At 32.9% G+C, this 106,130-nt stretch carries 100 protein-coding genes, 1 tRNA gene and 1 pseudogene (1 of these 102 running past the window's edge); 40 read left to right on the top strand and 62 right to left on the bottom strand.

Translation table 11 applies throughout. The features are described 5' to 3' along the window. Nucleotides 1-1,115: the 3' portion of a glycoside hydrolase family 97 protein gene (locus QLQ96_RS23090; RefSeq protein ID WP_482493472.1), read on the top strand. The gene continues 865 nt to the left of window position 1, outside the view; only the last 1,115 of its 1,980 coding nucleotides appear in the window; its start codon lies beyond the left edge, outside the window; the stop codon is at nt 1,113-1,115. 70 nt (nt 1,116-1,185) lie between these two features. On the opposite strand, the gene QLQ96_RS23095 is transcribed toward QLQ96_RS23090, so the two are convergent. The 4 genes from QLQ96_RS23095 to QLQ96_RS23110 form a co-directional block, all read right to left on the bottom strand. Beyond that, nucleotides 1,186-2,142, bottom strand: a complete 957-nt coding sequence (locus tag QLQ96_RS23095; protein WP_482493474.1) for an aldo/keto reductase — start codon at nt 2,140-2,142, stop codon at nt 1,186-1,188. A gap of 189 nt (nt 2,143-2,331) precedes the next feature. Further along, on the bottom strand, nt 2,332-4,626 hold the full coding sequence (gene bglX, locus QLQ96_RS23100; protein ID WP_482493476.1) for a beta-glucosidase BglX: 2,295 nt from the start codon (nt 4,624-4,626) through the stop codon (nt 2,332-2,334). A gap of 162 nt (nt 4,627-4,788) precedes the next feature. After that, on the bottom strand, nt 4,789-6,168 hold the full coding sequence (locus tag QLQ96_RS23105; protein ID WP_482493478.1) for a sialate O-acetylesterase: 1,380 nt from the start codon (nt 6,166-6,168) through the stop codon (nt 4,789-4,791). Continuing rightward, nucleotides 6,158-7,258 (bottom strand): SGNH/GDSL hydrolase family protein, encoded by a 1,101-nt coding sequence (locus tag QLQ96_RS23110; protein WP_482493480.1) that lies wholly within the window; start codon nt 7,256-7,258, stop codon nt 6,158-6,160. Before QLQ96_RS23110 ends, QLQ96_RS23105 begins: the two co-directional genes overlap by 11 nt. Before the next feature lie 216 nt (nt 7,259-7,474). Here QLQ96_RS23110 and QLQ96_RS23115 point away from each other — a divergent pair, with 216 nt between their 5' ends. Beyond that, nucleotides 7,475-7,984, top strand: a complete 510-nt coding sequence (locus QLQ96_RS23115; protein WP_482493482.1) for a C40 family peptidase — start codon at nt 7,475-7,477, stop codon at nt 7,982-7,984. 188 nt (nt 7,985-8,172) lie between these two features. Here QLQ96_RS23115 and QLQ96_RS23120 read toward each other — a convergent pair whose 3' ends face one another. Beyond that, entirely contained in the window at nt 8,173-9,753 is a 1,581-nt protein-coding gene (locus QLQ96_RS23120; protein WP_482493484.1) for a L,D-transpeptidase family protein, read from the bottom strand. Nucleotides 9,754-9,920: 167 nt separating this feature from the next. Next, nucleotides 9,921-10,340, bottom strand: coding sequence for a DUF1573 domain-containing protein (locus QLQ96_RS23125; RefSeq protein WP_482493487.1), 420 nt, complete (start codon nt 10,338-10,340; stop codon nt 9,921-9,923). A 164-nt stretch (nt 10,341-10,504) separates the two neighbouring features. Between QLQ96_RS23125 and QLQ96_RS23130 the strand changes: the two genes are divergently transcribed. The 3 genes from QLQ96_RS23130 (at nt 10,505) to QLQ96_RS23140 (ending at nt 13,302) form a co-directional block, all read left to right on the top strand. Beyond that, on the top strand, nt 10,505-11,770 hold the full coding sequence (locus QLQ96_RS23130) for a sensor histidine kinase (RefSeq protein WP_482493489.1): 1,266 nt from the start codon (nt 10,505-10,507) through the stop codon (nt 11,768-11,770). Next, a complete protein-coding gene (locus QLQ96_RS23135) occupies nt 11,767-12,453 on the top strand; it encodes a response regulator transcription factor (protein ID WP_482493490.1) in 687 nt (228 codons plus the stop codon). The genes QLQ96_RS23130 and QLQ96_RS23135 overlap by 4 nt, the downstream gene beginning before the upstream one ends. A gap of 84 nt (nt 12,454-12,537) precedes the next feature. Next, nucleotides 12,538-13,302: an MBL fold metallo-hydrolase gene (locus QLQ96_RS23140; protein ID WP_482493492.1), complete on the top strand. Its 765-nt coding sequence runs from the start codon at nt 12,538-12,540 to the stop codon at nt 13,300-13,302. On the opposite strand, the gene QLQ96_RS23145 is transcribed toward QLQ96_RS23140, so the two are convergent. Continuing rightward, nucleotides 13,299-15,485 (bottom strand): B12-binding domain-containing radical SAM protein, encoded by a 2,187-nt coding sequence (locus tag QLQ96_RS23145; RefSeq protein ID WP_482493494.1) that lies wholly within the window; start codon nt 15,483-15,485, stop codon nt 13,299-13,301. The genes QLQ96_RS23140 and QLQ96_RS23145 overlap by 4 nt on opposite strands. 160 nt (nt 15,486-15,645) lie before the next feature. After that, nucleotides 15,646-16,923, bottom strand: a complete 1,278-nt coding sequence (locus tag QLQ96_RS23150; protein ID WP_482493496.1) for an MFS transporter — start codon at nt 16,921-16,923, stop codon at nt 15,646-15,648. Nucleotides 16,924-17,195: 272 nt separating this feature from the next. Between QLQ96_RS23150 and bshC the strand changes: the two genes are divergently transcribed. From bshC to QLQ96_RS23165, 3 genes are all read left to right on the top strand, one after another. Continuing rightward, nucleotides 17,196-18,785: a bacillithiol biosynthesis cysteine-adding enzyme BshC gene (gene bshC, locus QLQ96_RS23155; protein ID WP_482493498.1), complete on the top strand. Its 1,590-nt coding sequence runs from the start codon at nt 17,196-17,198 to the stop codon at nt 18,783-18,785. 123 nt (nt 18,786-18,908) lie between these two features. Next, nucleotides 18,909-20,180: an acyltransferase family protein gene (locus QLQ96_RS23160; protein WP_482493500.1), complete on the top strand. Its 1,272-nt coding sequence runs from the start codon at nt 18,909-18,911 to the stop codon at nt 20,178-20,180. 204 nt (nt 20,181-20,384) lie between these two features. Beyond that, nucleotides 20,385-20,804 carry a nucleoside-diphosphate kinase gene (locus QLQ96_RS23165; RefSeq protein WP_012026941.1) on the top strand — a complete coding sequence of 140 codons (420 nt, stop codon included), beginning with the start codon at nt 20,385-20,387 and terminating at the stop codon, nt 20,802-20,804. A gap of 130 nt (nt 20,805-20,934) precedes the next feature. Here the strand turns inward: QLQ96_RS23165 and QLQ96_RS23170 are convergent, their stop codons facing one another. The 15 genes from QLQ96_RS23170 to QLQ96_RS23240 form a co-directional block, all read right to left on the bottom strand. Continuing rightward, complete coding sequence (locus tag QLQ96_RS23170; protein WP_095931056.1) at nt 20,935-21,231, bottom strand: DciA family protein; 297 nt, start codon at nt 21,229-21,231, stop codon at nt 20,935-20,937. After that, complete coding sequence (locus QLQ96_RS23175) at nt 21,212-21,652, bottom strand: lipocalin family protein (protein WP_482493503.1); 441 nt, start codon at nt 21,650-21,652, stop codon at nt 21,212-21,214. Before QLQ96_RS23175 ends, QLQ96_RS23170 begins: the two co-directional genes overlap by 20 nt. Nucleotides 21,653-21,947: 295 nt before the next feature. Beyond that, on the bottom strand, nt 21,948-22,112 hold the full coding sequence (locus tag QLQ96_RS23180) for a hypothetical protein (RefSeq protein WP_482493505.1): 165 nt from the start codon (nt 22,110-22,112) through the stop codon (nt 21,948-21,950). Nucleotides 22,113-22,118: 6 nt separating this feature from the next. Beyond that, complete coding sequence (gene ftsY, locus QLQ96_RS23185; RefSeq protein ID WP_482493507.1) at nt 22,119-23,072, bottom strand: signal recognition particle-docking protein FtsY; 954 nt, start codon at nt 23,070-23,072, stop codon at nt 22,119-22,121. Nucleotides 23,073-23,259: 187 nt separating this feature from the next. Then, a complete protein-coding gene (locus QLQ96_RS23190; protein WP_008468081.1) occupies nt 23,260-23,412 on the bottom strand; it encodes a DUF4295 domain-containing protein in 153 nt (50 codons plus the stop codon). Between the two features lie 75 nt (nt 23,413-23,487). Continuing rightward, a complete protein-coding gene (gene rpmG / locus QLQ96_RS23195) occupies nt 23,488-23,670 on the bottom strand; it encodes a 50S ribosomal protein L33 (RefSeq protein WP_047778459.1) in 183 nt (60 codons plus the stop codon). Between the two features lie 27 nt (nt 23,671-23,697). Further along, nucleotides 23,698-23,934 carry a 50S ribosomal protein L28 gene (gene rpmB / locus QLQ96_RS23200; protein ID WP_008468080.1) on the bottom strand — a complete coding sequence of 79 codons (237 nt, stop codon included), beginning with the start codon at nt 23,932-23,934 and terminating at the stop codon, nt 23,698-23,700. Nucleotides 23,935-24,005: 71 nt separating this feature from the next. Further along, nucleotides 24,006-25,259: a CinA family nicotinamide mononucleotide deamidase-related protein gene (locus tag QLQ96_RS23205; RefSeq protein ID WP_482493510.1), complete on the bottom strand. Its 1,254-nt coding sequence runs from the start codon at nt 25,257-25,259 to the stop codon at nt 24,006-24,008. 179 nt (nt 25,260-25,438) lie between these two features. Beyond that, on the bottom strand, nt 25,439-25,783 hold the full coding sequence (locus QLQ96_RS23210; protein WP_184159882.1) for an Hpt domain-containing protein: 345 nt from the start codon (nt 25,781-25,783) through the stop codon (nt 25,439-25,441). Next, complete coding sequence (locus QLQ96_RS23215) at nt 25,783-26,394, bottom strand: fumarylacetoacetate hydrolase family protein (RefSeq protein ID WP_482493513.1); 612 nt, start codon at nt 26,392-26,394, stop codon at nt 25,783-25,785. Before QLQ96_RS23215 ends, QLQ96_RS23210 begins: the two co-directional genes overlap by 1 nt. 93 nt (nt 26,395-26,487) lie before the next feature. Beyond that, nucleotides 26,488-27,258 carry an exonuclease domain-containing protein gene (locus QLQ96_RS23220; RefSeq protein ID WP_482493514.1) on the bottom strand — a complete coding sequence of 257 codons (771 nt, stop codon included), beginning with the start codon at nt 27,256-27,258 and terminating at the stop codon, nt 26,488-26,490. A 219-nt stretch (nt 27,259-27,477) separates the two neighbouring features. Then, the gene (locus QLQ96_RS23225; RefSeq protein WP_482493516.1) at nt 27,478-28,851 is read right to left on the bottom strand and encodes a dihydrolipoamide acetyltransferase family protein; all 1,374 of its coding nucleotides are present in this window, start codon (nt 28,849-28,851) and stop codon (nt 27,478-27,480) included. An 84-nt stretch (nt 28,852-28,935) separates the two neighbouring features. Further along, entirely contained in the window at nt 28,936-30,099 is a 1,164-nt protein-coding gene (locus tag QLQ96_RS23230) for a glycosyltransferase family 2 protein (RefSeq protein ID WP_482493518.1), read from the bottom strand. A 31-nt stretch (nt 30,100-30,130) separates the two neighbouring features. Next, complete coding sequence (locus tag QLQ96_RS23235; RefSeq protein WP_482493520.1) at nt 30,131-31,312, bottom strand: BamA/TamA family outer membrane protein; 1,182 nt, start codon at nt 31,310-31,312, stop codon at nt 30,131-30,133. A gap of 157 nt (nt 31,313-31,469) precedes the next feature. Then, nucleotides 31,470-32,660, bottom strand: a complete 1,191-nt coding sequence (locus QLQ96_RS23240; protein WP_482493522.1) for a DUF5009 domain-containing protein — start codon at nt 32,658-32,660, stop codon at nt 31,470-31,472. A 111-nt stretch (nt 32,661-32,771) separates the two neighbouring features. Here QLQ96_RS23240 and QLQ96_RS23245 point away from each other — a divergent pair, with 111 nt between their 5' ends. Continuing rightward, nucleotides 32,772-33,509 (top strand): tyrosine-protein phosphatase, encoded by a 738-nt coding sequence (locus QLQ96_RS23245; protein ID WP_482493524.1) that lies wholly within the window; start codon nt 32,772-32,774, stop codon nt 33,507-33,509. A 1-nt stretch (nt 33,510) separates the two neighbouring features. Here the strand turns inward: QLQ96_RS23245 and QLQ96_RS23250 are convergent, their stop codons facing one another. From QLQ96_RS23250 to QLQ96_RS23305, 12 genes and pseudogenes are all read right to left on the bottom strand, one after another. Further along, nucleotides 33,511-34,932: an undecaprenyl-phosphate glucose phosphotransferase gene (locus QLQ96_RS23250; protein ID WP_482493526.1), complete on the bottom strand. Its 1,422-nt coding sequence runs from the start codon at nt 34,930-34,932 to the stop codon at nt 33,511-33,513. A 165-nt stretch (nt 34,933-35,097) separates the two neighbouring features. Continuing rightward, nucleotides 35,098-37,479 (bottom strand): GumC family protein, encoded by a 2,382-nt coding sequence (locus QLQ96_RS23255; RefSeq protein WP_482493527.1) that lies wholly within the window; start codon nt 37,477-37,479, stop codon nt 35,098-35,100. Nucleotides 37,480-37,486: 7 nt separating this feature from the next. Next, nucleotides 37,487-38,278: a polysaccharide biosynthesis/export family protein gene (locus tag QLQ96_RS23260; RefSeq protein WP_482493528.1), complete on the bottom strand. Its 792-nt coding sequence runs from the start codon at nt 38,276-38,278 to the stop codon at nt 37,487-37,489. A 98-nt stretch (nt 38,279-38,376) separates the two neighbouring features. Next, complete coding sequence (locus QLQ96_RS23265) at nt 38,377-39,795, bottom strand: undecaprenyl-phosphate glucose phosphotransferase (protein ID WP_482493530.1); 1,419 nt, start codon at nt 39,793-39,795, stop codon at nt 38,377-38,379. A 7-nt stretch (nt 39,796-39,802) separates the two neighbouring features. Continuing rightward, entirely contained in the window at nt 39,803-40,900 is a 1,098-nt protein-coding gene (locus QLQ96_RS23270) for a DUF1972 domain-containing protein (protein WP_482493531.1), read from the bottom strand. Between the two features lie 2 nt (nt 40,901-40,902). Next, nucleotides 40,903-41,592: an acyltransferase gene (locus tag QLQ96_RS23275; RefSeq protein ID WP_482493532.1), complete on the bottom strand. Its 690-nt coding sequence runs from the start codon at nt 41,590-41,592 to the stop codon at nt 40,903-40,905. After that, nucleotides 41,589-42,701: a glycosyltransferase family 4 protein gene (locus QLQ96_RS23280; RefSeq protein WP_482493534.1), complete on the bottom strand. Its 1,113-nt coding sequence runs from the start codon at nt 42,699-42,701 to the stop codon at nt 41,589-41,591. The genes QLQ96_RS23275 and QLQ96_RS23280 overlap by 4 nt, the downstream gene beginning before the upstream one ends. Next, complete coding sequence (locus QLQ96_RS23285) at nt 42,685-43,572, bottom strand: glycosyltransferase family 2 protein (protein WP_482493536.1); 888 nt, start codon at nt 43,570-43,572, stop codon at nt 42,685-42,687. The genes QLQ96_RS23280 and QLQ96_RS23285 overlap by 17 nt, the downstream gene beginning before the upstream one ends. A gap of 336 nt (nt 43,573-43,908) precedes the next feature. Continuing rightward, nucleotides 43,909-44,715: pseudogene (locus QLQ96_RS23290) on the bottom strand (EpsG family protein). Between the two features lie 9 nt (nt 44,716-44,724). Then, nucleotides 44,725-46,158, bottom strand: a complete 1,434-nt coding sequence (locus QLQ96_RS23295; protein WP_482493538.1) for a lipopolysaccharide biosynthesis protein — start codon at nt 46,156-46,158, stop codon at nt 44,725-44,727. Nucleotides 46,159-46,166: 8 nt separating this feature from the next. After that, on the bottom strand, nt 46,167-47,099 hold the full coding sequence (locus QLQ96_RS23300) for a polysaccharide pyruvyl transferase family protein (protein ID WP_482493540.1): 933 nt from the start codon (nt 47,097-47,099) through the stop codon (nt 46,167-46,169). A gap of 55 nt (nt 47,100-47,154) precedes the next feature. Beyond that, entirely contained in the window at nt 47,155-47,577 is a 423-nt protein-coding gene (locus tag QLQ96_RS23305) for an adenylyltransferase/cytidyltransferase family protein (protein ID WP_482493542.1), read from the bottom strand. Between the two features lie 320 nt (nt 47,578-47,897). Between QLQ96_RS23305 and QLQ96_RS23310 the strand changes: the two genes are divergently transcribed. From QLQ96_RS23310 to QLQ96_RS23330, 5 genes are all read left to right on the top strand, one after another. Further along, nucleotides 47,898-48,806 (top strand): T9SS C-terminal target domain-containing protein, encoded by a 909-nt coding sequence (locus QLQ96_RS23310; RefSeq protein ID WP_482493544.1) that lies wholly within the window; start codon nt 47,898-47,900, stop codon nt 48,804-48,806. A gap of 90 nt (nt 48,807-48,896) precedes the next feature. Then, nucleotides 48,897-50,759, top strand: coding sequence for an ABC-F family ATP-binding cassette domain-containing protein (locus tag QLQ96_RS23315; protein WP_482493546.1), 1,863 nt, complete (start codon nt 48,897-48,899; stop codon nt 50,757-50,759). A gap of 90 nt (nt 50,760-50,849) precedes the next feature. After that, entirely contained in the window at nt 50,850-51,215 is a 366-nt protein-coding gene (locus QLQ96_RS23320; protein ID WP_482493548.1) for a four helix bundle protein, read from the top strand. 97 nt (nt 51,216-51,312) lie between these two features. Beyond that, complete coding sequence (locus QLQ96_RS23325) at nt 51,313-51,789, top strand: FKBP-type peptidyl-prolyl cis-trans isomerase (RefSeq protein ID WP_482493550.1); 477 nt, start codon at nt 51,313-51,315, stop codon at nt 51,787-51,789. Between the two features lie 9 nt (nt 51,790-51,798). Continuing rightward, nucleotides 51,799-52,578 (top strand): O-methyltransferase, encoded by a 780-nt coding sequence (locus QLQ96_RS23330; RefSeq protein ID WP_482493551.1) that lies wholly within the window; start codon nt 51,799-51,801, stop codon nt 52,576-52,578. 57 nt (nt 52,579-52,635) lie between these two features. Here the strand turns inward: QLQ96_RS23330 and QLQ96_RS23335 are convergent, their stop codons facing one another. Then, the gene (locus QLQ96_RS23335) at nt 52,636-53,295 is read right to left on the bottom strand and encodes a hypothetical protein (protein ID WP_482493552.1); all 660 of its coding nucleotides are present in this window, start codon (nt 53,293-53,295) and stop codon (nt 52,636-52,638) included. Nucleotides 53,296-53,588: 293 nt separating this feature from the next. On the opposite strand from QLQ96_RS23335, the gene QLQ96_RS23340 reads away from it, so the two are divergent. The 4 genes from QLQ96_RS23340 (at nt 53,589) to secA (ending at nt 58,739) form a co-directional block, all read left to right on the top strand. Continuing rightward, nucleotides 53,589-54,275: an ABC transporter ATP-binding protein gene (locus QLQ96_RS23340; protein WP_482493553.1), complete on the top strand. Its 687-nt coding sequence runs from the start codon at nt 53,589-53,591 to the stop codon at nt 54,273-54,275. A gap of 72 nt (nt 54,276-54,347) precedes the next feature. Further along, nucleotides 54,348-54,917: a cob(I)yrinic acid a,c-diamide adenosyltransferase gene (locus QLQ96_RS23345; protein WP_095931074.1), complete on the top strand. Its 570-nt coding sequence runs from the start codon at nt 54,348-54,350 to the stop codon at nt 54,915-54,917. 171 nt (nt 54,918-55,088) lie between these two features. Beyond that, a complete protein-coding gene (locus QLQ96_RS23350; RefSeq protein ID WP_007138072.1) occupies nt 55,089-55,310 on the top strand; it encodes a DUF2795 domain-containing protein in 222 nt (73 codons plus the stop codon). 87 nt (nt 55,311-55,397) lie between these two features. Next, nucleotides 55,398-58,739, top strand: coding sequence for a preprotein translocase subunit SecA (secA, locus tag QLQ96_RS23355; protein WP_482493554.1), 3,342 nt, complete (start codon nt 55,398-55,400; stop codon nt 58,737-58,739). Nucleotides 58,740-58,816: 77 nt separating this feature from the next. Here secA and QLQ96_RS23360 read toward each other — a convergent pair whose 3' ends face one another. The 4 genes from QLQ96_RS23360 to cysC are packed head-to-tail and all read right to left on the bottom strand — an operon-like array spanning nt 58,817 to nt 61,729. Beyond that, nucleotides 58,817-59,479 (bottom strand): TrmH family RNA methyltransferase, encoded by a 663-nt coding sequence (locus QLQ96_RS23360; protein ID WP_482493555.1) that lies wholly within the window; start codon nt 59,477-59,479, stop codon nt 58,817-58,819. A gap of 58 nt (nt 59,480-59,537) precedes the next feature. Beyond that, nucleotides 59,538-60,506: a sulfotransferase family protein gene (locus tag QLQ96_RS23365; RefSeq protein ID WP_482493557.1), complete on the bottom strand. Its 969-nt coding sequence runs from the start codon at nt 60,504-60,506 to the stop codon at nt 59,538-59,540. Nucleotide 60,507: 1 nt separating this feature from the next. Further along, on the bottom strand, nt 60,508-61,197 hold the full coding sequence (locus tag QLQ96_RS23370; protein WP_482493559.1) for an aspartyl/asparaginyl beta-hydroxylase domain-containing protein: 690 nt from the start codon (nt 61,195-61,197) through the stop codon (nt 60,508-60,510). Nucleotides 61,198-61,201: 4 nt separating this feature from the next. Beyond that, nucleotides 61,202-61,729 (bottom strand): adenylyl-sulfate kinase, encoded by a 528-nt coding sequence (cysC, locus tag QLQ96_RS23375; protein WP_482493561.1) that lies wholly within the window; start codon nt 61,727-61,729, stop codon nt 61,202-61,204. 166 nt (nt 61,730-61,895) lie between these two features. On the opposite strand from cysC, the gene QLQ96_RS23380 reads away from it, so the two are divergent. From QLQ96_RS23380 to QLQ96_RS23390, 3 genes are all read left to right on the top strand, one after another. Then, a complete protein-coding gene (locus QLQ96_RS23380; RefSeq protein ID WP_482493563.1) occupies nt 61,896-62,585 on the top strand; it encodes an SIR2 family NAD-dependent protein deacylase in 690 nt (229 codons plus the stop codon). 79 nt (nt 62,586-62,664) lie between these two features. Further along, nucleotides 62,665-64,011: an adenylosuccinate lyase gene (gene purB / locus QLQ96_RS23385; RefSeq protein ID WP_482493564.1), complete on the top strand. Its 1,347-nt coding sequence runs from the start codon at nt 62,665-62,667 to the stop codon at nt 64,009-64,011. Nucleotides 64,012-64,184: 173 nt separating this feature from the next. Then, nucleotides 64,185-66,422: a cation:proton antiporter gene (locus QLQ96_RS23390; RefSeq protein ID WP_482493566.1), complete on the top strand. Its 2,238-nt coding sequence runs from the start codon at nt 64,185-64,187 to the stop codon at nt 66,420-66,422. Nucleotides 66,423-66,574: 152 nt separating this feature from the next. Here QLQ96_RS23390 and QLQ96_RS23395 read toward each other — a convergent pair whose 3' ends face one another. Together QLQ96_RS23395 and QLQ96_RS23400 are read right to left on the bottom strand one after the other, a co-directional pair. After that, a complete protein-coding gene (locus tag QLQ96_RS23395; protein ID WP_482493568.1) occupies nt 66,575-67,213 on the bottom strand; it encodes a peroxiredoxin in 639 nt (212 codons plus the stop codon). A gap of 112 nt (nt 67,214-67,325) precedes the next feature. After that, nucleotides 67,326-68,237, bottom strand: a complete 912-nt coding sequence (locus QLQ96_RS23400) for an AEC family transporter (RefSeq protein ID WP_482493570.1) — start codon at nt 68,235-68,237, stop codon at nt 67,326-67,328. A gap of 299 nt (nt 68,238-68,536) precedes the next feature. Here QLQ96_RS23400 and QLQ96_RS23405 point away from each other — a divergent pair, with 299 nt between their 5' ends. From QLQ96_RS23405 to meaB, 3 genes are all read left to right on the top strand, one after another. Then, nucleotides 68,537-68,944 (top strand): RrF2 family transcriptional regulator, encoded by a 408-nt coding sequence (locus tag QLQ96_RS23405; protein WP_113679775.1) that lies wholly within the window; start codon nt 68,537-68,539, stop codon nt 68,942-68,944. Between the two features lie 57 nt (nt 68,945-69,001). After that, a complete protein-coding gene (locus QLQ96_RS23410; protein WP_482493572.1) occupies nt 69,002-69,643 on the top strand; it encodes an NAD(P)-dependent oxidoreductase in 642 nt (213 codons plus the stop codon). A 269-nt stretch (nt 69,644-69,912) separates the two neighbouring features. Then, the gene (gene meaB / locus QLQ96_RS23415; RefSeq protein ID WP_482493574.1) at nt 69,913-71,007 is read left to right on the top strand and encodes a methylmalonyl Co-A mutase-associated GTPase MeaB; all 1,095 of its coding nucleotides are present in this window, start codon (nt 69,913-69,915) and stop codon (nt 71,005-71,007) included. 69 nt (nt 71,008-71,076) lie between these two features. On the opposite strand, the gene QLQ96_RS23420 is transcribed toward meaB, so the two are convergent. From QLQ96_RS23420 to QLQ96_RS23430, 3 genes are all read right to left on the bottom strand, one after another. Continuing rightward, complete coding sequence (locus tag QLQ96_RS23420) at nt 71,077-73,011, bottom strand: LTA synthase family protein (protein ID WP_482493576.1); 1,935 nt, start codon at nt 73,009-73,011, stop codon at nt 71,077-71,079. Between the two features lie 33 nt (nt 73,012-73,044). Further along, on the bottom strand, nt 73,045-73,272 hold the full coding sequence (locus tag QLQ96_RS23425; protein ID WP_072973177.1) for a hypothetical protein: 228 nt from the start codon (nt 73,270-73,272) through the stop codon (nt 73,045-73,047). A gap of 71 nt (nt 73,273-73,343) precedes the next feature. After that, on the bottom strand, nt 73,344-74,729 hold the full coding sequence (locus QLQ96_RS23430; protein WP_482493578.1) for an MATE family efflux transporter: 1,386 nt from the start codon (nt 74,727-74,729) through the stop codon (nt 73,344-73,346). Nucleotides 74,730-74,921: 192 nt separating this feature from the next. Here QLQ96_RS23430 and QLQ96_RS23435 point away from each other — a divergent pair, with 192 nt between their 5' ends. Beyond that, the gene (locus QLQ96_RS23435; RefSeq protein ID WP_482493580.1) at nt 74,922-75,443 is read left to right on the top strand and encodes a hypothetical protein; all 522 of its coding nucleotides are present in this window, start codon (nt 74,922-74,924) and stop codon (nt 75,441-75,443) included. Nucleotides 75,444-75,639: 196 nt separating this feature from the next. Here QLQ96_RS23435 and QLQ96_RS23440 read toward each other — a convergent pair whose 3' ends face one another. After that, a complete protein-coding gene (locus QLQ96_RS23440; protein ID WP_482493582.1) occupies nt 75,640-76,524 on the bottom strand; it encodes a PPK2 family polyphosphate kinase in 885 nt (294 codons plus the stop codon). Between the two features lie 211 nt (nt 76,525-76,735). Here QLQ96_RS23440 and QLQ96_RS23445 point away from each other — a divergent pair, with 211 nt between their 5' ends. The 10 genes from QLQ96_RS23445 (at nt 76,736) to QLQ96_RS23490 (ending at nt 86,547) form a co-directional block, all read left to right on the top strand. Next, nucleotides 76,736-77,572 carry a DUF6929 family protein gene (locus QLQ96_RS23445; RefSeq protein ID WP_482493583.1) on the top strand — a complete coding sequence of 279 codons (837 nt, stop codon included), beginning with the start codon at nt 76,736-76,738 and terminating at the stop codon, nt 77,570-77,572. Nucleotides 77,573-77,583: 11 nt separating this feature from the next. Continuing rightward, nucleotides 77,584-77,934 carry a hypothetical protein gene (locus QLQ96_RS23450; RefSeq protein ID WP_482493585.1) on the top strand — a complete coding sequence of 117 codons (351 nt, stop codon included), beginning with the start codon at nt 77,584-77,586 and terminating at the stop codon, nt 77,932-77,934. 169 nt (nt 77,935-78,103) lie between these two features. Beyond that, nucleotides 78,104-80,260 (top strand): prolyl oligopeptidase family serine peptidase, encoded by a 2,157-nt coding sequence (locus QLQ96_RS23455; RefSeq protein ID WP_482493587.1) that lies wholly within the window; start codon nt 78,104-78,106, stop codon nt 80,258-80,260. A 198-nt stretch (nt 80,261-80,458) separates the two neighbouring features. Then, nucleotides 80,459-80,959, top strand: coding sequence for an RNA polymerase sigma factor (locus QLQ96_RS23460; protein ID WP_379697095.1), 501 nt, complete (start codon nt 80,459-80,461; stop codon nt 80,957-80,959). A 2-nt stretch (nt 80,960-80,961) separates the two neighbouring features. Then, nucleotides 80,962-81,927 (top strand): hypothetical protein, encoded by a 966-nt coding sequence (locus tag QLQ96_RS23465; protein WP_482493589.1) that lies wholly within the window; start codon nt 80,962-80,964, stop codon nt 81,925-81,927. A gap of 70 nt (nt 81,928-81,997) precedes the next feature. After that, nucleotides 81,998-84,136, top strand: a complete 2,139-nt coding sequence (locus tag QLQ96_RS23470) for a vWA domain-containing protein (RefSeq protein ID WP_482493591.1) — start codon at nt 81,998-82,000, stop codon at nt 84,134-84,136. Next, complete coding sequence (locus tag QLQ96_RS23475) at nt 84,137-84,466, top strand: hypothetical protein (protein WP_482493592.1); 330 nt, start codon at nt 84,137-84,139, stop codon at nt 84,464-84,466. Nucleotides 84,467-84,556: 90 nt separating this feature from the next. Then, nucleotides 84,557-85,144, top strand: coding sequence for an LURP-one-related family protein (locus tag QLQ96_RS23480; protein ID WP_482493593.1), 588 nt, complete (start codon nt 84,557-84,559; stop codon nt 85,142-85,144). A 115-nt stretch (nt 85,145-85,259) separates the two neighbouring features. Beyond that, the gene (locus QLQ96_RS23485; RefSeq protein ID WP_482493594.1) at nt 85,260-85,976 is read left to right on the top strand and encodes a 3-ketoacyl-ACP reductase; all 717 of its coding nucleotides are present in this window, start codon (nt 85,260-85,262) and stop codon (nt 85,974-85,976) included. A 67-nt stretch (nt 85,977-86,043) separates the two neighbouring features. Next, complete coding sequence (locus QLQ96_RS23490; protein ID WP_482493596.1) at nt 86,044-86,547, top strand: hypothetical protein; 504 nt, start codon at nt 86,044-86,046, stop codon at nt 86,545-86,547. Nucleotides 86,548-86,624: 77 nt separating this feature from the next. Here the strand turns inward: QLQ96_RS23490 and mtaB are convergent, their stop codons facing one another. Further along, nucleotides 86,625-87,959, bottom strand: coding sequence for a tRNA (N(6)-L-threonylcarbamoyladenosine(37)-C(2))-methylthiotransferase MtaB (gene mtaB, locus QLQ96_RS23495; protein WP_482493597.1), 1,335 nt, complete (start codon nt 87,957-87,959; stop codon nt 86,625-86,627). A 487-nt stretch (nt 87,960-88,446) separates the two neighbouring features. Between mtaB and QLQ96_RS23500 the strand changes: the two genes are divergently transcribed. Further along, nucleotides 88,447-88,971, top strand: coding sequence for a hypothetical protein (locus QLQ96_RS23500; protein ID WP_482493599.1), 525 nt, complete (start codon nt 88,447-88,449; stop codon nt 88,969-88,971). 75 nt (nt 88,972-89,046) lie between these two features. Here QLQ96_RS23500 and QLQ96_RS23505 read toward each other — a convergent pair whose 3' ends face one another. The 12 genes from QLQ96_RS23505 to hisS form a co-directional block, all read right to left on the bottom strand. Continuing rightward, complete coding sequence (locus QLQ96_RS23505; protein ID WP_482493601.1) at nt 89,047-89,571, bottom strand: GNAT family N-acetyltransferase; 525 nt, start codon at nt 89,569-89,571, stop codon at nt 89,047-89,049. A gap of 6 nt (nt 89,572-89,577) precedes the next feature. Next, nucleotides 89,578-90,381 carry a Cof-type HAD-IIB family hydrolase gene (locus QLQ96_RS23510; protein WP_482493603.1) on the bottom strand — a complete coding sequence of 268 codons (804 nt, stop codon included), beginning with the start codon at nt 90,379-90,381 and terminating at the stop codon, nt 89,578-89,580. A gap of 80 nt (nt 90,382-90,461) precedes the next feature. Then, nucleotides 90,462-90,680 carry a putative signal transducing protein gene (locus QLQ96_RS23515; protein ID WP_482493604.1) on the bottom strand — a complete coding sequence of 73 codons (219 nt, stop codon included), beginning with the start codon at nt 90,678-90,680 and terminating at the stop codon, nt 90,462-90,464. 11 nt (nt 90,681-90,691) lie between these two features. Next, nucleotides 90,692-91,507, bottom strand: coding sequence for an alpha/beta hydrolase (locus tag QLQ96_RS23520; RefSeq protein WP_482493606.1), 816 nt, complete (start codon nt 91,505-91,507; stop codon nt 90,692-90,694). A 132-nt stretch (nt 91,508-91,639) separates the two neighbouring features. Beyond that, on the bottom strand, nt 91,640-92,299 hold the full coding sequence (locus QLQ96_RS23525; protein WP_482493608.1) for a DEAD/DEAH box helicase: 660 nt from the start codon (nt 92,297-92,299) through the stop codon (nt 91,640-91,642). A 51-nt stretch (nt 92,300-92,350) separates the two neighbouring features. Then, nucleotides 92,351-93,514: a sigma-54-dependent transcriptional regulator gene (locus tag QLQ96_RS23530; protein ID WP_482493609.1), complete on the bottom strand. Its 1,164-nt coding sequence runs from the start codon at nt 93,512-93,514 to the stop codon at nt 92,351-92,353. Between the two features lie 109 nt (nt 93,515-93,623). Further along, on the bottom strand, nt 93,624-94,940 hold the full coding sequence (locus tag QLQ96_RS23535; protein WP_482493611.1) for an ABC transporter permease: 1,317 nt from the start codon (nt 94,938-94,940) through the stop codon (nt 93,624-93,626). A gap of 85 nt (nt 94,941-95,025) precedes the next feature. Next, the gene (locus tag QLQ96_RS23540) at nt 95,026-95,946 is read right to left on the bottom strand and encodes an ABC transporter ATP-binding protein (protein ID WP_482493612.1); all 921 of its coding nucleotides are present in this window, start codon (nt 95,944-95,946) and stop codon (nt 95,026-95,028) included. A gap of 160 nt (nt 95,947-96,106) precedes the next feature. Then, nucleotides 96,107-97,216, bottom strand: a complete 1,110-nt coding sequence (gene dnaJ / locus QLQ96_RS23545) for a molecular chaperone DnaJ (protein WP_482493614.1) — start codon at nt 97,214-97,216, stop codon at nt 96,107-96,109. 74 nt (nt 97,217-97,290) lie between these two features. Continuing rightward, a complete protein-coding gene (locus QLQ96_RS23550) occupies nt 97,291-97,869 on the bottom strand; it encodes a nucleotide exchange factor GrpE (RefSeq protein ID WP_482493616.1) in 579 nt (192 codons plus the stop codon). Between the two features lie 323 nt (nt 97,870-98,192). After that, a tRNA-Trp gene (locus QLQ96_RS23555) sits at nt 98,193-98,263 on the bottom strand. Nucleotides 98,264-98,586: 323 nt separating this feature from the next. Beyond that, nucleotides 98,587-100,011: a histidine--tRNA ligase gene (hisS, locus tag QLQ96_RS23560; protein ID WP_482493618.1), complete on the bottom strand. Its 1,425-nt coding sequence runs from the start codon at nt 100,009-100,011 to the stop codon at nt 98,587-98,589. A gap of 239 nt (nt 100,012-100,250) precedes the next feature. Here hisS and QLQ96_RS23565 point away from each other — a divergent pair, with 239 nt between their 5' ends. Continuing rightward, the gene (locus QLQ96_RS23565) at nt 100,251-101,495 is read left to right on the top strand and encodes an ABC transporter permease (RefSeq protein WP_482493619.1); all 1,245 of its coding nucleotides are present in this window, start codon (nt 100,251-100,253) and stop codon (nt 101,493-101,495) included. A 75-nt stretch (nt 101,496-101,570) separates the two neighbouring features. Here QLQ96_RS23565 and prmC read toward each other — a convergent pair whose 3' ends face one another. Continuing rightward, the gene (prmC, locus tag QLQ96_RS23570; RefSeq protein WP_482493620.1) at nt 101,571-102,425 is read right to left on the bottom strand and encodes a peptide chain release factor N(5)-glutamine methyltransferase; all 855 of its coding nucleotides are present in this window, start codon (nt 102,423-102,425) and stop codon (nt 101,571-101,573) included. A gap of 87 nt (nt 102,426-102,512) precedes the next feature. Further along, nucleotides 102,513-102,917, bottom strand: coding sequence for a GNAT family N-acetyltransferase (locus QLQ96_RS23575; protein ID WP_482493621.1), 405 nt, complete (start codon nt 102,915-102,917; stop codon nt 102,513-102,515). Between the two features lie 210 nt (nt 102,918-103,127). On the opposite strand from QLQ96_RS23575, the gene ribD reads away from it, so the two are divergent. The 3 genes from ribD (at nt 103,128) to QLQ96_RS23590 (ending at nt 105,507) form a co-directional block, all read left to right on the top strand. After that, entirely contained in the window at nt 103,128-104,174 is a 1,047-nt protein-coding gene (gene ribD, locus QLQ96_RS23580) for a bifunctional diaminohydroxyphosphoribosylaminopyrimidine deaminase/5-amino-6-(5-phosphoribosylamino)uracil reductase RibD (RefSeq protein ID WP_482493623.1), read from the top strand. Then, entirely contained in the window at nt 104,167-104,769 is a 603-nt protein-coding gene (locus QLQ96_RS23585; protein WP_482493625.1) for an HAD family hydrolase, read from the top strand. The genes ribD and QLQ96_RS23585 overlap by 8 nt, the downstream gene beginning before the upstream one ends. A 105-nt stretch (nt 104,770-104,874) precedes the next feature. After that, nucleotides 104,875-105,507 carry an IMPACT family protein gene (locus tag QLQ96_RS23590; RefSeq protein ID WP_482493627.1) on the top strand — a complete coding sequence of 211 codons (633 nt, stop codon included), beginning with the start codon at nt 104,875-104,877 and terminating at the stop codon, nt 105,505-105,507. Nucleotides 105,508-105,538: 31 nt separating this feature from the next. On the opposite strand, the gene QLQ96_RS23595 is transcribed toward QLQ96_RS23590, so the two are convergent. Next, complete coding sequence (locus QLQ96_RS23595) at nt 105,539-105,943, bottom strand: acyl-CoA thioesterase (protein ID WP_482493629.1); 405 nt, start codon at nt 105,941-105,943, stop codon at nt 105,539-105,541. Between the last annotated feature and the right edge of the window lie 187 nt (nt 105,944-106,130).

The raw sequence follows: 106,130 nt of genomic DNA on the forward strand, positions 1-106,130 counted from the left end.
AATTAGCTGAGCCTTCAAAAATAAAAGACATTTCTTGGATTAAACCAGGAAAAGTAGCTTGGGATTGGTGGAACGACTGGAATATTTACAACATCGATTTTAAGGCCGGAATAAATACCCAGACTTATAAATATTACATTGATTTTGCTTCTAAAAACAAAGTTGAATATGTGGTTTTGGATGAAGGCTGGAGTTTGGAAGAAGACATAATGAAACACAATCCGAATGTGGATTTGGAAGCTTTGATCGCTTACGGAAAAGAACGAAATGTCGGGATTATTTTATGGAGTTCGTGGATGGCTTTAACTAAAAATACGGACGGAATTTTAAAGAATTATGCCGATTTAGGAATTAAAGGTTTTAAAGTTGATTTCTTAGATCGCGACGATGCCAAAATGGTAAATTCGGTTTATGATATTTCGCAGAAAGCGGCTAATTATAAATTGATTTTAGATTTCCACGGCATGTACAAACCAACTGGAATTCAGAGAACTTATCCAAATATTTTAAATTTTGAAGGCGTAAAAGGTTTAGAAAACAATAAATGGACACCAAATGATGATGTTCCATTATACGATACTACAATTCCATTTATCCGAATGATGGCGGGCCCGATGGATTATACGCCTGGCGCAATGCGAAATGCAACTAAAAGTGAATTTAAACCAAGTCATTCCACTCCAATGAGTCAGGGAACGAGATGTCATCAATTAGCGCTTTACACGATTTTTGAAGCGCCTTTACAAATGATGGCGGATAGTCCGACGGCTTTTATGAAGGAACAAGAAAGCACTGATTTTATTGCTAAAGTTCCAACGGTTTTTGATGAAACTGTTGCTCTTGATGGAGAAGTTGGAAAATACGTTTCTATTGCTCGAAAAAAAGACAATACTTGGTATTTAGGAGCTATCACAAATTGGGATTCCAGAGACATTACAATTGATTTTTCTTTCCTTGAAAAAGGCAAAAAATTTCAAGTTGAGATTTTCTCTGATGGTTTAAATGCCGATAAAGCTGCAGTAGATTATAAAAAAGAAATTATAACGATTGATTCTACAACGAAGTTAAAATATAGATTAGCAAGCGGTGGCGGTTTGGCAATGATTCTAAAATAAAAAAAATGGGACAATTTTAGTCCCATTTTTTTATATCATTTCATTTCTCACAAATTACATCTTACAAACATTAAGATAATATCTTCTCAATAGCATTCAATTCGTCATGAGAGAACTCCGTATTCTGTAAACAATCGATATTATTACACAATTGTTTTACCGAACTTGCACCAATCAAAACCGAAGTAATTCGTTTATCTTTTTGCAACCAAGCCAAAGCCATTTGCGCCAAAGACTGATTTCTATTTTGAGCAATTTCATTCAGCTGAATCAATTTCTGAATACGTTCCTGCGTAACTTCATCTTCTCTCAAATGTCCGTTTGGATTATGAGCTCTTGAATTCTCAGGAATTCCTTTTAAATATTTGTCAGTTAAAAGTCCTTGTGCCAAAGGCGAAAACGCAATACAGCCCACTCCTTTTTCTTCTAAAACATCCAACAAACCATTTTCAACCCAACGCTCCAACATTGAATACTTCGCTTGATGAATCAAACAAGGCGTTCCCAATTGTTTTAAAACATCAACTGCAACTCTGGTCTGTTCTGCCGAATAATTACTGATTCCAACATACAGAGCTTTTCCGCTTCTAACAGCATGATCTAAAGCCATCATCGTTTCTTCAATCGGAGTTTCCGGATCTGGACGGTGTGAATAAAAAACATCTACGTAATCAATATTCATTCGCTTTAAACTTTGATCTAAACTTGAAAGCAAATATTTTCTAGAACCCCAATCCCCATAAGGCCCGTCCCACATCGTGTAACCGGCTTTTGTAGAAATTACGATTTCATCACGTAGATTTCCCTGAAAATTATGCCATAATATTTTCCCAAAATTCTCTTCAGAAGAACCTGGAACTGGACCGTAATTATTCGCCAAATCGAAGTGTGTAATTCCTTTATTAAAAGCCTCAATAGCAATGCTTTCTGCATTTTCAAAATTATCCACAGAACCGAAATTATGCCATAATCCTAAGGAAATTTCAGGCAGTAATAATCCGCTTCTGCCGCATCTGTTATATTTCATGTTTGTAATTTAAAAGTTGGAGTTTTAATAGATTTTAAAAATACGAAATTTTGCCACGAAGGCGCAAAGTCACTAAGCTTTTATTTGAAAATGAAATCGCCACGAATTCACAAATTAATTGTTTTAAAATTCGTGAATTCGTGGCGAAAAAAAACTTTGAACCTTTGTTACTTTGTCCCTTTGAACCTCTTAAAGAATCTCAAAACCACTTTGCAATCCTTTATCAGAGCTTCCTCCAACCATGATTTTAAAAGTTCCTGGTTCTACAAGATATTTTCCTTCGTTATCATAAAAACCAAGTTCTTTATCTGTTAAAGTAAAGTTTACCGTTTTCGTTTCACCTTTTTTAAGATTCACCAATTCAAAACCTTTTAATTCTTTAATTGGGCGAATGATACTTGCAAATTCATCATGAATGTACAATTGAACTACTTCTTTTCCGTCATAATTTCCTGAGTTTGTTACCTCAACAGAAACCTGAACTTTCTCACCTTTTGCAAAAGAAGTTTTATTCAATTTCAGGTTTTTATAATCGAAAGTAGTGTAACTCAATCCAAAACCAAATGAGAATAGCGGTGTTTTTTCCACATCCATGTAATGCGACCAAAAAACGTTTTTATCACTATCTATTGGTCTTCCTGTACTGTATTTGTTATAATAAATAGGCACCTGACCTACATTTCTCGGAAACGACATTGGCAATTTCCCACTCGGATTATAATCTCCGTATAAAACCTGAGCAATCGCATTTCCTGCTTGAGTTCCTAAATGCCAAGCTTCCACAATTGCTGGAACATTTTCTGCAGCCCACGGAATACTCAATGGACGACCATTATTTAAAACCAAAACGACATTCGGATTTACTTTGTAAATTTCTTCTAATAATTCTTGCTGTAAACCTGGCAAATTCAAATCAGTTCTACTTCTTCCTTCACCACTTTGAAAACCATATTCACCCAAAACCATTACCACAACATCCGCATTTTTTGCTGCTTTTTTCGCTGCTTCAAATCCGCTTTTATCTGTTGTGTTGAAAATGGTTTCAGTTAAAAAGGTTGCTTTTTGTTTTAATAAATCTGCACCTTTTTCAAAAGTCAGCTGATTGTCTTTGTATTGGTGCATTCCTTCTAAAACAGAAACTGCAGTATCGTCTGAAGCCGCAATTCTCCAACTTCCCAACGGACTATTTTTATCATTTGCCAAAGCTCCAATCAAAGCGATTTTTTGTCCGGATTTCTTTAGCGGAAGCAAATTCTTTTCGTTCTTCAATAAAACGATGGATTTCTTCGCCATGTCTAAAACGCCTTCGTTATTTGCTTTACTTCCAACAACTTCTTTTTCGCGTTTTTCATCACAATATCTGTACGGATCATCAAATAATCCCAATTCAAATTTCACACGAAGAATTCTGCGAACGGCATCATCAACCAAAGCTTCTTTTACTTTTCCTGATTTTACCAAATCAACCAGTTTTGCAACATATAAATACGACTCCATATCCATATCAGAACCTGCAATTACTGCTTTTGCCGTTGCGTCAGCTTCGTCTTTTGCATAACCATGCGCAATCATTTCACGAATTGAAGCATAATCCGAAATCACAAATCCGTCAAACTTCCATTTTCCTTTTAAAATATCTCTTTGCAAAAAAGCATTTCCAGTTGCTGGAACTCCATTCAAAGTATTAAATGAATTCATAAACGTACGCACTCCCGCTTCAACCGTCGCTTCAAAAGGAGGCAAAACCGAATTGTACAATTTAGAATTACTGATATCCACAATATTATATTCCAATCCAGCTTCAACATAACCGTAAGCCGCAAAGTGTTTCGCACAAGCTGCAATCGTATTCACTTTTTGCAAATCAGCAATGGTTTCTCCTTGAAAACCTTTCACACGCGCATAACCCACTTTGCTTCCCAAATACGGATCTTCTCCCGCACCTTCCATCACACGTCCCCAACGCGCATCGTTTGCAACGTCAACATTTGGTCCAAAAGTCCAATTAATTCCAGATGCCGAAGCTTCATCAGCCGCAATTGCCGCCGATTTTTTAATAGCTTCTAAATCCCAACTCGCGGCTTCTGCCAACGGAATCGGGCTTAACGTTTTATAGCCATGAATTACGTCAAAACCAATAATTAACGGAATTCCCAAACGCGTTTCTTCGACAGCGATTTTCTGTACCGAACGGACTTCCTTTACACCACGAACCGTAAGCATCGACCCAACTAATCCTTTTCGTAAATGTTCGTATTTTAATTCTGCCGTTCCGCCTTTTGGCGCTGGTCCCGTAACATCCCAAAAACCATTATATTGGTTCATCTGTCCCACTTTTTCCTCCAACGTCATTAACGGTAAAAGCAAATCAATGCGTTGCTCAACAGTTTTATTTTTATCCAGATACGGCTTTTTTTGTGCACTCATATTTCCAACAGTAAACAGGGACAAAACCCCGATAATAATTATTTTTCGATTCTTCATGATGGTTTAGTTAGTTTAGTAATTTGGGCGTGTCCCTTCGGGTCGGGCTATCCGTTACAAGTCCTCGCACTTCCTTCGTCAGGCTGCGGGCTTTCCACTTCTATCCCTCACGCAAACATTTTCAAAAGAGCATTTTCATCATTCTATTTTTATAATTCAAAATCATTCAGAAACAAAACAAGAAGCAGGTAGATTGGCTTTATTAAACAAATCCGATTGCGTTGTATTTCCCCAAGCAAACCTCACTTTTGCAGGGTTTGCAACTTTTTTACTTGTCAAAATCACCTGATTATTTTTTAACGAAGCTTCAGCAGGAAAAAAAACTCCATCGGTTCCAGCAACTTCAAATTGATTCGATTTTTTATCTTTAAAATACAATCCGTCAGCATAATCAAAAGAAACGATTACTTTGTTTTTATCAATCTTAAAATCTTTAAACAACGGGCCATTTACCAAATTCGAATTGGTTTTGTAAGTTTCCTTCAAAGCCAAATTCGCCAAACGAATACCAACTGATTTTTTATTTTTAGGATGAATATCAATCGTATCTGAAATATCGCTTATTACCACCATTCCTGTTTTCGGAACTTCTTTCAATAATTTTCTTTGAGAATCTCTAACCGTTACGTTTGAAAAATTATTTTTTCCTGTTTTAAACGGCGCGATTTGAACATAATAAAACGGGAAATCATCTTTCCATTCTTTTCTCCAAGACGTAATTAACGCTCCAAGGGTTGCATCATAAACCAAAGAACCAACATTAGATTCGCCTTGATACCAAAGCGTTCCTGCGATCTTAAATCCAACAATTGGGTAAATCATAGCATTATAAGCGCGCCCAGGCTGTCTTGGTCCGTATTCTTGTTCGTTAAGTTTTTTAGCATTTTCTAATAAAATCGGATCGTTATTTACGACTTCTTCAGGCATCCAAATTTCCGCAGGAGTTCCTCCCCAATTTGAAGAAATCAATCCAATTGGGACATTCTTTAAATCTTCGCGAAGGCGTTTGGCAAAAAAATAACCAATCGCACTAAAATATTTCATGGTTTCTGGAGTCGATTCTGTCCAATTTCCAAGCAAATTATTCTGCGGACTTTCTGCCGTTAATTTCGGAACGGTAAAAAAACGAATGTTTGGATTCGTTGCATTTTTCATTTCTTCTTCCCCATCATCAATTCCCCAACTTACAGACATTTCCATATTCGATTGACCTGAACAAAGCCAAACTTCTCCAATCAAAATATTTTTTAAAACCACTTCGTTGTAGCCTTTTATAGAAATTGTAAAAGGTCCGCCCGCTTCTGGAGTTTTAATCGTCAATTCCCATTTCGCCTGATTATTGGCAACAGTTTTGTATTCCTGATTGTTCCAGCTAGAAACCAGTTTAATTTCTTCTTTTGGATTTGCCCAACCCCAAATTTTCACTTCAGAGTTGCGTTGTAAAACCATATTATCACTAAAAATATTCGGAAGCGAAACGTTTGCCATCATAGTACTGGAAATCAATAAAAAGAAAACAAACTTATAGATATTATTTTTCATTTATCAACTTCTTTAAAAATGGTGCATATTCGTCTGCCAAAACCTTATGATCTGCCACATCTGGATGGCCAGTACATCCGTTTGGAGTCATTGGTTTGAATTTGAAAATCTGAATTGGTTTTTGTGCTTTATCATTCGCGAAAGCATTTTTAATTTTATTCAAACAATCTTCAAAAACAACTCCTCTTTCTCCTCCAACCATCGGGCTGTTCGTTATAACAATCTGCACTTTCGGATTATGTTTGTACAACATCTTTATAAAATTGATGTAATTCGAAATGTATTTTTCAGGATTAAAAGGTAAACGTTCTTTCTTTCCGTCTCCGCCAGAAAAGTCATTTGTACCCAAAGCAATGCTGATAATATCGGGCTGAAAAGCAAAATCATATTTAGGTTTTGAAGCATCTTTTGTTAAATACAAATTCCCATACAAATCGGGCATAATACCTTCTTCTTTATTTTCATCATTCCAATTGCGATACATTCCAATTCCAGAAACACAGCTCATTAAATAATCTGCGCCAATTGCTCTTGAAAGTGTTGGCCCATAAGCGTAATAACCATTATGATGATCGTAATATTCTCCTTTGTCGCAAGGAATATCAGAACCATCGCTCGCAGCTCCGCAAGTAATGGAATCTCCGATAAACTCGATTTTCTTTTTCTTTTTAAATGAAATTGAAGTCAGTTTTGCAGTTGTTCCAGCGAATAGAATATTTCCGCTTTGAGCTTCTGTATTTTTATAGATTTCTAAACGATGCTCTTTTTGATTTGAAGTAACTTTTATTGGAAAAGTTTGAACTCTTCCTTTTTCAATTCTAATTTTCCCAATATATTTTCCGTCTAAAACCAAAGAAACATAATTATGATGTTCGTAAGCGTCTACACTTTGAAGTGAAATCGAACATTCATTTCCCGTAAAATTGAAAGAAACAGAAGAAGCCGTTCCGATCAATATGACGTTATCATTCTGCAGTTTTTCTACTCGACCTTGATATAGGAATGTTTTATTTGAATTTAGCGTTTGCGAATTTGAAATAATCGAAATCAGCAAAAACGAAATTAAAAGTGCTATTTTTTTGGGAAACATAATTTATTTGTTAAAATATAAATACTATTCACAAATATATTGGAAAGAGAATATCAAAAAAGATACTAAAATGTCAAAAAGTAATAAAAAAACACCACATAAACACATCAATTCCGGGTTTATTGAGGTTAATTCTTACAAGTATAGTAAATAGTATTCTTTTTGAAATGCTTAAATTGCAACTTTTATATATCAATACAACAATTTTAAACACAAATGAAGTCACGTTTTTTTATTTTCCTATCTGCCGTTGTTTTATTTTCTTCTTTTAATTTAAAAAAGAATGAAAACGAAACTCTTGTTCAAAATCCTAAGATTCAAACCGAAATCAATCGTGATTCTCTGATTGTTTTTGCAAAAAAGAATTTGGGCATTCCTTATGTGTACGCCAGCAGTAACCCGCAAAAAGGTTTTGACTGTTCGGGTTTTGTGAGTTATGTTTTTAAGAATTTTGGAATGCCGCTTCCGCGAAGTTCAAGCGGTTATAAAAACATCGGTAAGACTTTAAAACCAGAAGAATTTAAAGTGGGAGATATTTTGGTTTTCTACGGATATAAAAATAGAAATGTGGTTGGTCACGTCGGAATTATCTGCGAAGCCAACGGAATGCAGTCGAAATTTATTCACGCTTCATCAGGAAAAGCGCAGCAAGTTACTATAACAGCGCTTGATACAGAACACTATACCAAACGCTTTTATAAATGTGTTGATGTTTTATCGGAATAAGTTTTTTTTGTTAGCCACGACCCGAGCGATAGCGAACTGGCGAAGCAATTCACGAATTTCTGTGGTTTTTATTTCACGCAGATTTAAAAAGATTTAAGCTGATGTGCGCAGATTTATTTTATAAAAAATCTTTTTAAATCTGCTCAAATCTGCCAAATCTGCGTGAAAAATTACTGCAAACTAATTTTTTATTCTTCAGTTAAAAGTTTAATCAAACTTTCATCTCTACCGTAAATATCTTTATAGAAGTTTAGATTTCCATCACGATCTACCCAAGCTGTAAAATATCCTATATAAACAGGAACTTTTTTCTTAAGCGTGTACCAGCTTTCTTTTCCTGCGTGCATGGCTTTGTCAATTCTTGCTGGATTCCATTGCGGATCGACTTTTAGCAATTCGATTGCTAATTCTCTTGGTTTTGCTACACGTACACAGCCGTGACTGAATGCTCTGCTTTCTCTTTCAAACAAACTTTTTGACGGCGTATCGTGCAGGTAAATATTACTTGAATTTGGAAATAAAAACTTCACTAAACCTAAAGAATTGTTTTTCCCAGGAAGTTGGCGAACTGCACCATTATTCCATTCAAGATTTTTCTTCTGCAAATAGTTTTTATCCTTAGCCATTCCAGGTTTAATCTCCGATTTGATAATACTCGGAGGGACATTCCAATATGGGCTAAAAACAATATTGCTCATCATTCCGCTGAAAATAACGGTTTTTGTCATTGCTTTCCCCACAACAACTGGAGATATAAAAGCTATTTTTCCGTCTTCGATTATATACAATTTAAATTCAGGAATGTTAACTTCAATATATTTTTGGCCTTTTTCCAATTCAGGATCAATCCAACGGCAACGCTCCATATTCGCAATAATCGTTTTAATGCGTTCCGAAACTGGAATATTCAAATCATTAATATGTTCTAATAAAATAGTATTTTTCGGAGTATAGCCGTGACGAACTTCATAATTCTTAATGGCTTTAATTAAAGTTGTATCGCAAACAGCGCTTTTAGTGTCTTCCTTAAGATCTTTCGTTACAAAAAGCCTTTCTCTAATTTGAGCAATAACATTTGATGAATCTCCTAATTTTAAACTCTTATAATCTTCATCTGTTTCAATGGTTTTCCAGCCTCCGTTTTTCTCAATTTCTCTGTATTCCTTAAGAGCATCACGAAGTTTGTAGTATTGGCTGAACATCTTTTTTTTCTTATCATCCAAAATGGTTGATTTTTTGAAAATAGAATCTGAAAGCACTTGATAATTGAATTTTTTTCGAGGTAAAAGCCATTCCATCGAAATACTTGTTTTTTCATCAAAACCAGCATATACTTTTTCGGCATAATAGTAATACAAATTTGACAGCAGTAAGTCTGTATCTTCTTTTGATATCTTTTTGGCTGGATTGTTTTCGAAAACAGAATTTAGCTCTTCTTTATAAGGATAATTGGCTTTTAATCCTTCTTGATCCAAATTTTTGTATTGGTTGAACAATGTGTTTCCAAACTCAACAACTCCTTTATTATCCTGCCACAATTGAGTTAATTTATTTTTTTGATATAAAGAAGTTACATCGCCTTTAAACTTTTCCAATTTCGGATAAGTTTCATAAAATTTCGCAATGCGTGTAGTGTCAATTGTAAGTTTTAATTCTGGAATTTTTTCAACTTTCTTTATCGAATTTTCATCTTTCTTATCTGCTTTCGAATTACACGAAAAAACAACGAAAAAAACGACTGCAATTATAGGCGTATACCAAATTTTCATAGCTTAAATTTTTTGATTAAAAGTAGAAAAAATTCTGTTAAATCAAAGAACTCCGAAATAAATCTTAATTCTTATTTTTTTGAAGTTTAAACGGTTAATAAAAAATAAAAGCTCCAAACAATTTTCATGTCTGGAGCCTTCGCCATATAACCAACCTATTAAAAATCTTAGATAACTGTACCTTTTAAAGTAAGTATTTTTGGTGTTGTTTCTGCACTAGTTGTAACAGTAACTGTTTTTGTAAAAGCACCTTTATTTGCCGCATTGTAAGTTGCAGTAACTTTTGCAGATTTACCTGGCTGAATTGGTTCTTTTGTGTAATCTGTAGCTGTACATCCGCAAGATCCTTGAACATTTGTAATTACAACAGCAGTTTTTCCTGTATTTTTAAATTCGTATACAATTGCTTTTGGAGTTCCTTGCGGAATTTGTCCAACATCAATTGTTTCTGCTTTCCAAGCAATTGTAGAAGCGGCAGTAGTTTCTGAAATTTCATTATCTGAAACTAAAGATTGTACCGGTGCAATTGCCGAAAAAGACATAAGGCCTAAAGCCAAAGCTAACATCGAAATTTTGATCATTTTCATGACTGATATATTTAAAATGGTTTTTAGTTCATTTTGATATTACAAAGGTAATTCAGACAAATTCAAATCGCTGTTAACCGCTTTCAAACGTTTGTTAATGACTTGTTAATCGCTTATTTTCAGGCTAAAATTGATTAATATTACACTCTCAAAATCCCTTATTCTTGAAAATTAATAAACTCAACAGTATCATTCTCTTAGGATTGGTGGCCATCATTAGCATTTTGGTGGCGCAATTGTTATGGACAAAAGAGGCTTTTACAATTGAACAAAAAAAACTGAGCCAGAAAGCACATATTGCTTTATTGGAAGTGGCTAAAAAATTATACGAAGGAACCAACCACGAATTGCCAGTTCAAAATCCGGTACAGAAAATTGCAAACGACTATTATATTGTAAATGTCGACAACGAATTTGAACCTGATATTTTAGAATTTTATCTGAAAACGGAATTCAAAAAAATGAACATCACGACCGATTTCGAATACGCGATGTATAATTGCCAAAGCGACGAAATGATTTATGGTGATTATATTTCGCTTTATAAGAAAAAAGCAGAATGCAAAAAGACCGTTTATTTCCCAAAACATAAAAATCTGGTTTACTATTTCGCAGTTCGTTTTCCAAATGAAACCACTTATTTATTTAGTTCGATGCGATTTTGGTTTATTCTTTCAACCGCATTGATTCTGATTTTATTGATTTACGTTTATTCGATTTTCACACTTTTACAGCACAAAAAATATTCAGAATTACAGCGCGATTTCATTAATAATATGACGCATGAATTTAAAACACCGCTATCTTCTATTCTTATTGCTTCAAAATATTTGATCGAACAAAAACCAATTAAAGAAGATAAAAAACTTTATACCTATACCGATATTATTATCAATCAAGGAAATAAATTAAACAGTCATATCGAGAAAATTCTGCATATTGCGAAATCTGATTATACTCCTTTAGAACTCAAAAAAGAAAGTATTTTAATTGTTCCGATTATAGAAGAGGCAATCGAAAATATTAAATTGAAATATCCTGAGGCTTCTATCAAAATTGAAACAATTTCAAAAGAATACTTGCTGGAAACCGATATTTTTCATTTTGGTAATTTAGTTTATAATTTGCTGGATAATGCAGTGAAATATTGCAATGAAAAACCAGAAGTTACCATAAAAATTATTGAAGAAAATAACTGCTTAAAATTGGAGTTTATTGATAATGGAATCGGAATTAATCCTAAAAAGATATCTTTTATCTTTGATAAATTTTATCGCGTTCAAAACGAAAAAAGTAACGAAGTTAACGGGTTTGGACTTGGTTTATATTATGTAAAAGAAATCTGCAGTTTGCAAAACTGGAAAATAAAAGCCGAAAATAATTCAGAAAAAGGTGTTACCTTAACGCTATCAATTCCATACAAAAAATGAAAAATTTCAAAATACTATATGCCGAAGACGACGAAACCCTTGCGTTTTTAACCAAAGACAATTTGGAGCAAAATAATTATGAAGTGATTCATTGTTCTGATGGGAAATCGGCACTGAATTTTTTTGAAGAGGAAGAATTTGACATCTGCATTTTTGATATTATGATGCCAAAAATGGACGGTTTTCAACTTGCTGAAGCGGTTCGGAAAATTGATATTGAAGTTCCTATTATTTTCCTTTCGGCTAAAACTTTAAAAGAAGACCGCATTAAAGGTCTTCGTTTAGGTGCTGATGATTATTTGGTAAAGCCTTTTAGCATTGAAGAATTATTATTGAAAGTGGAGATTTTCTTAAAGCGCTCGCAGAAAAATATTCCGCCTGTAAAAACAATTTACGAAGTAGGAAAATATCAATTTGACACTAAAAATTTTATTCTTTTTAACGACGAAGAAAAAGTTGGCTTGACGCAGCGTGAAGCCGAATTATTGAAGCTTTTTCTCGATCACAAAAATTCTGTTTTAAAAAGAGAACAAATCTTAACCTCTTTATGGGGAACCGACGACTATTTTATGGGAAGAAGTTTGGATGTTTTTATTTCTCGTCTTCGTAAAATCTTAGCAAATGAAGAAGGTATTTCGATTGAGAACCTACACGGAATTGGGTTTCGGTTTTCTATTGGATAAATCACAATTCTGCTAAAAATAAAGAAAAATCTGTAAGCAGTTGTTCGAAAAACTTTGTATTTTTAATATCTAATTTTCTTGGATATGAAATTACATCATTTGCGAAATGCCACTTTGGTAATTGAAACAGAAAAGCATGTCATTTTAGTTGACCCAATGTTAGGTAAAAGAAAAACAATTCCGCCTTTTACTATTTTCAGATACAACCCAAAACGAAACCCTTTGGTAGCTTTGCCAAAAAACAGTCGTGACATTTTAAGTCGAGTTACGCATTGCTTGATTACGCATTTGCATCCCGATCATATCGATAAAGCTGGCGAGGTTTTTTTAAGACGAAAGAGCATTCCCGTTATTTGCAGTTCTAAAGATGAAAAAGCACTTGTTCAAAGAGGATTAAGCGTCATTCAGACTTTAGAACATTGGGAACCACAAAAGTTTCTGGACGGAAAAATTACTGGAATTCCAGCTGTTCACGGTTATGGTTTTATTGCCAAATTGATGGGAAATGTAATGGGATTTCATATTGAATTAGCCGATCAAAAATCTGTTTACATTAGTTCTGATACTGTTTTTACAGAACACGTTGAAAAAGTTCTAACACAATTCAAACCAGATATTTCAGTTGTTGCCTGCGGAACCGCAAGATTAGATATCGGACAACCTTTATTAATGCGAATCGATGATATTTTGAAATTCGTAACACTTGCTCCAGGAAAAGTCCTAGCCAATCATTTAGAAGCTTTAAATCATTGTCCAACAACGAGATTGCAATTAAGAACCGCTCTTTCAGATCACGGACTTTTGAATAAAACTTCTATTCCGAATGATGGTGAATGCATTGAATATTAAAGGACTAACAATCCAAATTCGCGCAAAGTATTTACTGGTTTAGAATACCAAAATAATTCGAAATCTTCTAATGAAGTTTCAAAATCAGTTTTGACTTCTTGAAAAGTATAATTTTTAGAACCCGAAACGGCTATTTTTGATAAAATCGAAACCAACCACTCGCCTTCTCCTTTACTCGTTTGAATATCGAAACTTTCTTTTTTGTCGTGAAAAGTCAGTGACATCATTTCCCAGCTTCTTCCTTTTTTCGATTTTGTAAATGCTGATGCCGAAGGTTTTCCGCCCAACCAAACTACTTTTGCATTTGGTTTCGTATTGAAATCATTTTGTTCCTGTAATGCATCAAAAATAAAATCGGAATGGATTTTTGTTTTCGGAATTTTAAAATCGAACCAATCTTGCAATTCGTAATCAAAACAAATTCCGTGCATGAAATTGAAAAGCGATTTCTTTAATCCAAAACTAAATTTATCGTGATTGATTCCTGTAGAATCAGTGTATTCTATATCATTGTTAGCAAAAGTTCCAATTGCTTCTGTCTTTTTTGTCACGCCAAATTTCTCTGGATACAATCCAACCGGACTGTGAGCCGTCAAAGCAAATTGATGCCAAAATCCAGATTGTAAAACTCCAGCTTCAAACAATTGGCGAACCATTTCTAAACTATCAACCGTTTCTTGAATCGTTTGTGTTGGATATCCGTACATCAAATACGCATGAACCATAATTCCAGCTTCAGTAAAATTTCGAGTCACTTTAGCAACTTGTTCAACCGTAACTCCTTTATCGATTAATTTCAATAATCGATCTGAAGCAACTTCTAAACCTCCTGAAACAGCAATACATCCAGAAGCTTTCAACAACAAACACAAATCTTTAGAAAAACTTTTTTCAAAACGAATATTCGTCCACCAAGTTACTGCTAGTTTTCTTTTTAAAATTTCAAGTGCAACAGCGCGCATTAAAGCTGGCGGTGCGGCTTCATCAACAAAATGGAATCCGTTTTGACCTGTTTTTTCGATCAATTCTTCCATTCGATCGCAAAGTAAACTTGCCGCAACAGGTTCGTAAACTTTTATATAATCTAAAGAAATATCACAGAAAGTACATTTCCCCCAATAACAACCGTGCGCCATGGTCAGTTTGTTCCAACGTCCATCACTCCACATTCGGTGCATCGGATTTACAATTTCGATTACCGAAATATATTTATCCAAAGGTAAATCTGAATAATCTGGAGTTCCTACGTAAGCTTGTTTATAATCGTGTTTTAAAGAATTGTTCTTGTAAACGACTTCTCCATTTTCTAATAAAAAAGTCCTTTTGAAAGAATCAGAATCTGGATTTTCTAAATGAAAAATTAATTCTTCAATTGGAACTTCTCCATCATCCAAAGTAATAAAATCGAAAAACTCAAAAACACGTTTATCAGAAAGCGAACGCAATTCGGTATTTGGAAAACCGCCTCCCATTGAAATTTTAATTTCAGGATGATTTTCTTTTACCCATTGCGCACATCTGAATGCGCTATATAAATTCCCTGGAAAGGGAACAGAAATTAAAAATAAAGTCGGTTTTACAGCTTCAATTTTAGCTTTTAAAAGCGAAATTAAAATCGAATCGATGTAAGTTGGTTCTTGCTGTAAAGCGCCGTACAATTCATCAAAAGAATTAGCGCTTCGTCCTAAACGTTCAGCATATCGGCTAAAGCCAAAATTTTCATCGACACATTCTACAATAAAATCTGAAATATCTTCCAGATACAAAGTCGCCAAATGTTTTGCTTTATCTTGAGTTCCCATCGTTCCAAAAGCCCAATCGAGTTCTTCCAATTGTGCAAAACGAGAAGCTTCTGGCAAAAAATCTTCCTGACAAATCTGCAAAGCCAAAGTTGGATTTTTTCCTTGCAAAAACTGAATTACAGAATCAATCGTTTTAATGTATTCGTCTTGAAGCGCAAAAATACGTTTGCAGTTGTCAGTTGTTGGTTGCTGGTTGTTGGATTGAAATAAGTCAATCAATCCTTTTTTTGAAAACAATTCAAGAATCACATCAATACCTAAATCTGCTTGAACCGATTCGACATTTTTAGTGTTCAGAAAACCTTTTATATACGCCGTTGCCGGATACGGTGTATTCAGTTGTGTAAAAGGTGGCGTAATTACAAAAAGTTTCGTTTTCAAAAGGGAATTATTTTTTTGCAAAAATACGCGTTATTGTGGATTTTTCGGCGAAAAGATTTTTGAAGACTCAATCTATGTCTTTTAAACATAAAAAACCTTAAAGAAATTCATTCTTTAAGGTTTTTTAGATCAATAATCTATATTTTAATTATAAAGTCAATTAAAACTTATGTTCATCTTTGCTAATCACAAAAAATGAAACTAAAGAAATAAGTGCTGCGGCAAGCAAATAGTACCCTACATAGCTCACATCATAGGTTTTGGCCAACCAAATTGCAATCATTGGAGCAAAAGCAGCTCCTAAAATTCCTGCCATATTGAATGTTAATGATGCACCTGAATAACGAACATTTGTTGGAAATAATTCTGATAAAAAAGTTCCCAAAGGTCCGTAAGTAAATCCCATCAGAGACATTCCGATACAAGCAAAAATAGTAACGAAAGTGATATTTCCTTCACTTAAAAAATAAGAAAAGAAAAATCCGAAAACCGCAATCGCTGCAGTTGCCGCAATAAGCATTTTACGACGGCCAATTTTATCTGCCACAACAGCTGAAACTGGAACAAAAATCGCAAAAAACAAAACCGAAAATAATTGTATCAATAGTCCGTCTCTTTTCACAATTCCTAAATCTGAAGTTGCCCAGCTTAAAGTAAATACGGTCATTAAATAGAAAACCAAGAATGTTGTAATAGCGGCAAATGTTCCAAAAATCAACTGATTTTTATACGATTTTACTAATTCTAAAAATGGAACTTTTACTTCTTCTTCATGCTTTTTAGCATTTTCAAATGAAGGTGTTTCCGTAATTTTAGTTCTGATATAAAAACCAACAGCAACTAATAATGAACTTGCAATAAAAGGAATTCTCCAACCATAATTCATAAAATCTTCATTGCTCATAGAATCGGTCAATAATAGGAAAGTTCCACCTGAAAGCAATAATCCGATTGGAGCACCCAATTGCGGAAACATTCCGTACCAAGCACGTTTGTTTGGCGGTGCGTTTTCTATCGCCAATAAAACAGCTCCTCCCCACTCGCCTCCTAGACCAACACCTTGTCCGAATCGGCAAAGCATTAATAATAAAGGCGCTGCTACACCAATACTGGCATAACTTGGCAAGAATCCAATTGTTACTGTCGAGATTCCCATCGTCAATAAAGCGGCAACAAGAGTAAATTTACGTCCGATCTTATCTCCATAATGTCCAAAAAATGCAGAACCTAAAGGACGCGATAAAAAGGCAATTGAAAAAGTTGCTAAAGATTCCAGAGTCGCCATTGTCGAATCTGAACTCGGGAAAAATAATTGAGGAAAAACCAATACGGCTGCATTGGCATAAATATAAAAATCAAAAAACTCGATTGTGGTGCCAATAAGGCTTCCAAAAAGAACGTGTTTTAAAGAGTTCTTTTTATTTGGGTTAGTTTTCATGTAAAACGGATATAACTTTTTTTTTGATTACAAAAATATAGTTTCATTGTTAATAATTCACCTTTAAGAGAATTAGTTTTAAAACACTTCTCATTTTTTAACAAATTCAATGTGTTTTCCATTTAAAAACAACGAATTCTAATTCAGTATAAAAACTTGATTGTAGGCATTTTAAAATAAAAATAAAAAATCAATTCTTAAGCAATTGTTAATAGCGTTTTAAACTATATATTTTCATTAAATTTACAGCTGTCAAAAATAAATTTAAAATTATGCCTACCGACTGTATCAGCTTTCAATCTTCTGGATATTTCTCTAAATTAATGCAAGATTATTTAGATCAAAAACCAGAGTTAAAACCGCTGTACAATAATTTTCCAAGCCTAGAAAATTTCGAAAAACAAATAGCTGAAAAATCGGCTAATTTTGATCATAACAATAGAACTGCATTGGTTGAAACGTTGCAAAAGCAATATCAAAATATTGAAGCTTCAGATTTAACCAAACAAAACATCTCGCTTTTAGCATTAGAAAACACATTTACAGTTACAACTGGACATCAGCTAAATCTGTTTAGCGGACCGCTGTATTTTTTATATAAAATCATTTCTACAATTAATTTAACTAAAGAATTAAAATCGAAATATCCTTCATACAATTTCGTTCCAGTTTATTGGATGGCTACGGAAGATCACGATTTTGAAGAAATTAATTATTTTAATTTTAAAGGAAAAAAAATCCGTTGGAATGCTGAAAGCACAGGGCCTGTCGGAAGACTTTCAACTGAAGGTTTAGAAGATTTGTTTGAAATTTATTCTCAAGAATTAGGTTCAAGCACCAATGCAAATTCGCTCAAAAAGCTTTTTGAAGATGCTTATTTAAAACATTCAACTCTAGCTGATGCGACTCGTTATTTAGCCAATACGCTTTTCGCAAATTACGGCTTATTAATTATAGATGCAGACGATGCTGATTTGAAACGTGCTTTTATTCCGTTTGTGAAAGAAGAACTAGAAAATCAGACTTCGTTTAAAGAAGTTCAAAAATCTATTGAAAAACTTTCTGCTTATACGGTTCAAGTAAATCCGCGTGAGATTAATTTATTTTATATTGAAGATAAACTTCGCGAAAGAATCATTTTTGAAAATGACAAATACTTTGTAAACAACACAAAAATCTCATTTTCAAAAGATGAAATTTTCAAATTACTAGAAAGCAATCCTGAAAAATTCAGCCCGAACGTGATTATGCGTCCGTTGTATCAGGAAATTATTCTTCCAAATCTTTGCTACATTGGCGGAGGCGGAGAAATTGCGTATTGGTTAGAATTAAAAGCTTTCTTTGAAGCCGTAAATATTACTTTCCCAATATTATTAGTCCGAAATTCAGTTCTTTTGGCAACTGAAAAACAAGTTAAAAAAGCCGATAATTTGAATTTAACTTGGAAAGATTTATTCAGCAAATCCGATAATTTGGTTAACGAGATTACGCATAAACTTTCTCCATTTCCAATTGATTTAACTCCTCAAAGAGAAGCGCTTGAAAAACAGTTTGCTTATCTTTTTGAATTAGCAGAAAAGACCGATAAATCTTTTTCTGGAGCAGTTAAAGCACAAGAAGTAAAGCAAAAGAAAGGTCTAGAAAATCTAGAGAAACGTTTATTAAAAGCACAAAAAAGAAAACTGGCAGATCAATTGGAACGCGTTACAGATTTGCAATGTGAATTATTTCCAAATAATAGCCTTCAAGAACGTCAAGCCAATTTTTCTGAATTTTATTTAGAAAAAGGTGAACAATTGATTCCGCTTTTAATTCAAAAATTAAAACCTTTAGAACACAATTTTGACATCATAATAATCTAAAATAATTATCTTTAGAAATTATAAAGTGATGATTTAGGAACAAATAACCAGCACATTTCCTAAATCATTACTCTCTCAAACCAAATAGAATTATATTTTATAACCTATTAACTAACTAACCTAATGGTAAGAGAACGCCTAATTTCGCTTGATGTCTTTCGCGGACTGACAATTCTATTGATGACTATTGTAAACAATCCCGGTGATTGGGGAAATGTTTATCCGCCTCTTTTACACGCTCATTGGAATGGCTGTACACCAACCGATCTTGTATTTCCGTTTTTCATTTTTATAATGGGAGTCGCCGTGCCGCTTGCAATGCCAGACAAAAAGTACGACGAAACCACTTTCAACAAAATCTTGATTCGTTCTTTAAGAATGTTGTGCTTGGGGATTTTCTTTAATTTCTTCGGAAAAATCCAACTTTTCGGATTAGACGGAATTCCACTTTTAATTGGGAGATTAATTATCACTTTTGCAGTTGGGTATGCTTTAATGGGAAATTTCAGCACACGTTTAAAAAACATTTTCGCTTTTAGCATTCTAGCCATTTATCTCATTTTAGCCTACGGCGGATTCGAAAATTATCAAGATGTTCGTCTTCCTGGGGTTTTACAGCGTATTGCAGTCGTATATTTTGTGGTTTCTCTTTTGTACTTGAAAACATCTCGAAAAACTCAAATTATTACAGGAGCTGTTTTACTGTTAGGATATTGGGCAGTTATGACTTTAATTCCTGTTCCTGCGTTTGGAGAAGCTAATTTAGAAAGAGGCACCAATTTAGCCGCATGGGTCGATAGTATTTTCTTAAAAGGCCACATTTATCACGAAACCAACACTTGGGATCCAGAAGGAATTTTAAGCACATTGCCATCAATCGTAAACGGAATTATCGGTTTATTTATCGGGCAAATTTTATTGCTTAATATAACCAAAATTCAAAAAGCCTTTACAATGGGCAGAATTGGTACGGTTCTTATCTTTTTCGGATTAATCTGGGATTTGGTTTTCCCTATAAACAAATCAATTTGGACAAGCAGTTATGTTTTATATACAACAGGATTAGCAACTGTTTGCTTAACAGTTTTATATTACATCATTGACATTAAGGAATACAAAAAAGGCTTTAAATTATTCGTTATTTGGGGAGTAAACCCGATGATAGTCTTCTTCGCTTCACAGATTATTCCGCAAGCTTTGGTAATGATTCGTTTTCAGCATCCATTACTTGCTGGTGAACAGATTAATCTATTAGATTATTTATATCGTTTCGGAATTGCGCCATTTTTCAGTAACCCAATGACAGCTTCTTTAGCAGGCGCATTAATATACGTTGCAATCTGGACATTCATATTATGGATATTCTACAGAAACAAACTCATTTTTAAAGTATAAATTTCTACCATATAAGTAATATAAGTTCATTTAAATAATTACGCAAAAAAGCATCTTTCAAATCTAAAGTGTTTTTCAAGATCACTTATATGGTTTAAAAAAAATATTAGCCTAAAATAATTCAAAAGTGTTTTAATTATGAATTTATTAAAATCAATTCATAAAAAAAGTATACTTTTGCACAAAATTTAATAAAAACACAAAATGGCAACAAATAGAACTTTTACAATGATTAAACCAGATGCTGTTGCAAACGGACACATCGGGAATATCTTAGCAATGATTACTAATGGCGGTTTCAAAATCGTTTCATTAAAATTAACTCAATTAACTGTAGCTGATGCTAAAGCATTTTATGCAGTTCACGCAGAAAGACCTTTCTACGGAGAATTAGTTGAATTCATGTCTCGCGGACCAATTGTTGCTGCAATTTTAGAAAAAGACAACGCAGTAGAAGATTTCAGAACTTTAATTGGTGCTACAAACCCAGCTGAAGCTGCTGAAGGAACTATTCGTAAAGCATACGCTACTTCAATCGGAGAAAATGCAGTTCACGGTTCTGACAGCGACGAAAACGCTGCTATCGAAAGCGCATTCCACTTTGCAGGAAGAGAGCAATTCTAATTTATGATTTTAGAGTTCAGATTTTAGATTACTGACTTAATATCAAAAACAAAAAAATCCATCTGCGTGCAGATGGATTTTTTTTATATGAAAAATCTAAAATCTAAAATCTAAAATCTAAAATCTAAAATCAGCGAAGCACCACATCTTTCACCACCTCACGTCCTAGTTCTTCATTGATCATTTTTACAATCTTATATTTTCCGTGAGTTAATTCTTCACGCAGAACAGAAGAGCCCAATTCTACGTAAAGCGTACTGCCTTTAAGAACAACGTTTCTTGTGTAAGTGTTTACACCACTTCCCATAAGATTTTTCCAAGCATCACGTACATCAATTTGATCCATGCCTGGTTGCAATTTATTCACTTGAATAATCTGCTGTAAAACAGCACTAATCGTACTTTCGTTATTTAGTCTTTTCGCCATCGTTCAGAAGATTTACAGGTCCAGCTTTTTTATAATGATATTCTATTTTTTGTGAGTTCTTAACCGCCAATTTGTCATCAGAAAGTGAAATAATTTCTTCACTCCATTTTGCATACTTCGTTTTATAATCTAAGAAAACCTGCTCTCCAGCAAAACGAACCGAAACATTCTCAAAAGTATCCGTTGTTAAAAACGTTCCGTCAAACTGTGGCATTACCTTCGTTCGAACACCTTTATTATTTTTGATTTCAAAAAAATCAAAAGTCTCATTCATTTTATATTCCTTCTCTTCACCTTTCTCAAAAACCACTTTTTCAATTTCCCAATAGCCATTTAACTTAGCAATATCTGCAGGTTTTACTTCCTGTTTACAGCTCGCAAATAAAAGCGAACAAAACAAAACTATAAAAGTGTTTTTCATAAATAAAGTTATTTAAAATTTATTCTTTTTAATCTGAATGAAGTCGAAGAATTAGGAGCTGGTTCCTGCTGTCCGCTGTATCTTTTGCTTTTTAAAGAAAAAAGCAAAAGGATGCCGCTCCCATCAGGGCTAGGGTTCTCATTTTCAAAAGAAATTTTCTCGGACTACAAAGATAATCTTATAATCATCAAAAGAAATAAAAAATCTCGAACAAAATGAGATTAATAATATTTAAAAAAAATGAGTTTTAAGCAAAAACTTCTTGCTTAAAACTCAATATATTTTCAGAAATAAATTATCGATTCGTTTTTATTCTTTTAATAACTCCTAAAAAGAATAAAATAATTCCAGCCACCAGCAAAATATAGTAAACGGAAAGATTTGCATCTTTCAACAAGTTTGCAAAAACAAAACATACTACACTGGCAAAATAGAACGTAATAGCTGATATATTTTTCATTATCAATTACTTAAAGAAACTATCAACAAATTCATATTTATTGAAGACTTGCAAATCTTCAATTCCTTCGCCAACACCTATATATTTTACAGGAATTTGAAATTGATCTGAAATACCAATTACAACTCCACCTTTTGCAGTTCCGTCCAATTTAGTTACAGCAAGTGAAGTAACTTCAGTCGCCGCTGTAAATTGTTTTGCTTGTTCAAAAGCATTTTGTCCTGTAGAGCCATCCAAAACCAAAAGCACATCGTGAGGAGCATCAGCAACTACTTTCTGCATTACACGTTTTACTTTTGTCAACTCATTCATTAAGTTGATTTTATTATGAAGACGTCCAGCTGTATCAATAATCACAACATCTGCATTTTGAGCTACAGCAGACTGCAACGTATCAAAAGCTACAGAAGCTGGATCGCTTCCCATATTTTGTCTTACAATTGGCACACCTACACGATCCGCCCAAACTTGCAACTGATCAATTGCCGCTGCACGAAATGTATCTGCCGCTCCTAAAACCACTTTATGGCCTGCTTTTTTAAATTGATAAGCCAATTTACCGATCGTTGTAGTTTTCCCAACTCCATTTACCCCAACAACCATTAAAACATAAGGCTTTTTATCTTTCGGAATTTCAAATTCTGTTGCTTCACCTGTATTTGTTTCAGACAATAAAGCACCTATTTCATCGCGAAGAATCTGATTTAGTTCTTCCGTTCCTAGATATTTATCTTCAGCAACACGTTTTTCAATTCTTGAAATAATTTTTAAAGTAGTATCTACTCCCACATCCGAAGCCACAAGAACTTCCTCCAGATTATCTAAAACATCATCATCAACTTTAGATTTCCCTGCAACAGCTTTGCTTAACTTCGAGAAAAAAGTAGTTTTCGTTTTTTCAAGACCTTTGTCTAAAGTCTCTTTTTTTTCGGTAGAGAATAATTTTTTAAAAAAACTCATTTTTGTAGATTATTTAGATTTACTTGATTTCTCGATTTCCAAGCAAGAAATCAAAATCTTTAAAGAAAGCGCAATTGTTTTTCAAAAAAAGGCCAATTGTTACGATTCTTTAAATTTTTAGACAAATATAGGTAATAAAAAAGCTACTTCCGAATGAAAGTAGCTTTTCTATATAATGTAAATGTAATTATTTCTTTTTCAAGAATTCATCAACTTCTTCAGGAGCCATAATAGATTCTACGAATGTATATGCACCAGTTTTAGGAGATTTTACCATTTTAATGGCTTTTGATAATCTCTTAGAAGATGTTTGTAACGATGCTACGGTTTTCTTTGCCATGATTCAAATGTTATTTGAAATTCATTAAATCTTCAAATGAAAAACCATTTGAGATTTAAACAAAATCTCTAATTATTACTTAATTTCTTTGTGAACAGTTACTCTTTTTAAGATTGGATTAAATTTTTTAATCTCTAATCTGTCTGGAGTATTTTTTTTGTTCTTAGTTGTAATATATCTAGAAGTACCAGAAACACCAGAAGTTTTGTGCTCAGTACATTCTAAAATTACTTGGATTCTATTACCTTTCTTTGCCATCTTGCTATATATTTATTTAGGAAAAGATTATTTGATAAATCCTTCTGACTGTGCTTTTTTCAAAACAGCAGTGATTCCATTTTTATTAATTGTTTTTATCGTAGATGCTGCTACTCTAAGAGTAATCCATCTATCTTCTTCTGGAAGATAAAAACGCTTTTTAACTAAGTTTACAGAAAACTTTCTCTTAGTTTTGTTCATAGCGTGAGAAACGTTATTTCCTACCATCGCTCTTTTACCTGTAAGGTCACAAACTCTTGACATTATACTTATCTTTTATCGTTATTCAAAATCAGGGTGCAAAGAAAAGAAAAATAAACCATTGGTGCAAAAAATTATTGCACAATTTTTAAAATTTCTTTCTGTAATATTTCTAAACTCTTAACCGATGCCCTATCTATCACTTTTTCACGCGGTTGTCCGAAGCTAAATTCTTCAACAATTACTTCAGTTGGCGTTGCTAAAGCAATAAAAATAGTGCCGATTTCCGCATCAGAATCTCCTTTCGAAGGTCCCGCATTGCCCGTCGTAGCAAGCGCATAGTCTGTTTTCAGCAAATCTTTAACACTCAAAGCCATAGCCGACGCGACCTCAGCGCTCACAACAGAAAATTCGTCTATTAAATCTTGAGAAATCCCCAAAACATTCACTTTTGCTTCTGTTGCATAAGAGACAACACTTCCTTTAAAATAATTTGACGAACCCGGAATAGCTGATAATAAAGAAGCAATTCTTCCTCCGGTACAACTTTCTGCCGTTGAGATGGTTTTATTTTGTTTAGAAAGCAATTTCCCTATTACTGTTTCTATTGTTTCATTTTCTTCGTAACCGACAATTATATCGTGAATTATCGCATCTAATGATTTAACATTAGATTCTATTGCGTCTTCTAACTCTTCTTTATTGGTTCCTCGGGCGGTTAAACGCAAACGAACTCGTCCTGGATTTGGCAGATAGGCTAATTTTATAAATTCTGGAAGATTATTTTCCCATTGCTCAATACGCTCTGCAACTAAACTTTCTCCCTGACCATAAGTCAAAATCGTTTTATGGATAATATAAGGACGTTTGTATTCGCGAACGATTTTCGGAATTATTTCTTCTTCTACCAAATATTTCATTTCGTAAGGAACTCCCGGAAGCGAAATAAATACCGTATCCTCTTTTTTCATCCACATTCCTGGCGCCGTACCTACTTTATTGTGCAGAACAGTACAAGTTGACGGAACGAGAGCTTGATCTTTGTTTAATTGAGATATTGGCCTTTTGTAAAAACCTTCAATCAATTCTGTCACATGCGCCAAAACTTTTTGATCTACAACTAACTCATCATTAAAGTATTCGCAGAATGTTTTCTTGGTAACATCATCTTTTGTCGGACCTAGTCCACCAGTTACAATTACAACATCTACTGTGTTTTGCAATTGCAAAAAAGTATCTAAAATATGTTTTTTATCATCGCTTATCGATAGCATTTCTACTACCTCAACTCCTATCCTATCAAGTGATTTAGCGATAAAAGCTGAATTTGTGTCAACGATCTGTCCAATTAAGATTTCATCTCCAATTGTAATAATTGCTGCTTTCATATCGTGAAATGTATTTTGCTTACATCAAGCAAGCCAGTAATTTATAAGTAGAAAATTTAAATTTTGTTTTGAAGAAAAATAGTAACAGCTTTTACAAACTATAAGCCGCTTACAAAATTTAAAAATGATTTTGACTTATTCCTTAATTTAAACAAAGTAGGAATAAGTCAAATTTCAAATTAAAGATCAAAGTCTTTTTTTATTTCTTTAATCGCTTCTTTTACTTGTATTTTGATACTTTTAAAAGTTTCGATAATATCTTTTTTCTTGCCTTCAGCTTTTGTCCACGCTTCTACCTGCAAGATTTCTTCAAAAGCCACATTTAATCCCATTAAATCTAATGTTGGCTTTATTTTGTGTGCGTACGAATAGGCATATTTATGATCTTTCTTTTTTATTCCTTCTTTGATTTGTTTCAAATCTTCTGGTACTTCTGTAACAAATAAAGTTAAAATCTGATTTACAAATTCAGGATCGTTATCTGAAAGCGCATAGACTTTCGAAAGGTTGTATTTTAAAGCCATTATTTTACTTGTATTCTGAATAATTTTTTATCTTCTAAAAAGCCTTCTAAAACATCATTTGGTTTTACAGCTGCAACGCCAGCCGGCGTTCCTGTAAAAATAATATCTCCAATTTTTAATGTAAAAAACTGAGACACATGAGATATTAATTCATCTATATTCCAAAGCATCATACTCGAGTTTCCTTTTTGAACTGTTTCTGAATTGCTTCTTAATTCAAAATTAAGATTTTCCATAGAAACAAAATCAGTTTTTGGTAAAAAATCACCAATAACCGCCGAACCGTCAAATGCCTTGGCTTTTTCCCACGGAAGTCCTTTTTCTTTTAATTTGCTTTGAAGATCTCGTGCTGTAAAATCGATTCCGACACTAATTTCATCGTAGTATTTATGAGCAAATTTTGGCTCAATATACTTTCCAACTTTATTAATCTTTACGATTATTTCGACTTCATGATGAACATCTTCGGAAAATTCTGGAATAACAAACGGATGCTGTTTCAACAAAACCGCAGAATCAGGTTTCATAAAAACAACTGGCTCACTTGGGCGTTCGTTTTTCAATTCTTCTATATGATTGGCATAATTCCTGCCGACACAGATAATTTTCATTCTATTAGTTTTCAGTCACAGTTTTCAGTCACAGTCCACAAAACAATTAAACAGTCTCAACTTAAACTGAATACTGCCACTGCGACTGAAAACTTATTTTGTGTTTAATTTTCTTAATTTAATTGCTGTTAAAACTTTTTTGGTGTACAAAGGAAAATCAGCATTTTGGATCCAGCTAAAATAGCCTGGTTCCGTTTCCAACACTTTTAGCACTTTTGCGCCTTTGTGTTTTCCAAAAGTAAAAATTTCTTCGTCATCTTTATCAAAAGCAATCATTCCGGCAAAATCGGCGATTTTTTTACGAGTTGTAAACTCAGACAATGACTTCATATCGTTTTCCAATTCTGGATAACGATCCAACTGCGCTTTCAGGATTTCGTAAGTTGCCATCGTATCAGCTTCCGCCGAATGCGCATTGTCTAAAGTTTTTCCGCAGTAAAATTTTAAAGCCGCACTCAAAGTACGTTCTTCCATTTTATGAAAAATAGTCTGCACATCTACAGAAACCTTGTTTTTCATATCAAAATCGACACCAGCACGAAGCAATTCTTCTGCCAGAAGCGGGATATCAAAACGATCTGAGTTAAAACCACCAAGATCACTATCTTTAATCATGTTATGAATGTGCGGAGCAAGTTCTACGAAGGTTGGCTCATTAGCCACTTTTTCGTCTGTGATACCATGAACTGCAGTTGTCTGCGGAGGAATTGGAATTGTTGGATTAACCAACCAAGTTTTACTTTCTTTGTTTCCGTTAGGAAAAACTTTGAATATTGAAATTTCTACGATTCTATCTTTACCGATATCAATTCCCGTTGTTTCGAGATCAAAAAAGCAAATTGGCTTGTTTAGTTTTAATTCCATTTCTAATTTTTATAAGTCTACAAATGTAATTTTTAAAGCCGAATATATTCCCTTATTCTGATTTTTTTTGTCGAAAAAAGCTTTCAAATTGTGATTTTAACTTTTCAAAAATATGCCTAGAGCAAGATTACGCGCTTCCTCTTAATTCTTTTCTTACAAAACAAAAAAAATCCGACAAGTTTTAGAACCTATCGGATTTGGATTTATTTTTTATTGATTTTAGAAATCTCTATCTACATCAAAAGCTTCTAAATATTCTGCTACTCTTTTCACAAAACTTCCTCCTAATGCACCATCAACAACCCTATGATCGTAAGAGTGAGACAAGAACATTTTTTGGCGAATTCCGATAAAATCTCCTTCTGGAGTTTCGATAACCGCAGGAACTTTACGAATTGCTCCAAGTGCAAGAATACCAACTTGAGGCTGATTGATAATTGGCGTTCCGAAAACACTTCCAAAAGTACCAACGTTTGTTACTGTGTAAGTTCCGCCTTGAGTATCGTCTGGTTTTAGTTTTCCAGTTTTTGCACGGTTTCCTAGATCGTTAACCGCTTTTGCCATTCCAACCAAATTCAACTGATCTGCATTTTTAATTACAGGAACAATTAAATTTCCGTTTGGCAATGCTGCTGCCATTCCTAAATTGATATTTTTCTTTTTAATGATATAATCTCCATCTACAGAAATATTCATTCCTGGAAAATCTTTTAAAGCTTTTGCAACAGCTTCCATCATAATTGGAGTAAAAGTCAATTTCTCGCCTTCTCTTTTTTCGAAAGCTGCCTTTACTTTATCTCTCCATTTTACAATATTAGTTACATCTACTTCAATAAAAGACTGTACGTGAGCAGAAGTCTGAACTGAAGCTACCATGTAACCTGAAATCAGTTTACGCATCCTATCCATTTCAACAATTTCATCACCACCATTTACAGAAACTGGAACTGCTTGCTGGCTTTTCTGAGCAACTGGCTCAACAGCCTTAGGAGCTTCAACTTTTGGAGTTTCCGCTTTAGGAGTTTCAACAACCACTTTCGGAGTTGCTTCAACTGCTTGAGGAGCTTGAACAGCACCTGACTTGCGGTCTTCTACATATTTTAAAATATCTTCTTTTGTTACGCGTCCATCTTTTCCAGAACCCGTAATGTTTTCAAGTTCATTTAGAGAAACTGCTTCTTCTTTTGCAATATTTTTCACCAATGGAGAAAAGAATTTATCTGAACTTGAGAAATCCTGAGAAGTTGTTACAGTTTCTTTAACTGCTTCAATTGTTTTTTCAATTTCAGCAGCTTCGGCAGGAGCAGAAACGTCTTCAGCTTTATTTATTGCTGCAGTTGGCGCATCGCCTCCTTCAGTTTCAATAATAGCAATAGTTTGCCCTACTTGCACTAAATCATCTTTACCAAACAATTGCTCAACTAAAATTCCTGATACTTCGCTAGGCACTTCGCTGTCAACTTTATCTGTTGCAATTTCGAGTACGGCTTCATCAGCCTCAATTTTGTCTCCAACTTCTTTCAACCAATTAGTAATGGTTGCTTCAGCGACGCTTTCTCCCATTTTAGGAAGCTTTAATTCAAATCTTGCCATATTGTTAATCTAAAAGATGTTTTTGATTTTCAGATTGCGAAATTAACGAATATTTTAAATATAAATTTCATTTAATATAATTTTTTACTCGATTTTTACAATTTGCCCCCTGTCATTTCTGGAATTACTTCCAATAATAAAATGAGTGCTTTTTGGTAAAATTTTAAAAGTAATACTCTTATCTTTAATAGTTTCTATGATTTCGATACATTTTTTGAATGAAATGTATTGATTATCTAAAATGATTTCGACCTTTTTTCCCTTAAAAATCAGGCACGAATTTACCATTTTTTCTTTCGGGATTTTTAAAAAGCGGACTTTATTTTTTAAAGTTAAAGCTAATTTTTGAGACAAATCTTCATTTAAAGAATAAAAAACGTATGTTTCTGGATTCGATTTTATTCTCGTTTTACCTTGAAACATTTTCACAAAAGAAAAAAACCAAGTTCCTGTTTGAATGAAAAAACTAAAAAACAATGATTTCTTAAAATGCTTCTTATAAAAGAAATTCATCGCTTCTTGAAAGCGCATCATATATTTTTCGTCTTTTATTGTACTTTCTCCTTTATAATGTAAAACGGTAGTTTCGTGAAAGTAATAATTTGTCTTTTCTTTCAGTAATGCACGGTAAGACAAATCGATATCATCGGCATACATAAAACAATCTTCATCAAAACCATTTAAATCCTCATACAATTCTTTTTCTAAAAACATGAAAGCACCAACGAGAATATCTACTTTTCCAGTTTCATTTTCGTTTAAATGCTGTGCGTAATATTGATTGAAAAGTTTGCTTTTAGGAAAGATTTTATACAATCCGAAAATTTTTGTGAAGGCAACCCAAGGTGTTGGAATGCCGCGTTTGCTTTCTGGAAGAAATTCTCCTGTTCCATCAATTAATTTACAGCCAATAATTCCGAGATTATTTTGCCTTTCGGCGAAAGCCAGAATCTTTGTAAAAGTATCTTCAGCAACAACGGTATCTGGATTTAAAATACAGATGTACTTCCCTTTCGCTTGACGAATACCAATATTATTACCTTTTGGAAAACCAAAATTCTCTTTGTTTTCAATCAGTTTTACGTTGGGAAATTTTTCTTTCATCATCAAAACACTTTCATCTGATGAATTGTTATCAATTACGATAATTTCGGCATCGATTGCTGCAATCGCTTCCTGAACACTTAAAACGCATTGTTCGAGAAAGTAACGCACATTGTAATTTAAAATAACAACCGATAACTGCATGAATAATTGGTTCTGTAGATTTTGGCCGAAGTTAGAAATTTTCTGATAACCCCAAACGAAGTGACCAATCGTTTTTACTAATTCCGTAATCTAACGCCAAATTACTGCCGTTTCTTTTGTTCCATTTAATGCGAATTCCAGTTCCAACAGCAGGATTCCATTTTTTAAATTGGTAGGTATCTATTTTTGAAACCGAAGAAACATTGGTAAAGAAAACAGCTCCAAAAAAACCGTTTCGACTTATATCGGTTCTGTATTCGGTTTCAAAATAAACCAAAGCGTTGCTTCTATATCTATTTTTTGTAAATCCACGGCCTGTTTTTCCTTCACGATCCCAGCCAATACTTGGAAGATCTAAATAATGAGGTTTTCCGCCAAAGGTTGACCAATAAAAAGCTCTGGAAGCCCAAACCCGATGTTTGGTTTTACTGAAAGAATGGTATTTTCTGGCATCAAAATACAAAGATTGCCATTTGTCACCTTCTACTCCGCTCGTATTTATTCGAAAATCGGCTTCGACATATAAACCTTTTTCTGGATTAATGATATTTTCTCTCGAATCGTAAAGTCCTTGCAATGCAAAACCAAACGAAGTTTCGTTAGAATAATCGCCGTTCATATATTGGTAATAATCGGTTTCGCCGTCTATATAAGATTCCTCAGAAATATTTTTATAATTATCTAAAAGAAAACCAACTCCCAAACGATAATTCCCAACAACTTGCCTCGTTATAAACTGATAAAAACGCCACTGCTGGTAATCGAGCGTTGACATTTCTTCTTTGGAATCATGCTCGCCCAAACCATACGTGAGCTGCGGATAAATCATATACCGATAATCTCCAATAAGACTCCATTTGTTATCCTTCGAATAAATATAAGACTGGATCGGAAACACAAATTGATTGCTAAAACTGAAATAAGGCGAAAAAGTAACCTGAGACATTCTTGTCGTTTCGGGGTCGCCTAAATAAAATGTCGTCAGAAAAGAAACAACCAAACCTGTACTAGAATTAACTCCAACAGGAACAGGCAATAAAGAAAAAGTTAACTTCTTTTTTCTTTCTGGACGAATGGTATCTTGCTTATCAAAAATTCTGTGAATAACATCTAAAATATCTCGAGTACCCACGTCTGTACTATCATTTTGAGCTTGACAAAATGATCCTACTAAAAGTAAAATTAAGATGTATTTAATTTTTAAACTATTCACACACAATATTTTAAAAACCGTCTCTTACAAATTTAGAATTTTATTAAGAATAACAATCTATTTTTGTGCGAATATTTTTTAAGTGTTCAGTCGCAGTCACAGTATTCAGTTTTTCAACTGAGACTGAAAACTGTGACTGCGACTGAAAACTTAAATCTTAAAGATGCAACTGAATTTTATATCTATTCAAGATTTTCATCACAAAAAGCATGATGACAGAAAATAATAAAGACCAGAGAATTCCTGGAACTCCTACTCTAAAATATCCTGGAACAATATGAAGATTAATAACTTTACAGAAATAATAAATAACGCCTGGTAAAATATAAATCAATAACGGATTTGCTGCAGCTGGCATGAAAAATTCGCTCCATTTGGTTTGCTTTTTAACCTCCATTAGCCAATACAGAAAATAGAATAAAACAGTACAAATTGCTGCTGAAAACATTGTCCAAGAAGGTGTGCCTTTTATTTTTGAAATTCCAAAATACGGACGAAGTAAAATGGCTGTTATCGTAAAAAGTCCAATAAAACCAACTACAGCCCAATTGATTTTGAAGCTAATTTTTCGATCAAAAAATAATAGCGAAATCACGACTCCAGCCGAAGCTAAAGTTGTATGCGTGAGATGTCCAGCGATAAAACTTAACCAAGGAGTAGTATGAATAAAAGAGTTTTCGATTAAATTAAGAGAATTCATAGTGACAGAAAAAACTAAAAATGCAATCATTGCCCATAAATTTCCTGAAACTAGCCAATAATAAATTACTGTAAAAAGATACGCCCAACCTATCAAACCAAGAATTCCCCACCATTTTGGCGTCATTCCTCTTTCTCCTGTTTCTTGTACGTATAAAAAGTAAAGTGTTACAAGAATTAAAATCCCTCCATATTGAAGTACATTTTTTAACCAAAGAGGAAAATCTTTAGGATATTTATTCCAAATCGGAATGGGCATCGCATACGCTAAAAGTCCCCAAAATGCAGGAGCGATTATCATTTTAGAAGCATCGTAACCATATTCGGCATTGACCATAAAAACGCCAATTATAATAAGCACGACAGCTCTTTTTAAAGTGTGCGTCCAGATTGTTTTTGGGTTATCTCCTTTGATAAGTCTGGCATTAAAAGCAAATGGAATAGACATTCCAACAATGAATAAAAAAGCAGGAAAAACTAAATCGACAAAAGTCATGGCGTCTGCATCTGCGGGCATGTGCTTCATCCATTGCGGTACGTTTTGAATACTTGCCAATTCATTTACAAAAATCATTACAAAAATGGTAATTCCACGCATAGCATCAATAGAAATAATACGCTGATTAAACAGATTCTCTTTTATTTTCATAATTTTTTAATTTTTTACTAAAAATCAAATATAACATAATTCTAAAATGTCTTGTTACGAATTCTAGATTACTTTTGCGCGTTATAAAACTGATTTATACATTTTTGTTTCATGTTATCATTTCTCAAATCAAAACCTATTTTAAAAGAACTTCTTGACGGAAGTTTTGTAGACATTCATTCTCATGTTTTACCAGGAATTGATGATGGAGCTAAAACTATTGACAACACAGCCAAACTTGTTCAGTCGCTACAAGAAATAGGTGTTTCTCAATTGATAACAACCCCTCATATCAGCCATTATATTTGGAATAATTCTCCAGAAATTATTACGGCAAAATACAACGAAACGAAGTTATTGTTAGAAGAGAAAAATATCGTCGTGCCCATGAAAGCGGCATCTGAATATTTTATGGACGATTGGTTTGAAAATCATTTTAAGAAAGAAAAACTTCTTACTCTTAAAGACAATTACGTATTAGTTGAAATGTCATACATGAATGCTCCAGTACAACTATACAAAATAATTTTTGAGTTGCAAGTTGCGGGATATATTCCTGTTTTAGCTCATCCAGAAAGGTATTCATTTTATCATAAAAACTTCGATGAATATGACAAGCTGAAAAGGGCTGGCTGCAAGTTCCAACTGAATTTGCTTGCTGTTGTAGGATACTATGGCGCCGAAATTACTAAAGTAGCGGAACAACTTCTGAATAAAGGATTGTATGATTTTACTGGAACTGATGTTCACCACAGCAACCATATAGCTTCATTTAATAAAAAAATAAACGTTAAGGAAATTTCGGCTTTAAAAGAAGTTATAGCCAATAATGCGTTTTTCCGATTCTAAACTAGTAGGCATTTTCTTCCCCCTGAACAATGTTCATAAGAGTTCTTACGATAATTTTGACATCTAATAATAAACTCCAGTTTTCGATGTACCAAATATCGCATTCGACTCTATTTTCCATATCAATAAGTTTTTTTGTCTCGCCACGATATCCATTCACTTGTGCCCAACCAGTAATTCCAGGCTTCGCATAATGTCTAACTGTATAGTTTGCAATTAATTCGCCATATTCTTTAGCAAGATTAATCATATGGGGCCTTGGTCCCACGACGGACATATTCCCAAAAAGAACATTCAAAAACTGTGGCAGTTCGTCTATACTAGTTTTGCGCATAAAAGCACCGAATTTAGTTATTCGGCTGTCTCCTTTCCCTGCTTGCTTATCGTGAGCTAGATCATTCAAATACATGCTTCTGAATTTCAAACAGGTAAAAGTTCTATTGTCACGACCTGAACGATGCTGCTTAAAAAATATTGGCCCCGGCGATTCGAATTTAATAATCAGCATTATTACTGGAAATAACCATGGAAAAATTAAAATGATAACCAATGATGAAAAACAAACGTCAAAAACTTTTTTTAGAATTCTATTTGCTGGAAGTTCCAAAGGTTCGGGACGAAGCATTAAAACAGGCGTATTTTCATAAAAGGCCACCTCAACTTTGCTTGATTTTGTATACAATTGAAAATCAGGAATAAATTTAATACGCACAAGATTCTGTTCGCATATTTTTATTATTTTATTAATTATCTGAACATTGTCGATATGGAGAGCCACATATAGTTCGTCTACTTTCTCTTTAACAATAAATTCTTCGATATCTTCAAAACCGCCAGTAATTGGAAGTGATTGAAAAGCAGAACCGCTATTCTTTTCATCAAAAAAACCTAAAAACTTGTAACCATAGGTCAAATTTTTGGCTAATGTTTTACGCATTTTTTCTCCAGTATCATTTGCTCCAACAATAATAATTTTTTTAAAATTATATCCTTTGGCTCTAATTTCTTTTAGTACTTTCATCGATATATATCGAGACACCAATAATATTCCGAAAAAGAACAAATAAAAATAGAGTAATCGCAATCTAGAAATATCCGCAAATTTTAAAAAGACTACAAATATTGCAATTAAAGAAGCATGTATTATAAGTTTTCTAATAGTTCTTCTAACTATAGATTCTATGCGTTCAAGTCTCACCATTCGGTATGAATCTTTATTTAGAAGTAAGCCGATCCATATTAAGTTAGCTAATAAAGTAACCGTTTTTTCTTCTTTCACAAAGAGTTCATCAAGACTTCCAAATCTGGCAAATGCTGAAAGTATTATGGCTGTATTTAATAATATTACATCCCAAATTACAAACAAGAGTTTGAAATAGCGGGAAACACGGATTCGTGATAATTCTTGTAATATTTTCATCATTAAATTCTTACACCAAAATAAGTTTTAGTATACATTTTTGACGAAAATAGTACTTTTAATTTTACTTGAAGGTTATTTTTAAATCAATTATTTCTTTTTTTGAGGAATTACGATTGAGGATAAGACAAAAAAAATGTTCAATTGTTAATTGAACATTTTACTATTTTACTTTAAATTAAAAAATCTCTTATACCATGTCTTTTTTTCGACATTAACTCCGTAGCCGTATCCGTATCCTTTTGTTGAATTTGTATCATTTAAGATTAGGCACATATTGGGCAATTTATTCTCTTTATAAATTGAATTTATAACTGACAACATCCGTTTTTTTAATTTATCTGCACGCATTATATATGCAAATGTATCAGCATTTTGTGTTATTAATAAAGTATCGGTAACTAAGCATACTGGTGCAGTATCAACAATAATATAATCGTATTGTTTTTTAAGTTCCTCAAAAAGACTTTTAACTTTTGTGCTCATTAACAAGTCTGCAGGATTTGGAGGAACTATTCCGGCAGGAAGAACAAAGAAATTCTCATACTCTTTGTGCTTCACAATGTAGTTCTGAATATTAGTATCATTTGATGATAAGTAATTAGTCACCCCTAAAGATGGAAGCTCCATATATTCTTCTAATTTTGGGTTTCTAATGTCCATTCCTACAAGCAAAACTTTTTTTGCAGTCAACGCAAATGTAGCAGCAAGATTTACAGCAATAAATGTTTTTCCTTCTTCAGAAAAAGAAGAAGTAACAAAAATTGTTTTTGCCTGCCCAGGAGAAACCTTATTCAGCATAAATTCTAAATTCGTCCTAACAATTCGTATTGCTTCCGCAGAACTAGATCGACTTTCTGATTTTATAATTTCATTTTTACCACTACAAGTTGGTATATCTCCAATATAAGGAATTTGCGTTTTTCCTTCTAAATCTAATTTGCTCTTAATTTTTGTATCAAATATATCATCTACATATATAAATCCAAAAGGAACTAATAATCCTAATAGCACTCCAGCCAAATAAATGATTTTTCCCTTTGGAGCAATCTGATTTTTTTCTGCTTTAGCAGCATCAATAACACGAGCATTAGGTTCTGTTGCGGCTAATGAAATAGCGGTTTCTTCTCTTTTTTGCAATAAATAAAGATATAACTCTTCTTTAATTTTTTGCTGTCTGGCAATCACTTTGAACTGACGCTCCTGAACAGGAATTTTCCCTATTTTGTTATTTAAAATACCTTCCTGAATTTTAATTTCATGATTCTGAATTTGCAAATTAGCTTGCATCCGACTCAAACTTGTTGCAACATTTGACTTTAATGCTACTATTTGCTGATCTAATTTTAATACTGTTGGATTTTCTTGTGTTGCAGATTTCAAAATTCTATTACGATCCAAAACCAACTGATTGTAAAAAGAAATCAGTCCGCTTGTATCTCCGTTATCTGCTATCACATTTGTGGGCAATAAATCAGAATTGGTGCTTTTTTTAATAAAATCCAGCAGTGATTTGACTACATTTAATTGAATTTCTGTTTCAACTCCCTTTTTATCATATTCTGTTGAGCCTTGTACAAAGAGCTTGGCATCAGAATCAATATCTGTAAGTTGATTTGTTTTTTTTAAACTTTCAACATTTTGCTCCACGCCATCAAGTTCTTGAGCAATTAATGATAATCTATTTGCAATAAATTTAGAAGTAATTTCGGAAATAGAATTTTTATCATCTGCAGCATTTTCATTATATATCTCAATCATATTATCCAAAAAATTTTCAGCTTTTTGAGCTACTGGATCGGATATTGAAATATTGACAACGCTACTTGTCTTATTTATCGGTTCTACCTTTATTTTTTTTCGAAAAGCCTCAGTAACATCATCTAATGGAGATATTACTACACGAATTAATTCAAATCGATCGGTATGATTTTTTTCATAAAACGCTGTTTTTTCGACAATTAAAGTCCCTACCTTAGTTGGAATTTGTTCCCCATATTTAAAATCTTTCTGTGATGATAAAATAAATTTTTCGTTCTCTCCTTCTTCGCTCTCCAATGAAAATGTAAGTGGAGTTAAAAGTTTACAATTTAAAGCAACTTTAGATTCTTTAAATAAAACTGATTTGTTTATAAAGGTCACTTTTATCGGACTAAGTTCGTAAACATCTCTATCTATAACATTTCCCTTAACAAATAAAGAGACATTTAAATTTAGCCTTTTGATAGTGCTTTCTGCTAAAGTTCTGGATTTTAGTATTTCAATTTCATTATCAACATTGCTTTTCATACCTGCTCCTAAACCTAAATCAGCAAAAGCAGACAATTCGGAAAGAATGCCTCCTTTTTTCTCATCCTTAACTAAAATAGATGCTGAAGCTTCATATGTAGGTACGGTGTAGCGCAAATATAAAAATGCCAAACTTATACCTATTATTATAGCGATTAAAAACCAGCGCCAATGAACTATATATTTATCTAACTGTTCTTTAAGATTGGCTTTTTCGCTTTCATCATCAATAACATCATTGTAAAAATCTTGTTTTTTCATTTTTAATTTATTTAAAGATTAGAACAGCAAGCGACACTAAAATAGAAACCGCCGATATTATTACTGAAGTATTTGGCCCAACAGCCGAAGAATTGACTCTTGTTTTATTAGGTTCAACATAAACCACATCATTTTGAGCTAAATAATAAAATGGTGAATTAATAAAATCCGATTTGGTGATGTCTACCCTGTTAAATAATTTCTCACCATTGGCTTCTCTAATAATCAAAATATTATTTCGTTTGCCATAAATCGTCAAATCTTTTGCCATACTTAAAGCTTCAACCAATGTGACTCTTTCTGATGTGATAGAATAAGTTCCTGGCAAATTAACTTCGCCTTGCAATGAAATTTTAAAATTTGTTATGCGAAGATTAATAATAGGATTCTTAATATATATACTAATTTTAGTTTGCAATAATTGCAAGGCATCAGTACGGGTTAATCCTCCAATTTTTATTTTTCCCAATATAGGAAAGTCTATATTCCCATTTTTATCTACCAGATAGGTCTGAATTGTTTCCTGGCCACGCGCAACATCTAGTTTACTGTTACTCGAGACACTATAAGTTTTGAGATTAAATGGAGAAACTGCTTCAGAATCTTCTGCCGAAACAATTATCATTAACAAATCATCCGGCTGAATTTTAACTTCGTAAGAATTTGTACTTTGACGATTGTTTAGAGTATCAATGTTTTGATAATAAACAATATTTTGCTTTGAAGCACAAGAAAAAAGCAAAAATATAATAGCTAAAGAGCATGCTGTTTTTATAAAAAAACTAAAGTAGTATTTCATTGTAACTAAATTTAAAACATAATGCATCTATAAAACGAAAACATTGTTTTACAGAACATTAAAAAAATATAAAGGATTTTTAATTTGAAAAAGAAGAATTAGTAAGCATTTTTTTCTCCCTTAAAAATATTGAAAACCGTTTTAAGAATTATTTTGATATCTAATAGTAAGCTCCAGTTTTCTATATACCAAATATCACATTCTACCCTGTTTTCCATATCCATAAGTTTTTTGGTTTCGCCACGATAACCATTAACTTGAGCCCAACCTGTGATACCAGGTTTAGCATAGTGACGAACTAAATAATTATTGATTAATTCTGTATATTCTTTGGTATGACACAACATATGAGGACGTGGCCCCACTACTGACATGTTCCCCAAAAACACATTAAAAAATTGTGGCAATTCGTCAATACTCGTTTTTCGCATAAAGGCACCAAATCTCGTTATACGACTATCACCTTTGTGAGCCTGAATACGATCGGAAAAATTATTTACATACATACTTCTAAATTTGTAACATGCAAATGCTTTGTTATCTCTACCTGATCTTTCTTGTTTAAAAAATATTGGCCCAGGCGATTCTGTTTTTATAATTGCACAAATTATAGGAAATAACCATGGAAATATTAAAAAGATTACCATTGCCGAAAAACAAACATCAAAAAACTTCTTAAATAATCGGTTTGCCGTATTTTCTAAAGGCTCTCTTCTGAACATTAATACAGGTGTATTATCATAAAAAGAAATCTCAACCTTACTTGACTTTGTGTACAATTGAAAATCTGGAATAAACTTTATTCGAACCATATGATATTCACATATATGAATAAGTTTATTGATAACATCAACATCATCTATATGTAATGCAACATACATCTCATCTACATGTTGTTGGCTAATAAAATTTTGAATGTCGTCAAATCCGCCTAAAATATTTCCGGAAACAGAATCAGATATATTTTGTTTTTCATCAAAGAAGCCTAAAAATCTATAACCGTATGTTAAGTTCTTAGCAAGCGTTTTACACATGCTTTTACCTGTCTCATTGGCTCCAACAATAATTACATTTCTAAAATTGTATCCCTTAGTTCTGATATATTTTAAAACAATCATCGAAAAAGATCGTGAGATCATCAGCAATAAAAAGTAAAACAGATAAAAATAAAATAACTGAAGCCTAGAAATATCAGAATACTTTAGAAAAACAACAAAAATTGCTATAATAGCCGCGTGAATAACAAATTTCTTCATTGTTCTTATTAAAATCGATTCGATGGTTTCTACTCTTATAATTCTATAAGAATCTTTATATAATAGAAGCCCAAGCCAGATTAAATTAGCCAATAAAGATATTGTCTCTGTTTCTTTTAAAAAAAATCGATTAAAACTTTCAAACTTAAATAATATAGAAACGACAATTGCGGTATTTAACAAAACCATATCCGAGAGAATGAACAAAATCTGGAAGTATCGCGAAAAACTATAATCCGAGAGCTTTTGTAAAATTTTCATAACAATTTTAAACTATTTTTATGTCATTAAAATGTTTTGCATATTGATCAATTATAATCTCCCAATCAAATACATTTAAAATTTTCTTTTTATTTTCAAGTAGCATTAACTGAAATTTCTCATCCTCGCAATTCAAAGATTCTAAGTATTTTGCTACCATAAATTTATTATTGAAATAAACTGCATCATTTTCTAGAATTGATCGATTAAAATCATTGTCGTTTGCGCAAATCAAACTATTAGATGCCATAGCTTCAAGCAGTGATGGATTAGTACCTCCAACGGTATGTCCATGAAAATAAATATTTGAATAATATCGAAGATTATTCAAAGTATTAATATCGTAAATGCCACCTACAAACTGAATTTGTTTGTAGTGTTTATATTTTTCTTTTAAATAATTTCCATATGATGTTTTATAATTTCCGATCACTAAAAACGGACGAGAAAGATTTGCTGAAACCACGCCATCTAAAATGATTTCTATACTATTCTCAGGCTCTAATCGAGCTATAAGCATATCATACTTCTGAGGCTCTAGTTTAAAGTCTATCAATACATTAATGTCATTTTTTTCAAAAACCGTTGCTCCATACGCAATGTAAGTTGAATCAACACCATATTTATTTTTTAAATAACTTCTAATACCTATAGAATCTGAAATTAGATGATCACTATATTTTACTCCTAATGATTCTGCGTAACGAAGAAATTTTTTAACCCATGCAGAATACTTTGTCCTTTTCCATTCTAGTCCGTCCATATTGGTTGTGACTAAGGCTTTTTTAGGCATTAGCCATCCCCAAACAGAACTACTTGTGTAGCCTAATTGCAAAATGATATCACAATTACGTTTCCTTACATCTAGAATACAATTTAAATCATAAATAAACTGACCAGCGATTCCTAACTTATCTTCGGGATCATAGCAGTGTACAATTTGTACACCATTCCATTCTTTTTCTTTATAAGGATGATTATGAGAATTGTAAACAATAACTTCAAAACCTCTTTTTATTAATCCTTCGGCCAAATACTCTGCACATTGTTCAAAACCTCCATAATTGTTAGGAATTCCTCTTGTTCCTATAATTGCGATTTTCATTTCTAATTTCTTTTTCTAATGATTTTTGCAGGAACCCCTCCGACAACAACAAAGGCTGGGAAAGATTTTGTTACCACACTACCTGCCGCAACAACGCATCCTTCATCTATAGTTACTCCGTCAAGAATTATGGCTCCCGATCCAATCCAGCAATCATTGCCAATTTTTACTCCTTTTCTACTCTCTCCTTGATTCTTAATTTCTAAATCGGTTCTATTGAAATTGTGATTTTCACTAAAAATCTTCACATCTGGACCAATTATGACATCTTTTCCTATTTCAATTCCTCCCTGCCCTCCTAAATAAGCCCTTGCATTTATACCTACATTATCCCCTATCTTTATACCGATTCCCAATCTTCTTATCACACCCGTGCAAACTAAAATAGAGTCTCTCTGAATGGTAACATTTGATCCTAAATTGATACCTGATTTTGACAACGCATTTATATATACATTGTCTTCAATAATAAAATTGCTTCCACACGACATCTTGCTTAAATGCCGGACTTTTACATTTTTACCTTTGAAAATCAACCCTTTGCTATTTTTAAAAAAAGGTTTTATCAGACTACCTCTAAGAATTTGAAATAGCTTCTGTTTGACAATGATAGAAGTATCAATAAATGTTAGTTCAGGATCTATAGAATAACTTTCGTTTTTTTTAAGCTTCTGAATTATTGTATTAATCATGCTTTATCGATATACTTGAGTTCTAAAATTTCTATCAAGTTTTTTGCAGTTTTTTTCCAAGAAAAGTTTCTAGCTCGCTCAGTAGACAGCCGTTGATGTTTATTGTACAAGTCTTTATCTGACAATAAATTTGAAATGGCATTTGCTATTTCTCTTGGCGCATTAGCATTGACATATATTGCGGCTGTATTGCAAACCTCGGGTAACGATGAAGAATTTGAAACAACAACTGGAATACCAGAAGCCATTGCTTCTAAAGGCGGCAACCCAAAACTTTCTTCAAAAGAAGGAAAACAAAACACGGTACTTAATGCATAAACCATCGCTAACTCATCTCCATACAAAGGCCCTGTTTGAATTATCTTATCAGCTAAATTAAGTTTTGAAATTAGTGGATCAATTGCATCTGTTTTCCATTCTTTATTGCCAACCAAAACAAGTTTAATGTCCTCATTGAGCATAGAAAATGCATTTATTAATGATGGCACATTTTTTCTGGTATTTATTCTTCCGACATACAAAACAAACCGATCTGGCAAGTTTAGCCGGTTAATAGTTTCCTGTAATGAAATCGAATCAAATCTGTCTATCGTTTTAAATTTTGGATCAAAACCATGATGAAGAACCTTAACGTCTTTATTTGAGAATTTTAATTGCTGAAAACGAAATTTTTCAAAATCTGAAACCGTAATGATAAAATCTGAAAATTTAGAAAGAAATTTTAGCGGTTTTAAATAAAGGCGTTCGAGTAAAGTGTAATACTGAGGATGAGAAATATAAATTAAATCGTGTATGTAAGCAATTTTCTTATGGCCACCAAAACATGAAACTGATGTTTGATATAAAACAACATCCAGTTTGTTTCTCTTTGCTATAAATGGAATGGCAAAAACATTTGACAAAAGATTATTTCCATTCCAAACATAAGTTATAATAACATTAGAACTCTCAACATCAAGGAAAAATCCTTTATATTTTTGATCAAGAATGATATAAAAAACAAAATTTTCACTATCAATTTTACAAATCTCATTGACCAAATTCTGAATAACCATCTTTCCACTCGCTGGCCCATTAAAATACCATTTGGCATCAATTCCTATTCGCATTTTCCTTTTTCTCGATATATCCTTTTCCATATTCATTAATTATTCTCAAATAAGTAATTCTCTTTTCATCCTTCAAAAAAGGTTTAAATAAAGCTGAGCCAATTATTGCCAGATAAGATTTAAATATTTTTTTTGCGACTCTGGCAATTGAAGTTGATTGATCTATAATTCTTTCTGAAATTCCCAACTCTTTTGCATATGACAGAACATAAGTCTTGTTTAGTTTCTCATTTATTTTGTGAAGAATATTTTGTTGGGGATCATAATACATCTTATACCCCATTTCGAATGCACGATTTTGGTAATCGATTTCTTCTCCACCAGCAAGTTTTTTCTCATTTCTTCCTAAATTGACATCATAAAAACCAATTTTTAAAGCAACATGTCTTCGTATAGCAAAATTTCCACCCATTAAATATTTTACGTATTTAGGGTCATTACCAAGATCGTATACACTTACTAAGAAGTAATATTTTTGCGGCAACCAATGTGGGATGCTAACTTTATGCGGAATTACCTTGCCACCACTTATAGATATAAACTCGTTTAGGAATATTTCATCACAGATCGTAAAATAATCATCTGCAATTTCAATATCGTCATCAAGATAAATCAATATACTTCCTGAGGATTCTTTAATTCCTCTATTTCTGGCATGAGAAAGTCCTTGATGAGTTTCGAGAAAATACTTTACGTTGCCATTTCCTAAATACTTTTCTTTTAAGGAGGGTGTTTCGTCTAACGAATTATTATCTATAATTAGCAACTCAAAATCATTTCGCTCTTTTAAAACATTCAGAATAGATGAAATGGTCTCACATAAAAAAAGATATCTGTTGTAAGTACAAACTATGATACTATATTTAATCATGATTAAAATAAAATTGAAAAGGGGCAATACCTGCTGCGTTGTTATAAATTGCTTTACAATAGAAAAAGAACATTCCTAAAATGATTAATATCCCGAGAAGTTTTATTATTTTTTCATGTTCATTTTTCATAAGATTAAAAATGTAAAACATTAAAAATGCCAAAATCAAAACTCTAAAATATATGAAGTAATCAGCGATTCGTGCTAAAATAAAATTGTCCGAAAAAATTCTAGAAAGAATTACACCGATAAAAAAAAGATTATAGAATTGTATAAAATTATACTGACTGTATACTACTTTTAATTTGTTGTAAAAAAGAATAATTACCAAATCAATTAAAAAAACAGATATATAGAAAAACCTTCACCCGCTTTAGTATCATCGGTGATTTCTTTCATAAAATCTAAATTTTCAACGTAATAGCTATAACCTAATAAATTGATCAATGGTGATACAAAATCCAAAATATTTGAAAAAAAAATAGGCAATATAGTCACTGACAAAAAAAGGATTATGACTTGAATCTTTATGTTTTTAAACCATTCAAACTTTAAAAACGGCAACAAAAAAAGGATTAGAATTACTGTTTTATGAATTGACAATGCTAAAGAACCCAATAAAATAAGTCGATAATACCTTTTTTGATTAAATAGCTGAATGCAATACATGAATATCAAAAATGCAAGAGTTTGCCTCATGGCATTCATGCTTACAAAAAAAAGCAAGCTTGTAAAGAAAAAATAGAAATATCACGACTTTAAAAAAGGAACTGTATTGATGAATAACAGCAAAAAGATAATTTGCAAAAATGCCAGTACAATAAACAAGCTATAACTTTCAAAATTCAATGCCACAAGAATCTGATTTAAGCAAATAAAACCAAAATCATTATCCACAGGAAAATGTCCAGTGAGTCTGAGTTCTCTAAACCATTCAGTGTATCCAATGTAATCTTTACCAACATTATATCTCATACCAACACAGAAAGTATAAAGACCTATAAAAATCCAGATTTCAGGTTTTACAAAATCAATATGAGTAATACTGTTGGCATCCATTCTTTTTAAGATCACATTCTTTGAAAAAAAAAGAGTAATCATTAAGAAAAAAATATAAAATATATAAGAACTTAGATCTGCCATGAATGACTATTAATTAGATATTTTCACTTTATTAAAGAGCTTTTTTAATATCATAAAGTCTTTGATGAATTCTTTTTTTGCTAGAAAAATAAATGATACAAGTCCCACCAATACTATAGTCGTAGTAACCTTTGTTTTTTCAATAAATGTTAGACTTAATACTATACTCAAACATATTGATACTAGTAAAATATAATATAAAACATCTGTTATTTTTACCACTTTCCATGAGTAAACAATTCTCGATAACATCATGGCGAAATGAGATAATAATATTGCAATTACAACTCCGTACAAACCAAAAACAGGAATCAATAGAAAATTAAAGATTAAAGCTACCGCAGCTCCAAAAATGCTTGAATAAAAAAAATATTTACTCTTTCTGGAAGCCGAAAAATTGGCTCCAACAAAACTTGAAACCGATGAAAACAAAACTGAACAACAAAGAATTGGAATGTATTTGTATGCTACTATAAATTTAGGATCGATTATAAATTGAATTAATGGTCGGCCAAAAACACTTAGTATAATTACAAACAATGCTAAAAAAGTAAAAACTGACTTTAGGACTTTATTATAAAATTTCTCAAAATCTGCTTTTTTATATTCTTCAATAACTGAAATTTGCCAAGAAACCATAAATACAGAAAACAGAACATTAATTAATGACGGTATTTTATTTGCTACAGCAAAAATTCCGATAGCATAAATACCTATATATTCTTCCATTAATGGTCTATTCAATGATGCAACTAACCACCACATTATTGCATTTGGAATTAATGGTACAGAGTATTTAATCATTTCACGATATCTATTGCTATTAATAGATTTTCTTGAAAAATATTTATATGAACCAGATCCAATTACGGAGTAGATTGCGGCTATTAGAAGAGAAAATATCTGTGCTGTAAAAAAACCCTCGAGCCCATATTTAGGAATAAAAATGAATGAAAAAAAAGCAGTAGATAAAGTCAAAACAATTCCTGTTATCGCATATACTTTTATTTTACCAAGACTTTGAGAAAACTGCTGAAAGAAAGTTTGAAAAAAGAGTGATATAATTAATAAATAAATATAACCTACATTAAAAACTATACTCTGAAGCATATTAAAAAAAAACAATATTTCCTTGATAATATACAAAACACCTCCTGTAACAATTAATAAAAGGATTGAGTATAAAAAACCTGAAGTTAAATATTCTTTCTGCTTTTCTTTATACTGATCTTTAGGAAAAACAAATATGGCATCTGAAATACTTAAAGTTACAATGGTTAACAAAAGACCAACATAAATTGTAATATTATCTGATGTTCCAAACTCTTCTACCGAAAGCCACTTAGTGTAGAAAGGTATCATCAAAAACCCAATAAGTTTGCTTCCGGCATTTCCTAAAAAAACAAGAAATGTATTTTTCCCTAAGCGTTTAAAATTATTCATACCAAACTCTACTCTTTATCGAATATGCTATGAGCCACTTTTACCATATTAGTTTTAAAAAAACCAAATAAATTCTGGTTTTCAAAGACACAACATAGATCTTTGAAGTTTTTTAAATCACTTAAGCTGTAAATGGGAACTCCAATATCATGTAAAATAGTTGTTCTGGTATCATTTGTTCCAAAGTACATACACCTTTTACCAAAAGCAATCGACGGTAAAATTCCATGCAATCTTCCAGATATTACATATGAAGCATTTTTAAAATAAGACAAGTACAATTCTATATCATCATGGTAAGTAACTATTGGGTTCTTCCAACCTGAAGCAATAAGTCGTTCCATATCACCATCTTCATGGCAAATTCCAATTACTCGATATTTTTCACTTATTGAATTACCAATTGAGACTTGTTTGTAATAGTCCCCTCTTCCAAAAGAGAACAAAACATAATTATTATCCGTAACATCAGATTTATCTAGAAACAATGTTGGACAACCAGTGTATAACGTATTAAAACCATTCTTTTTTAAGATATTATAGGTATACGAATCTCTACTCCCAATTATGCCACTCAAATTTTGAGCAATTGAAAAGCTAGGCATTTCACCCTTTGCGTATTTTATAAGCCTTTTTTTAATTAAAAAACTCTTATCAACTTTTGAATACCACAGGGAACCCGCTAGACAAAAAGATTTAAAACTTATTTGATTTAAGTTACTTAATGAGCTATTTTCTCCTGGTGTTAACATGGTACACCCAGGAATGAATAATCCATCAAAATCTCCTTGCGGAATCATATCTTCAAAAGAATCATATTCTGTAAAATGAATTATTGAGCTAATCTGCTTTTTTAAAAATTCTTTTGTAGCAAAATCAATAATATAGTTTCCATAATTTATCGACGAGTCGGTAAAATTTGCATAGAGATATGACTTCATAAATAACTTTAAATTTTATTATTATTTGTTTTGAGCTTATTAAGTGATAAAATATTTAAACTCTTCCCAACTCCTTAACAGCAACTTCCTTTCTTAAGCCGCTGCTTGAAAAACGATGATCACGCCTATTAAAGCACAATCTAATTCCTTTCTTTTCACAATATTCTCTTCCTGTAAAATTCTTGTCTTCATATTCGTCTCCAAGAATACGAACATCAATTTTGTACGATCTCAAAATATCCTCCAAATCAACTTCTGTTGCGTATGGAATAATTTCATCAACAAACTTGCAACCTTTAAGCTGAATGTATCTCTCGACCACAGTTTGTGTTGGACTATTTTTTTCAGGTCTATCTAATGTTGGATCCGTTTGCAAGCCAACAATTAAATAATCGCATTCTGCTTTTGCTTCCTCCAACATTTTTATATGACCAGCATGCAGTAAATCAAAAGCACTAAAAGTTATTCCTACTATCATCTTAAATTAAACCTCTATTCTAAGCACAGCTCCGCTATTCTAACTCACATGAGCCAGACTAAAAACAGCGCTTAAACAATTACAAAATTGATTAGATTAAAAAAGAAAGAATAATCTCTCTTTTTTTGCAAAACTAAAACAACAAACTATTAGTAAAGAGTGAAATTGAAGGAAATGTCTTATATTAATATTTAAAAACCTCTTCAACTTATTTTTCCTATTTGCCAAAAGATGACAAAATGGTCTGCAATAGCATGAAACCAACCTATTTCTAAGGAATTAGACCTATTTTTATAGCACAAAAATGAAATAAGGTCAAAATGAAATATGCAGTTGTTTTTTTGTTAATTTTTAATATTGCAACAAGTCAAAATAAAAGCAGTTATAATTACAATTTAAAAAAAGTAAAACCTGTGTACTCAATTCGTCTAAGCGATTCTATTAAAGAAACATCTGGTTTAATCTATTTTAATGATTTACTTTGGACACATAACGACGACCACGACACCGCCATTTACGGATTGGATTCTTTAGGAAAAATCAAAAAGAAAATAATCCTTCCTCAAACCATCAATCATGATTGGGAAGAAATCTCGCAGGACAGCACACACATATATATTGGAGATTTTGGCAATAATTATTCTGGAAATCGAACGGATTTGAAAATTCTTAAAATTGAAAAAAGCTCATTTTTAGAAGAAAATCCAAAAATTGAAATAATTTCATTTACTTATTCCGATCAAACTGATTTTTCGCCTTCAAAACCAAACAAAACCGATTTTGACTGCGAAGCTTTTATAGTTTCTAAAGACAGCATCTTTCTTTTTTCTAAACAATGGAAATCATCTAAAACTATTATTTATTCACTTTCAAAAGAACCTGGATCTCAGGTTGCCAAGTTAAAATCGACATTGGACACAAAAGGTTTGGTTACGGGCGCAACTTATTTGGAAGATAAAAAACTAATTGCTTTGTGTGGTTATACCAAAGTAGGAAAACCTTTTTTATACCTGCTTTACGATTTTAAAAATCAGGACTTTTTGTCTGGAAATAAAAAACGAATCGATTTAAAACTTCCTTTTCATCAAGTAGAAGGAATTGCAACAAAAGACGGACTTCATTATTTTATTACGAATGAATCTTTGGTTCGAAAACCTATTCTAAACACTCCACAACAAATTCATTATTTAGATTTGAGCTCTGTTCTAAGTTCGTATCTCCACAAATAATTCGCAAATGCAAGATAATAGTTTACTTTTGCAGAAAGTTATGTTTTAGAAAACATACATAACTCATAATTTATAACTTATAATTACAAAGTGAATTACTTATCTGTAGAAAATATATCGAAGTCATTTGGCGAAAGAGTCCTTTTTGACAACATTTCTTTTGGAATCAATAAAGATCAAAAAATCGCTTTTATTGCAAAAAATGGTTCTGGAAAAACAACCATAATGAGCATTATTAATGGTTTGGATGAGCCAGATACTGGACAAGTTGTTTTAAGAAAAGGAATCAGAATGGCATTTCTATCTCAAGACAATAATCTTCAGGATGAACTTACAATCGAAGAAAGTATTTTTGCTTCGGATAACGAAACACTTAAAGTTATTGAAGCTTATGAAAAAGCTTTAGAAAATCCTTCTGACGAAGAAGCTTACCAAAAAGCTTTCGACGGAATGGACCAGCATAATGCGTGGGATTTTGAAACGCAGTACAAACAGATTTTGTTCAAATTAAAGTTGGAAGACTTTAAACTTAAAGTAAAAAATCTTTCTGGAGGACAGAAAAAACGCCTTTCGTTAGCTATAATTCTAATCAATCGCCCAGATTTGTTGATTTTGGATGAGCCAACCAACCACTTAGATCTTGAAATGATCGAATGGCTTGAAAGTTATTTTGCAAAAGAAAACATCACTTTGTTTATGGTTACGCACGACCGTTTCTTTTTGGAACGCGTTTGTAATGAAATCATTGAACTAGACAACGGAAAATTATACCAATACAAAGGAAATTATTCTTATTATTTGCAGAAAAAAGAAGAAAGAATTACATCTGAAAATGCTAGTGTTGATAAGGCTAAAAACCTTTTTGTAAAAGAATTAGAATGGATGCGCCGCCAACCAAAAGCGAGAACAACCAAGTCTAAATCGCGTCAGGATGATTTTTATATTATTAAAGAAAAAGCACAAAGCAGACGTAAAGAAAATAAAGTCGAGCTTGAAATTAATATGGAACGAATGGGAAGCAAAATTATTGAGCTTCACAAACTTTCTAAAAAATTTAAAGACAAAGTTATTCTGGATAATTTCAGTTTTGATTTCCAACGTGGAGAAAGAATCGGAATTATTGGTAAAAATGGAACCGGAAAATCGACTTTCTTAAATCTTTTGACAGGAACAATTCCGCCAGACAGCGGACGCGTTGTTAAAGGAGATACCATAAAAATTGGTTACTACACGCAATCTGGAATTAACCCAAAACCGGGACAACGCGTAATTGATATTATTAAAGAATACGGAGAATATATTCCGCTTACAAAAGGAAAGATTATTTCTGCTTCACAATTATTAGAGCGCTTTCTTTTTGATGCTAAAAAACAATACGATTATGTCGAAAAATTAAGCGGTGGAGAATTAAAACGTTTGTATTTGTGTACCGTTTTAATTCAGAATCCGAATTTCTTGATTCTCGATGAGCCAACAAACGATTTGGATATTGTGACTTTGAACGTTTTAGAAAGTTTTCTTTTAGATTATCCAGGGTGTCTGTTGGTAGTTTCGCACGACCGTTATTTTATGGATAAAATTGTGGATCATTTATTTGTTTTCAGAGGACAAGGCGAAATCGAAAATTTCCCAGGAAATTATTCAGATTTCAGAGCTTACGAAGATAGTGCCGATGTTGCTCAAAAAGAAGAAAACAAAGCCGAAAAGAAAGATTGGAAACAAAATAATCCGACAGGAAATTTAAGTTTTAATGAACAAAAAGAATATCAAAAAATAGAAAGAGAAATTAAAGATCTTGAAGCTGAAAAAGTTAAAATCGAACAATTATTCTCTGACGGAAAAGTAGCCGACGCTGATATTGAGAAAAAAGCAAATGAACTTCAAAATATCATCAATAAAATTGACGCTAAAGAAGAACGCTGGTTTGAGCTTTCTGCAAAAATAGAAGGATAATTTTAAGTTTTCAGTCTCAGTCGCGGTTTTCAGTTTTTATATTTTGAAAGAAAATTCTTTATTTTTAATTAATTTTGAAAAAAATCAATTATGGACTATAAAGAATTATTAGCATATAAAAAGTCATTTGAACTTGCTATGGAGATTTTCGAATTATCAAAAGCTTTTCCTAAAGAAGAAAAATATTCGCTTACAGATCAAATACGCCGATCGTCGAGAAGTGTTGCAGCAAATATTGCAGAATCTTATCGAAAAAGAAGATATACAAATCACTTTATTAGCAAATTAACAGATAGTGATGCCGAAAATTCAGAAACAAACACATGGCTTGAATTTTCATTAAAGTGTGAATATATTAGCATAGAGACTTTTGACAGATTAAATATGAAAAGTCTTGAAATTGGAAGACTGATAAATTATATGATTAACAATCCGAATAAATTTGGATGCAATTAGAAAAATAAAATCATACGATCCAACAAAACTGAAAACCGAGACTGAGACTGAGACAAAACTACTTAACTATATTTTTAATTTTACAATAACATCACAAATGAAAAAATTACTAGCCGCAGTATTTACTTTAACATTATTTATCTCTTGTAACAATACAGAAAAAGATACAACACCAACCACTCCGCCAAAAGATTATACGGCAGAAAATGATAAAGAAATCACAGATTATTTAACGAAAAATAATTTGACTGCAACTAAAACCGAATCAGGCCTTTATTATATTATTAATGCCCCAGGCGATGGCGCTAAACCTACAGCTACTTCAAATGTAACTGTTGCTTATAAAGGTTATTTTACAGACGGAAAAGTTTTCGATCAAAGCAAAGATGCAGGAATTTCATTTGGCTTAAATCAAGTGATTAAAGGATGGACAGAAGGAATTCCTTATTTTAAAGAAGGTGGATCTGGAGTACTTTTAATACCAGCTCATTTAGGTTACGGAAGCGCATCTATTCCTGGCATACCTGCTGGTTCTGTACTTCTTTTCGATGTGAAATTGATTAAAGTAAACTAATATTTCTAGATGCTTTTTCAAATAAAATCTTATCTAAACTTTCTTTGGCATTCTAAAAACGAACATGCGGTTCATTCGCCGTTTGTTTTTAATTTATTGACAAAATGTTTTTATGATAAGAAACCAAAACCGGAATATGCAATTCTAAAAAAATATAGAAAATCGCTTTTAGAAAACAAAAGCTTCATTGAAGTGACTGATTTTGGAGCAGGCTCAAGAGTTTTTAAATCCAATAGAAGACAAATTTCTAAAATTGCTCAAACAGCTGGAATTTCGCCAAAACGAGCAGAATTATTGTTTCGTGTTACGAATTATTTTCAGCCTTCAACCATTTTAGAAATAGGAACATCGCTTGGTTTGGCAACTTCTGCTATGGCTTTAGGAAATCCGAAGGCAAAAGTAGTTACAATTGAAGGCTGTCCTAATACTGCAAATGTTGCCCAAAATCAATTAGCTGAATTTGATTGCAATAATGTTGAAAATGTAATTGCTGAGTTTGAATCTTTTTTAATTTCTGAGAATATTCAAGCCACAAATTACAACCTCATATATTTTGATGGAAATCATTCTAAAAAAGCAACTTTAGCTTATTTTGACCTTTTACTGCCAACAATCGACAATGATTCTGTTTGGATTTTCGACGACATTCATTGGTCAGAAGATATGGAAGAAGCTTGGGAAATGATCAAAAATCATCCTCAAGTAAAAGTCACAATTGATACTTTTCAATGGGGATTTGTATTTTTTAGATACGAACAGCCGAAAGAACATTTTATAATTCGAGCATAAAAAAAGACGATCATTTCTGATCGTCTTTTTTTTAACTAATTCAAAATCTAAAAAATCTTAGTTTTTAGCTTCTTTATTTTCTTCAGCTTTTGCGCCTATTCTGTTAATTTTATACATAGGAGCAAATTTCACTTTCAAACCAGCAATTTTTCTGTTATCTTCAGCTGTTAGACCTTCTTTTTCAACAGTATTTTTACGGCTGTCAAGAGCTTCATACATTAATTTAATTTCATCCCAGTCTTCTCTAGAATATTTGTCTTTATTATTTTCTACAGTATGAACAAACTGCTGATAAACGCTATGAATATTTTGGGCATTTACCCAGTTAAAACTCATATCATCACCAATTTTTCCTGCACCAAACAAAGCATCTCTTAATGATTGTTTTGGACTAGGAGCTGGAGGGGCAAATTGGGCGGTAATTTCATTTTTAAATTCCTCGTACTTTGCTTTACTTGCATTTATTTTTTCTGTTGCTGCAGAATTGTCTTTAATATCAGCCAACGCAGCCTCTGCTTCCTGAGATCTTCTGTCGTATTCAGCCTCTACACTTTGCCAATTGTCTTTTAAGTCAGCTGCTGCAACATTTTTTACAGAGTCAACATAGATCACATAATTTTCTACTGTTTTTTGAGCTTTTTCTTGTTTTTCATCTTTACAAGATGTTAACCCTAATACTAATACTGCAATTCCTGTAGCTATTTTGATATTTTTCATAATGTTGATTATTTAATTATTGATATTCAAATTTACTAAACATCCAATTCAAAAAAATTACATTATTATCACGTTTTTAAAATTAAAAACATTTTAAAAATATAAAACACATCTAATAATGCTAATTATGCAAAACAAATTCAAAAAAGTATAATAATTTCTTATTATAGAATCATATTATTCTTATACCTTATTTATATAAGAGCTTTTTTGTAACAAAATCCAATTCTCATCTACTTATCACTATTATTAAAAAGTCTTTTGTACTTTTAAATCCAAAATTGTAAAACGAAATGGCTGAACCATTAATTAAAATAACTGACATCAAACGAAATTTTATTTTGGGAAATGAAACGGTTTATGTTTTAAAAGGAATAAATCTGGAGATACAGAAAGGCGAATATGTTGCTTTAATGGGACCTTCTGGATCTGGTAAATCTACATTAATGAATTTATTAGGCTGTTTGGACACGCCAACTTCTGGACATTATGTTTTGAACGGAAAAGATGTCAGCCAAATGAAAGATGATGAATTGGCCGAAATTAGAAACAAAGAAATTGGTTTTGTTTTTCAGACTTTCAATCTTTTGCCTAGAACTACCGCTTTAGATAATGTTGCCTTACCTATGATTTACGCCGGTTACGGAAAATCGGAGAGAATTGCTCGTGCAACTGAAGTTTTAAAACAAGTTAATCTAGCCGATAGAATGGATCACCAACCGAATCAGCTTTCTGGAGGACAACGTCAGCGTGTTGCCGTTGCACGCGCTTTGGTTAACAAACCTTCGATTATTTTGGCCGATGAACCAACTGGAAACTTAGACAGTAAAACTTCTGTAGAAATCATGAAACTTTTCGGAGATATTCACGCGCAAGGAAATACCGTAATTCTAGTAACTCACGAAGAAGATATTGCTGCATACGCACATCGCGTAATTCGTCTAAGAGACGGTTTAATTGAAAGCGACACGAGAAAATAATTTTAGATTTCTGATTTCAGATTTTAGGTTACTCTCTAAATCTAAAATCATAAATCTACAATCTACAATAAAATGAAAGTATATACTAAAACAGGCGATAAAGGGACAACGGCTCTTTTTGGAGGAACTCGCGTACCGAAAGATCATATTAGGATTGACAGTTACGGAACTGTTGACGAATTGAATTCTTATATTGGATTGATTCGTGATCAGGAAATGGATTCGCATTATAAAACCATTTTGATAGAAATTCAAGACCGCCTTTTTACTGTTGGTGCCATTTTGGCAACTCCACAAGAAAAAGAAGTTTTAAAAAATGGAAAACTTCGCTTAGAAAATCTTGGCATAATTGACTCAGATATTGAATTACTCGAAAACGAAATAGATAAAATGGATGAAAGTCTTCCGCCAATGACTCATTTTGTTTTGCCAGGAGGTCACCCTACCGTGTCACATTGTCATATAGCACGCTGTATTTGTCGCAGAGCAGAACGTTTGGCGGTACATTTAAGCCATAATGAGCACGTTCCAGAAATTGCAATTACATACTTAAACCGACTTTCTGACTACCTTTTTGTCTTGGCACGAAAGTTGTCCTCTGACTTAAAAGCGGAAGAAGTGAAATGGATTCCGAGGAAGTAAATTTTAGAGTTTAGGGTTCAGATTTTAGATTATTACAAGTCGAAAATCTAAAATCAACAATCTAAAATCCGCAATAAATAGAGACGTTCTTAAATTTTATTAAAATAAATCAAAAATTACTTGTCTTTTTCAGTAAAAAATTTATTTTTGCACAAACTAAACAGATAACAGATGTATTGGACATTAGAATTAGCATCTTATTTAAGTGATGCGCCATGGCCTGCTAACAAAGACGAACTTATTGACTACGCTATTAGAGCTGGTGCTCCATTAGAAGTAGTAGAAAACCTTCAGTCGATCGAAGATGAAGGCGAGATATATGAATCAATGGAAGAAATTTGGCCTGATTATCCAACAGACGAAGATTATCTTTGGAATGAGGATGAATATTAAAAAATAAACCAAAGGAAAAAGTCTCTCATCATAGAGGCTTTTTTTTTGGTTCAAATACATATATATAATAAAGAAATACAATAAATCATGAGTTTCATAAACAGTATTATTAAAGTCTTTGTCGGCGATAAGTCGCAGAAAGATGTCAAAGCTTTACAGCCTTACTTAAACAAAATTAAAACATTCGAAGCTCCCTTAATGAGTCTATCAAACGACGAATTAAGAGCTAGAACCGTTTTTTTTAAAGATAAAATAAAAGAAGCTAGAGCTGATAAAGATGCTAAAATTGCTTCGCTTAAAGCGGAAGTAGAAAACATTGAAGACATCGATAAAAGAGAAGATATTTATGATGCTATAGATGCTCTTGAAAAAGAAGCATATGAAATCTCTGAAAAAACTTTATTGGAAATTCTTCCAGAAGCGTTTTCTGTAGTAAAAGAAACGGCTCGCCGTTTTAAAGAAAACTCTCATATTGAAGTTACTGCAACGCCAAAAGACCGTGAATTTTCTGCAGCAAAATCATATATTGAAATCCAGGGAGACAAAGCAATTTGGGCTAACAAATGGAATGCTGCCGGAAAAGATATCACTTGGGATATGATTCACTATGATGTTCAGTTAATTGGTGGTATGGTATTGCACGAAGGTAAAGTTGCCGAAATGCAAACGGGAGAAGGTAAAACTTTGGTTGCTACCCTTCCTCTTTACTTAAACGCTTTGACAGGAAACGGAGTTCACTTAGTAACAGTGAATGACTACTTAGCAAAACGTGATAGTACTTGGAAAGCACCTTTATTTGAATTCCACGGTTTATCTGTTGATTGTATCGATAATCACCAACCAAGTACAGAACAAAGAAAGAAAGCTTACGATGCTGATATCACTTACGGAACTAACAATGAGTTTGGTTTTGATTACTTAAGAGATAACATGGCGCATTCTCCAAGCGATTTAGTTCAGAGAAAACACAATTATGCAATTGTCGATGAGGTCGATTCTGTATTAATTGATGATGCTAGAACGCCGCTTATCATTTCTGGACCAGTTCCTCAAGGAGATCGTCACGAATTCAACGAATTGAAACCAAAAATCGAAAACTTAGTTGCACAACAACGTCAGTTAGCGAATGGTTTCTTAGCTGAAGCTAAAAAATTAATCAAAGAAGGTAATACTAAAGATGGAGGTTTCCAATTATTGAGAGCTTACAGAAGTTTACCTAAAAATAAAGCATTAATTAAATTTTTAAGTGAAGAAGGAATTAAACAATTGCTTCAAAAAACTGAAAATCAATACATGCAAGATAACAATCGCGAAATGCACAAAGTGGACGAAGCTTTGTATTTTGTGATTGAAGAGAAAAACAATCAAGTCGAATTGACAGACAATGGTATTAAATACCTTTCTGGAGATACTGATTCTGATTTCTTCGTTTTACCAGACATCGGAACAGAAATCGCTGCGATTGAAAAACAAAAATTAGACAAAGACGCTGAAGCTGAAGCTAAAGAAAGATTATTCCAAGATTTTGGTGTAAAAAGCGAGCGTATCCACACTCTTACTCAACTTTTAAAAGCGTACGCTTTATTTGAAAAAGACGTTGAGTATGTAATCATGGACAACAAAATTATGATTGTCGATGAGCAAACAGGTCGTATTATGGACGGACGTCGTTATTCTGACGGTCTTCACCAAGCGATCGAAGCAAAAGAAAACGTAAAAATCGAAGCTGCTACTCAAACATTTGCTACAGTTACATTACAGAATTACTTCAGAATGTACAACAAATTAGGAGGTATGACAGGTACAGCGGTTACAGAAGCTGGAGAGTTATGGCAGATTTATAAATTGGATGTTGTTGAAATTCCAACAAACCGTGGAATTTCAAGAATTGATAAAGAAGATTATATCTACAAAACAACTCGTGAGAAATTCAATGCCGTAATCGAAGACGTTACTGAATTATCACAAGCTGGAAGACCAGTATTGATTGGAACAACTTCTGTAGAGATTTCAGAATTATTAAGCCGTATGCTTAAAATGAGAGGAATCACGCATAACGTATTGAATGCTAAAATGCACAAGCAAGAGGCACAAATCGTTGAAGAAGCTGGTAAAGCTGGAGTTGTAACAATTGCAACAAACATGGCTGGTCGTGGTACCGATATTAAATTATCTCCAGAAGTTAAAGCTGCCGGAGGTTTAGCAATCGTTGGTACTGAGCGTCACGATTCTCGTCGTGTAGACAGACAGTTACGTGGTCGTTCTGGTCGTCAAGGAGATCCAGGAAGTTCTCAGTTCTATGTTTCTCTTGAAGATAACTTGATGCGTTTATTTGGTTCTGAAAGAGTTGCGAAAGTAATGGACAGAATGGGATTGAAAGAAGGTGAAGTTATCCAACATTCTATGATGACTAAATCTATCGAACGTGCTCAGAAAAAAGTAGAAGAAAACAACTTTGGTGTTCGTAAACGTTTATTAGAATATGATGACGTAATGAACTCTCAACGTGAAGTAGTTTACAAACGTCGTCGTCATGCATTGTTTGGAGAGCGTTTGAAACTGGATATTGCAAACATGCTTTATGATACTTGCGAGTTGATCGTAAGCAACAGCAAAGTAGCTAATGATTTCAAAGGATTTGAATTTGATTTAATTCGTTATTTCGGAATCACGTCTCCAATTTCTGAAGCCGATTTCACAAGATTAAATGATATTGAAGTTACAGGAAAAGTATACAAAGAAGCTTTAGCTTTCTATACTGAAAAAACAGAAAGAAGCGCAAGAGAAGCTTTCCCAATTATCAAAGGGGTTTACGAAGAGCCAAACAACCATTTCGAAAGAATTGTAGTTCCATTTACAGACGGAATCAAAACTTTGAATGTTGTAACAGACTTGAAAAAAGCTTACGATAGCGAAGGTGCTCAATTGATCGCTGATTTTGAGAAAAACATCACACTTTCTATTGTTGATGAAGCTTGGAAAAAACACTTGCGTAAAATGGACGAATTGAAACAATCTGTTCAATTGGCTGTTCACGAGCAAAAAGATCCATTGCTTATTTACAAATTAGAAGCTTTCAACTTGTTTAGAGGAATGTTGGACAACGTTAACAAAGAAGTTATTTCATTCTTATTCAAAGGTGATTTACCTGCTCAAAACGTTCCTGAAATTCACGAAGCAAGAGAAGTTCGTCAAAAAGAAAACTTACAATTGAGTAAAGATGAAATTCCAAACAGCGAAAGCATCAATCGTGAGGCTGGAGAAACGCAACAACGTCAAGTTACTGAAACTATCGTTAGAGATATGCCAAAAATCAACAGAAACGATACTGTTGTAGTTCAAGAAGTTGCGACTGGAAATACAGAAACAATGAAGTACAAAAAAGCTGAAGCTTTAATTGCTGCTGGAACTTGGATTCTGATTAACTAATAAAAGAGCTAATCTTAAATATAAATCCCCGATTACTTAATGTAGTCGGGGATTTTTAGTCTAAAAAATTTAGAACCTTATTTTGGATTATCCTCAAAATAACGAGCTTCAATTCTTTTGATATCTTTAATTGAACTTTTAGCCCATTGCAAACGTTTCTCTAAAATTTCTTCCTCAGATAATTGCCATTTAATATCTGAATTACGTAATCTGTTGGTTAAGTTTTGAATAATAATAGCTGCCGAAACAGAAATATTTAAACTTTCGGTAAAACCAACCATTGGAATTTTTAAGAAACCATCTGCTTTTTCTAATATTTCCTGTGAAAGTCCATCACGCTCTGTACCAAAAAATAAAGCGCTTGGCTTTGTAATATCAAAATCTTCCAGTAAACAATCATTTTCATGTGGTGTGGTTGCAATAATCTGATACCCTTGATTTTTTAAAGTAGAAACACAATTCGTAATTGAATCGTATTGATTAATATCAACCCATTTTTGGGCTCCCATCGCGATTTCCTTATCAATTCGTTTTCCATAACGTTGCTCGATTACATTTAATTCCTGAATTCCAAAAACCTCACAGCTACGCATTACTGCGCTTGTATTGTGCATCTGAAAAACATCTTCTACTGCAACTGTAAAATGCTTAGTTCTATTTTCAAGTACTTTTAAAAAATTAGCTTTTCTATTTTCTGTCAATATATTTTCTAAGAATGCGAGGTAATCTAAATCAATCATTTCATTTATGTTTGGCACAAAAATAATAAATAAAAGAAGAAGGCTTCAACAAGATTTTTCAACCTGCTAAATCTTCAATAAAAATGGCATTCAGCTTTTCGTGCAAAACATTGAGTTGAACCAGATTCACAGACAAATCATCGTCTTTATATGAATCTCCTGTAAAAACGGCATTTTCATTTTTAGAATGTTTTTTAAGACGTTCCAACATCTTATTTAATTCATGTTCGGAAAAATTAATATCAATAAAAGTTATAAATCGTTCTATAACATTTTTCATTCCGTCATTATAATTAAGCATTATTATATTTTCATCTCTTTCATAAAAATCTAAAAAACCTTGAAAATATTTTTCTAAAACCAAAGCTTGATACTGCTGAAAACTTACTTCATTTATTTCTTTAGAAGTAATTCCGAAAACACTTGACGGAATTAAATTAGGAACCATATGCATTCCCGCCATTTTTTGATGCGATCTTAAAACTTCTGCTGGATTTCTATACAATAAAGCGAAAGGAATTTCAGGAAAAACTGATCTCAAATAAGAAGCTTCAAAAATACTCCAAGCATCTAATTTTATAATTAAATGTTTTTGTCCTGGAAATCTTTTCTGCCCTAAAAATCTCAAAACTGATTTCAGTAAAACCGTTTTTATTTCCGAATTAAAAGCATCACTTCTTAAAATCTGATCTATAATTGGAGCTTCAGAAACCATAATATTTTCTGGCGAAGTTGCCAAAGACTGACTCAACATTGTAGATCCGCATCTTGATACGTGAAAAACCAATCCTTTCAATTCGACAGAATCTAATTCTTTAGACCAATCAATAATATTTTCTGCCGTGCTTATTAATTTAAATCCCTTCGAATTATAATTGTGACCTGTACATTTTACAATTGTTTCTTCAAAAAAAGGTTCTGCAAAAGGTATGTCTGCGAAATACATCCATTCGAAATAGATTTCGTTCTCTTTTTCAACCAATTTAATCGGAATCCAATTTGAAATAAGCTCTTTTACATTTTCCATTTTATGAATTCATTTGTGATTGAAGTTCGGCAATAATTTTAGCATTTGTTTCTGACGGATTTTTAGAAAGTTCTGCAATAATCTGTCGTTTCGTTTCATCTGAATATTCATATTCCGGCACATAATTCACATCAAAACCCATTTTAGAAAACAATTCATCAGACCATTCATTTCTTATGCAATCTATCGTTAAGTGAATTCTAGATTCTAAGCTTTTATTCTCCACACTATGTGGTAATTGAAAATTGGCATACCAGCACTCCCCCATTTTCATTGGAACTAATTGATGATTTACATAAAAATAAACTTCCGAATTGGTAATAATAGGAACATGAATCCTGAAAAAACCGTCTTCATACGAAGTATCATTATCAACATGCTCTTTAATTTCGCTGTTTGGCCCAAGTCTTAATAATCTAACCGCTTCTTTTTCACATTGAAACCAATCCACTATTTCTTTAAAGTAAGTACAACTTTCCAATAGAGGCGTATTTTTGTATTCTTTATCTGGAAAAGAAAGAATGTCATTTTCTAAGCCCGATTGCGATCGCAAAGAAACACTGGTCCAATTTCCTTCATATCGGTAAGTATTAAAATGTGGTGTCCACAAATTGGTTTGGCAAGTCAATAAATCATTTTGCAATTTTTCTATCGAAAAATAAATTGGAAGTTGGCAAGAAGAAGCATTCATAACCTTAAGGATTTAAATTGCTAAGTATAAAATTGTAGAGTTTATCAGTAGAAACCGAAACGGTTTCAGAATCTGTTTTTAAAACTAAATCTGCTTTTTTCGGAATTTCAAAAACATCGCTTATTCCTGTAAAACTTCTAATTTTGTTTTGATCATCATCTGGCAACAATGCTCTTTTGTACAATCCTTTCGGATCTCTTTCAATCAAATTTGAAATAGAACAATCCAGAAATACTGTTTTCACGAATTCAAAAGACCTTAATTCATTTCTAACATTTTCATACGGATTAATAACCGACATGAGAACTATTTTCTTTTCTTCAATCAGATTTCGTCCAACATTAAAAAGTCGCCTTACATTTTCACAGCGGTCTTCTTTAGAAAACCCTAAATCTTTAGAGATTGTTTGCCGGTAAACATCACCATCTACAATTTCGGCTTCATAATTATTTTGAAGCAAAAGATGTCTGACATTTTCTGCCAGCGTCGTTTTTCCCGAACCAGATAATCCTGTAAATTGAATTAAAATCATTTTAGCATCACTTTTAGCAAATGAACATTAAAACTAATTAATTCAGAACGAGACACAAAGAGTATAAATACCCTTTATTTTATATAAAAAATCACCATTAATCCTTACTATTTACCAAACATTTGAATAAAGAAATCACTATTTTTATCTTTTAATAAAACTCAAAATGAAAAAGAAACTTGTTGTTTTAACAGGAGCAGGAATCAGCGCTGAAAGCGGAATTAAAACTTTTCGTGACAGCGATGGCTTGTGGGAAGGACATGATGTAATGGAAGTTGCAACTCCAGAAGGCTGGCATAAAAACCAAGAATTGGTTCTAGATTTTTACAACAAAAGACGCCAGCAACTGAAAGAAGTAAATCCTAATCTTGGTCATATTATTTTGGCTGAATTGGAAAAGGATTTCGATGTGCAAATTATCACTCAAAATGTTGACGATCTTCATGAACGCGCAGGAAGTACAAACGTTTTACACTTACATGGCGAATTATTAAAAGTGAGAAGTACGCAAAATAAAAACCTAATTTTAGATTGGACCGAAGATTTATTTACGGGAGATTTAGATACAAACGGGCATCAATTGCGACCGCATATTGTTTGGTTTGGCGAAGAAGTTCCAGCACTCGAAGAAGCGATTGACATTACAGAAACTGCAGATTATTTTGCTGTAATTGGAACTTCGTTACAAGTTTATCCCGCTGCTGGATTAATTGCTTATACGCCAAGCACAACGCCAGTTTTTTATATTGATCCGAAACCAATTGCAATTCCGAATCTTAGAAACAAAGTTGAAACAATCGCAAAATTTGCTTCGGAGGGAGTTGCCGATTTAAGAGATCGATTAAATTCAATTTGAATGCACAAATGCGCTTTTTAATTACCTGTAATCGCTAAATTCTGTTTATATTTGCACCTTTCGAAAAAACAACATAACAATGACTACTCTAAACGAATTGAATGCTATATCGCCAATTGATGGAAGATATAGAAACAAAACTCAAAATTTAGCACCTTTCTTCTCTGAGGAAGCTTTAATAAAATACCGCGTTTTAGTTGAAGTGGAATACTTCATTGCGTTATGCCAAATTCCGTTGCCTCAGTTGCAAGGTATTGACTCTAGCTTATTTGAAAGCTTGAGAAATATCTACAAAAACTTCTCTACAGAAGATGCGCTTTGGATTAAAGAAACTGAAAAAGTAACCAACCACGACGTAAAAGCGGTTGAATATTTTATTAAAGATGCTTTTGAAAAATTAGGTTTATCTCAATACAAAGAGTTCATTCACTTCGGATTAACGTCTCAAGACATTAACAATACGGCTATTCCACTTTCTACAAAAGAAGCTTTTGAGGATGTTTACATGCCAACTTTAATTGCTGTAATAGCAAAATTAAAAGAATTAAGCGTTGAATGGAAAGACATTCCGATGTTGGCACGTACACACGGACAACCAGCTTCTCCTACTCGTTTAGGAAAAGAAATTTTGGTTTTCGTAGAGCGCTTAGAAGAACAAATGCGTTTGTTGTTTAACATTCCGTTTGCAGCTAAATTTGGTGGAGCAACAGGAAACTTTAATGCGCACCACGTAGCATACCCACAAATTGACTGGAAACAATTCGGAAACAAATTTGTTGAAACCGATCTTGGCTTAAAACATTCATTTCCAACAACTCAAATTGAGCATTACGATCATTTTGCTGCTTTCTTTGATGCTTTAAAAAGAATCAACACCATTTTAATCGATTTAGATCGTGATATCTGGACGTATGTTTCTATGGATTATTTCAAACAAAAAATCAAAGCAGGAGAAATTGGTTCATCTGCAATGCCCCATAAAGTAAACCCAATTGATTTTGAAAATTCTGAAGGAAACTTAGGAATTGCAAATGCTATTTTCGAACATTTAGCAGCTAAGCTACCTGTTTCAAGATTACAGCGTGATTTAACTGACAGCACTGTTTTACGTAATGTTGGGGTACCTTTTGGACATACAATTATTGCTTTTGAAGCTACTTTAAAAGGCTTAAACAAATTACTTTTAAACGAAAATAAATTTGCTGAAGATTTAGAGAGAAACTGGGCAGTTGTGGCAGAAGCTATTCAGACCATTTTACGTCGTGAAGCTTATCCAAATCCGTACGAAGCTCTAAAAGGTTTAACAAGAACTAATGAAGCAATCGACAAAAAGGCGATTCATAATTTCATTGCAACTTTAGAAGTTTCAGATTCAGTTAGAGCAGAATTATTAGCTATAACACCTAGTAATTACACAGGAATTTAAGAAAAACACCAAATATTTTATCAAAAAAAGCTATCTTTATCGAGATAGCTTTTTTTATTAAATCCAGAGGCTAAAACCAGATTCTTTCACTCCTCTTTTAGGCTAATAAGAGTTTTTTGAATTTCATTTTAATGAAAGCTGGTTGAGTCCCTTAAAAAAATACCACGCTTTATATGATTGCATTAAATGCCGCAGCTGAAACTACGCACCATTTACAACCTTTAATTAGTGATTTAGGGTTAATCCTAATGACTGCCGGAATTGCCGTTCTAATATTTAAAAGAATGAAACAGCCTTTGGTTTTAGGTTACCTGATTGCAGGATTTTTAGCTGGAAACCATTTTGATTTTTTCCCTTCAATCTCTGACATGAAAAGTGTTGAAGTTTGGGCAGAAATCGGGGTTATATTTTTACTTTTTAGTTTAGGTCTCGAATTCAGCTTTAAAAAACTAATGAAGGTTGGAGGTACTTCATCTGTCACCGCCATAACACAAATTTTATTCATGACCGTAATTGGTTATTGTGTCGGACAGTGGATGGGCTGGGGAAAAATGGATAGTATTTTCTTGGGAGCAACACTTTCTATTTCATCGACAACCATTATCATTAGAGCTTTTGATGAATTGGGAGTTAAAGGAAAAAAGTTCGTCGGAATTGTTTTCGGAGCTTTGATCGTAGAAGACATTGTAGCCATTCTGATGTTGGTTTTATTATCAACTATTGCGGTAAGCGATCAGGTTTCTGGTGCTGCCTTACTGCAATCTGTTTTAAAACTGATTTTCTTTTTAATTATCTGGTTTTTAGGAGGAATTTTTATTATTCCGACTATTTTCAAAAAAGCAAAGCATCTTTTAACAGACGAAATGCTTTTAATTATTTCTTTAGCGTTATGTTTAATGATGGTAATTTTTGCTTCAAATGTTGGTTTTTCTCCGGCTTTAGGAGCTTTCATCATGGGATCTATTATTGCTGAAACTACAATGGCAGAAAAAATTGAACATTTAATTCAGCCTGTAAAAGATTTCTTTGGAGCCGTATTCTTCGTATCAGTCGGAATGCTAATTAATCCGATAACATTGATAAATTACGCGCTTCCTGTTGCGATAATTACTTTACTAACCATTTTTGGGAAAGCTTTCAGTTCTTCTATCGGAGCTTTGATTTCGGGACAACCTTTAAAACAATCTGTTCAAACCGGAATGAGTTTGGCACAAATTGGAGAGTTCTCGTTTATTATTGCAACTCTCGGAATGACTTTAAAAGTTACGAGCGATTTCTTATATCCAATTATTGTTGCCGTATCTGCAATTACCACATTTACTACTCCATTTTTAATTAAATATTCGGAGCGTTTTGCTCTCTTCTTAGAATCAAAAATGCCTAAAAAATGGGTTAAAAATATTAACCGATATAGTGTGAATGCCCAAGCAATTAAATCGGTAAGTACTTGGCAGATTGTGCTTCGTTCTTCAATCACACAAATTATTCTTCACACCATTATTATTACGGCGATTATTCTATTGTCTTCTAAGTTTGTAGCGCCATTGGTTGCCGATACAAGATTCGGAAATACCTTAGCCGCTTTACTGACTTTGGTTGCAATTGCACCATTTTTATGGGCGCTTTCGCTTCGTCGTGTAAAAGTAGATGAAGTTGAAACTCTTTGGGAAGAACGTAAATATCGTGGTGCACTTTTAATGCTTATCTTGATAAGAATGAGTCTTGGATTATTCTTTGTCGGATTTTTATTGAATATTTTCTTCTCTCCTTTGGTTGCTTTCGTTGCACTGATTATTGCAATTGGAGCGTATCAAATTTTCCCTAAAAAACTAAACGAGCAATATCATAAAATTGAAAATCACTTTTTGAAAAACTTCAACGATCGCGAAAACAAAAAGATTGATCGAAGATATGCTAATTTAATGCCGTGGGACGGACACATGTCTTTCTTTGAAATAAAAAAAGAATCTAACTTGGTTGGACAAACTTTGCAAGAACTTAAAATTCGTGAGCAATTGGGAATCAATATCGCCTACATTAAACGAGGAGAAGTTACAATTCCGATTCCGACTAAAAACGAACGTTTATTCCCTGGCGATGAAATCTGCGTAATTGGAACTGATGCCCAAATTACTGAGTTTACAAAATTCTTAACCCAAAACGAAACAGAACCACCTGTAAAAGTAGAAGAAACCGATATTGTTTTACGTCAATTGGAAGTTTCGCAAGACGAATTCATTCAAAAAAGCATCGGTCAATTTAGAGCCAAAACAGACGGAATGGTTGTCGGAATTGAACGAAACGGAAATCGTATATTAAACCCAGAATCTAGTTTAATTTTAGAGAAAAATGATATTCTCTGGGTTGTAGGAGATAAAAAAAGAATGGCGACTTTGTTGGCGGCTAAATAAGATTCTGAGATACTAAGTTGCTAAGCTTCTAAGGTACTGAGATTAAAAAATGCGTTTAGATTCTCATAAATTGAAAATCTAAACGCATTTTTATTTTATTACGCTAGCTAAAAACTTAGAATCTTAGCAACTTAGCATCTCAGAATCTTAGATTATTTATTCGGCTGCGGAGTCAAACGCAAATAAGGTTTAATTGGCGTATGCCCTTTTGGAAATTTAGCTGGAATATCGCTATCTGGAATCGCTGGCGCAATAACCACATCTTCTCCGTCTTTCCAGTTTGCAGGCGTCGCAACACTGTAATTTGCAGTCAATTGTAAACTGTCAATTACACGAAGCAATTCGTCAAAATTTCTTCCTGTAGAAGCTGGATATGTTAAAGTCAATTTGATTTTTTTATCTGGTCCGATAACAAAAACAGAACGCACTGTAAATTTGTCACTTGCATTTGGATGGAGCATATCATAAAGATTCGCTACTTTTTTGTCTTCATCAGCAATAATTGGAAAATTAACTTCTGTATTTTGAGTTTCGTTGATATCTTTAATCCACTCTTTGTGTGAGTCTAAGCCGTCTACACTCAGAGCAATAACTTTTGTATTTCTCTTTTGAAATTCTGGAACATAGTTCGCTACAGTTCCTAATTCAGTCGTACAAACAGGAGTAAAATCTGCTGGATGCGAAAATAAAACACACCAAGAATCTCCTAACCATTCGTGAAAATTAATTGGTCCCTGCGTGGTTTCTGCGTGAAAATCTGGAGCTATATCGCCTAATCTTAATGTTGACATAATTTATATTTTTTAGTTCCTCTAAAATTAACTAAAAAATACATTTAGAAAACATTCAAAAGGTTAAAAAAAGTTAAAATTCTACTTTGTCGATATAATTACTATTTTACTCTTAAATGAAATTTAGAATAAAATACCAAAAAGCAAGCGTAACAAAAGAAATCGGAATTCCGAAACCAATCATCATACTGCTTAATTTGGGTTTCAATCCATAAGTTGATGCTAAGATTGCACCTGTAATCATGGGCGCCATAGCGGTTTCCATAATGGTAATTTTTATTGCTTCAGAATGCTGATTAAATATGAAAACATAAAGCACAAAAATTACAAAAGGAACTAAAAGCAGTTTAAAGAAAAGACCGAGACGCAAAAACTTCCAATGCTGACTTCTTCTGTCGAAAGTCAATTGCAAACCAACAGAAAGCAATGCGAGAGGAGTTACCAAACTTCCAATTTTCAGTAATCCAGATTGAAGATTTTCGTTTAAATCAACTTGAAAAATATTCATTAAACAAGCAATAACAAACATGATGAAAGGCGGAAACAAAATAATCTTTTTGAAAATTCCCAAAGCATTCGGACTTCCTTTAGAATAAAAAGCCGCAGTGAAAACGCCAAGTGTTGAAACCACCACAAAAGTTCCTGGCTGATCGACCAAAACGGCAGTTTCTAAACCTTTTTTTCCAAACAAAGCTTCAATAATCGGATAACCCAGAAACGAGCTGTTGCTTAATCCTGCTGTCAAAATCAAACATCCAATCAGTTTGTTTGACCACCCATTTCTTCTTCCTAAAAAATGAAAAAAGATAAAAGCCAAAATATAAGTAATCCACCCCGCTCCTATTGGAAACAACAATTCGCTGCTCCATTTTATCTTCGGAATATGATATAAAGTAATTGCAGGAAGACAGAAATAGATAACAATTTTATTAAGCGTCTTATAAATATGAGTAGGAAATTGTTTCACTCGCTGTAAAATCAAACCGAGTGAGAGAAAGAGAAATATTAGAATAAAGTTGTTCATATTGTAAGATCATAACAAAAATAGCTATTTCTAATTTAGTGATTAGTGAAAAGTGATTCGTAATTAACTTTTTTAGTGAATCTTAACTACTGTTTTTCTTTTGTTAAACATATAACATTTAATAAATAACCCCTCAGATTTATTTTTAAAATCTATTAATTATTTACTTTATACATTTTACAACCAACTAGTTAACAGTCGATTTTTACTAATTATTACTCACTCATTTCAAAAAAAATAGTTAAATTAGTATTTTGTGTTACAAAAAGATGTAAATTTGTAACATATTTTATTACAGTATGATTTCAGGTAAATTCGCCATAACGATTCACATTCTTACTCTGCTGCATAAATTCCCCAATGATTATTTGTCATCGGAGTTTATTGCGGGGAGCATTAATTTAAATCCTGTTTTGGTTCGAAAAGAAATTGCCAATTTAAAAGCGCATCATATTGTAGAAAGTAAAGAAGGAAAAAATGGCGGTACAAAATTGGCAGTAAACGCTGCTGAACTGACTTTAAAACAAATATTCGAAATGACCTTTGAAACGATTGGTTTAGGTTTTGCTAAAAATCAGCCGAATCCTGATTGTCCTGTTGGAAAAAACATCAATCAGCATTTGGAGAATTTATATAGTGAAATGAATCAGAAAGTCAGCGCACAGCTGGAAGGAATTTCATTGGAAGATTTTTCGAATCAATTTTAAAACTATTTTTTTAATCAAAACTGTAACATTTTTTATTACTAAACAAATTTATATATTATGAAAATCGCACTTATCGGAGCTACAGGATTTGTTGGCTCAGCAATTTTAAACGAATTAGCAGATAGAAAACACGAAATCACTGCTATTGCAAGAACTCCAAAAGATACAGCAAACGCGACTTGGGTTGCTGCAGACATTTTTAATGTTGATGCTTTGGCTGAAGTTTTGAAAGGCCATGATGCTGTTATCAATGCTTATAACCCAGGATGGACAAACCCAAACATTTATGATGACTTTTTAGCGGGTTCTAAAGCAATCCAAGAAGCAGTTAAAAAATCGGGCGTAAAACGTTTCATTACAATCGGTGGCGCAGGAAGTTTATACGTTGCTCCAGATTTACAAGCAGTTGACACTCCAGATTTCCCAAAAGAAATTTTCGCCGGTGCAAATGCAGCAAGAAACTATTTAAACATGATTAAAGAAGAAAAAGATTTAGACTGGGCATTCTTTAGCCCTGCTTTCGAAATGCATGCTGGAACTAAAACAGGAAGAACTGGAAAATACCGTTTAGGATTAGAAAACCCTGTTTTCAATGACGAGCAAAGAAGTATTTTATCTGTAGAAGATTTAGCAGTTGTTATTGCTGATGAAACAGAAAATCCAAAACACCATCAAGTTAGGTTTACAGCAGGTTACTAAAAAAATACTAAGTTGCTAAGATTCTAAGTTTTTTTTAAGCCACGAATTTACGAATTTTCTTTTTAAAATCTTTGACATTATTTTTTCGAATTAATTCGAATAATAAAATCAGATATAGTTTTTCAAAAGAAAATTCGTAAATTCGTGGCAAACTTATTTTTACTCCTTTTGAGAATAACAAATTAGTAGAAATTCGTGTAATTCGTGGCAAACTAACTTTTTGAAACTGTTTTTGTTTTCTGTACTTTTACATTTCTAAAAAATGCGTTTTGTCAAATTTCAATAAACCATCTGGCAGCATATCTGAAAAAGCTGGAATTTCACCTCCCGAAATCACCAATATTTCTGCTATAAATCAAATTAAAAACAAACGCAGACAGCAGCCAACTCCTCAAGAATTAATTAATGGCATTTTAGAAGGAAACAGAACTTTTCTTAGCCGTGCCATTACTTTAATTGAAAGTACTAATTCTGATCATTTTGAAAAAGCAGGTGAAGTCGTTCAAGGCTGTTTACCACATGCAAATAAATCAATTCGTATTGGAATTACGGGTGTTCCAGGTGTGGGGAAAAGTACTTTTATTGAAGCTTTTGGAAAACACCTAACAGAATTAGGAAAAAAAGTAGCAGTTTTGGCGGTTGATCCCAGCAGTTCACTTTCGCACGGAAGCATTCTCGGCGATAAAACCCGAATGGAAGAATTGGTTAAAGATGAAAATGCTTTTATTCGACCTAGTGCTTCTGGTGAAACTTTAGGCGGTGTCGCGCGCAAAACTCGAGAAACTATTATTCTTTGTGAAGCTGCAGGCTTTGATACTATTATTATTGAAACCGTTGGTGTTGGCCAAAGTGAAACCGCCGTTCATAGCATGGTCGATTTCTTTTTGCTTTTAAAAATTTCAGGCGCAGGCGATGAACTTCAAGGTATCAAACGCGGTATTATGGAAATGGCGGATGCAATTGTTATCAATAAAGCAGACGGAGATAACATAAAAAAAGCGAATCAGGCGAAAGTTGAGTTTAATCGGGCGCTGCATTTATTTCCTCCAAAAAAATCAAACTGGCAACCTAAAGTAACGACTTGCAGTTCGCTAACACAAGACGGAATTCCTGAAGTTTGGAATACGATTTCTGACTATTTTGAACTAACAAAAGAAAGCGGATTTTTCCAAGAAAAAAGAAATGAACAAAATCATTTCTGGATGATGGAAACGATCAATGATCAGCTGAAACAAAATTTCTATAATCAGCCTGAAATTATTTCATTATTAGAAGAAAGCAAAAAAGCAGTGCAAAACAATGAAATTTCATCGTTCGCAGCTGCTCATAACTTACTAAAATTGTATTTCTCTAAAAGATATTAAACCATATAAGTAATATAAGTTCATTTAAAGAATAACTAAATTTTCTTATATCACTTATATGGTGAAAACCTATTTTTTGCGAAGCTTATATTTACTTTCCTTATAAAGGTTACCCGCTGTAATAACATGCGCCAAGGCATCTTTTGCTAAATCTTCATTTAGTTTTACAGGAATTAAAGCTGTATCGTTTTTAATTTCGAATTGAAGCGGTTTCAAGTTTGGCTGCATGATAACCACTTGATTTTCTACTCTAAAAGCATTGATATCATTAAACTGCATGATAGATCTTCCTTGTACTTTTTGATCTAGTTTAGTCAAGTTTCTTCCTACCATTGGCGTTTCAAAAGGAATTCCTAAATAACCTAACAATGTTGGCGGAATATCAATCTGACTTGCCAATCTATCATAAGTTGCTGCTTTTTCAACACCAGGCCCCATAATAAATGCTGGAATATGGAATTTATTTATCGGAACTAAATTTTTACCGTACGTTCTCGTATTGTGATCAGCGATTACAATGAAAATTGTGTTTTTGAAATAAGCTTCTTTTTTAGCCATTTCAAAGAATTTCCCAATAGAAAAATCAGCGTATTTCATGGCATTGTTTACCGTTGCTGGCTTTTTATCGTAAGGTTTAATTCTTCCTGCCGGATATTCAAAAGGCTCATGATTTGAAGTTGAGAACATCAAAGAGAAAAATGGCTTGTCTCCTTTCGATTTAAAATACTGATTTGCTTTAGTAACTAAATCTTCATCAGAATAACCCCAAGTTCCTTTGAAAGCATATTTGTTTCCATCAGAATCAAAATCTTCCTGATCAACAATATCGCTGAAACCATTTCCGTTGAAAAACGAAGCCATATTGTCAAAATTTGCCATTCCCCCATAAATGAAGCTAGTTTCGTAACCTTTTTGTTTTAACGCTTCCGCTAATGTAAAAAATCCTTGCTGCGAGTTTCCAAGTTTTACCACACTTTCTGATGGTGAAGGTAAAAATCCTGTTACGACTGCTTCAATTCCGCGAACACTTCTCGTTCCTGTACAATATAAATTGGTAAATAATGTTCCTTCTTTTGATAATTTATCAAATTCTGGGGTTAATGGTTTTCCTCCTAAAATTCCAACATATTCTGCGCCTAAACTTTCTTGTAAAAAGATCACCAAATTGTATGGTTTCTTAATTACAGAATCTGGTTGCTGCACATGCAAAAACGGAATTTCAGCATCGGTAAAATCGTTTGGTCCTGCAACCATGTATTTTTTTACACGAGCAATCGCTTCGGCTTCATCCATTTTACCATACATTTTGGTATTTCCCTCATTTTTGATTGAATATGCCGCAAAAGCAACCGTATAAAATGAGTTTAATCCAAGCGTATTTGTTAACTGATCTGTAGAAAAAACAGCGTTACTTGCGTTAATAGGACGTTTTGATGTTAGACTAGAACGCGCTCCGAAAAACAATAAAAAAGCCACTAATGGAAAAACCATTAATTTGAATTTGTAATCCGTACTTGTTGTATAGAATAATTGTTTTCCTTTTTTAAACGCAAAATAAATCACAACGCCTAAAATAAGGAAAGTTACAATTATAGAAGTCAGGTAACTTTTTAAAAGCATTCCGACTACTTCCTTTGGATAAATAAGATAATCTAAGAAAATCTTATTCGGACGTGTATCATATTGTTTTACGAAATCTGGTGAAGCTAATTCTACAAAAAGAATTAGAAACAGAAACAGAAAACTATAAATTACCAGAAATTTGTTGGTAAACTTTATCGCTTTATTCGGCAAAAAAGTAATCAGCAATGCTGGAAGAAACGACAAATAACAAAGTAAAATCAAATCCATTCGAAGACCGATTGGAAAAATATACCAGAAATCTGGCGTTTGTTCTACTCTTTCTTTAAAAAGAAAAAATAAAAATATTCTACTTAGAGTTGTAATCAATAATCCGATTGCGATGAAACTAAAAATCGGTTTTAGGAAACGTAAATTTTTCATTAAAAATAGTATAAGAACGTAAGATCAGACAAATTACTCTTCGTAACGGTTTATTTCTCTATCATAAAACTCATTAGCTTTTTCAATTAAACCTTCCATTTCAGCATTTAATTCTGCTTCGTCAAGATCTTCTGCTTCTTCTAAAAACTCAACCTCATCATCTTTCAAATTGATGATAAATCTTGGGTAATCTAGGTGAATGATGAAAATATCGTCTGGAAAATCAGTATTATCTCCAAGTAAAAATTTAGGTAATTCCATATGTGTTTATTTTTTAAGTGATTCATTATTTTTTTGTCCACTTTGAAAGTGGTTGTAATTATTTTTCAAATTTAATTATTCTGCACTGAATTCTTAATTAATCGCTTTGTTAAGTAATGGAAACGAATATACAAAGAAATTGCCGCTGCAGTTAAACCTGCCAAAAGTCCGATCCAAACTCCCTGCGCTTTCAATTCGGTGTGTTCTCCTAAATAATACGAAATAGGAAAACCAATAACCCAATACGCAACAAAAGTAATATACATCGGAATTTTTACATCTTGCAATCCGCGCAAAGCGCCTAGAACCACAACTTGAATTCCGTCAGAAATTTGAAAAACAGCTGCAATTAAAAGCAGTTTTGAAGCAATGCTAATTACTTCTTCATTATCCAAAATTTGTCCTGTGTTTTCCATATTCAAGAAAATATTAGGCAGATATTGATGGAAAACAACAAAGAAAATGGCAAAAATGGTTTCTAAAATTATTGCAAGCAAAAAGATAGAACGCGCTACAACAATCAGCTTTTTATAATCCATTAAACCCCTTTGGTTACTAACACGCACCATCGATGTTACACTTAATCCCATTGCAAACATAAAAGTCATCGAAGCCAAACTCAAAGCAATCTGATTTGCTGCCTGACTTGTTTTTCCGATATTTCCGCAAAGCCAAATTGAGGCTGTAAACAAAACCACTTCAAAAAGCATCTGCATGGCAGAAGGAAATCCGATGCTGATAATCTTTTTTATGGTTGATTTTTTTATTTCATTAAAACTAAAACCATTAAAAAAGCGCTTTAAATCATCTCTTCGCGAAAGCATGATATGCATGAACATCACCAAAAATATTCTTGAGATTACGGTTCCTAAAGCTGCTCCGACAATTCCCATTTTTGGAAAAATCCAGATTCCGTAGATTAAAACATAGTTAATTCCCACGTGAAGAACATTTGCCATCACCATTGCATACATCGAATATTTGGTTAATGACATTCCGTCTGCAAATTGCTTATAACCTTGATACATCACAAGCGGAATCAAAGAAAAAGCAACCCAACCCAAATAAGGTTTTGCAAGCACGATAACATCTTCTGGCTGTTTCAACAATTCCATAATTGGTTTGGCAAACATAATTATGGTAAAAAGCACCAATCCTAGAATTGTACACAGAAATAATCCGTGATGAAAAGCAGATCGAATTTTAGTATCATTTTTCTCTGCATCACCTTCGGCAACAATTGGTGTAATAGCTGTAGAAAATCCAATTCCTAAAGACATCGCTATAAAAATCATACTGTTTCCAAGCGAAACAGCTGCCAATTCTGTGCTTCCAATTTTACCAACCATTATATTATCGACAATACCAATTAAGGTATGTCCGACCATACCTAATATTATAGGGTATGCTAGTCTTAAATTATACGAAAACTCTTTGGTGTACTGCTTTAAATTCACTTGTATTCTTTTTTAGTCGGCAAAGATAATCAGAAGCTTCGAATTCTATCCTATCAATAAAAATATATCCCAATTTTAAGACAAAAATAAGGTGAACTCAATATTATGTAACGATTTTTAAAAATTCTATAACAAACCCCAAACGCCTTCCGTATAATTTTACATCATAGAAATTTCAAAAAAATATAAGCCATGAAAAAATTACAAATCTTATGCCTAGCTGCGTTCACGTTTTTATTTGCCAACACGACATTCGCTCAAGAAACAGAAGCGACAAATTACGATCAAGGTTTTAGATTAGGATTTGGAGTAAACGGCGGACTTCCTACCGATAATGATTATGATTGGGCTCTTGGTGGAGACGTACGTTTACAATACGACCTTTCTAAAAAAACATCATTAACCTTAACAACGGGATTTACTAATTTATTTAACGGCAAAAAAGATGCCGCTGGAAATGACATTAAAGATCTTGGATTTATTCCAGCAAAAGCAGGTTTTAAAGCTTTTGTCTTAAAAGATCAATTTTATGTAATGGGAGAAGTTGGTGCTGGTTTTGCAGTAACAAATGGTTACGACCAAACTACCTTTTTATGGTCTCCAGGAATTGGTTATGCCAACAAGTACATTGACTTAAGTGTTCGTTATGAGGATTACAAAGATTTTAGAACCAATCAAGTAGCATTGCGTGTTGCTTATGGTTTTAAACTATAAAAATAGGTTTAATTTATTATTTTGTTTTTGGTAAAAACCCGACGGTCTAGTAGTCCGTCGGGTTTTTTATTTGAAAAAAAAACAGAATTCAGAAATAAAAAATCGAAGATTTTGTAGATAAATAAACCCAACAAGTTTTAAAAAACTGTCGGGTCTCAAATAAATTATCTCGTTGGCAAATTTTCAAATTGACTAATTATTTCGCCTTCTCACCTAACTCCTTTTTATACAGCTCAATATTTTTTGCCGTTTTTTCATCCAGTTCTGGTTCTTTAATATCCGTGTGTTTTTTCATTTCTTCCCAGATAATTTTGGCTACAATATAACGAGACATTTCTTTATCATCGGCTGGAACAATATACCAAGGCGCATGATCTGTAGAAGTTTTATTAATCGCTTCCTCGTAATATTTCATGTATTCGTCCCAATAACCGCGCTCTTTCAAATCACCAGGCGAAAATTTCCAATTGTGTTTTTCTTCTTCCAAACGACGAAGTAAACGCTCTCGTTGCTCTTCTTTACTCAAATGAAGATAGAATTTCATTATGATGGTTCCGTTCTGAGCAATATGTTTTTCAAAATTATTAATCTGCTCAATTCTATTTTTCCAAAAATCTGGCGTAACATCATCAACCGAATTAATTTCTGGTAAATTTTCAGCCAAAAGATATTCAGGATGCACGCGCGTTACCAAAACATTTTCGTAATGCGTTCGATTAAAAATCGCAAACTTTCCTTTTTCAGGAAGCGCAATATAATGACGCCACAAATAATCGTGCTCCAGCTCTGCCGAATTTGGCGTTTTAAAACTATGAACCACAACCCCACGTGGATTAAATTCTTTAAAAACTTCCCGAATCAAGCTATCCTTCCCCGAAGTATCCATTCCTTGCAGACAAATCAAAACACTGTATTTATTGTGCGCATACATTACATCTTGCAAATCGCTTAATTTGGCTTGTACTTTATCTAATTTTTCCTCTTTTTCATTGTCATCTGCTTTTACTGACAATAACGTCGGAATTTTTTTTAGTTTAATTTTTTCTACAACTTTAAAATCTTTCGGATCTATTGATTTCATATCTTTTTCAATTTTTTGTCTTATAAATATACTAATTTTACGAAGCATATTCCTGCTATTCATTGCAATACTTTTCAATAAATTGCTTTTTTCCAAAGCCATAACAAGAGCTTCCGCCGGTCGCTTTCTTATGTCAGGAAAAAATGCAATTTCTTTTCAAAGTATTTTCATTATTATCAGGGCTAGGCGCTTATTTTCAAAATAAAACTTCATGGAAAAATTCACATTAGAAATATTATTTCAAATCATCGGAATCGGTTCTGCATCAGGATTATTCTTCAACAACAACTCTCTTTACGTAATTGGCGACAATAGCGGATTCCTTTACGAATACAATATCGAAAACAAACAATTAAACCAACATCCTTTAATTGACAATCCGACGCAAAATATTCCGAAAAATCTAAAACCCGATTTTGAATCTTTAACGCATCATAACGACACACTTTATGTTTTTGGTTCCGGTTCAACCGAAAACCGAAATAAAATGATTGAATTTGATATGAAATCAAAAACGGTTTTACAAAAAAATAATTTAGTCGATTTGTATGCCGTAATGCAGAATTTCGGAGAAATAAAACCCGAAGATTTCAATCTCGAAGGCGCTATTTTCGATGGAGAAAATTGGTATTTATTCAATCGAGGAAATGGCGTTTCTAACAAAAACACCATTTTTACGATTCACGCTAAAAATCTAGGAGAAGAATTTGCTTTGATTTCTGTCAATTATAAACTTCCAAAAATAAAAGGCGTTCGTTCTAGTTTTACCGATGCGATTTTGGTTGATGATAAAATCTATTTCCTTTCAACCGCAGAAGACACAAAATCAACTTATGATGACGGAGAAATTCTAGGAAGCTTCATCGGAAGAATCGATGTTAAAACGATGAAAATAGATTTCACTCAAAAAATTACGGCAACCAATAAATTTGAAGGTCTGACTTTATACAAAAAAGAAAATAATAAAGTTGAATTTTTGCTTTGCGAAGACAATGATACTGAACTTTTAGAAACTAAAATTTATAAACTGACATTGCCGATTAAGTAAAAATTTCGAGTATGAAAAAATTCCCTGATTTTTTAGAATTCAATAACCTAATTCAGATTAGTGCGATTTCAAAATTAATAATTACCAAACGAGGTAAAAGCAGTACAGAAACAATATTGATTTTTGAAGACAAAGAAAAAATTCGTGCTTTTCTAAATGAATTTTCGATTGTAGAAAATGACAAAGAATTTGTAACCATGATGGCGCCTCCATATGATTTAATTTTAGAAGCTTTGGAATCTAATTCTTTACTAGTTGGAGTATTACCTGAAGTGAAAAGTTTTAGAATTCCAAATCAAGATACGGATACTGCTTTCGAGCAAGATTTTCTAACTATTCTAAAAAATTACCTCAACCAATAAATTTGATGGTTTAACTCCTTACAAAAAAGAAAATAGATAATGACACCGAAGTTTTAGAAATTAAAATCTATAAATTAACATTGCTAATGAAATAAAATGTAACATTTTTCTTAAAATTGCGTCTTGTATACCAAAATCAAATAACTTAAGATAACCAATTGCAAAAATAATGATCAGAAAAACCGCTTTCGCTCTTTTAATTTTTATTACCAGTCAGGCCACACAAGCCCAGTACAAATATCCTACGACTCCCGAACGTCCTGTTGTAGATGATTATTTTGGAACAAAAATCACAGATTCATACAGATGGATTGAAGACATGAACAATCCTGAAGTTCAAAAATGGTTCAAAGACGAATCGGATTATACCAATTCTATTGTAAAAACGATCTCAGGACGCGATGCTCTTTTTAATAGAATGAAAGAAATTCAAGCTTTGGGCGGAGATCAATACGGTTCTATTAGACAGGTTGGTGATATTTTCTACTATACAAAAAATAAAAAACAAGAAAACATATACAAGTTGTATTTCCGTAAAAACAGAAATGGAGCTGAAATTTTATTGCTAGATCCTAATACAATTACTAAAGGTGCAACGATAACCAATTTTAATATTAGTCCTGATAATAAAAAATTAGCTGTTACCATATCTGAAGGCGGTGCAGAAGTTTGCGATCTAAAAATTATGGATCTCGAATCGAAAAAATTCCTTTCAGATAAACTTACGCCTGTTTGGAGCGAATTTCCTTTTGAATTTACTCCAGACAGTAAAGCCATAACATATACACAAATGGCTACGAGAGATAATACAAGTGACGATTTTTTGAAGAACATGAAAGCTTTATTACATGTTATTGGAACTGATCCGAAAACAGATAAAATATTGGCTTCAAGAGAAAACAATCCTGAATTAGGAATTCTAGCTGCACAATTTCCTTATGTTAAATTACCGGATGATTATTCGTATATCATTTTAGATATTGGATCAACAAAAAATGAAGAATTTTCTTTTTATGCGCCATTTTCAGAACTAGGAAAATCAAAAATTAATTGGAAACCATTAGTGAAATATGAAGATGATATAACAGATAGCCAAATTATTGGTGATAAACTTTTTTTCCTTACTCATAAAAATGCTCCTAATTATAAACTAGCGTATACAAGTCTAAAAAATCCAGATTTTAATAATCCAACGATTATAGTTCCAGAAAACGATAAGGTTATACGAAGATTAAGAAAGTCTAAAAACTTCATTTACTATAATTTGAGCGACGGAATCAATCAGGAAGTTTTTCAAGTTAATGCCAAAACTTTAGAAATCAAAAAAATTCCAATTCCAACGGGTTCTAATGCATCATATCCATTAAGTCCACGTCAAAACGATGACATGATGGTTTTTAACAATGGCTGGGTTACACCTTCAACAGATTATGATTATGATGCCCAAACTGGAAAATTAGAAAAAAGCAAAGAATTAACCGCTAATGGTTCTTTTCCTGACTTTAGCAAAAATTATGTTGTAAAAGAAGTAGAAGTACCAAGTCACGATGGAGTAATGGTGCCTTTATCTATAATTTATCCTAAAAACATCAAAATTGATGGTTCTACACCTTGTTATATTACAGGATACGGCGCTTATGGAATTAGTCAATATCCTTATTTTGTAGGATCTAGCTTAATGACTTTATTAGAACAAAATACTATTGTGGCTTTTGCGCATCCTCGTGGAGGAGGTGAAAAAGGCAATAAATGGCATGCTGACGGAATGAAAGCTAAAAAACCAAATACTTGGAAAGATTTTATTGCTTGTTCAGAATATTTGATAAAAGAAAAATATACTTCTAAAGAAAAACTTATTGGAAATGGAGTAAGCATGGGAGGTGTATTAATTGGAAGAGCAATTACAGAACGTCCCGATCTTTATAAGGTAGCTCTAGTTGAAGTTGGCTGTACCAATACTATTAGAATGGAAACTTCTCCGAATGGGCCAAATCAAATTCCGGAAATCGGAACTTTAAAAAATCAAGAAGATGTAAAATATATTTTAGAAATGGATTCGCAAAGCAAAGTGAAAAAAGGCGAAAAATATCCAGCTACTTTCATTCGTACAGGAATTAATGACCCTAGAGTTTCACCGTGGGAACCTGGTAAATTTGCTGCAATATTGCAAAATTATAATAGCTCAGAAAATCCAATTTTGTTGCACGTTAACTATGCCAACGGACATCATTCAAGTGACTTAGATGTTACTTACGGTGATGAAGCAGACATGTGGGCATTTGCATTATGGCAGGTTGGAAATACTAAGTTTCAGCTTAAAAAGTAAAAGTTCAAATATAATTTAATGAAATCTGTAGAAGCCTTAAGTGACTTCTACAGATTTTTTTTGCTTTCACTACAAAGCAAAAAATGATTATTTTTATTTTTTTTTCAACTCTGTCCCAACCTTTTTATCTTTTTCTCTCTCTATATAAGAAAGACAACAATTGTGATAAACGAAACTCAAATAGCAAACTGTAAAAAAATGCACCGCGATGCCCAGCGCGAGGTGTACGAATACATGGCGCCTAAGTTGTACCGCCTTTGCAAAAGATATTTAAAAAAGGAAGAAGAAATAGAAGAAGCTCTTGCCGACGCTTTCTTCACTATTTTCACCAAACTAGATCAGTTAAAAGAAGCCTATGCTTTTGAAGCTTGGGCTAAAAGAATAACTGTAAATCATTGTTTAGCAACGATTAGAAAAGCAACCAACTTCAACATGTATTTGGACGACGTAAAGCTGATTTCTCAGCCTTCTGTCGACGAACTAAATACATTAGAAGAAGAAGATCTACTTAATTTATTAAACCATATTCCAGACGGCTGTAAAACTGTTTTTAACCTTTTTGTCATTGAAGGTTATTCACACAAGGAAATAGCCGAAATGCTAAAGATTTCTGAAGGCACATCAAAATCACAATTGAATGCCGCTAAGACCAAACTGAAAGAACTGGTTAATAAACTGTATTATCAAAAAGCAAAATAGTCATGGACAATCAAGATAAATTATTCGATAAAATAAAAGAAGCTTCGCAAAAAGCCGAGTTTCAAGACTTTCCAGGAATGGAAAAGGTCTGGGCGCGTGTAGAAGAAAAACTGGACAAAAAGGAAGACAAAAAAACAATCGCTTTATGGAAAAAAATTGCTGTTGCGGCTTCCCTTCTTTTACTGATTTCTTTAGGTTATCAGTTTTTGCACTCCGATAAAGAGCTTATAACAGATACTCAAAAAGTAGTCTTTGAAGAAAAAGAAGAATTAGAGAAACCAAGTTTGAATGAAAAAAATACAACTCCATCTTCAGATTCTGAAATAATTTCTAATGAAGAAGCGGTTAAAATATTAGAAAATCAAACTAAGCATAAAGAACGAGTTGCAATTCAGGAAATAATCCCTCAAGCACAACCTATTCTAGTACCAACGCCACCAGCTCCACAAATGGAAGCAGTAGCAGCGATGCCAGAAAAAGTTTTAGCAAATGAAACTTTTGGTGAAGAGGAGAAAATTTTATCCAAAAAAGAAATGGCTGCAGATATGGAATCTGCAAGTTATTCTGAAAGAGCATCCGCAAAAGTTGCTTATTCTGCCGCACCAGCAGCACAAAGAGCTAAAAAAAGCGCTCCTTTAGTTGTGCTAAACGGAAGAGCTATTGCGCATAGTGATGATGTGAAGAAAGATAAAATGATGCAGGAAGAGCTTCCAAACTTTCAACCTGAAAATGTAGATTCTCTAATGATTTTAGATGATCCTCTATACATTATTGACGGCATTTATTATTCTGAACAAGATTTGTTTGGCAAAAAACCAACGAGTCCGTATGCTCCTTTGGACAATCAGGAAATAAAAACTATAACCATTTTACAAGACCTTGAAGCCACTTCTAAATATGGCGAAAAAGGAAAAAAAGGAGTCGTTATTATCACTACTAAAAACGGAAAACCGGCTCTGAAAAAATAATCTCAAACTTTGTCAAAGTCTGCAGCTTTGACAAAGTTAAATCTCAACATTAATTCTAAAACTTATTATCATGAAAAGTCTAAAACTTATTTCATCAGCCATTGCTATGCTTATATGTTTCGTAACCATAGCACAAGAAAGAACCATTACTGGAACAGTTACAGATGAATCTAAAATCCCTCTTCCGGGCGTTCAAATAAACCTTAAAGGCACAAAAAAATATGCACAAACCGATTTTGATGGAAAGTATTCTATTCAAGCTCAAAGAGGAGATGCTCTTCTTTTTAGTTATGTCGGCATGGATACTCAAACCTTTTATGTACAATCATCAAATATTATCAATGTTACATTAAAGAGTTCTAGTGCTCAATTGCAAGAAGTTGTAGTTGTAGGTTATGGTTCAAGCGATGCTGGATATAGCAATCGCAGTTACGAGCGTGCTGAAAGACGTGCTGAAAGAAAAAAAGCCAAAGTGGCTATGGCAGCTCAAAGTAATGCTCTTTATGCTCCAAGTCCTGCTATCGTTGTTCACGGAAATGCTCCTGTTGCTCCAAAAAACGAGCCGATTTATATTATTGATGGAGTTCCGGCAAAAGCCAACCAAATGTCAAAAATTAATCCGAATGATATTAAAGATTTAAAAGTTTTAAAAGATGTTGATGCAACTTCTATTTATGGCAGTAGAGCTGCAAATGGTGTTGTTGTAATTTCTACCAAAGATGAACTTTACAAAAACCTTAGTGAAAAAGAATTGGATAAAAAATTAAATATCATGACAATTCCTACTGAGCCAACTCAGGAAGACTATGACACTTTTGTTGAAAATGCTTTCGAAAGCCCGAAAACTGCGCCACTTTCAACTTTTTCTATCGATGTTGACAATGCTTCTTATACCAATATCAGAAGATTTTTGAACAACGGTCAGCAAGTTCCTAAAGATGCTGTTCGTGTAGAAGAAATGGTTAATTTCTTTAAATACACTTATCCGCAACCAAAAAACGAACATCCGTTTTCTATCAATACAGAAGTGAGCGATTCACCTTGGAATTCAAATAACAAAATCTTGAAAATTGGTTTGCAAGGAAAAAATATTCCAACTGAGGATTTACCAGCTTCAAACCTTGTTTTCTTAATTGATGTTTCAGGTTCAATGGGCGACATGAATAAATTGCCTTTATTAAAACAATCGTTAAAAATTTTGGTTAACGAATTAAGACCGAAAGATAAAGTAGCAATTGTAGTGTATGCAGGCGCAGCAGGACTGGTTTTAGCCCCAACTTCTGGCGATGAGAAAAAAACAATTGTTGACGCATTGGATAATTTACAATCTGGCGGAAGCACTGCTGGCGGCGCAGGAATTGAATTGGCTTATAAAATTGCGACTGAAAATTTCATTAAAAGCGGAAACAATCGCGTAATTCTAGCAACAGACGGTGATTTTAACGTAGGAAGTTCTTCTAACTCTGACATGGAAAAATTGATTGAAGAAAAAAGAAAAACTGGCGTTTTCTTGACTTGTCTAGGTTACGGAATGGGAAATTACAAAGACAGCAAAATGGAAATCTTGGCCGATAAAGGAAACGGAAATTATGCTTATATCGACAACATTCAGGAAGCGAATCGTTTTTTAGGAAAAGAATTCAAAGGTTCGATGTTTGCTATCGCGAAAGATGTAAAAATCCAGATCGAATTTAATCCGAAGCAAGTTCAAGCGTATCGTTTGATTGGTTATGAAAATAGAAAACTTCGCCCAGAAGATTTTAAAAATGACGCCATTGATGCAGGAGAATTAGGTAGCAATCATACCGTTACGGCTTTATATGAAATTATTCCAGCGGGTGTAAAAAGCGATTATCTAACGGCACAGCCAGACGAATTAAAATATACTAAAACAGAAACTAATTCGAATAATTACAGTGGCGAATTGGCAACAATTAAATTTCGTTACAAAAAACCTGACGGCGAAAAAAGCATCGAAATGGTTCAGGTAATCGAAAACAAATCGGTTGCTTTAGAAAAAGCGAGTGACGACATGAAATTTAGTTCAGCCGTAGCTTGGTTTGGATTGAAATTAAGAGAGTCAAAGTTAATCTCTGACAAATCTTCTGACGGAATTGTAAAACTGGCAAAACAAGGAAACTCAAATGACGGAGAGGGTTACAAAGCAGAGTTTATACGTTTGGTTGAGGGTGCAAAACAATACAATTAGATGAATATTATAAAATTACTTTCATTCACTTTTTTAATATTATTTAGTTATGGAACAATGGCGCAAGAGAAAGAGGTTTCAAGAAAAACAAAAGAGACTGCTCCTGCGCCACAAGTTCAATCTTCTAAAATCATAATATGCGCGCCTTCTAAATCTGGTTTCATTAAACCTTTATATGTTTTGGATGGAAAAATAACTGATAGTATACGATTTTCTAAAATCAACCCTAATGATGTTGAGTCTTTGAAAGTATTGCACGGTCCAGAAGCTAAATTAATTTATGGAGATCAGGGAGCAAATGGCGCAATTCTTATAACGAGTAAAAAATAAGACACTGGAGTCAAATTGCGGAAACTCTATAATTCGTCTATATTTTATTACATTTGCGACTTTATTTTTTTAAAATTATTTTACACACGTATGAATCCTATTTTAAGCCAAAATCTATTTTTAGTAAAAGAACATGTTGGAATGTTCAAAGCCGCAAACAATTACGATATATATCATCCAGAAACCAATCAGATTATTATGAACTGCCGAGAAAACAATCTTGGTTTTTTCACAAAAGTATTCCGATTTACAGATTACAAAAGAGCAACTCCGTTTAATATTGAAATTACAACCGCTTCTGGCGAAAAGCTAATTACCGTAAGAAGAGGCGTTGCCATCTTTAGATCGACTGTTGAAGTTTTGGACGAAAAAGATCATTTGGTTGGAACTTTCAAACAAAAATTCTTTTCGATTGGAGGAAAGTTTGATATTTTGGATAAAAACGAAAAACCAGTTGCAACACTTCAAGGAAAATGGACAGGTTGGGATTTCAAATTCTCGCATGAAGGCAAACAATTGGCTCAAGTAAATAAAAAATGGGCCGGATTAGGAAAAGAATTTTTCACAAGTGCTGATAATTACGTACTTCAAATTGAAGAAACAGTTCCAGCAGATAGTCCGTTGAGACAGTTAATTTTAGGAGCCGTAATGTGTATTGACATGGTTCTGAAAGAATAACAGAAAGTTGTTAAACTTAGATTAAGAATATCTTTTAAAGCATCGTTTTAGTTTTCAAAACCTTATTTTTGTTAGACTTATAATGATGCTTTCTGCATTTATAAAAATTACCATCATGACCGACTTAAAAAATAAAAACGCCTTTATTACTGGCGCAGGAAAAGGAATAGGAAAAGCTGTGGCAATTGCTTTGGCGAAAGAAGGTGTAAACCTGATTTTAGTTTCGAGAACTCAAGAAGACATAGAACAATTGGCTGGCGAAGCTTCTAAATTAGGCGTAAAAGCTTTGGCTTTAAGTGCTGATGTTTCTGATATTAATTCGATTAATAAAGCAGCAGAAAAAGCTTTAGCCGAATTTAAACATATTGATATTTTAATTAACAGCGCCGGAATTGCTTCTTTTGGAAAATTCTTAGAATTAGAACCAGACGCTTGGGAAAGAATTATTCAGGTGAATTTAATGGGAACATATTTCACAACTCGTGCTATTATTCCAAATATGATTGAAAGACAAACGGGAGATATTATCAATATTTCTTCAACTGCTGGTTTAAACGGAAACGCTTTGACAAGTGCTTATAGCGCTTCGAAGTTCGCTGTTTTAGGTTTAACCGATTCTTTGATGCAGGAAATGAGAAAACACAATATTCGTGTTACGGCTTTAACGCCAAGTACCGTTGCAACTGACATGGCAAAAGACTTAAACCTGACTGACGGAAACCCAGAAAAAGTAATGCAATCTGAAGACATGGCAGATTTAATCATTGCGCAATTAAAATTAAACCGAAGAGTGTTTATTAAAAACAGCAGTATTTGGTCTACCAATCCTTAAGACATCTTTATAATCTTTGTCAAAGTTTAAAACTTTGACAAAGATTTAAACTCACAAAAATTGTAAAATGGAACAATATTTAAGACAATTGGTCGAAATTGAATTTCAGGATAAAAAACAGATTTTCTCTGGATTTCTTATCGATTATTCTGATGAATGGATTTTGCTTCGAAATAATCCCGTAGATTTTGTTTTGGATGGTTTTGTTATTCTTAGAAATAAAAACATTGAAGCCGTAAATCGAGATCACGATTTGGCTTTTACAGAAAAAGTAATTCGTTTAAAAGGTTTAAAAATAAACTCTGACGATATTATTCCAATTAAAGATTTGGCTTCAATCATTAAATTTATTTCTGAGAAATATGGCATTTTTCAAATTGCAAAAAAATCATCTAAATCTGCTTATCTAGGAAAATTAATCGGGTTAACGGATGAAGAATTAACAATCGATTTTTTAGACATACGCGGTCAGTTTGGAGGAGAATTAAGTTTTAATCCTGAAAAAATCAGAGTTATCGAATTCGATACGGATTATATTAATTCTTTGAAATTGGTGATTTCGGAAGAATAGAAATATTTATAAAAAAAAGCCTCTTAAAAGAGGCTTCTTTCGTTTGTTAAACTTTGACAAAGTTCTATATATCTAAATTAAACCTCAGCAAGCTTATTTAAAAACTCGATACGAACACTTCCATCTTCGTCGATTTTTGTTAAATTGATTTCTTGCAAAGTATTTATCAATTCAGGATTCCAAGGTGTTTTTACTTTTACGTAGTTTTCGGTAAATCCATGAATATATCCTTCTTTATTTTCTCCTTCAAAAAGAACTGTTCTATTTGTTCCTAACTGGCTTTCATAAAAAGCACGACGTTTTTTAACCGATAAACCTCGAAGCATTTTACTGCGTTTGGCTCTTACATTAGAAGGAACAGCGCCTTCCATATCTACTGCTTCTGTATTATCTCTTTCCGAATACGTAAATACGTGCAAATACGAGATATCTAAATCATTTAAGAAATGATAAGTTTCTAAAAAGTGCTCGTCTGTTTCTCCAGGAAAACCAACAATCACGTCAACACCAATACAAGCGTGCGGCATTACTTCGCGAATTTTATTTACGCGGTCAATATAAACCTCGCGCAAATAACGGCGTTTCATCAATTTCAAAATATCATTGCTTCCAGATTGCAACGGAATATGAAAGTGTGGTACAAAAGTTCGGCTTTTAGAAACAAATTCGATTGTTTCATTTTTCAATAAATTCGGTTCGATTGAAGAAATTCTCAAGCGCTCAATTCCTTCCACTTTGTCTAAAGCCTGAACTAAATCCAGAAAAGTATGTTCGTGTTTTTTATTTCCGAATTCTCCTTTTCCGTAATCACCAATATTTACACCTGTTAAAACAATTTCACGGATATTTTGTGCTGAGATATCACGTGCATTTTTTAATACATTTTCTAAAGCATCACTTCTAGAAATTCCTCTTGCCAACGGAATTGTACAATACGTACATTTATAATCACATCCGTCTTGCACTTTCAAGAAGGCTCTTGTACGATCTCCGATAGAATAGCTTCCAACATAAAAATCGGCTTCAGCAATTTCGCACGAGTGAACTTCACCCATATCGTTTTTGCTCAAATCATGAATGTAGTCTGTAATTTTGAATTTTTCTGTTGCGCCCAAAACCAAGTCTACGCCATCAACAGCAGCTAATTCTTCAGGTTTTAATTGTGCATAACAGCCAACTGCCGCAACAAAAGCTTTGTCGTTCAGCTTCATTGCTTTCTTCACTACCTGCTTAAACTGTTTATCTGCATTTTCTGTTACAGAGCAAGTATTGATCACATAAATATCTGCTATTTCTTCAAAATCGACGCGGTCAAAACCTTCGTCGTTAAAATTTCTGGCAATTGTAGAAGTCTCTGAAAAATTCAGTTTACAACCCAGCGTATAAAAGGCAACCTTTTTTCTATTTTCCATAATCTATCTTAAATTAATGAAATCGTTGTCAAAAAATTTAAGGCTGCAAATTTACAAACAATATTCATCAAAAGAAAGCAATTAATAGACTTCGAATCAATATTTTGAGCGAATGTTAATTTTTAAACATTCAAAAGTTAAACTTTTTAATTTTATTTTCAAAAAAAAATACTCAGACTATATTTTTTATATTTTTACATTCTGATAAGAATAAAATGACAAAATAATCGATAAAGTGCAACTTTTGTCGATTAAGTACCTTTTTTTCTGTTTTAAATTCAAAATTTCTTACATTTACCCTTATTGCAACTACTGTTTTCAATAAATTTATATTAAAGAATTTTAGTAAGTTTTAATTAATTTAATAATAATTAAGGCATAACAATTTTGAATTTTACTCGTTATGTTGTTGTTTTGTGTTACAAAATGAAATGGGAAAGCCGAAAACCAAAGAGAGTAGGCAAAATTATAATACAAATACCGCTTTATGAAAGCATTTTTACCCACAATCTGCTTGATCTTCTTAACCGTATTTAGTTCGCAAGCGCAAACTAACGCTCCAGCCGCAAATGCAAATCCATTTCCTAGCATTAGCACATTGACGACTTGGGCAAGCTTTAACTCACAACAGCAATTTGATGTTGCTATTCGTGCAGTTGGGTTTAAGTTTGAAGTTAAAGAACCAGGTGAAGGATCTACAGCTTATACCTACATTCGTAAAGTAACTGTTAACGAAGTAAATTACACGGATAGAATTGTATATAGAATTACAAATAACAATTCTGCAAGTATCATTTCTTTAGTAACTGCTTCTACTGACTTGGTTAGTTTATACACACCACAATTGGCAAGCTTTAAGAACAACAACTGTAAAACAGAAATGTCTAAAGACAAAAACACAACTTGCAGCTGTTACGAAAGTGTAAATTTTGCAATCGATCTTTGCGACGAGCGTGTAAAATTAACTATGGGTGACGGAAATAAATACTTTGTTTCTGTAGCTAAAAAATAATTATTTAACTCTGATTTGTTTCCAAATCTTTACTGACTTTTAAGTATGTAAAGATTTGGAACACATTTCTTAGTTTTAGTTTGGATTTTTAAGTTCATACCAAACTTCCAATTCTCCTTCGTATTCGAAAGAATTCACAAAACGAAAACCTAACTTCTCTAGTATTTTTCTTGAATTTTCGTTTCCTGCATCTGCGTAAGCATAAAGTGATTCTGCTTTCATTTCGTTAAATGCATAATTTACAAAAGCTTTTCCTGCCTCAGTTGCATAACCTTTTCCCCAATGCTTTTCAATAAAACGATATCCTAATTCGAAAAAATCTTTGTGATTATTGATTTCGTCTGTAATAAATTTGATTCCAGACCAGCCAATAAATTCGTTGGTTTCTTTAAGAACAACAGCCCATCTTCCTGTACCGAAATCTTTATATTGTTTTTGAACAAATTTGATATACTCAATACTTTCATCAATATGCTTAACAGGTCTGTTCCCAACAAACAAATGTACATTTGGATTCGAATCCAATTCGAACATTCCTTCTGCATCAGAAAGTTTTAATTCTCTTAAAAGCAAACGCTGAGTTTCAATTGGATTTTTCATTATGATTTAGTTTAAAATATAACGCATTACTACTTCAGCAACACCATCATCATTATTTGAAGCTACAATCAAATCGGCTTTATCACGCAATTCAGGCGTTACGTTATCAACCCAAACTCCCAAACCAGCATATTCTATCATTGTCAAATCATTTCCTGCGTTTCCAACAGCGATAATTTCACTTTGATGAATTCCGAGCTTTTCAGCTAAATATTTCAAACTCGCCGCTTTATCAATGCCTTGTTGTGCCGCTTCTAAGAAAAAAGGCTTAGACATCGAAACACTTAAATGAGGCATAGCATCAATTAAGTCTTTTTCTAACGTTTTTAAATAAGCAGGATCTTGCAGTAAAATACATTTAACCGCAGGTCTGTCTACATAATCTTTAAAGCTCGAAACTTTATGATGTGCCATTCCTGTGATTTCTTTTTCGACTTCAATATACTCAGAATCTGTTTCACTAATGATTTGGTCATCTAAATACGTAATGATGTGGGCATTCTTTTTTACACTATAATCGTATAACGCATGAATTTGTTCTACAGTTAACTTTTGTTCGAACAATACCAAATCATCTTTCACACGGCTGATTATTGCTCCATTAAACGAAATCATATACGAATCGTTTTTATCCAATTCCAGTTCTTTTGCATAAGCCGTCATTGCTGTAGTTGGTCTTCCCGAAGCCAAAACCACGTAAACACCTTTTGCCTGCGCTTCAAGTATTACTTTTTTATTTAAATCTGATATTCTGTGATCGTCTGTCAACAAGGTATCATCCATGTCGAGCACTAACATTTTGTATTTCATATTTTTAGTTCTCAGTCGCAGTTCTCAGTCGCAGTTTACAGCGCTGAGACTGAGAACTGAGACTGAAAACCGAACACTTTTTAAATGCTCATTCTAAAATCTTCTATAACCGGATTTGCTTTTCCAAAATCTGTTTCTTGTATAAATACTTCAACTGCCAAATCTGTTTGACCAAAGCCTCCTAAACGTGCAGATTGAATATTATCTTTTTTCACTGTTTCTACTCCAGCTTCTTCTAATCTTTCCTGCAACGCAATTGCTAATACTTCACTTCCGGAAAATACTTTCATTAATCCCATAATTTTTTATTTTATTCTAATATTATTTTTAATTGTTTTTGAAAATCTTCATTTTCATTTACTCCAATATGTTCTTGATTTTTCAGCTGATAAAAATAGGCATTTGATTTTAATAACTTCCTTAACCTGATTGAATTATCAATTGGAATTAGCTGATCCTTTGTTCCATGAAAAATATAAATTGAACTTTTTATTTTTGGAAGATAAAGATTTGTCTCCAAACTAAATTTCTTCATAAAATCAGGAAAAAATGGTGCTCTAGAGCTGGATAATTCTAGAAAATTATAATATGGTGCTTGAAGGATCAAAGCTTTTGGATTATTTTCTAAGGCTAATTTTGTAGCAAAACCAGAACCAATTGAATATCCTGCAACAACAATTTTACTTTGAGGATATTTTTCAACCACCTTCTTATACACTATAGAAATATCTTTACTTAATTGTTCTTCATTCTCTATTTCACCTTCACTTTTTCCGAAACTTCTGTAATCTAAAATAAAGATATCATAACCTAACGAAGTGTATATTTTTGCAATTTTACCCCAAGTTTCAAGTGTTCCTGCATTTCCATGAAGATAAAAAACAAGTCCTTTTGAACTTTCAGCCTTAAACAATAGTCCGTTCAAAATAGTTCCATCAAAAGAAGAAATATTGACTTCTTCAAATTTTTGTTGGTAATCAAATTTATAGTCTTTAGGCAATTTTGAAGGATAGAAAACTAAATCAACCTGATTAAAGTAAAAATAGGAAACCATCAAAACATAAATAACCAAGAAAAAGCACAAAAGCACGATCCCTAAGAATTTAAATGTTTTTAAAATCTCCATGTTTTTAATTTAGTTTTCAGTCGCGGTCTCAGTTTTCAGCATTGCAACAGCAAACTGAGACCGAAAACTGCGACTTATAAAAAAATCCCGCTATTCAGTTACTGAGACTGAAAACCGGGACTGTTTACTTCATTATTCCTCTTCAATATCTTCGTCCTCTTCATCAAGCTCTTCTCCGTCTTCGTCCATATCAAACAAATAAGGCTCAACCATAATTTTATCTGCCAAAATTTCAACACGTTCCGTCAAAGTTTCAGAAAAGAAAATTCGCTGTGTTTTAGCGATACTGTTAGAAATACGCATAATTTTTGGATCATGACGCAATTTCAAAATCGGATCTGCATCATCCAAAATAAACATTTTTAGACGATTTACGTTGTAACCCGCCGTACTAAACATATCATTTAATTTGGTCGGCGTTCCAATTAAAACATCAACTCCCGTAGAAACATAGTTTTTATCGTAATCCATGTCACCTTTTTCATTTACACCATAAATTTCCAGATTGGTGTATTTTCCATATTTATTAAAAAGCTCCACCATTTCCAGAACCTTCGCTTTATCTTCAACAATAATCAAAGCTCGAGGAGATTCTTCTGTTTGTCCAGCCAATTGCTGAATTACATTTAAAACAATCGTTGTTGTTTTTCCGCTTCCTTTTGGAGAAATAATAATACAATCCGCACCACTTTTTATAGTAGAAAAAGTTTCTAGCTGCAGAGCATTGGCTTCTGTAAGACCATTTTCAATTAAACCGTCTTGTAATTTCTCGTTTATTTTTTTTAGTTTCATTTCTAAATTTTAGGTTTCAGATTTTAGATTTCAAATTGAAAACTAAATCATTTATTTGCTTGCGAACAGCTTTACATCTGTTTCCGAGATTTCATTTCCTCCCAAAATAATCAATCTTTCTACAACATTTCGAAGTTCACGAATATTTCCAGTCCAATCGTATTCTTGCAATAAGTTAATGGCTTGCGCCGAAAATGACTTAATTGCATTTCCTTGCTCTGAAGCAATTTTTTCTGCAAAATGCGAAATCAAAGCCGGAATATCATCACGTCTTTCATTTAATGGCGGAACTTTAATTAAAATTACAGCCAAACGGTGGTATAAATCTTCACGGAAACGGCCTTCAGCAATTTCTGTTTTTAAATCTTTATTGGTTGCCGCAACAACGCGAACATCAACTTTGATATCTTTATCTGCACCAACTCTGGTAATCATACTTTCTTGCAAAGCACGTAAAACTTTGGCTTGCGCCGAAAGGCTCATATCTCCAATTTCATCTAAAAAAATAGTCCCTTTGTCTGCTGCTTCAAACTTTCCTGCACGATCTTTAACTGCCGATGTAAAAGCTCCTTTTACGTGCCCGAACAATTCACTTTCGATCAATTCGCTCGGAATCGCCGCACAATTTACTTCGATTAATGGAAAACTCGCACGTTCACTTTTTTCATGTAATTGATGTGCCACTAATTCTTTTCCAGTCCCGTTTGGACCTGTAATTAGAACCCTTGCTTCTGTTGGAGCAACTTTATCAATCATCACTTTTATATGATTAATAGATTCGCTGTCACCAATCATTTCGTAATTTTTGCTAACTTTTTTCTTTAGGATTTTATTCTCAACAACTAATTGTTTTTTGTCTAAAGCATTACGAACTGTATTCAACAAACGATTTAAATCTGGCGGTTTCGAGATATAATCAAAAGCCCCCAAACGCATGGTATGAATTGCCGTTTCCATATCGCCATGACCAGAAATCATTACCATCGGGATTTCAGGTTTTATTTTTTTTGCTTCTTCCAAAACCTCAACACCATCCATTTTTGGCATTTTGATATCACACAAAACCAAATCGTAATCGTTGTTTTTTATTTTTTCAAGTCCCGCAACACCATCTTCCGCTTCATCAACCTGATACGAATCATTTTCTTCTGATAAAATCTTTACCAAAACTCTTCTGATCGCTGCTTCGTCTTCTACAATTAGTATTTTACTCATTCTTTTTAAGTTTCTGAGATTCTAAGATGCTAAGTTTCTAAGTTTTTCTTTTGATACCTAAAAAAACTTAGCATCTTAGAATCTTAGCCACTTAGCAGCTTCAAAAAAATTAATATTTAAGCCACTTATACAATTCCTTCCAGGTTGGTTTTTTTCCATACATTAAAATACCTACTCGGTAAATTTTTGCAGCGAACCAAACCACAAGGAAAAATGTAGCAAACAATAATGATACCGAAATTGCGATTTGCCACCACGGCACTCCAAACGGAATACGCATTAACATTACAATTGGCGAAGTTAACGGAATCATTGAAAAGATAACCGCAACACTTCCGTGAGGATCATTTACTACTGTAAAAAATCCGATATAAACACTCAAAATCAGAGGCATTAAAATTGGAAGCAGGAATTGCTGAGAATCGGTTTGATTGTCAACTGCTGCTCCAATTGCCGCGTAAAACGAACTGTATAGAAAATATCCTCCAATAAAATAAATTACGAATCCGATTAAAATACTTGCTATTGGCAGATTCCATAATTCGGCAATATACATTTGTGCTGATCCTGAAAATTCATGCTGAGCAGATTGCATCATTTCTGGCGAAATTCTCGCTGTTGGCCCAACATTTACTCCAAAAAATGCTGAAGCAGCAAACATCAATCCCAATCCAATTATTGCCCAAATCATAAATTGCAGAATTCCTGCTAATGAAGTTCCAACAATTTTTCCAATCATTAATTGAAATGGTTTTACAGACGAAATAATGATTTCGATAATTCGGTTTGTTTTTTCTTCGATTACACTCCTCATTACCATATTTCCGTAAATAATAATAAACATCATAATCAAGTAACCAAATGCACCGCCAATTCCGATTTTAATTTCGTTTAAACCTTTCAAACTTTCTTCTCCCGAAGCTTTAACCAAATGAATATTTACATCTGACTGCGCTTTTTGAATGGCTAAAGTGTCAAGTTTTGCTTCTTCTAGATTTAGTTTTGTAATTTTATTTCCAATAACATCCTGTGTATTTTCAATAAAAGAAATACTTGGACTATTATTAGAAATAAATTCAATTTTACTTTCTAAATCTTTTATATTTTTTGTTTTCGGAATAACAATCAGTCCGCTAAAATTTTCTTTTGTAATGCTGTCTTTTAAAGCTTTTACATCAATTTCAGATAAATTCAGATATTTAAATTCTGCTCCTTTTTTATTTTCCTTTAAAAAATCCGAAGCAAAAAGTCCTGTTTCATCATGAATTGCAATGCGTTTTGTTTCTGCTTTCATAGAACTCAAATAGCCAATAAAAACAGCTATTGCCACAAACAAAAGCGGACTCAAAAAAGTCATGACAACAAAAGACTTATTGCGGACTTTGGCAATAAATTCTCTTTTAATAATTAATGAAATTATGCTCATTTATTTTAGATTGTTAGATTTTTAGACATCCTTAGACTTCTTAGACATTCTCAGATTACTCTAAGAAGTCTAACATTCTAAATATCTATCCTGTTACTGTTTGAATAAAAATATCATTTATACTCGGAATTTTTTCTACAAAATGCGTTACTTGTCCGCGTTGTGTCAAGACGTGCAGTAATTCATTTGGTGAAGCGTTTCCTATCTCGATATTTAATTTTAAATCATCATTTAAAGATTTAAAGCTCGCAGGCGAAACCGTAAATTTCTGTGTAATGTCATACATCAAACCTTCAACATTATTGGTCAAGATTCCAACTTCAAAACTGTTTGTTCTAAATTGACGTTTTACATCGCCAATCTTTCCTTCAATCAATTTATTTGACTTGTGAATTAAAGCAATATTTTCACAAAGCTCTTCTACGCTTTCCATTCTGTGTGTCGAAAAAATAATCGTTGAGCCTTGTTCTTTTAATGCCAAAATTTCATCTTTAATGACATTTGCATTTACAGGATCAAAACCAGAAAAAGGCTCATCTAAAATCAGTAATTTAGGTTTATGCAAAACGCAAACTACAAACTGAATTTTCTGTGCCATTCCTTTAGAAAGCTCTTGGATTTTCTTGTTCCACCAACCTTGAATTCCTAATCGGTCAAACCAATAATCCAATTGTTTTTTGGCTTCTTCTTTAGAAAGTCCTTTCATTTGAGCTAGGTATAAACATTGCTCCCCTACTTTCATCGAGCTATACAAACCTCTTTCTTCTGGAAGATACCCAATAGTTTGGACGTGTTTTGGTTGCAATCTTTCTCCATCCAAAATAACTTCGCCACTATCTGGCAATGTAATTTGGTTTATGATTCTGATAAGGGAAGTTTTTCCGGCTCCATTCGGACCTAAAAGTCCATATATACTGCCTTTTGGCACATTTAATGAAACTTCGTTAAGTGCTACATAGTCGCCGTATTTTTTTACAACTTTATGTACTTCAAGTAAGTTACTCATGCTATTTTTAAGGATTTACTGCGTCACTTTGCCCAATAAGGTTTAGCGATTGTAAAAGTAAATAATTCGAAGCGAAATTGTGCCATATTACGCAAAAAACCCATTCTAATTTATACTAGAATGGGTTTTTAATTTTTTATAACCTTTTTAAAAGTGTAGATTATGAGAACATATCTTTTACTTTTTCAAAGAATGATTTCTCTGATTTTTCTGGACTTGGAGCAAAGTGCTCGTCATTTAAAGCATTTTCAAAGAATTGTTTCTGCTCTTTATTTAATGTTTTTGGAGTCCAAACGTTTACGTGAACCAATAAATCTCCGCTTCCGTAACCATTTAAACTTGGAATTCCTTTTCCTTTTAATCTTAATATTTTTCCAGACTGAATTCCTTCTTCCAATTTAATACGAACTTTACCGTTGATTGCTTCAATATCTTTAGAAGCTCCCAAAACTGCTTCAGGGAAACTGATGTATAAATCGAAATGAATATTTTCGCCTTCACGCTTCAAAAATTCGTGCTCAACTTCCTCAATCGCTACAATTAAATCTCCTGGAATACTGTTTCCTGGCGCATCGTTACCTTTGTTGGAAACTTTTAACTGCATTCCGTCAACAACTCCCGCAGGGATTTTGATTGATACTGTTTCGTCTTCTTGAACCATTCCTTGACTATCTGCCTCAGAAGGTTTTTTATCTAAAATCTGACCAGAACCACCACAAGCAGGACAAGTAGATGCAGATTGCATTCTTCCTAAAATAGTATTGGTTACACGCATTACTTGACCTTGACCGTTACAAGTCGTACAAGTTTTATACGTTACGCCTTTAGCCTGAACTTTACGTTTTACTTTTACTTTTTTCTCCACTCCATTTGCAATTTCTTCTAAAGTCAATTTTACTTTAATTCGAAGATTGCTTCCTTTCGCACGGCGAGGACCTCCACCTCCGCCTCCGAAACCGCCAAATCCACCACCAAAAATATCACCAAACTGGCTGAAAATGTCATCCATATTCATACCGCCGTGACCACCGCCAAATCCGCCAGAACCATCAAATGCTTGATGACCATATTGATCGTATTTCGCTTTTTTCTGCGGATCACTTAAAACTTCATAAGCTTCTGCAGCTAATTTAAAGTTTTCTTCTGCCTCTTTGTCGCCTGGGTTTTTATCAGGGTGATATTTTAAAGCACTTTTTCTATATGCTTTTTTAATTTCGGCAGCATCAGCATTTTTTGAAATGCCTAGTATTTCGTAAAAATCTTTTTTCATAATTAGATTAAGTTCCAAATCTTAAAATTCCAAATTCCAATTTAAAAATTGAATTCTGAAAGTTGGATTGCATTTTAGTTTCCGATAACCACTTTAGGAAAACGAATAATTTTGTCTCCTAATTTGTATCCTTTTTCAATAACGTCAACAATTTTCCCTTTCAATTTATCAGACGGAGCTGGAATTTGGGTAATTGCTTCAGCAAAATCAGCGTTAAAAGCATCACCTGCTTGTATTTCAACTTGCTCTAAACCTTTAGAAACTAAAGTGCTTTTTAATTTTTCGTGAATTAACTCAACACCTTTTTTCAAATTTTCATCGTCTGACTTGTTGATCTCTACTGCCGCTCTGTCAAAATCATCTAAAACTGGAAGCATAGCCAACAAAACTTCTTGATTTGCTGTTTTAAACAATTCAAGACGTTCTTTTGAAGTTCTTTTTTTGTAATTTTCAAATTCAGCAAATAATCTCAAAAACTTATCTTTCTCATTAGCCAAGTCCTTAGCTAATTGCTCCTCAACACTTAATTCTTCAACAATTAACTGCTCTCCGTTGGCATTGTTCTCTAACGTTACATCGTCTAATTCCTGATCGAATTCTGTATTTTCCGTAGTCATATTACTTTTATTTTTAAAAATATTCTTAAACTTCATTTTATTTCTTTCTGTTAGATTGCAAAAGTACTGCCAAATCTTTTAAAATGTCAAATTGTCACTTTATTAATTATGAGACATTTAAAAAACGCAATTGCAGAGAAAAATTTTATTATAATTTTAAGACTATTACGTTTTAGTTTATCTTATCTTTGAAGCCAACAAAACACAAATTATTTACCAAAAATTGAATTTAAGGGTTGGCTTAGGCCTCTAAATAATTATTAATTCAAGTTTACCTTATATTAAAAAAAGCTTCGCCTATAGAGACGAAGCTTTTTTTTTATTTTGAGCTGTATGACAAAGTTGTCATTTATTTTTTGCACGGGCGGAGGGATTCGAACCCCCATCAACGGTTTTGGAGACCGCTATTCTACCCTTGAACTACGCCCGTAACTTGAGGTCGCAAATTAAACTGTTTTTTTCTTTACCCGCAACTATTTCACGCAGATTTTAAAAGGATTTCAGCAGATTTAAACAGATTTTCATTTAATTACAATCGAATTAAACCTGCTAAAATTCATCAAATCAGAACAAAAGAAATTATTTTTATCTCTGAATCAGTAACAAAAAAACTTTACAAATTTTAAAAAATTATTTCACGCAGATTAAAAAAGATTTAAGCAGATGCGCACAGATTTTTTAAAATTAGAAATCAATTTAAATCTGCCGAAATCTGTAAAATCTGCGTGAAAAAAAAATATTACAATCTGATTATTAACTCAATGCGTTTTTCAATCCTTCAAAATCAACAGAAACCTGCTCTCCCGTCACTAAATTTTTAAGCGTGTAAGAATTCGAAGCAATCTCTTGATCTCCAACCAATACCGCAAACGGAATTAAGCGCTTGTCTGCATATTGAAATTGTTTGCCAACTTTTACACTGTCAGGATATAATTCAACTTTTATATTTTCTTTTCTCAATTTCTGAATTGCTTGCGAAGCATAAAGCGCTTCTTTATCTCCAAAATTCAAGAATATTGCTTTTGAAGTCGCCGCAACAGTTTCTGGAAATAATTGCAATTCTTCTAAAACTAAATAAATTCGATCCAATCCAAAAGAAATTCCGACACCACTCATATTTTTCAAACCAAAAATACCAGTCAAATCGTCGTATCTTCCGCCACCACCGATAGAACCCATAGCAACTGTTTTAGGAGCTGCAACTTCAAAAATGGCTCCTGTGTAATAATTTAAACCACGAGCTAATGTCACATCCAAATCTAAAATAGCAGTTGAAAGACCTAGAACGGCAACATTGTCACATATAAATTTCAATTCTTCAACACCTTTCATTCCTTCTTCAGAAGATGCTAACAATTCTGAAAGCTGTGCAATTTTGTCCGCAAAAGTTCCTGAAAAACTAAAAAGTGGTTGCACTTTAATTAAAGCTTCTTCAGAAATTCCTTTTTCGATCATTTCTTTCTTTACGCCATCTTCTCCAATTTTATCCAATTTATCCAGCGCAACCGTAAAATCGATCAATTTATCTGAAGCACCAATTACCTCAGCAATTCCAGATAAAATTTTTCTATTATTGATTTTAATTGTAACGCCTTCTAAACCTAAAGAAGTAAAAACAGTGTCATATAATTGAACTAATTCTACTTCCTGCCAAAGAGATTTTGAACCAACAACATCGGCATCGCATTGGAAAAATTCTCTAAAACGACCTTTTTGTGGATTATCTGCTCTCCAAACCGGTTGGATTTGGTATCTTTTAAAAGGAAATTCAATTTCGTTTTGGTGCTGCACCACGTATCTTGCAAACGGAACTGTCAAATCGTAACGTAAAGCTTTCTCAGAAATTTTTCCTGTAAATTTATTCAGTTCGATTCTTTGCTCTAAAGTTATTTTTTCAGCGGAATTTAATTGTAATTCTTCGATTGATTCTGGCAATTCAATTTTACTTTTATTGTAGAAAAAGTTTCCAGAATTTAAAATTTTAAAAATCAAGCGATCTCCTTCTTCTCCATATTTCCCCATTAAGGTATCTGAATTTTCAAACGAAGGTGTTTCGATTGGCTGAAATCCAAATTTCTCGAAATTAGCTTTTATAGTCTGAATAATATATTGACGTTTTGACACCTCTGCTGGTGAAAAATCTCTTGTCCCTTTTGGTATACTTGGTTTTGAAGCCATCTTCTTTTATTTTAGATTTCTGATTTTAGATTTTAGATTGTTTCAATCTTTATCTAAAAATCTTATAATATTAATTTATTTTTAGATTTTTTTTAGGTTGTTAGTTCTTTTGGCTTTCGACTTTAAAACTTTCCAACTTTTGACTTATTAAGTCTGCAAATATCTTACTTTTTAAAATAAATAATAACACTTCGAAAACAAACTTGTAACAAAAAACGTATTTTCGTGACAAATTGGTCATGATGCTAAAATTATTTAAAGAAAATATTCGAATTGCTTTTGGTTCTATCAAAACACAAATTCTGCGTACTATTCTTACCGTTTTAATTATTGCTATCGGTATTACTGCTTTGGTTGGCATCTTGACTGTCGTTTCTGCTTTAGAAAATACCATTTCGAGCGATTTTGCTTCGATGGGAGCCAATACTTTTAACATCAATCAATACGAAAATAAAGTTCGAAATCGAGGCGGAAACGAACGCGAAGTTATCAATCCGATTATTTCTTATCCGGAAGCTGTTGCTTTCAAAAACAAGTTTAAATATCCCTTTACCGAAACCTCTTTATCTTTTACCGCAACTTCAACCGCTGAAGTAAAATATCTAGGCGAAAAAACAGATCCCGAAATTACAATTGTTGGTGTAGATGAACATTTTATTACTAATTCTGGACTTGAAACCAGTTTAGGAAGAAGCTTTAATCAGTTTGATATTGAGAACAATACGTATTCTTGTATTGTTGGTTCTGATTTCGAAAAAGGACTTTTGAAAGATATTAATCCAATTGACAAAGTTATTTCAATTCGAGGCGCAAGATTTAAAGTAATCGGTGTTCTGAAAGAGAAAGGTTCTACGTTTGGAAACAGCCAAGATTTAAGAGTTCTAATTCCTATTCAGGTTGCGAGATCTTTATTTACAGCGCCAAACATCAATTATACCATTAGTGTGATGGTTTCTAAAAAAGAAGTTTTAGACGAAGCCATAGACAATGCGACAAGCACCATGCGAAGAGTTCGTAAATTAAGCCCTGTTCGTGACAATAATTTTGGCGTAGTTCGAAGCGATGATTTGATTAACCGAATTCTAAGCATAACTCAATATCTAGGAATTGCAGCATGGACTATTTCTGTCATCACCATTTTAGGATCTTCTATTGCTTTGATGAATATTATGGTTGTTTCGGTTACAGAACGCACAAGAGAAATCGGTGTCCGTAAAGCTTTAGGCGCAAAAAGAACAACGGTTGCCTTTCAGTTTTTTATTGAAACTTTATTGATTGGACAAATTGGAGGTTTGGTTGGAATTGTTTTAGGAATTCTTCTTGGTTTTGCCATTGCAACTGCCATGAATTTTTCTTTTGTAATTCCGTGGATGGCGATTTTTGCTGCTTTTGCCACAAGTTTTTGCGTGGCATTGGTTTCTGGTTTATATCCAGCAATTAAAGCATCCAAATTAGATCCTATTGAAGCTTTGCGATATGAATAATTTTTAAAGTCGCAGTTTTCGGTCTCAGTTTTCAGTTACGATTATCTGAAAACTGAGACCGAAAACTGAGAACTTTTAAATATTCCCCTTTATCATACGATCATTGTCGTAAATATCTTTTCGAAGCTCAACATTTTCGAAACTCATATTTTCCAACAATTCAATCATTTCTTTTCCAAGATATTGATTGATTTCAAAATAGAGTTTCCCTTTGTTTTGAAGTCCGTTTTGCGCTAAAGAAGCAATTTTTCTATAAAAAACAAGAGGATCGTTATCTTCTACAAAAAGTGCTAAATGCGGTTCGTAATCCAATACGTTCTTTTTAATTTCTACTTTTTCTAAATTTCGAACATACGGCGGATTGGAAACAATGACATCAAACTGACGGTTAAATTCTTCAGCCTCCAGAATATTCAAAAGCATAAAAGTAACATCAACATCATTTCTGATGGCGTTTCTTTTTGCTGTTTCAATAGCTTTTTTAGAAACATCAATTCCGAAAACTTCTGCATTTGGAAGGTTTTTTGCTAAAGAAATCGCAATACAGCCCGTTCCAGTTCCAATATCAAGAATTCTTATTTTTTTATTTTTATCTGGATTTATATTTTCATTAATAATCCATTCGACCAATTCTTCTGTTTCAGGTCTCGGAATCAAAACATTTTCATTGACTTCAAAATCTAAACCGTAAAAGTTTGTTCTGCCAAGCAAATACTGAATCGGAACTTCTTTTTTAAGCTGTTTCAGCAACTCGTCCCAAATCACAAAATCGTTCTCACCAAACACCAACTCATGATTCAGAGCTAAATCAATCTGACGGAGCTGGTGCTTCTCTTCTAGTATCAAATAAAAAAAGCTCTCCGCTTCGTATGCATCGTAAAAAGGAGATAATTCTTTAATAAACTGAGTACGATATTGTTTAATTTTCATTTTTATTTTTTGAGCATTTTTACATCAGACAACAACTGACATTTTACTTTAAATTAGTCTTGCAAGTTCCAATTTGTTACAGGGCAATCACAAAACTTTCAGCATCCACACAGGACAAGAACTATGCCCAGTATTTCCCATTGGAGCATCCAAATATTCAAAACCAGATTTTTTGTATAATTTCTGTGCAGCATGCATAAATGGCATAGTTTCGATATAGCACTTTTTAAAACCAAAAACCCTAGCTTTTTCCAAACACTTTTCCATCATTTGAGTTCCAATTCCTAGACCTCTTGTTTTGGGCAGGAAATACATTTTCTGCAATTCGCAGATTTCTAGATCACCATTTTCTAAAGGTGCAATTCCTGCGCAGCCTACGATTTCTCCTTCATTTTCAACAACAAAATATGCCGATTTGGATTTATTATATTCTTCAAACATCAAATCCAAATAAGGATCTTCGTATGCAGTTCCAACTTTTGGAATTTCCATTTCATCAAAAACAGAACGTATTAAACTTGCAACCGACTGATTGTCTTCTTTTTCAATTATCCGTATAAGCTAATTTACCATTTTTTATTCTAAATCATTATAAATACAAAAGTAAAAATAGTTTTTTGATCCCATTATAACTATTCGGATTGTTTCACAACTTAACCTTTTTGAGTTAGCAATAATCTCAAAATTAACTACTTTTGCATTGTGAATATACATGAAAAATACATAAAACGCTGTATCGAACTGGCACAAAATGGACTTGGAACAACTTATCCGAATCCAATGGTTGGTAGCGTAATTGTTTATGATGGTCAGATTATTGGCGAAGGCTGGCATAAAAAAGCCGGCGAACCACATGCAGAGGTAAATGCTGTTCGTTCTGTAAAAGATAAATCATTGCTAAAAGAAGCAACGATTTATGTGAGTTTAGAGCCTTGCAGTCATTTTGGCAAAACGCCTCCTTGTTGCGATTTAATTATTGCAAATGGAATTCCGAATGTTGTTGTTGGCACTGTTGATCCTAACGTAAAAGTAGCTGGAAAAGGCATTTTAAAATTGATCGAAGCTGGAGCAAATGTTACTGTGGGAATTCTTGACGAAGAATGCAACGAACTCAATAAACGCTTTTTTACTTTTCATCAAAAAAAGAGACCTTACATTATTTTAAAGTGGGCTGAAAGCCAGGACGGATTTTTAGCTCCTGAAAAAGCAATTAATCAAGATCGAAAACCGATTTGGATTACGAATCAATATTCGAGACAATTAGTTCATAAATGGCGAACCGAAGAGCAAGCAATTCTTGTTGGGACACAAACTGTTATTGATGACAATCCGAAATTGAATGCTCGAGATTGGGATGGAAATAATCCGGTAAGAATCATTGTTGATCAAAATAATCGAATTGATGAAAACAGTTTTGTTTTTGATAATTCCGTGAAAACTTTTATTTTTTCAAAAGATTCAAAACCATCAAAAGAAAACACTCAATTTGAAGCAATTGATTTTAATAAAAATATAATTCCTCAGATTTTAGATGTTTTATATCAGAATCAAATTCAATCTATAATAATTGAAGGCGGACGACAAACGCTTCAATCTTTTATAGATGAAAATATTTGGGATGAAGCGAGAATTTTCGTTGGAAAAACAAGTTTTGCAAAAGGAACGAAAGCTCCAGAAATCTCAAGAAAAAATAGTTCTAGAACCAACATTTTAAGCGACGAATTAATACAAATTAGAAATTATGATTAATGCGATAATTTTTGACTTTGGAGATATTTTTATCAATTTGGATAAACCTGCCACAATTTCTGGTTTTCAAAAATTGGGAATGACAGAATGGAATGATGAATTTGACCGATTAAATCTTTCTTTTGAAGTTGGAGCTATTTCTCCAGAAGATTTCATTGGAGGTTTTCAAAAACAATTGCCAAATGCTTCAGAAGAAGATATTCTGATGGCATGGAATGCAATTTTGGCAGATTTTCCTTTTTATCGTTTGGAATTCCTTCAAGAATTATCAAAAAAATATCGTTTATTTTTATTGAGCAATACAGATTCTATTCATATTAATACATTCGAAACAAAAAGCGGAGTTTCTTTCTACAAAGATTTTTATGCTTGTTTCGAAAAGGTTTATTTTTCGTTTGATATCGGAATGAGAAAACCAGATCCGAAAATTTATCAATTTGTATTGAATGAAAATAATCTAACTGCAGAAAACACTTTGTTTGTTGACGATAAAACAGAAAATACAGACAGCGCAGCAGCTTTAGGAATTAAAGTTTGGAATCTTCAAGTCGGAAAAGAAGATGTGATTGACCTTTACAAAAAGAATATACTTTAAAGATTAAAAAACGAAGCCACAGATTAAAAGATTTACATAGATTTTTCTAAAAAATCCTTAAAATCTTTTAATCTGTGGCTAAAAAAATAAAACAATTTAGATCACTTGGAAATTAACGATACTTATCAAACTATTGCATCTGCATCTGAAGAAATACTGTTTAAAGAAAAAGGCAGTAAATTCTTTGGCTATGCATTTCCGATAGATCATGAAGACGAAGTAAAACCCATTATTGAAGATCTTAAAAAACAACATCCTCATGCCGTGCATTATTGTTATGCTTATCAAATAGGAGTTGGAAATAAAATCTCGTATCGTGCAAATGATGACGGAGAACCAAGCAACACGGCTGGCGCGCCAATTTATGGGCAGATACAATCTTTTGGATTAACCAACGTTCTAGTTGTTGTCGTTCGAATTTTTGGCGGAGTAAAATTAGGCGTTGGCGGTTTAATTTCTGCTTATAGAACAACTGCTCAAATGACTTTGGAGGTTTGTGAGATTGTAGAAAAAACAATCGATGTCGAGTTTTTAATTTCTTTTGATTACAAAAACATGAATAAAGTAATGCGAGTAATTAAAGAAAAGAAATTAGAAATCATATCTCAAGAAATGGAAATGAATGAAGCTTCGGGTTTGCCAATTGGAAAAATCATGACAAAAACGCGAAAAAAAAATGCTGAAACAGTGTTCAGCATTTTTGATTTAATGTTCGAAATTGACATTAAATTAGTATAAATTAACATCAAAATCTTCTCCTTTTTAACAATTATTCAAGCGTTTTAAATATTTCCAAAATATAATCTGGAGGGGCTGTCGGACGACCCGTTTTTAAGGCTACAAATACCAAAATAAACGTCGCAGTTGTTAATAACTCGTTCGCTTCATTGTAGATTGCGCAGTCAAATTCGATCTTCACAGAAGAGTGACTTTTAAAAGTTGTATGAATTGTTAAAAGTTCATCATATCTCGCCGATTTTTTGTAACTTATATTCATGTTTACAATCGGAAGGCCAATACCGCTTTCTTCCATGCTTTTATACGAAACCCCTTTATTTCTAAGCCATTCCACGCGTCCGATTTCAAAATAAGGAACATAATTTCCGTGATAAACAACTCCCATTTGGTCAGTTTCTGAGTAACGAACTCGTACTTGAGTCTGGTGATTTTTCATTGATAAAATATTAAAAAAATTCGAATTTAAAAAGCCTTGTTACGACTTTTTTTTATAAAATTAGATGTCAAAATATTTTTTTTTACAGAATTTTGTTCACATATTTGTTATCCCGAAATACGGAATAAAATTGCTCCTCTTTTATTAGGAGAATCTTTATAACAATAATAAAAATTTATCTGAATCT

This window comes from Flavobacterium sp. B167r, from assembly GCF_056824315.1.

What these genes read in the sequence shown, in the direction of transcription:
- QLQ96_RS23245 (WP_482493524.1), top strand. Translation starts at nt 32,772, where the DNA reads ATGTTATCATTTCTCAAATCAAAACCTATTTTAAAAGAACTTCTTGAC.
- QLQ96_RS23510 (WP_482493603.1), bottom strand. Translation starts at nt 90,381, where the DNA reads ATGAAATACAAAATGTTAGTGCTCGACATGGATGATACCTTGTTGACA.
- QLQ96_RS23585 (WP_482493625.1), top strand. Translation starts at nt 104,167, where the DNA reads ATGATTAATGCGATAATTTTTGACTTTGGAGATATTTTTATCAATTTG.
- rpmB (WP_008468080.1), bottom strand. Translation starts at nt 23,934, where the DNA reads ATGTCAAGAGTTTGTGACCTTACAGGTAAAAGAGCGATGGTAGGAAAT.
- QLQ96_RS23205 (WP_482493510.1), bottom strand. Translation starts at nt 25,259, where the DNA reads ATGAAAGCAGCAATTATTACAATTGGAGATGAAATCTTAATTGGACAG.
- QLQ96_RS23360 (WP_482493555.1), bottom strand. Translation starts at nt 59,479, where the DNA reads ATGATTGATTTAGATTACCTCGCATTCTTAGAAAATATATTGACAGAA.
- QLQ96_RS23390 (WP_482493566.1), top strand. Translation starts at nt 64,185, where the DNA reads ATGATTGCATTAAATGCCGCAGCTGAAACTACGCACCATTTACAACCT.
- QLQ96_RS23105 (WP_482493478.1), bottom strand. Translation starts at nt 6,168, where the DNA reads ATGAAAAATAATATCTATAAGTTTGTTTTCTTTTTATTGATTTCCAGT.
- QLQ96_RS23535 (WP_482493611.1), bottom strand. Translation starts at nt 94,940, where the DNA reads ATGAGCATAATTTCATTAATTATTAAAAGAGAATTTATTGCCAAAGTC.
- QLQ96_RS23455 (WP_482493587.1), top strand. Translation starts at nt 78,104, where the DNA reads ATGATCAGAAAAACCGCTTTCGCTCTTTTAATTTTTATTACCAGTCAG.
- QLQ96_RS23405 (WP_113679775.1), top strand. Translation starts at nt 68,537, where the DNA reads ATGATTTCAGGTAAATTCGCCATAACGATTCACATTCTTACTCTGCTG.
- QLQ96_RS23135 (WP_482493490.1), top strand. Translation starts at nt 11,767, where the DNA reads ATGAAAAATTTCAAAATACTATATGCCGAAGACGACGAAACCCTTGCG.
- QLQ96_RS23490 (WP_482493596.1), top strand. Translation starts at nt 86,044, where the DNA reads ATGGAACAATATTTAAGACAATTGGTCGAAATTGAATTTCAGGATAAA.
- QLQ96_RS23450 (WP_482493585.1), top strand. Translation starts at nt 77,584, where the DNA reads ATGAAAAAATTCCCTGATTTTTTAGAATTCAATAACCTAATTCAGATT.
- QLQ96_RS23255 (WP_482493527.1), bottom strand. Translation starts at nt 37,479, where the DNA reads ATGAAAAAACAAGATTTTTACAATGATGTTATTGATGATGAAAGCGAA.
- QLQ96_RS23275 (WP_482493532.1), bottom strand. Translation starts at nt 41,592, where the DNA reads ATGATTAATACAATAATTCAGAAGCTTAAAAAAAACGAAAGTTATTCT.
- QLQ96_RS23320 (WP_482493548.1), top strand. Translation starts at nt 50,850, where the DNA reads ATGGACTATAAAGAATTATTAGCATATAAAAAGTCATTTGAACTTGCT.
- QLQ96_RS23160 (WP_482493500.1), top strand. Translation starts at nt 18,909, where the DNA reads ATGGTAAGAGAACGCCTAATTTCGCTTGATGTCTTTCGCGGACTGACA.
- prmC (WP_482493620.1), bottom strand. Translation starts at nt 102,425, where the DNA reads ATGAAAATTAAACAATATCGTACTCAGTTTATTAAAGAATTATCTCCT.
- QLQ96_RS23575 (WP_482493621.1), bottom strand. Translation starts at nt 102,917, where the DNA reads ATGGAAATTCCAAAAGTTGGAACTGCATACGAAGATCCTTATTTGGAT.
- bglX (WP_482493476.1), bottom strand. Translation starts at nt 4,626, where the DNA reads ATGAAGAATCGAAAAATAATTATTATCGGGGTTTTGTCCCTGTTTACT.
- QLQ96_RS23300 (WP_482493540.1), bottom strand. Translation starts at nt 47,099, where the DNA reads ATGAAGTCATATCTCTATGCAAATTTTACCGACTCGTCGATAAATTAT.
- QLQ96_RS23410 (WP_482493572.1), top strand. Translation starts at nt 69,002, where the DNA reads ATGAAAATCGCACTTATCGGAGCTACAGGATTTGTTGGCTCAGCAATT.
- QLQ96_RS23180 (WP_482493505.1), bottom strand. Translation starts at nt 22,112, where the DNA reads ATGAAAAATATATCAGCTATTACGTTCTATTTTGCCAGTGTAGTATGT.
- QLQ96_RS23240 (WP_482493522.1), bottom strand. Translation starts at nt 32,660, where the DNA reads ATGAAAATAAAAGAGAATCTGTTTAATCAGCGTATTATTTCTATTGAT.
- QLQ96_RS23365 (WP_482493557.1), bottom strand. Translation starts at nt 60,506, where the DNA reads ATGGAAAATGTAAAAGAGCTTATTTCAAATTGGATTCCGATTAAATTG.
- QLQ96_RS23340 (WP_482493553.1), top strand. Translation starts at nt 53,589, where the DNA reads ATGGCTGAACCATTAATTAAAATAACTGACATCAAACGAAATTTTATT.
- rpmG (WP_047778459.1), bottom strand. Translation starts at nt 23,670, where the DNA reads ATGGCAAAGAAAGGTAATAGAATCCAAGTAATTTTAGAATGTACTGAG.
- hisS (WP_482493618.1), bottom strand. Translation starts at nt 100,011, where the DNA reads ATGGCTTCAAAACCAAGTATACCAAAAGGGACAAGAGATTTTTCACCA.
- QLQ96_RS23520 (WP_482493606.1), bottom strand. Translation starts at nt 91,507, where the DNA reads ATGGAGATTTTAAAAACATTTAAATTCTTAGGGATCGTGCTTTTGTGC.
- QLQ96_RS23470 (WP_482493591.1), top strand. Translation starts at nt 81,998, where the DNA reads ATGAAAAGTCTAAAACTTATTTCATCAGCCATTGCTATGCTTATATGT.
- QLQ96_RS23175 (WP_482493503.1), bottom strand. Translation starts at nt 21,652, where the DNA reads ATGAAAAACACTTTTATAGTTTTGTTTTGTTCGCTTTTATTTGCGAGC.
- QLQ96_RS23335 (WP_482493552.1), bottom strand. Translation starts at nt 53,295, where the DNA reads ATGAAAAATATCAAAATAGCTACAGGAATTGCAGTATTAGTATTAGGG.
- QLQ96_RS23170 (WP_095931056.1), bottom strand. Translation starts at nt 21,231, where the DNA reads ATGGCGAAAAGACTAAATAACGAAAGTACGATTAGTGCTGTTTTACAG.
- QLQ96_RS23475 (WP_482493592.1), top strand. Translation starts at nt 84,137, where the DNA reads ATGAATATTATAAAATTACTTTCATTCACTTTTTTAATATTATTTAGT.
- QLQ96_RS23440 (WP_482493582.1), bottom strand. Translation starts at nt 76,524, where the DNA reads ATGAAATCAATAGATCCGAAAGATTTTAAAGTTGTAGAAAAAATTAAA.
- QLQ96_RS23515 (WP_482493604.1), bottom strand. Translation starts at nt 90,680, where the DNA reads ATGGGATTAATGAAAGTATTTTCCGGAAGTGAAGTATTAGCAATTGCG.
- QLQ96_RS23350 (WP_007138072.1), top strand. Translation starts at nt 55,089, where the DNA reads ATGTATTGGACATTAGAATTAGCATCTTATTTAAGTGATGCGCCATGG.
- QLQ96_RS23230 (WP_482493518.1), bottom strand. Translation starts at nt 30,099, where the DNA reads ATGCAGTTATCGGTTGTTATTTTAAATTACAATGTGCGTTACTTTCTC.
- QLQ96_RS23190 (WP_008468081.1), bottom strand. Translation starts at nt 23,412, where the DNA reads ATGGCAAAGAAAACCGTAGCATCGTTACAAACATCTTCTAAGAGATTA.
- QLQ96_RS23225 (WP_482493516.1), bottom strand. Translation starts at nt 28,851, where the DNA reads ATGGCAAGATTTGAATTAAAGCTTCCTAAAATGGGAGAAAGCGTCGCT.
- QLQ96_RS23250 (WP_482493526.1), bottom strand. Translation starts at nt 34,932, where the DNA reads ATGATGAAAATATTACAAGAATTATCACGAATCCGTGTTTCCCGCTAT.
- QLQ96_RS23270 (WP_482493531.1), bottom strand. Translation starts at nt 40,900, where the DNA reads ATGAAAATCGCAATTATAGGAACAAGAGGAATTCCTAACAATTATGGA.
- bshC (WP_482493498.1), top strand. Translation starts at nt 17,196, where the DNA reads ATGCCTACCGACTGTATCAGCTTTCAATCTTCTGGATATTTCTCTAAA.
- QLQ96_RS23370 (WP_482493559.1), bottom strand. Translation starts at nt 61,197, where the DNA reads ATGAATGCTTCTTCTTGCCAACTTCCAATTTATTTTTCGATAGAAAAA.
- QLQ96_RS23295 (WP_482493538.1), bottom strand. Translation starts at nt 46,158, where the DNA reads ATGAATAATTTTAAACGCTTAGGGAAAAATACATTTCTTGTTTTTTTA.
- QLQ96_RS23540 (WP_482493612.1), bottom strand. Translation starts at nt 95,946, where the DNA reads ATGAGTAACTTACTTGAAGTACATAAAGTTGTAAAAAAATACGGCGAC.
- QLQ96_RS23310 (WP_482493544.1), top strand. Translation starts at nt 47,898, where the DNA reads ATGAAATATGCAGTTGTTTTTTTGTTAATTTTTAATATTGCAACAAGT.
- QLQ96_RS23525 (WP_482493608.1), bottom strand. Translation starts at nt 92,299, where the DNA reads ATGAAACTAAAAAAAATAAACGAGAAATTACAAGACGGTTTAATTGAA.
- QLQ96_RS23280 (WP_482493534.1), bottom strand. Translation starts at nt 42,701, where the DNA reads ATGCGAATAGGAATTGATGCCAAATGGTATTTTAATGGGCCAGCGAGT.
- QLQ96_RS23115 (WP_482493482.1), top strand. Translation starts at nt 7,475, where the DNA reads ATGAAGTCACGTTTTTTTATTTTCCTATCTGCCGTTGTTTTATTTTCT.
- QLQ96_RS23345 (WP_095931074.1), top strand. Translation starts at nt 54,348, where the DNA reads ATGAAAGTATATACTAAAACAGGCGATAAAGGGACAACGGCTCTTTTT.
- QLQ96_RS23110 (WP_482493480.1), bottom strand. Translation starts at nt 7,258, where the DNA reads ATGTTTCCCAAAAAAATAGCACTTTTAATTTCGTTTTTGCTGATTTCG.
- mtaB (WP_482493597.1), bottom strand. Translation starts at nt 87,959, where the DNA reads ATGGAAAATAGAAAAAAGGTTGCCTTTTATACGCTGGGTTGTAAACTG.
- QLQ96_RS23380 (WP_482493563.1), top strand. Translation starts at nt 61,896, where the DNA reads ATGAAAAAGAAACTTGTTGTTTTAACAGGAGCAGGAATCAGCGCTGAA.
- QLQ96_RS23435 (WP_482493580.1), top strand. Translation starts at nt 74,922, where the DNA reads ATGAAAAAATTACAAATCTTATGCCTAGCTGCGTTCACGTTTTTATTT.
- QLQ96_RS23220 (WP_482493514.1), bottom strand. Translation starts at nt 27,258, where the DNA reads ATGGAATTAAAACTAAACAAGCCAATTTGCTTTTTTGATCTCGAAACA.
- QLQ96_RS23500 (WP_482493599.1), top strand. Translation starts at nt 88,447, where the DNA reads ATGAAAGCATTTTTACCCACAATCTGCTTGATCTTCTTAACCGTATTT.
- QLQ96_RS23400 (WP_482493570.1), bottom strand. Translation starts at nt 68,237, where the DNA reads ATGAACAACTTTATTCTAATATTTCTCTTTCTCTCACTCGGTTTGATT.
- QLQ96_RS23095 (WP_482493474.1), bottom strand. Translation starts at nt 2,142, where the DNA reads ATGAAATATAACAGATGCGGCAGAAGCGGATTATTACTGCCTGAAATT.
- QLQ96_RS23395 (WP_482493568.1), bottom strand. Translation starts at nt 67,213, where the DNA reads ATGTCAACATTAAGATTAGGCGATATAGCTCCAGATTTTCACGCAGAA.
- QLQ96_RS23165 (WP_012026941.1), top strand. Translation starts at nt 20,385, where the DNA reads ATGGCAACAAATAGAACTTTTACAATGATTAAACCAGATGCTGTTGCA.
- QLQ96_RS23305 (WP_482493542.1), bottom strand. Translation starts at nt 47,577, where the DNA reads ATGATAGTAGGAATAACTTTTAGTGCTTTTGATTTACTGCATGCTGGT.
- QLQ96_RS23330 (WP_482493551.1), top strand. Translation starts at nt 51,799, where the DNA reads ATGCTTTTTCAAATAAAATCTTATCTAAACTTTCTTTGGCATTCTAAA.
- QLQ96_RS23425 (WP_072973177.1), bottom strand. Translation starts at nt 73,272, where the DNA reads ATGGAATTACCTAAATTTTTACTTGGAGATAATACTGATTTTCCAGAC.
- cysC (WP_482493561.1), bottom strand. Translation starts at nt 61,729, where the DNA reads ATGATTTTAATTCAATTTACAGGATTATCTGGTTCGGGAAAAACGACG.
- purB (WP_482493564.1), top strand. Translation starts at nt 62,665, where the DNA reads ATGACTACTCTAAACGAATTGAATGCTATATCGCCAATTGATGGAAGA.
- QLQ96_RS23285 (WP_482493536.1), bottom strand. Translation starts at nt 43,572, where the DNA reads ATGATTAAATATAGTATCATAGTTTGTACTTACAACAGATATCTTTTT.
- QLQ96_RS23480 (WP_482493593.1), top strand. Translation starts at nt 84,557, where the DNA reads ATGAATCCTATTTTAAGCCAAAATCTATTTTTAGTAAAAGAACATGTT.
- QLQ96_RS23265 (WP_482493530.1), bottom strand. Translation starts at nt 39,795, where the DNA reads ATGAAAATTTTACAAAAGCTCTCGGATTATAGTTTTTCGCGATACTTC.
- QLQ96_RS23125 (WP_482493487.1), bottom strand. Translation starts at nt 10,340, where the DNA reads ATGAAAATGATCAAAATTTCGATGTTAGCTTTGGCTTTAGGCCTTATG.
- QLQ96_RS23445 (WP_482493583.1), top strand. Translation starts at nt 76,736, where the DNA reads ATGGAAAAATTCACATTAGAAATATTATTTCAAATCATCGGAATCGGT.
- QLQ96_RS23460 (WP_379697095.1), top strand. Translation starts at nt 80,459, where the DNA reads ATGCACCGCGATGCCCAGCGCGAGGTGTACGAATACATGGCGCCTAAG.
- QLQ96_RS23140 (WP_482493492.1), top strand. Translation starts at nt 12,538, where the DNA reads ATGAAATTACATCATTTGCGAAATGCCACTTTGGTAATTGAAACAGAA.
- QLQ96_RS23420 (WP_482493576.1), bottom strand. Translation starts at nt 73,011, where the DNA reads ATGAAAAATTTACGTTTCCTAAAACCGATTTTTAGTTTCATCGCAATC.
- QLQ96_RS23215 (WP_482493513.1), bottom strand. Translation starts at nt 26,394, where the DNA reads ATGAAAATTATCTGTGTCGGCAGGAATTATGCCAATCATATAGAAGAA.
- QLQ96_RS23150 (WP_482493496.1), bottom strand. Translation starts at nt 16,923, where the DNA reads ATGAAAACTAACCCAAATAAAAAGAACTCTTTAAAACACGTTCTTTTT.
- secA (WP_482493554.1), top strand. Translation starts at nt 55,398, where the DNA reads ATGAGTTTCATAAACAGTATTATTAAAGTCTTTGTCGGCGATAAGTCG.
- QLQ96_RS23120 (WP_482493484.1), bottom strand. Translation starts at nt 9,753, where the DNA reads ATGAAAATTTGGTATACGCCTATAATTGCAGTCGTTTTTTTCGTTGTT.
- QLQ96_RS23325 (WP_482493550.1), top strand. Translation starts at nt 51,313, where the DNA reads ATGAAAAAATTACTAGCCGCAGTATTTACTTTAACATTATTTATCTCT.
- QLQ96_RS23210 (WP_184159882.1), bottom strand. Translation starts at nt 25,783, where the DNA reads ATGGCTTTAAAATACAACCTTTCGAAAGTCTATGCGCTTTCAGATAAC.
- QLQ96_RS23485 (WP_482493594.1), top strand. Translation starts at nt 85,260, where the DNA reads ATGACCGACTTAAAAAATAAAAACGCCTTTATTACTGGCGCAGGAAAA.
- dnaJ (WP_482493614.1), bottom strand. Translation starts at nt 97,216, where the DNA reads ATGAAAAAAGATTTTTACGAAATACTAGGCATTTCAAAAAATGCTGAT.
- QLQ96_RS23550 (WP_482493616.1), bottom strand. Translation starts at nt 97,869, where the DNA reads ATGAAGTTTAAGAATATTTTTAAAAATAAAAGTAATATGACTACGGAA.
- QLQ96_RS23505 (WP_482493601.1), bottom strand. Translation starts at nt 89,571, where the DNA reads ATGAAAAATCCAATTGAAACTCAGCGTTTGCTTTTAAGAGAATTAAAA.
- QLQ96_RS23465 (WP_482493589.1), top strand. Translation starts at nt 80,962, where the DNA reads ATGGACAATCAAGATAAATTATTCGATAAAATAAAAGAAGCTTCGCAA.
- ftsY (WP_482493507.1), bottom strand. Translation starts at nt 23,072, where the DNA reads ATGAGTTTTTTTAAAAAATTATTCTCTACCGAAAAAAAAGAGACTTTA.
- QLQ96_RS23530 (WP_482493609.1), bottom strand. Translation starts at nt 93,514, where the DNA reads ATGAGTAAAATACTAATTGTAGAAGACGAAGCAGCGATCAGAAGAGTT.
- QLQ96_RS23260 (WP_482493528.1), bottom strand. Translation starts at nt 38,278, where the DNA reads ATGAAATACTACTTTAGTTTTTTTATAAAAACAGCATGCTCTTTAGCT.
- QLQ96_RS23595 (WP_482493629.1), bottom strand. Translation starts at nt 105,943, where the DNA reads ATGAAAAATCACCAGACTCAAGTACGAGTTCGTTACTCAGAAACTGAC.
- QLQ96_RS23565 (WP_482493619.1), top strand. Translation starts at nt 100,251, where the DNA reads ATGATGCTAAAATTATTTAAAGAAAATATTCGAATTGCTTTTGGTTCT.